Origin of the sequence: Sulfolobus sp. A20, assembly GCF_001719125.1 — an archaeon.
GTDB lineage: Archaea > Thermoproteota > Thermoprotei_A > Sulfolobales > Sulfolobaceae > Saccharolobus.
Genome location: NZ_CP017006.1, coordinates 572220 through 687562, shown reverse-complemented (window position 1 = coordinate 687562; position 115343 = coordinate 572220). Strand labels below are relative to the sequence as shown.

Annotated in this window: 129 protein-coding genes, 4 tRNA genes and 1 pseudogene (2 of these 134 cut by a window edge); 67 read left to right on the top strand and 67 right to left on the bottom strand. The window is 34.6% G+C overall.

Going from position 1 to position 115343, the window contains the following annotated elements; all coding sequences use genetic code 11:
- Together BFU36_RS03770 and BFU36_RS03765 are read left to right on the top strand one after the other, a co-directional pair.
- A protein-coding gene (locus BFU36_RS03770; protein ID WP_069282342.1) for a methionine synthase crosses the window boundary here: on the top strand, nt 1-859 show its 3' portion. Its footprint begins 134 nt before the window's first position; 859 of the gene's 993 nt are visible here — the last part of the coding sequence; the start codon falls outside the window, past its left edge; the stop codon is at nt 857-859.
- A gap of 23 nt (nt 860-882) precedes the next feature.
- The gene (locus tag BFU36_RS03765) at nt 883-1341 is read left to right on the top strand and encodes a 30S ribosomal protein S15 (protein WP_069282341.1); all 459 of its coding nucleotides are present in this window, start codon (nt 883-885) and stop codon (nt 1339-1341) included.
- On the opposite strand, the gene BFU36_RS03760 is transcribed toward BFU36_RS03765, so the two are convergent.
- Nucleotides 1338-1721, bottom strand: coding sequence for a CbiX/SirB N-terminal domain-containing protein (locus tag BFU36_RS03760; protein ID WP_069282340.1), 384 nt, complete (start codon nt 1719-1721; stop codon nt 1338-1340). The genes BFU36_RS03765 and BFU36_RS03760 overlap by 4 nt on opposite strands.
- Nucleotides 1722-1798: 77 nt before the next feature.
- On the opposite strand from BFU36_RS03760, the gene BFU36_RS03755 reads away from it, so the two are divergent.
- From BFU36_RS03755 to BFU36_RS03730, 6 genes are read left to right on the top strand one after another with little or no spacing between them, the layout of a single operon-like run.
- Entirely contained in the window at nt 1799-2440 is a 642-nt protein-coding gene (locus tag BFU36_RS03755) for a 30S ribosomal protein S6e (protein WP_069282339.1), read from the top strand.
- Between the two features lie 8 nt (nt 2441-2448).
- Entirely contained in the window at nt 2449-3690 is a 1242-nt protein-coding gene (locus BFU36_RS03750) for a translation initiation factor IF-2 subunit gamma (protein WP_069282338.1), read from the top strand.
- Nucleotides 3675-4094: a PIN domain-containing protein gene (locus BFU36_RS03745; protein WP_069282337.1), complete on the top strand. Its 420-nt coding sequence runs from the start codon at nt 3675-3677 to the stop codon at nt 4092-4094. Before BFU36_RS03750 ends, BFU36_RS03745 begins: the two co-directional genes overlap by 16 nt.
- A gap of 3 nt (nt 4095-4097) precedes the next feature.
- Entirely contained in the window at nt 4098-4634 is a 537-nt protein-coding gene (locus BFU36_RS03740) for a DNA-directed RNA polymerase (protein WP_069282336.1), read from the top strand.
- 7 nt (nt 4635-4641) lie between these two features.
- Nucleotides 4642-4842, top strand: coding sequence for a transcription elongation factor subunit Spt4 (gene spt4 / locus BFU36_RS03735; protein ID WP_069282335.1), 201 nt, complete (start codon nt 4642-4644; stop codon nt 4840-4842).
- On the top strand, nt 4815-5342 hold the full coding sequence (locus tag BFU36_RS03730) for a GTP-dependent dephospho-CoA kinase family protein (protein WP_069282334.1): 528 nt from the start codon (nt 4815-4817) through the stop codon (nt 5340-5342). The genes spt4 and BFU36_RS03730 overlap by 28 nt, the downstream gene beginning before the upstream one ends.
- 54 nt (nt 5343-5396) lie before the next feature.
- Here BFU36_RS03730 and BFU36_RS03725 read toward each other — a convergent pair whose 3' ends face one another.
- Both BFU36_RS03725 and BFU36_RS03720 read right to left on the bottom strand, forming a co-directional pair.
- The gene (locus BFU36_RS03725; RefSeq protein ID WP_069282333.1) at nt 5397-6644 is read right to left on the bottom strand and encodes a 2,3-bisphosphoglycerate-independent phosphoglycerate mutase; all 1248 of its coding nucleotides are present in this window, start codon (nt 6642-6644) and stop codon (nt 5397-5399) included.
- A complete protein-coding gene (locus BFU36_RS03720) occupies nt 6641-8881 on the bottom strand; it encodes a CDC48 family AAA ATPase (protein WP_069282332.1) in 2241 nt (746 codons plus the stop codon). Before BFU36_RS03720 ends, BFU36_RS03725 begins: the two co-directional genes overlap by 4 nt.
- A 57-nt stretch (nt 8882-8938) precedes the next feature.
- Here BFU36_RS03720 and rgy point away from each other — a divergent pair, with 57 nt between their 5' ends.
- Both rgy and BFU36_RS03710 read left to right on the top strand, forming a co-directional pair.
- On the top strand, nt 8939-12775 hold the full coding sequence (gene rgy, locus BFU36_RS03715) for a reverse gyrase (RefSeq protein WP_143576903.1): 3837 nt from the start codon (nt 8939-8941) through the stop codon (nt 12773-12775).
- A 12-nt stretch (nt 12776-12787) separates the two neighbouring features.
- Complete coding sequence (locus BFU36_RS03710) at nt 12788-13663, top strand: carbon-nitrogen hydrolase family protein (protein WP_069284574.1); 876 nt, start codon at nt 12788-12790, stop codon at nt 13661-13663.
- Between the two features lie 2 nt (nt 13664-13665).
- Here BFU36_RS03710 and BFU36_RS03705 read toward each other — a convergent pair whose 3' ends face one another.
- The gene (locus tag BFU36_RS03705) at nt 13666-13995 is read right to left on the bottom strand and encodes a 30S ribosomal protein S25e (protein ID WP_069282330.1); all 330 of its coding nucleotides are present in this window, start codon (nt 13993-13995) and stop codon (nt 13666-13668) included.
- 47 nt (nt 13996-14042) lie between these two features.
- On the opposite strand from BFU36_RS03705, the gene BFU36_RS03700 reads away from it, so the two are divergent.
- The 5 genes from BFU36_RS03700 to BFU36_RS03680 all read left to right on the top strand — a co-directional run bounded on the left by BFU36_RS03700 (nt 14043) and on the right by BFU36_RS03680 (nt 17186).
- Nucleotides 14043-14765 carry a TrmB family transcriptional regulator gene (locus BFU36_RS03700; protein ID WP_069282329.1) on the top strand — a complete coding sequence of 241 codons (723 nt, stop codon included), beginning with the start codon at nt 14043-14045 and terminating at the stop codon, nt 14763-14765.
- A gap of 53 nt (nt 14766-14818) precedes the next feature.
- Nucleotides 14819-14971, top strand: coding sequence for a ribbon-helix-helix domain-containing protein (locus BFU36_RS03695; RefSeq protein ID WP_069282328.1), 153 nt, complete (start codon nt 14819-14821; stop codon nt 14969-14971).
- Nucleotides 14972-15088: 117 nt separating this feature from the next.
- Nucleotides 15089-15859 (top strand): tRNA (adenine-N1)-methyltransferase, encoded by a 771-nt coding sequence (locus BFU36_RS03690; protein ID WP_083216345.1) that lies wholly within the window; start codon nt 15089-15091, stop codon nt 15857-15859.
- Between the two features lie 23 nt (nt 15860-15882).
- Entirely contained in the window at nt 15883-16215 is a 333-nt protein-coding gene (locus BFU36_RS03685; RefSeq protein ID WP_069282326.1) for a hypothetical protein, read from the top strand.
- A complete protein-coding gene (locus BFU36_RS03680) occupies nt 16212-17186 on the top strand; it encodes a V-type ATPase subunit (protein WP_069282325.1) in 975 nt (324 codons plus the stop codon). The genes BFU36_RS03685 and BFU36_RS03680 overlap by 4 nt, the downstream gene beginning before the upstream one ends.
- Here BFU36_RS03680 and BFU36_RS03675 read toward each other — a convergent pair.
- Nucleotides 17163-17495, bottom strand: a complete 333-nt coding sequence (locus BFU36_RS03675; protein ID WP_069282324.1) for a hypothetical protein — start codon at nt 17493-17495, stop codon at nt 17163-17165. The two genes, BFU36_RS03680 and BFU36_RS03675, sit on opposite strands and share 24 nt — an antisense overlap.
- 57 nt (nt 17496-17552) lie before the next feature.
- Between BFU36_RS03675 and BFU36_RS03670 the strand changes: the two genes are divergently transcribed.
- Nucleotides 17553-18530, top strand: a complete 978-nt coding sequence (locus BFU36_RS03670; protein WP_069282323.1) for an aldo/keto reductase — start codon at nt 17553-17555, stop codon at nt 18528-18530.
- Between the two features lie 6 nt (nt 18531-18536).
- On the opposite strand, the gene BFU36_RS03665 is transcribed toward BFU36_RS03670, so the two are convergent.
- The 6 genes from BFU36_RS03665 to BFU36_RS03640 form a co-directional block, all read right to left on the bottom strand.
- Complete coding sequence (locus BFU36_RS03665) at nt 18537-19106, bottom strand: XTP/dITP diphosphatase (RefSeq protein ID WP_069282322.1); 570 nt, start codon at nt 19104-19106, stop codon at nt 18537-18539.
- Nucleotides 19066-19758 carry a Kae1-associated kinase Bud32 gene (locus BFU36_RS03660; RefSeq protein WP_069282321.1) on the bottom strand — a complete coding sequence of 231 codons (693 nt, stop codon included), beginning with the start codon at nt 19756-19758 and terminating at the stop codon, nt 19066-19068. The genes BFU36_RS03665 and BFU36_RS03660 overlap by 41 nt, the downstream gene beginning before the upstream one ends.
- The gene (gene kae1, locus BFU36_RS03655) at nt 19719-20714 is read right to left on the bottom strand and encodes a KEOPS complex N(6)-L-threonylcarbamoyladenine synthase Kae1 (protein ID WP_069282320.1); all 996 of its coding nucleotides are present in this window, start codon (nt 20712-20714) and stop codon (nt 19719-19721) included. The genes BFU36_RS03660 and kae1 overlap by 40 nt, the downstream gene beginning before the upstream one ends.
- A gap of 5 nt (nt 20715-20719) precedes the next feature.
- Nucleotides 20720-20911 (bottom strand): 30S ribosomal protein S27ae, encoded by a 192-nt coding sequence (locus BFU36_RS03650; protein WP_069282319.1) that lies wholly within the window; start codon nt 20909-20911, stop codon nt 20720-20722.
- Nucleotides 20898-21260, bottom strand: a complete 363-nt coding sequence (locus BFU36_RS03645; RefSeq protein WP_069282318.1) for a 30S ribosomal protein S24e — start codon at nt 21258-21260, stop codon at nt 20898-20900. The genes BFU36_RS03650 and BFU36_RS03645 overlap by 14 nt, the downstream gene beginning before the upstream one ends.
- 138 nt (nt 21261-21398) lie before the next feature.
- On the bottom strand, nt 21399-22202 hold the full coding sequence (locus BFU36_RS03640; RefSeq protein ID WP_069282317.1) for a sulfide-dependent adenosine diphosphate thiazole synthase: 804 nt from the start codon (nt 22200-22202) through the stop codon (nt 21399-21401).
- 233 nt (nt 22203-22435) lie between these two features.
- On the opposite strand from BFU36_RS03640, the gene BFU36_RS03635 reads away from it, so the two are divergent.
- Entirely contained in the window at nt 22436-23056 is a 621-nt protein-coding gene (locus BFU36_RS03635; protein WP_069284573.1) for a UbiX family flavin prenyltransferase, read from the top strand.
- Here the strand turns inward: BFU36_RS03635 and BFU36_RS03630 are convergent, their stop codons facing one another.
- From BFU36_RS03630 to glyS, 6 genes are read right to left on the bottom strand one after another with little or no spacing between them, the layout of a single operon-like run.
- Complete coding sequence (locus tag BFU36_RS03630) at nt 23057-23449, bottom strand: hypothetical protein (protein ID WP_069282316.1); 393 nt, start codon at nt 23447-23449, stop codon at nt 23057-23059. It abuts the gene before it with no gap.
- A gap of 37 nt (nt 23450-23486) precedes the next feature.
- Nucleotides 23487-24035, bottom strand: a complete 549-nt coding sequence (gene endA, locus BFU36_RS03625; protein WP_069282315.1) for a tRNA-intron lyase — start codon at nt 24033-24035, stop codon at nt 23487-23489.
- Nucleotides 24036-24683 (bottom strand): phosphate transport regulator, encoded by a 648-nt coding sequence (locus tag BFU36_RS03620; protein WP_069282314.1) that lies wholly within the window; start codon nt 24681-24683, stop codon nt 24036-24038. It abuts the gene before it with no gap.
- 24 nt (nt 24684-24707) lie between these two features.
- Nucleotides 24708-25112: a hypothetical protein gene (locus tag BFU36_RS03615; protein WP_069282313.1), complete on the bottom strand. Its 405-nt coding sequence runs from the start codon at nt 25110-25112 to the stop codon at nt 24708-24710.
- Nucleotides 25109-25459 (bottom strand): hypothetical protein, encoded by a 351-nt coding sequence (locus BFU36_RS03610; RefSeq protein WP_069282312.1) that lies wholly within the window; start codon nt 25457-25459, stop codon nt 25109-25111. Before BFU36_RS03610 ends, BFU36_RS03615 begins: the two co-directional genes overlap by 4 nt.
- A gap of 4 nt (nt 25460-25463) precedes the next feature.
- Nucleotides 25464-27170: a glycine--tRNA ligase gene (gene glyS, locus BFU36_RS03605; RefSeq protein ID WP_069282311.1), complete on the bottom strand. Its 1707-nt coding sequence runs from the start codon at nt 27168-27170 to the stop codon at nt 25464-25466.
- Between the two features lie 52 nt (nt 27171-27222).
- Here glyS and speB point away from each other — a divergent pair, with 52 nt between their 5' ends.
- The gene (speB, locus tag BFU36_RS03600; RefSeq protein ID WP_069282310.1) at nt 27223-28116 is read left to right on the top strand and encodes an agmatinase; all 894 of its coding nucleotides are present in this window, start codon (nt 27223-27225) and stop codon (nt 28114-28116) included.
- Here speB and BFU36_RS03595 read toward each other — a convergent pair.
- The gene (locus BFU36_RS03595) at nt 28103-28249 is read right to left on the bottom strand and encodes a DNA-directed RNA polymerase subunit P (protein WP_069284572.1); all 147 of its coding nucleotides are present in this window, start codon (nt 28247-28249) and stop codon (nt 28103-28105) included. The genes speB and BFU36_RS03595 overlap by 14 nt on opposite strands.
- Nucleotides 28250-28344: 95 nt before the next feature.
- Between BFU36_RS03595 and yciH the strand changes: the two genes are divergently transcribed.
- Nucleotides 28345-28647: a stress response translation initiation inhibitor YciH gene (gene yciH, locus BFU36_RS03590; RefSeq protein WP_069282309.1), complete on the top strand. Its 303-nt coding sequence runs from the start codon at nt 28345-28347 to the stop codon at nt 28645-28647.
- Here the strand turns inward: yciH and BFU36_RS03585 are convergent.
- Nucleotides 28637-29560 (bottom strand): transcription initiation factor IIB, encoded by a 924-nt coding sequence (locus tag BFU36_RS03585; protein WP_197490549.1) that lies wholly within the window; start codon nt 29558-29560, stop codon nt 28637-28639. The genes yciH and BFU36_RS03585 overlap by 11 nt on opposite strands.
- A 141-nt stretch (nt 29561-29701) precedes the next feature.
- Between BFU36_RS03585 and BFU36_RS03580 the strand changes: the two genes are divergently transcribed.
- From BFU36_RS03580 to BFU36_RS03560, 5 genes are all read left to right on the top strand, one after another.
- Nucleotides 29702-29774, top strand: a tRNA-Gln gene (locus tag BFU36_RS03580).
- Between the two features lie 12 nt (nt 29775-29786).
- Nucleotides 29787-29862, top strand: a tRNA-Gly gene (locus tag BFU36_RS03575).
- Nucleotides 29863-29991: 129 nt separating this feature from the next.
- A complete protein-coding gene (locus BFU36_RS03570; RefSeq protein WP_069282307.1) occupies nt 29992-30576 on the top strand; it encodes a helix-turn-helix domain-containing protein in 585 nt (194 codons plus the stop codon).
- A complete protein-coding gene (locus BFU36_RS03565) occupies nt 30573-31550 on the top strand; it encodes an aminotransferase class I/II-fold pyridoxal phosphate-dependent enzyme (protein ID WP_069282306.1) in 978 nt (325 codons plus the stop codon). Before BFU36_RS03570 ends, BFU36_RS03565 begins: the two co-directional genes overlap by 4 nt.
- A gap of 339 nt (nt 31551-31889) precedes the next feature.
- Complete coding sequence (locus tag BFU36_RS03560) at nt 31890-32330, top strand: GtrA family protein (protein ID WP_069282305.1); 441 nt, start codon at nt 31890-31892, stop codon at nt 32328-32330.
- Here BFU36_RS03560 and alaXM read toward each other — a convergent pair.
- Together alaXM and BFU36_RS03550 are read right to left on the bottom strand one after the other, a co-directional pair.
- The gene (alaXM, locus tag BFU36_RS03555; protein WP_069282304.1) at nt 32327-33031 is read right to left on the bottom strand and encodes an alanyl-tRNA editing protein AlaXM; all 705 of its coding nucleotides are present in this window, start codon (nt 33029-33031) and stop codon (nt 32327-32329) included. The two genes, BFU36_RS03560 and alaXM, sit on opposite strands and share 4 nt — an antisense overlap.
- Nucleotides 33032-33304 carry an Hsp20/alpha crystallin family protein gene (locus BFU36_RS03550; protein WP_069282303.1) on the bottom strand — a complete coding sequence of 91 codons (273 nt, stop codon included), beginning with the start codon at nt 33302-33304 and terminating at the stop codon, nt 33032-33034.
- Nucleotides 33305-33392: 88 nt separating this feature from the next.
- On the opposite strand from BFU36_RS03550, the gene cdvB1/B2 reads away from it, so the two are divergent.
- The gene (gene cdvB1/B2, locus BFU36_RS03545) at nt 33393-34019 is read left to right on the top strand and encodes a cell division protein CdvB1/B2 (RefSeq protein WP_069282302.1); all 627 of its coding nucleotides are present in this window, start codon (nt 33393-33395) and stop codon (nt 34017-34019) included.
- A 60-nt stretch (nt 34020-34079) separates the two neighbouring features.
- Nucleotides 34080-35222 carry a tryptophan--tRNA ligase gene (locus BFU36_RS03540; protein ID WP_069282301.1) on the top strand — a complete coding sequence of 381 codons (1143 nt, stop codon included), beginning with the start codon at nt 34080-34082 and terminating at the stop codon, nt 35220-35222.
- Here BFU36_RS03540 and cbp1 read toward each other — a convergent pair.
- Nucleotides 35191-35646 (bottom strand): CRISPR DNA repeat-binding protein Cbp1, encoded by a 456-nt coding sequence (gene cbp1, locus BFU36_RS03535; RefSeq protein ID WP_069282300.1) that lies wholly within the window; start codon nt 35644-35646, stop codon nt 35191-35193. The genes BFU36_RS03540 and cbp1 overlap by 32 nt on opposite strands.
- A gap of 300 nt (nt 35647-35946) precedes the next feature.
- On the opposite strand from cbp1, the gene BFU36_RS03530 reads away from it, so the two are divergent.
- Complete coding sequence (locus BFU36_RS03530; RefSeq protein ID WP_069282299.1) at nt 35947-36510, top strand: LysE family transporter; 564 nt, start codon at nt 35947-35949, stop codon at nt 36508-36510.
- Nucleotides 36500-37216 carry a 5-formyltetrahydrofolate cyclo-ligase gene (locus BFU36_RS03525; protein ID WP_069282298.1) on the top strand — a complete coding sequence of 239 codons (717 nt, stop codon included), beginning with the start codon at nt 36500-36502 and terminating at the stop codon, nt 37214-37216. The genes BFU36_RS03530 and BFU36_RS03525 overlap by 11 nt, the downstream gene beginning before the upstream one ends.
- On the opposite strand, the gene BFU36_RS03520 is transcribed toward BFU36_RS03525, so the two are convergent.
- A complete protein-coding gene (locus tag BFU36_RS03520) occupies nt 37190-37537 on the bottom strand; it encodes a helix-turn-helix domain-containing protein (RefSeq protein WP_069282297.1) in 348 nt (115 codons plus the stop codon). The genes BFU36_RS03525 and BFU36_RS03520 overlap by 27 nt on opposite strands.
- 95 nt (nt 37538-37632) lie before the next feature.
- On the opposite strand from BFU36_RS03520, the gene BFU36_RS03515 reads away from it, so the two are divergent.
- Nucleotides 37633-37842: a hypothetical protein gene (locus BFU36_RS03515; RefSeq protein ID WP_069282296.1), complete on the top strand. Its 210-nt coding sequence runs from the start codon at nt 37633-37635 to the stop codon at nt 37840-37842.
- Here BFU36_RS03515 and BFU36_RS03510 read toward each other — a convergent pair.
- Genes BFU36_RS03510 through BFU36_RS14050 form a run of 7 tightly spaced genes read right to left on the bottom strand, consistent with a single transcriptional unit; the run spans nt 37839 to nt 41503 of the window.
- Entirely contained in the window at nt 37839-38729 is an 891-nt protein-coding gene (locus BFU36_RS03510) for an Mrp/NBP35 family ATP-binding protein (RefSeq protein WP_069282295.1), read from the bottom strand. The genes BFU36_RS03515 and BFU36_RS03510 overlap by 4 nt on opposite strands.
- Nucleotides 38730-39293, bottom strand: a complete 564-nt coding sequence (locus BFU36_RS03505; RefSeq protein WP_069282294.1) for an adenylate kinase family protein — start codon at nt 39291-39293, stop codon at nt 38730-38732.
- On the bottom strand, nt 39294-39455 hold the full coding sequence (locus BFU36_RS14055; protein ID WP_185957827.1) for a hypothetical protein: 162 nt from the start codon (nt 39453-39455) through the stop codon (nt 39294-39296).
- Between the two features lies 1 nt (nt 39456).
- Nucleotides 39457-40137 (bottom strand): rhomboid family intramembrane serine protease, encoded by a 681-nt coding sequence (locus BFU36_RS03500; RefSeq protein ID WP_409349229.1) that lies wholly within the window; start codon nt 40135-40137, stop codon nt 39457-39459.
- Nucleotides 40068-40694, bottom strand: coding sequence for a peptidase M50 (locus BFU36_RS03495; protein WP_069282292.1), 627 nt, complete (start codon nt 40692-40694; stop codon nt 40068-40070). Before BFU36_RS03495 ends, BFU36_RS03500 begins: the two co-directional genes overlap by 70 nt.
- A 4-nt stretch (nt 40695-40698) precedes the next feature.
- Nucleotides 40699-41325, bottom strand: coding sequence for a hypothetical protein (locus BFU36_RS03490; protein ID WP_069282291.1), 627 nt, complete (start codon nt 41323-41325; stop codon nt 40699-40701).
- A gap of 19 nt (nt 41326-41344) precedes the next feature.
- Nucleotides 41345-41503, bottom strand: coding sequence for a hypothetical protein (locus BFU36_RS14050; protein ID WP_185957828.1), 159 nt, complete (start codon nt 41501-41503; stop codon nt 41345-41347).
- Between the two features lie 93 nt (nt 41504-41596).
- On the opposite strand from BFU36_RS14050, the gene BFU36_RS03485 reads away from it, so the two are divergent.
- Nucleotides 41597-44062 (top strand): MMPL family transporter, encoded by a 2466-nt coding sequence (locus tag BFU36_RS03485; RefSeq protein ID WP_231961227.1) that lies wholly within the window; start codon nt 41597-41599, stop codon nt 44060-44062.
- On the opposite strand, the gene BFU36_RS03480 is transcribed toward BFU36_RS03485, so the two are convergent.
- Complete coding sequence (locus tag BFU36_RS03480; RefSeq protein ID WP_069282290.1) at nt 44040-44954, bottom strand: thiamine-phosphate synthase family protein; 915 nt, start codon at nt 44952-44954, stop codon at nt 44040-44042. The genes BFU36_RS03485 and BFU36_RS03480 overlap by 23 nt on opposite strands.
- Between BFU36_RS03480 and BFU36_RS03475 the strand changes: the two genes are divergently transcribed.
- Nucleotides 44920-45672, top strand: coding sequence for a DNA double-strand break repair nuclease NurA (locus BFU36_RS03475; protein ID WP_231961226.1), 753 nt, complete (start codon nt 44920-44922; stop codon nt 45670-45672). The two genes, BFU36_RS03480 and BFU36_RS03475, sit on opposite strands and share 35 nt — an antisense overlap.
- Nucleotides 45653-47398 carry an ATP-binding protein gene (locus BFU36_RS03470; protein ID WP_069282288.1) on the top strand — a complete coding sequence of 582 codons (1746 nt, stop codon included), beginning with the start codon at nt 45653-45655 and terminating at the stop codon, nt 47396-47398. The genes BFU36_RS03475 and BFU36_RS03470 overlap by 20 nt, the downstream gene beginning before the upstream one ends.
- Here the strand turns inward: BFU36_RS03470 and BFU36_RS03465 are convergent.
- Together BFU36_RS03465 and BFU36_RS03460 are read right to left on the bottom strand one after the other, a co-directional pair.
- Entirely contained in the window at nt 47395-47670 is a 276-nt protein-coding gene (locus BFU36_RS03465; RefSeq protein WP_069282287.1) for a hypothetical protein, read from the bottom strand. The two genes, BFU36_RS03470 and BFU36_RS03465, sit on opposite strands and share 4 nt — an antisense overlap.
- Nucleotides 47671-47694: 24 nt before the next feature.
- On the bottom strand, nt 47695-48600 hold the full coding sequence (locus BFU36_RS03460; RefSeq protein WP_069282286.1) for a translation elongation factor: 906 nt from the start codon (nt 48598-48600) through the stop codon (nt 47695-47697).
- 48 nt (nt 48601-48648) lie between these two features.
- Between BFU36_RS03460 and BFU36_RS13500 the strand changes: the two genes are divergently transcribed.
- Nucleotides 48649-48942, top strand: coding sequence for a TIGR00304 family membrane protein (locus BFU36_RS13500; protein WP_083216343.1), 294 nt, complete (start codon nt 48649-48651; stop codon nt 48940-48942).
- Here the strand turns inward: BFU36_RS13500 and BFU36_RS03450 are convergent.
- Nucleotides 48939-50054, bottom strand: a complete 1116-nt coding sequence (locus BFU36_RS03450) for a zinc-binding dehydrogenase (RefSeq protein WP_197490542.1) — start codon at nt 50052-50054, stop codon at nt 48939-48941. The two genes, BFU36_RS13500 and BFU36_RS03450, sit on opposite strands and share 4 nt — an antisense overlap.
- A gap of 68 nt (nt 50055-50122) precedes the next feature.
- Between BFU36_RS03450 and BFU36_RS03445 the strand changes: the two genes are divergently transcribed.
- Entirely contained in the window at nt 50123-51457 is a 1335-nt protein-coding gene (locus BFU36_RS03445; protein WP_069282284.1) for a DEAD/DEAH box helicase, read from the top strand.
- Nucleotides 51444-52901 carry a DUF790 family protein gene (locus BFU36_RS03440; protein ID WP_069282283.1) on the top strand — a complete coding sequence of 486 codons (1458 nt, stop codon included), beginning with the start codon at nt 51444-51446 and terminating at the stop codon, nt 52899-52901. Before BFU36_RS03445 ends, BFU36_RS03440 begins: the two co-directional genes overlap by 14 nt.
- Here BFU36_RS03440 and BFU36_RS03435 read toward each other — a convergent pair.
- From BFU36_RS03435 to BFU36_RS03425, 4 genes are all read right to left on the bottom strand, one after another.
- Nucleotides 52888-54477, bottom strand: coding sequence for a radical SAM protein (locus BFU36_RS03435; RefSeq protein WP_069282282.1), 1590 nt, complete (start codon nt 54475-54477; stop codon nt 52888-52890). The two genes, BFU36_RS03440 and BFU36_RS03435, sit on opposite strands and share 14 nt — an antisense overlap.
- Before the next feature lie 314 nt (nt 54478-54791).
- Nucleotides 54792-55043 carry a hypothetical protein gene (locus BFU36_RS03430; RefSeq protein WP_069282281.1) on the bottom strand — a complete coding sequence of 84 codons (252 nt, stop codon included), beginning with the start codon at nt 55041-55043 and terminating at the stop codon, nt 54792-54794.
- A complete protein-coding gene (locus tag BFU36_RS14045; RefSeq protein WP_185957824.1) occupies nt 55024-55191 on the bottom strand; it encodes a hypothetical protein in 168 nt (55 codons plus the stop codon). The genes BFU36_RS03430 and BFU36_RS14045 overlap by 20 nt, the downstream gene beginning before the upstream one ends.
- A gap of 509 nt (nt 55192-55700) precedes the next feature.
- Nucleotides 55701-56621 (bottom strand): alpha/beta hydrolase, encoded by a 921-nt coding sequence (locus BFU36_RS03425; protein ID WP_069282280.1) that lies wholly within the window; start codon nt 56619-56621, stop codon nt 55701-55703.
- An 858-nt stretch (nt 56622-57479) separates the two neighbouring features.
- On the opposite strand from BFU36_RS03425, the gene BFU36_RS03420 reads away from it, so the two are divergent.
- The 4 genes from BFU36_RS03420 (at nt 57480) to BFU36_RS03405 (ending at nt 63101) form a co-directional block, all read left to right on the top strand.
- Complete coding sequence (locus tag BFU36_RS03420) at nt 57480-58199, top strand: ParA family protein (protein WP_069282279.1); 720 nt, start codon at nt 57480-57482, stop codon at nt 58197-58199.
- Nucleotides 58200-58208: 9 nt separating this feature from the next.
- Nucleotides 58209-59216: a pyridoxal-phosphate dependent enzyme gene (locus BFU36_RS03415; protein WP_069282278.1), complete on the top strand. Its 1008-nt coding sequence runs from the start codon at nt 58209-58211 to the stop codon at nt 59214-59216.
- A 119-nt stretch (nt 59217-59335) separates the two neighbouring features.
- Entirely contained in the window at nt 59336-61480 is a 2145-nt protein-coding gene (locus BFU36_RS03410; RefSeq protein ID WP_069282277.1) for a hypothetical protein, read from the top strand.
- Nucleotides 61470-63101, top strand: a complete 1632-nt coding sequence (locus BFU36_RS03405; protein ID WP_231961225.1) for a hypothetical protein — start codon at nt 61470-61472, stop codon at nt 63099-63101. Before BFU36_RS03410 ends, BFU36_RS03405 begins: the two co-directional genes overlap by 11 nt.
- Here the strand turns inward: BFU36_RS03405 and BFU36_RS03400 are convergent.
- Nucleotides 63094-64359: a hypothetical protein gene (locus BFU36_RS03400; RefSeq protein WP_069282276.1), complete on the bottom strand. Its 1266-nt coding sequence runs from the start codon at nt 64357-64359 to the stop codon at nt 63094-63096. The genes BFU36_RS03405 and BFU36_RS03400 overlap by 8 nt on opposite strands.
- Nucleotides 64360-64412: 53 nt before the next feature.
- Between BFU36_RS03400 and BFU36_RS03395 the strand changes: the two genes are divergently transcribed.
- Nucleotides 64413-64655, top strand: coding sequence for a hypothetical protein (locus BFU36_RS03395; protein ID WP_069284568.1), 243 nt, complete (start codon nt 64413-64415; stop codon nt 64653-64655).
- Nucleotides 64643-65332 carry a hypothetical protein gene (locus BFU36_RS03390; RefSeq protein WP_069282275.1) on the top strand — a complete coding sequence of 230 codons (690 nt, stop codon included), beginning with the start codon at nt 64643-64645 and terminating at the stop codon, nt 65330-65332. Before BFU36_RS03395 ends, BFU36_RS03390 begins: the two co-directional genes overlap by 13 nt.
- Before the next feature lie 9 nt (nt 65333-65341).
- On the opposite strand, the gene BFU36_RS03385 is transcribed toward BFU36_RS03390, so the two are convergent.
- Nucleotides 65342-66028: a hypothetical protein gene (locus BFU36_RS03385; protein WP_069282274.1), complete on the bottom strand. Its 687-nt coding sequence runs from the start codon at nt 66026-66028 to the stop codon at nt 65342-65344.
- A 64-nt stretch (nt 66029-66092) separates the two neighbouring features.
- Here BFU36_RS03385 and priX point away from each other — a divergent pair, with 64 nt between their 5' ends.
- Nucleotides 66093-66572 carry a DNA primase noncatalytic subunit PriX gene (gene priX / locus BFU36_RS03380; RefSeq protein WP_069282273.1) on the top strand — a complete coding sequence of 160 codons (480 nt, stop codon included), beginning with the start codon at nt 66093-66095 and terminating at the stop codon, nt 66570-66572.
- A gap of 118 nt (nt 66573-66690) precedes the next feature.
- Complete coding sequence (locus BFU36_RS03375; RefSeq protein WP_069282272.1) at nt 66691-66888, top strand: hypothetical protein; 198 nt, start codon at nt 66691-66693, stop codon at nt 66886-66888.
- A gap of 50 nt (nt 66889-66938) precedes the next feature.
- Here BFU36_RS03375 and BFU36_RS03370 read toward each other — a convergent pair whose 3' ends face one another.
- Nucleotides 66939-67247 (bottom strand): hypothetical protein, encoded by a 309-nt coding sequence (locus BFU36_RS03370; protein WP_069282271.1) that lies wholly within the window; start codon nt 67245-67247, stop codon nt 66939-66941.
- A 52-nt stretch (nt 67248-67299) separates the two neighbouring features.
- Nucleotides 67300-68301 carry a lipopolysaccharide assembly protein LapB gene (locus BFU36_RS03365; protein WP_231961224.1) on the bottom strand — a complete coding sequence of 334 codons (1002 nt, stop codon included), beginning with the start codon at nt 68299-68301 and terminating at the stop codon, nt 67300-67302.
- 66 nt (nt 68302-68367) lie between these two features.
- Here BFU36_RS03365 and BFU36_RS03360 point away from each other — a divergent pair, with 66 nt between their 5' ends.
- Both BFU36_RS03360 and BFU36_RS03355 read left to right on the top strand, forming a co-directional pair.
- The gene (locus tag BFU36_RS03360) at nt 68368-70353 is read left to right on the top strand and encodes an acetate--CoA ligase family protein (RefSeq protein WP_069282270.1); all 1986 of its coding nucleotides are present in this window, start codon (nt 68368-68370) and stop codon (nt 70351-70353) included.
- A gap of 43 nt (nt 70354-70396) precedes the next feature.
- Complete coding sequence (locus BFU36_RS03355) at nt 70397-70552, top strand: AbrB/MazE/SpoVT family DNA-binding domain-containing protein (protein ID WP_069282269.1); 156 nt, start codon at nt 70397-70399, stop codon at nt 70550-70552.
- On the opposite strand, the gene BFU36_RS03350 is transcribed toward BFU36_RS03355, so the two are convergent.
- The 10 genes from BFU36_RS03350 to BFU36_RS03305 all read right to left on the bottom strand — a co-directional run bounded on the left by BFU36_RS03350 (nt 70549) and on the right by BFU36_RS03305 (nt 80375).
- Nucleotides 70549-71484, bottom strand: a complete 936-nt coding sequence (locus BFU36_RS03350; RefSeq protein WP_069282268.1) for a nucleoside hydrolase — start codon at nt 71482-71484, stop codon at nt 70549-70551. The two genes, BFU36_RS03355 and BFU36_RS03350, sit on opposite strands and share 4 nt — an antisense overlap.
- Before the next feature lies 1 nt (nt 71485).
- Nucleotides 71486-74275, bottom strand: coding sequence for a leucine--tRNA ligase (gene leuS / locus BFU36_RS03345; RefSeq protein ID WP_069282267.1), 2790 nt, complete (start codon nt 74273-74275; stop codon nt 71486-71488).
- A gap of 58 nt (nt 74276-74333) precedes the next feature.
- Nucleotides 74334-75212 (bottom strand): hypothetical protein, encoded by an 879-nt coding sequence (locus BFU36_RS03340; protein WP_069282266.1) that lies wholly within the window; start codon nt 75210-75212, stop codon nt 74334-74336.
- 111 nt (nt 75213-75323) lie between these two features.
- A complete protein-coding gene (locus BFU36_RS03335) occupies nt 75324-75992 on the bottom strand; it encodes an ABC transporter ATP-binding protein (protein WP_069282265.1) in 669 nt (222 codons plus the stop codon).
- Entirely contained in the window at nt 75970-76953 is a 984-nt protein-coding gene (locus BFU36_RS03330) for an iron ABC transporter permease (protein ID WP_069282264.1), read from the bottom strand. The genes BFU36_RS03335 and BFU36_RS03330 overlap by 23 nt, the downstream gene beginning before the upstream one ends.
- A 1-nt stretch (nt 76954) precedes the next feature.
- Complete coding sequence (locus BFU36_RS03325; RefSeq protein WP_069282263.1) at nt 76955-77920, bottom strand: ABC transporter substrate-binding protein; 966 nt, start codon at nt 77918-77920, stop codon at nt 76955-76957.
- Between the two features lie 212 nt (nt 77921-78132).
- Complete coding sequence (tatC, locus tag BFU36_RS03320) at nt 78133-79005, bottom strand: twin-arginine translocase subunit TatC (RefSeq protein WP_069282262.1); 873 nt, start codon at nt 79003-79005, stop codon at nt 78133-78135.
- Nucleotides 78989-79312: a twin-arginine translocase TatA/TatE family subunit gene (locus BFU36_RS03315; protein ID WP_069282261.1), complete on the bottom strand. Its 324-nt coding sequence runs from the start codon at nt 79310-79312 to the stop codon at nt 78989-78991. Before BFU36_RS03315 ends, tatC begins: the two co-directional genes overlap by 17 nt.
- A 52-nt stretch (nt 79313-79364) precedes the next feature.
- Nucleotides 79365-79661, bottom strand: a complete 297-nt coding sequence (gene tatA / locus BFU36_RS03310) for a twin-arginine translocase TatA/TatE family subunit (protein WP_069282260.1) — start codon at nt 79659-79661, stop codon at nt 79365-79367.
- 87 nt (nt 79662-79748) lie between these two features.
- The gene (locus tag BFU36_RS03305; RefSeq protein ID WP_069282259.1) at nt 79749-80375 is read right to left on the bottom strand and encodes an HAD family phosphatase; all 627 of its coding nucleotides are present in this window, start codon (nt 80373-80375) and stop codon (nt 79749-79751) included.
- 320 nt (nt 80376-80695) lie between these two features.
- Here BFU36_RS03305 and BFU36_RS03300 point away from each other — a divergent pair, with 320 nt between their 5' ends.
- Nucleotides 80696-82123, top strand: a complete 1428-nt coding sequence (locus BFU36_RS03300; RefSeq protein WP_069282258.1) for a tRNA uridine(34) 5-carboxymethylaminomethyl modification radical SAM/GNAT enzyme Elp3 — start codon at nt 80696-80698, stop codon at nt 82121-82123.
- Here BFU36_RS03300 and BFU36_RS03295 read toward each other — a convergent pair.
- Both BFU36_RS03295 and BFU36_RS03290 read right to left on the bottom strand, forming a co-directional pair.
- Nucleotides 82096-82650, bottom strand: coding sequence for a class I SAM-dependent methyltransferase (locus tag BFU36_RS03295; RefSeq protein WP_069282257.1), 555 nt, complete (start codon nt 82648-82650; stop codon nt 82096-82098). The two genes, BFU36_RS03300 and BFU36_RS03295, sit on opposite strands and share 28 nt — an antisense overlap.
- A gap of 32 nt (nt 82651-82682) precedes the next feature.
- Nucleotides 82683-83780, bottom strand: a complete 1098-nt coding sequence (locus BFU36_RS03290) for a metallopeptidase TldD-related protein (RefSeq protein WP_069282256.1) — start codon at nt 83778-83780, stop codon at nt 82683-82685.
- A 192-nt stretch (nt 83781-83972) separates the two neighbouring features.
- On the opposite strand from BFU36_RS03290, the gene BFU36_RS03285 reads away from it, so the two are divergent.
- Nucleotides 83973-84377 carry a DoxX family protein gene (locus tag BFU36_RS03285; RefSeq protein ID WP_069282255.1) on the top strand — a complete coding sequence of 135 codons (405 nt, stop codon included), beginning with the start codon at nt 83973-83975 and terminating at the stop codon, nt 84375-84377.
- 28 nt (nt 84378-84405) lie between these two features.
- Here the strand turns inward: BFU36_RS03285 and BFU36_RS03280 are convergent, their stop codons facing one another.
- Entirely contained in the window at nt 84406-84759 is a 354-nt protein-coding gene (locus BFU36_RS03280; RefSeq protein WP_069282254.1) for a helix-turn-helix domain-containing protein, read from the bottom strand.
- A gap of 215 nt (nt 84760-84974) precedes the next feature.
- Between BFU36_RS03280 and BFU36_RS03275 the strand changes: the two genes are divergently transcribed.
- Nucleotides 84975-86096, top strand: coding sequence for a hypothetical protein (locus BFU36_RS03275; RefSeq protein ID WP_069282253.1), 1122 nt, complete (start codon nt 84975-84977; stop codon nt 86094-86096).
- Between the two features lie 343 nt (nt 86097-86439).
- On the opposite strand, the gene BFU36_RS13770 is transcribed toward BFU36_RS03275, so the two are convergent.
- Nucleotides 86440-86535, bottom strand: a tRNA-Leu gene (locus BFU36_RS13770).
- A 41-nt stretch (nt 86536-86576) separates the two neighbouring features.
- On the opposite strand from BFU36_RS13770, the gene BFU36_RS03270 reads away from it, so the two are divergent.
- From BFU36_RS03270 to BFU36_RS13495, 4 genes and pseudogenes are all read left to right on the top strand, one after another.
- Complete coding sequence (locus BFU36_RS03270; protein ID WP_156770052.1) at nt 86577-87263, top strand: integrase; 687 nt, start codon at nt 86577-86579, stop codon at nt 87261-87263.
- A gap of 455 nt (nt 87264-87718) precedes the next feature.
- Nucleotides 87719-88012 carry a hypothetical protein gene (locus tag BFU36_RS03265; protein WP_069282251.1) on the top strand — a complete coding sequence of 98 codons (294 nt, stop codon included), beginning with the start codon at nt 87719-87721 and terminating at the stop codon, nt 88010-88012.
- A gap of 338 nt (nt 88013-88350) precedes the next feature.
- Nucleotides 88351-90405 carry a hypothetical protein gene (locus BFU36_RS03255; RefSeq protein WP_069282249.1) on the top strand — a complete coding sequence of 685 codons (2055 nt, stop codon included), beginning with the start codon at nt 88351-88353 and terminating at the stop codon, nt 90403-90405.
- Between the two features lie 117 nt (nt 90406-90522).
- Nucleotides 90523-90687, top strand: a pseudogene (locus BFU36_RS13495) (putative integrase); the annotation flags it as partial.
- Nucleotides 90688-90715: 28 nt separating this feature from the next.
- Here the strand turns inward: BFU36_RS13495 and BFU36_RS03250 are convergent.
- A tRNA-Arg gene (locus BFU36_RS03250) sits at nt 90716-90790 on the bottom strand.
- Between the two features lie 52 nt (nt 90791-90842).
- Here BFU36_RS03250 and BFU36_RS03245 point away from each other — a divergent pair.
- Nucleotides 90843-93482 carry a DNA-directed DNA polymerase I gene (locus BFU36_RS03245; RefSeq protein WP_069282248.1) on the top strand — a complete coding sequence of 880 codons (2640 nt, stop codon included), beginning with the start codon at nt 90843-90845 and terminating at the stop codon, nt 93480-93482.
- Nucleotides 93483-93516: 34 nt separating this feature from the next.
- Here the strand turns inward: BFU36_RS03245 and BFU36_RS03240 are convergent, their stop codons facing one another.
- From BFU36_RS03240 to BFU36_RS03230, 3 genes are read right to left on the bottom strand one after another with little or no spacing between them, the layout of a single operon-like run.
- The gene (locus BFU36_RS03240; protein ID WP_069282247.1) at nt 93517-93960 is read right to left on the bottom strand and encodes a DUF2286 domain-containing protein; all 444 of its coding nucleotides are present in this window, start codon (nt 93958-93960) and stop codon (nt 93517-93519) included.
- On the bottom strand, nt 93957-94442 hold the full coding sequence (locus BFU36_RS03235; RefSeq protein ID WP_069282246.1) for a protein-lysine N-methyltransferase: 486 nt from the start codon (nt 94440-94442) through the stop codon (nt 93957-93959). The genes BFU36_RS03240 and BFU36_RS03235 overlap by 4 nt, the downstream gene beginning before the upstream one ends.
- A 27-nt stretch (nt 94443-94469) precedes the next feature.
- Nucleotides 94470-94781 carry a hypothetical protein gene (locus BFU36_RS03230; protein WP_069282245.1) on the bottom strand — a complete coding sequence of 104 codons (312 nt, stop codon included), beginning with the start codon at nt 94779-94781 and terminating at the stop codon, nt 94470-94472.
- Between the two features lie 36 nt (nt 94782-94817).
- Here BFU36_RS03230 and pgsA point away from each other — a divergent pair, with 36 nt between their 5' ends.
- Nucleotides 94818-95402 (top strand): archaetidylinositol phosphate synthase, encoded by a 585-nt coding sequence (gene pgsA / locus BFU36_RS03225; protein WP_069282244.1) that lies wholly within the window; start codon nt 94818-94820, stop codon nt 95400-95402.
- Nucleotides 95403-95506: 104 nt separating this feature from the next.
- On the opposite strand, the gene priL is transcribed toward pgsA, so the two are convergent.
- The gene (gene priL / locus BFU36_RS03220) at nt 95507-96424 is read right to left on the bottom strand and encodes a DNA primase regulatory subunit PriL (protein ID WP_069282243.1); all 918 of its coding nucleotides are present in this window, start codon (nt 96422-96424) and stop codon (nt 95507-95509) included.
- A gap of 74 nt (nt 96425-96498) precedes the next feature.
- Here priL and metG point away from each other — a divergent pair, with 74 nt between their 5' ends.
- A complete protein-coding gene (gene metG, locus BFU36_RS03215; RefSeq protein ID WP_069282242.1) occupies nt 96499-98220 on the top strand; it encodes a methionine--tRNA ligase in 1722 nt (573 codons plus the stop codon).
- On the opposite strand, the gene BFU36_RS03210 is transcribed toward metG, so the two are convergent.
- Entirely contained in the window at nt 98209-100314 is a 2106-nt protein-coding gene (locus tag BFU36_RS03210; protein WP_083216342.1) for a V-type ATP synthase subunit I, read from the bottom strand. The two genes, metG and BFU36_RS03210, sit on opposite strands and share 12 nt — an antisense overlap.
- Before the next feature lie 77 nt (nt 100315-100391).
- Here BFU36_RS03210 and BFU36_RS03205 point away from each other — a divergent pair, with 77 nt between their 5' ends.
- From BFU36_RS03205 to BFU36_RS03165, 9 genes are read left to right on the top strand one after another with little or no spacing between them, the layout of a single operon-like run.
- Entirely contained in the window at nt 100392-100694 is a 303-nt protein-coding gene (locus BFU36_RS03205) for a V-type ATP synthase subunit F (RefSeq protein WP_069282240.1), read from the top strand.
- A gap of 6 nt (nt 100695-100700) precedes the next feature.
- The gene (locus BFU36_RS03200) at nt 100701-101276 is read left to right on the top strand and encodes a V-type ATP synthase subunit E (RefSeq protein WP_069282239.1); all 576 of its coding nucleotides are present in this window, start codon (nt 100701-100703) and stop codon (nt 101274-101276) included.
- Between the two features lies 1 nt (nt 101277).
- A complete protein-coding gene (locus BFU36_RS03195; protein ID WP_069282238.1) occupies nt 101278-103059 on the top strand; it encodes an ATP synthase subunit A in 1782 nt (593 codons plus the stop codon).
- A complete protein-coding gene (locus tag BFU36_RS03190) occupies nt 103059-104450 on the top strand; it encodes a V-type ATP synthase subunit B (protein ID WP_069282237.1) in 1392 nt (463 codons plus the stop codon). The genes BFU36_RS03195 and BFU36_RS03190 overlap by 1 nt, the downstream gene beginning before the upstream one ends.
- A complete protein-coding gene (locus BFU36_RS03185) occupies nt 104447-105088 on the top strand; it encodes a V-type ATP synthase subunit D (RefSeq protein ID WP_069282236.1) in 642 nt (213 codons plus the stop codon). Before BFU36_RS03190 ends, BFU36_RS03185 begins: the two co-directional genes overlap by 4 nt.
- Complete coding sequence (locus BFU36_RS03180; RefSeq protein WP_069282235.1) at nt 105075-105233, top strand: ATPase; 159 nt, start codon at nt 105075-105077, stop codon at nt 105231-105233. The genes BFU36_RS03185 and BFU36_RS03180 overlap by 14 nt, the downstream gene beginning before the upstream one ends.
- A 22-nt stretch (nt 105234-105255) precedes the next feature.
- The gene (locus BFU36_RS03175) at nt 105256-105567 is read left to right on the top strand and encodes a V-type ATP synthase subunit K (protein WP_069282234.1); all 312 of its coding nucleotides are present in this window, start codon (nt 105256-105258) and stop codon (nt 105565-105567) included.
- A gap of 38 nt (nt 105568-105605) precedes the next feature.
- The gene (gene proS / locus BFU36_RS03170) at nt 105606-107051 is read left to right on the top strand and encodes a proline--tRNA ligase (protein WP_069282233.1); all 1446 of its coding nucleotides are present in this window, start codon (nt 105606-105608) and stop codon (nt 107049-107051) included.
- 33 nt (nt 107052-107084) lie between these two features.
- Nucleotides 107085-107372 (top strand): 30S ribosomal protein S26e, encoded by a 288-nt coding sequence (locus tag BFU36_RS03165; RefSeq protein WP_069282232.1) that lies wholly within the window; start codon nt 107085-107087, stop codon nt 107370-107372.
- Between the two features lie 663 nt (nt 107373-108035).
- Here the strand turns inward: BFU36_RS03165 and BFU36_RS03160 are convergent.
- Nucleotides 108036-108665 (bottom strand): DUF973 family protein, encoded by a 630-nt coding sequence (locus tag BFU36_RS03160; RefSeq protein WP_069282231.1) that lies wholly within the window; start codon nt 108663-108665, stop codon nt 108036-108038.
- A gap of 156 nt (nt 108666-108821) precedes the next feature.
- Here BFU36_RS03160 and pdxS point away from each other — a divergent pair, with 156 nt between their 5' ends.
- The 3 genes from pdxS to BFU36_RS03145 are packed head-to-tail and all read left to right on the top strand — an operon-like array spanning nt 108822 to nt 112008.
- Complete coding sequence (pdxS, locus tag BFU36_RS03155) at nt 108822-109838, top strand: pyridoxal 5'-phosphate synthase lyase subunit PdxS (protein ID WP_069282230.1); 1017 nt, start codon at nt 108822-108824, stop codon at nt 109836-109838.
- Nucleotides 109835-110437, top strand: a complete 603-nt coding sequence (gene pdxT, locus BFU36_RS03150) for a pyridoxal 5'-phosphate synthase glutaminase subunit PdxT (RefSeq protein ID WP_069282229.1) — start codon at nt 109835-109837, stop codon at nt 110435-110437. Before pdxS ends, pdxT begins: the two co-directional genes overlap by 4 nt.
- Nucleotides 110438-110484: 47 nt before the next feature.
- Nucleotides 110485-112008 carry a PINc/VapC family ATPase gene (locus tag BFU36_RS03145; protein WP_069282228.1) on the top strand — a complete coding sequence of 508 codons (1524 nt, stop codon included), beginning with the start codon at nt 110485-110487 and terminating at the stop codon, nt 112006-112008.
- Here BFU36_RS03145 and hjc read toward each other — a convergent pair.
- The 4 genes in view from hjc to BFU36_RS03125 are tightly spaced (at most 17 nt apart) and all read right to left on the bottom strand, a layout consistent with a single transcriptional unit that may run on beyond the window.
- Nucleotides 112005-112439, bottom strand: a complete 435-nt coding sequence (gene hjc / locus BFU36_RS03140) for a Holliday junction resolvase Hjc (protein ID WP_069282227.1) — start codon at nt 112437-112439, stop codon at nt 112005-112007. The two genes, BFU36_RS03145 and hjc, sit on opposite strands and share 4 nt — an antisense overlap.
- Before the next feature lie 17 nt (nt 112440-112456).
- Nucleotides 112457-113464, bottom strand: coding sequence for a ketol-acid reductoisomerase (gene ilvC / locus BFU36_RS03135; RefSeq protein WP_069284566.1), 1008 nt, complete (start codon nt 113462-113464; stop codon nt 112457-112459).
- Nucleotides 113448-113819 carry a hypothetical protein gene (locus BFU36_RS03130; protein ID WP_069282226.1) on the bottom strand — a complete coding sequence of 124 codons (372 nt, stop codon included), beginning with the start codon at nt 113817-113819 and terminating at the stop codon, nt 113448-113450. Before BFU36_RS03130 ends, ilvC begins: the two co-directional genes overlap by 17 nt.
- Nucleotides 113797-115343 carry the 3' portion of an acetolactate synthase large subunit gene (locus BFU36_RS03125; protein WP_069282225.1) on the bottom strand. 172 nt of this gene lie beyond the right edge of the window, so the window shows 1547 of its 1719 coding nt (coding positions 173-1719); the start codon falls outside the window, past its right edge — the gene reads right to left on this strand; its stop codon occupies nt 113797-113799. Before BFU36_RS03125 ends, BFU36_RS03130 begins: the two co-directional genes overlap by 23 nt.

Sequence of the window (115343 nt, the reverse complement as noted above, 5' to 3'; positions counted from 1 at the left end):
TGTGATAACTGTCTTAAATGATCATAAAAAGGCTGGCATTGATGTGCCAACTGACGGTGAGGTTAGAAGAGACGAGATGGTTGAGTTTTTTGCCGAAAGGATAAAGGGATTTAGATTTTATGGACCAGTAAGAGTATGGGGGACTGCGTATTATAGGAAACCATCCGTAGTGGGTAAGCTAGAATATAACATGCCGATGCTAGTTGATGAGTTTAACTTTGCAAAATCTGTGTCCTATACTGAAAACATAAAGGTAACGATCACTGGTCCATATACTATTGCTGAGTGGTCATATAATGAGTATTATAAGAACAAAAGGGATCTGGCTTTCGATTTGGCTAAAATAATAAATCAAGAAATAAGAAATTTGGTGGACGCGGGATTAAAAATAGTCCAAATAGATGAGCCAGCTTTACATACTAGAAAGGAGGATGTGGAATGGGGTATTGAAGCTGTTAATGAGGCAGTAAAAGGGATTAATGCTAAACTAGTGATGCACATATGTTATGGTGATTATAAGTTGGTTGCACCATATTTGAATGAAATAAAGGTTGATCAAATAAATTTTGCATTAAAAATATATGATTACAAACCTTTGAAATTATTTAAGAAATATGAGTATAATAAAGAGATAGGTGTTGGAGTGATAGACGTTCATAATAGAAGAGTAGAAACCCCTGAGGAAGTCGCTAAGGATATATTAAACGTATTAAACTACTTCCCACCAGATAAGGTTTGGATAAATCCAGACTGCGGGCTAAAGCTTCTTTCCAGAAAAGTAGCATATCAGAAGTTGGTATCTATGGTTGAAGGAACTAAAATCGCAAGAGAAGAACTTAAAAAGAAAGGTATAATTTAATATATTAGTCAAGGTGCTAGTGAATGAATAAAAGAAGAGCAAGAGGGAGATCGCATTCAATTAGACCAGCAAGGGCTGGATCGCCAAAATGGATAAGGTTCACTAGAGAGGAAGTTGAGATGCTAGTAGAGGAATTAGCCAAGAAGGGATATTCTCCTTCAATGATAGGTGTTATACTTAGGGATCAGTATGGTATTCCATTAGTTAAGCAAGTCACCGGTAAAAAACTAACTAAAATTCTTGAAGAGAGGAATCTTAAGTCTACAATACCAGAAGATCTATTTAACTTAATAAGAAAAGCTGTAAATATTAGAAGGCATTTAAATGAGTTCCCAAGAGATAAAACCGCTAAGAAGGGCTTAGAAGAAGTTGAATCTAAAATCAGAAGGCTAGTAAGGTATTATAAAAGTATTAAAAAATTACCAATCGACTGGGCATACGATCCAACTAAAGCTGAACTACTTGTAGCAGGAGCATCTTAGTCAGTTTTTAATAAAGATTCTTTTATTCTTCTTACTAAAACTTCTCCTATTTTCTCGTCAAAGCCTAATGGGTCAGCTATTGTAACTTTTATCTTCTTTCCCATATACTCAATGTCCTTCTCATTATCTAAACCTAGAAGCTTCGGTATATCTCGCTTAAAGTGCATTCCAGTAGCAAAAAGTAAAGGAACGACAATTATTTGATCAGCTCCTTTATTTAGTAGACTATCTAATGCTTCCTTTAGTGTTGGAGTATTAAATTCAATGAAGCCATATTCTACTAGATTGAAATACTTAGACAGATATTCAGCATATTTAATACCAACTTCCTTCCAATCCGGTAATTTACTCCCGTGCAAGACTAATAAAACTCCTAACATTATTCCACGATGATTAATGGTAACGCGATTTTATATATTTGTTTTCAGTTATACCACTAAAAAGGTGACACTAACTTATGCCAGACTTCAAGATAGTAATTTCAGACCCTCAAACTAAGGAGCCCAAAAGGGCTAAGATTAAGGTTAAGGCTTCAGATCAAGTTAAGTCTATAGCTGGAGAGAAAGAGGGAAAAGCTCTGCCTCTTGCTAAAATGAGTGAGAAGACGAAACAAGCCTTAAATGCTGATATGCTAGTAACCTTGGAAATAGAAAAACAAGAGGGAGATAAGAAGGTTAAGGTAAAGGGTCATTTTAAGATAGAGTTAGATAATAGTGTTCCAGAAAACGAAGTTTGGATAAGTAAAACCATGTCTGAAAAGTTTGGTTTGGATGAATTTGAAGCATTAGCGTATAGGACTAAATCAGTTCAAATAAGTATTGATCAAAACAAGGCTTCCTCACTAATAGGTTCTAAAATTGGTGATGTTATAGATGGTTCATTAGTAGGCATTCCAGCTAAGTTGAAGATAACTGGTGGATCTGATAATTCTGGTTTCGCTATGAGGTTTGACGTAACGGGTAGTGCTAAAAGGAAGATATTATTAAGTGGTCCACCAGGATTTTACCCAGAGGAAGATGGTCAGCGTAGGAGAAGAACGGTTAGGGGTAATATGATTAGTCAAGATGTGGTACAAGTTAATACGATTATTATAAGGTGAAATGGTTTTTGGTTTGGCCTAAAGTTCAACCTGAAGTGAATATAGGAGTTGTTGGTCATGTAGATCATGGTAAAACTACGTTAGTCCAAGCTATAACCGGAGTATGGACCTCTAAACATTCTGAAGAACTTAAGAGGGGAATGACAATAAAGTTAGGCTATGCCGAGACTAGTATAGGTTTATGCAAAAGTTGTAGGAAACCTGAGGCTTATGTAACTGAACCATCTTGTAAATCTTGTGGATCTGATGAAGAACCGGAGTTTTTAAGGAGGGTGTCGTTTATTGATGCTCCAGGTCATGAAGTTCTAATGGCAACTATGCTTTCCGGAGCTGCTTTAATGGATGGGGCTATTTTAGTAGTAGCAGCTAATGAACCTTTTCCTCAGCCACAGACTAGAGAGCATTTCGTTGCGTTAGGAATAATTGGTACTAAGAACCTAATTATAGTTCAAAATAAAGTGGATGTAGTATCAAGAGAGGAAGCATTAAAACAATACAAGGACATACAGAATTTTATAAAAGGTACCTGGGCAGAGGGCTCTCCCATAATACCTGTCAGTGCTCTGCATAAATTAAATGTTGACTACTTATTGCAAACTATAGAGGAGAGAATAAAGACTCCTTATAGAGATTTATCCCAACAACCCGTAATGTTAGTTATAAGGAGTTTTGACATTAATAAGCCTGGTACCTCGTTTGAAGACTTGAAAGGTGGTGTGATAGGAGGAAGTATAATTCAAGGTATGTTTAAAATAGATCAAGAAATAAAGATTGTTCCAGGTTTGAGGGTAGAAAGTCAAGGGAAGGTAAGTTATGAGCCTATTTACACTAAGGTTTCGTCGATAAGATTTGGGGATGAGGAGTTCAATGAGGCTAAGCCCGGTGGACTAGTGGCTATAGGAACTTACTTAGATCCTTCATTAACTAAGGCGGATAGTTTGCTTGGAAACGTTGTAACCTCAGCTAATTCTAAGATAGATGTTCTTTGGGATTTCAGAATGAAATATAATCTATTGGAGAGAGTTGTTGGTGTAAAGGAATTGTTAAAGGTTGATCCTATAAGACCTAAGGAGACTCTAATGTTATCTGTTGGATCTTCCACTACTCTCGGAGTGGTTACACATGTAAAATCTGATGAGATTGAAGTTAGCTTAAGGAGACCTGTTGCCGTTTGGTCTAAAGGAGTTAGAGTTGTAATTAGTAGACAGATTGGTGGAAGGTGGAGAATGATAGGATGGGGAATTATATAATTAAGGTTTTGATAGATACAAATATTTTGTTATATATATACGATGGTTTGGATCCTTTTACTAAAATTATAGAATTGTTAGAATATAAACCTACTTTTTATATTCATTCAAATGTCTTAAAAGAATTGGATATATTGGAAGAAAGAAATAAAAAAGGATTTATTATTCCAACAAGAGTTAGAATAGCCAGAAAATATTTGGATACATATAAAAACATGTGGAATTTAATTAGGGATTATGAAGAATTGCCTACAGATGACGCTCTTATTAGGACTGCCCTTAAACATGATATGTTTATTTTTACTAATGACAAAAAATTAAAAAACATTTCTATTAAAAAAGGTGTAGGAGTATTATATCTACAAGGTAGGAGTAAAATTATAAAATCCTTATATTTTATCTAACGTATGTATAAACTTATTAAAGCACGTAGTGTGGTTAGGATTCCGCCAAGTGAATTCGGTAAGCCTTTGGAAGAGGTCTCGATAAATGAGCTAAGACAACAATACCAAGAGAAATTAATTAAAGATTTAGGATTAGTACTAGCTATTTTGGACATTAAGGTAAATGAGGAAGGAGTTTTAGTATTTGGAGATGGGGCTACATATCATGAAGTTGAATTTAATATGCTCACATATGTTCCAGTTCCTCAAGAAGTAGTGGAAGGAGAAGTTGTTCAAGTTGACAACTATGGTGTTTTCGTTAATTTAGGTCCAGTTGACGGATTAGTGCACATATCTCAGATAACTGACGATAATCTTAAATTTGATAATACAAGGGGGGTCATTTTTGCAGAAAAATCCAAAAAGGTCATACAGAAGGGAGATAAAGTAAGGGCAAGAGTAATTAGCATTGCCTCAGCTACTTCTTCAAGATTACCTAGAATAGCTTTAACGATGAGACAACCTTACTTAGGAAAATTAGAGTGGATTAAAAAGCAGTGATGTTTAAATGGCCAGGAAATCTTTATTCAAGGCTTGTAAAAATTGTAAGGCTTTGGTTAATCCAGATGATTCTGTATGTCCAATTTGTGGATCTACTAACTTTAGTGATGATTGGGATGGTATTATAATAGTTATTGACGAAAATTCGGAAATCTCTAATATAGCAGAGGTAAAGAAACCTTGGAGATACGCGATAATAGTGAAATAGAATTATGCTTTACATTTGATGATGTGAATCTAAGGAGAGAACTTTCTAGACCATATGGTATTTTATTTGTAAATAATAATTTATTTCTAAATTTTTTGAAAGAATTCCGCAATAGAAAGATAATAACTGTAGGTGATTATGTAAGTGCTTTTTTAGAAACTAATAGTATTCTCCCCTACCTAGAAATTGTTGATGGAAAGACTAGGAGAAAGATTGGAGTAGAAAGTAAATGGAAGATAAAATACAAGATAAAGAATGAAGCTGGTGTCATAAGACTATCTACATTTGATACTATTCGAGAAGCTTTGTCAAATGGTGGAATTATTTTAGTAGAAGGAGAAGAGGACTTACTCGTAATGCCAGTTATCATGTACTCTGAATTAGGAAGTTTTATAATATATGGACAGCCTGGTGTAGGTGCAGTGGTTATCATAAACAATGAAGTGATTAGATGGAGAACTTTAGATCTATTGAATAAAGCTTACGTGAAAAAATGTTAGATTTGTCAGACCTGCGCAGGCTCTTCATCTATCTGCCCTTTCGAGCCTCATCATCTATGCTCCATACTTTTCTGCTCTATTAGAGTAGTTAAGCAAAATATTTAAAACATCTAGTCCCCTTATTCTTAAACTACCTTTTCTAACCTCTTTCTCATTGAAATCATTTACACTATCATAAACTATAGGATAAGGAACATATATCATTATGGGTACGGGATCACCAGTATGTTCTTTGAACTCGACTGGAGTAGTGTGATCTCCAGTAAAGGCTAACACCAAGCTATCTCTTCCCACTTTGTCCACTATTTTACCTATTACACTATCAATTCTTTCTATTGCCTTTACTTTCTCTTCTATTAATCCATCATGAGATGCAGCGTCAGTAGCTTTTATGTGTAAGAAAACGAAATCATAATCCTTGAGCAAGTCAATTGTAGCATTAGCCTTAGCATTATAATCAGTATCTATCCCACCAGTTGCACCAGGGGGCGTAACTACATTCATGCCTAATTCTTTGCAGATTCCCTTAATTAATGCCGTAGCTGAAACCGCTGCAGCTTTTAAGCCAGTGTAACTTTCCAACTTAGGTAGCTTAATGTAGTAAGATGGTCCTCTTAATAAGATGATATTAGCTGGTTTTTCTCCTCTGTCTATTCTCTTCTTGTTTATTTCAGAGTCATTAAGTACTTCGTAAATTTTTCTAGTTAACTTATTTACTATCTCTGCTGTTCTAAGAGATTTGAAATCGTTATCCAATGGCCTACTTTGAAATAATTTTAGCCCTTCTTGATGAGGGTCAGTGTCAGAAATTTTATCACTTAACTCCTTTCCAGATAAAACTACTGCAACTCTGTGTTCAGTTCCTTTGTAAAATTTAATTCTAATTCCGTCTATTTCTTTTATTTTTTCATTAAGTTCTTTAACTAATTCCTCTCCTTCTTCTATTTTTCTACCAGCTCTTCTATCGGTCACTATTAGATCATTGTTTACTGTAGCGAAATTTCCCCTGAAAGCTACATCTCCATCATTAAGTTCTGCTCCTGCTCCTAATGCCTCAAATGCTCCTCTTCCTCTATAATACTTGTGAGGATCTAGTCCGAAAATCGAGAGATGTGAAGTATCACTACCAGCTATAACACCGGGTGAAATTGGATCCATTAAACCTACTATGGAATTCTTTAATAGCTCTTTGATGTTAGGTTTATTAGCAGCTTCCAATGGGGTTAATCCATTTAATTTATTAACTGGTCTATCACCTAAGCCATCAGCAATTACTAGAACTAGTTTATACTCTTTTTTCATCCTAAAACTACCCTCTTCAAATCTTTAGCCATATTTTCATATCTCATTATATCGGCCTTAGTTAAACTAGCCCCTACAAATTTCATAGTCTCCAGAAAATCTTGTAGCTTAATCTTTATTATAGATCTATCCATACAACTTTTAACTGTCTTATCTACGCATTCTTGTGAGTCCTTACATTCCCTTTTAGCTTGATCTATACATTGGTAATAGTTCTGTCTTAATACCCTCATAGTAGTCTCTCTTACCAGTGCTTCAATGTCTGCTCCAGTATAACCTTCTGTCTTTTTAGCTAACTCTTCAAGATTTACGTCTTCATCTAAGGGTAGGTTTTTAGTATATATTTTTATAATCTCTAATCTAGCCTTCTCGTCTGGTGGGGGAACGTAAATTAATCTATCAAATCTCCCTGGTCTTAATAAGGCTGGATCTAAGATATCAGGTCTGTTAGTAGCTGCAATCACTACGACTCTATTTAATGATTGTATTCCATCCATTTCTGACAATAGCTGATTTACTATTCTTTCAGTAACTCCAGAATCATGAGTAAAGCCTCTCATCGGGGCAATTGAATCAATTTCGTCAAAGAACACAACACAAGGAGCTGTTTGCCTCGCTCTTCTGAAGATCTCTCTTACTGCCTTTTCACTTTCACCTACCCATTTAGATAGTATTTCTGGTCCTCTAACTGCTATGAAGTTAGCCCCACTTTCTGTGGCAACTGCCTTAGCTAACATAGTCTTACCAGTCCCCGGAGGTCCAAATAGTAAAATACCCTTAGGAGGTCTTATAGATAGTCTTTCAAACATTTCTGGGAACTTTAATGGCCACTCTACAGCTTCTCTCAATTGTTGTTTTACATCCTCTAATCCTCCTATATCCTGCCATCTAACTTTAGGTACCTCCACGTATACTTCTCTCAATAGAGTAGGTTGAATGAATTTCATAGCATTTACGAAGTCCTGCATAGTTACCTTAAGTTCCTTCAGTGCATCAACTGGTATCTGCTGCTGTTCAAGATTAATTTTATTCTCGTTTATGAATCTTCTTAGTGCGTTCATTGCTGCTTCTCTAGCTAATGCTGCTAAATCGGCTCCAGTATATCCGTGAGTCTGTTCAGCTATTTTATCTAAGTTTACATCATCAGCTAATGGCATATTTCTAGTATGGACTTGCAAAATCTCCTTTCTAGCCTTATCATCAGGAGGTCTTATTTCAATTTCTCTATCAAATCTCCCCGGTCTTCTCAATGCAGGATCTACTGCATCAGGTCTGTTAGTAGCTCCTATCACTATTACTTTTCCTCTCCCCTTTATACCATCCATTAAAGTTAGCAATTGGGCTACAACTCTTTTCTCTACCTCACCTGTTACTTCTTCTCTCTTAGGTGCTATGGCATCTATCTCATCGATGAATATTATTGCTGGGGAATTCTTTTCAGCTTCTTCAAATATTTCTCTTAGTCTTTGTTCGCTTTCACCATAAAATTTACTCATTATTTCAGGTCCATTTATTGAAGTAAAGTACGCTCCTATCTCATTAGCTAAGGCTCTTGCAAGTAATGTTTTTCCTACGCCAGGTGGTCCATAAAGTAGTATGCCTTTAGGTGGTTCTATACCTAAATGCTGGAAAATTTCAGGGTGTCTCATAGGTAATTCGACAATTTCTCTGATTTTCTCTTTTACATCCTCTAGGTCTCCAATGTCTTCCCATGTCACTTTTGGAAATGCAGCGACTTCTTTCGCTGGCTCCTCTTTTATCTCTAATGAAGTTCTTCCAGTAACCCTTATAGAATTAGATGGCTGCGTAGATACTACCACGAAATCTATTGATCCTATATAAGTTGGTACTGAGATAGTTTCTCCCCTAGTTAAAGGTTTATCCATTAATAGGTCTTTAACGTATTCGACAAAACTTTGGCTAAAGGATATGGGTTGAGTAGGGGCTAAAACTACTTTAGTCCCATCTTGAACTTGTGCTTTTCTAACTACTACTTCATCTCCTATTCCAACACCTACAGATTTCCTGATGTAACCGTCAATTCTAATTTCATTTTCGTATATTCCATCTCCAATCAAAGCTTGAGCTAAAGCACTTCCATTTGGTCCAACGATCTCAATGTAATCTCCATTTTCAATGTTTAATTTTTTCATTGTATATTCACTAACTCTGGCAACTTTCCTACCCACGTCTCTTTGCCTAGCTTCTGTTACTTTAAGTTTTAACTGTTGGGACATCTTAGTAGTGTACTCCGAAACGTTTAAAATAAATCTTACTCATTAAAACAATACGAGATTGAGAAGTTGGAGGAGATTCCTTACTCAGTTTACACTAAATCTTGCCCAAACTGTGGAAACGATATAACGGCAGATAGATTATATAAGGGTTCAGTATGCGAATCGTGTTTAGAGGATGATTTGAAATTTGAAGATATACGTAATCTTATAGAAGTATTGTACAAAAATAATAGACTGATAAAATTAAAAGTATTACGCAACATATTTAACGAATACAATAATATAGAGAAAATATTTCAAATTGCATTAAACTCCAAGCCTTTAGGTCCACAAAGGTCATGGGTGATAAGGTTTCTTAGAGGGGAAAGCTTTGCAATAGTAGCTCCTCCTGGATTAGGTAAAACTACGTTTGGTCTATTAATGTCGATATATAATGCTATGAACGGCAAAAAGTCAATAATGATCTTTCCAACTAGAACATTGGTTCTTCAAGCTAAGGATAAACTATCTAAATTTTCAGATGCTGTCTCACAGCCTTTGCAAATATTGTATAATAAGCAATCTTCCGACAATAAAAATGAAAACATATTAAAAGAATTAGTTAAGGGTAATTTTGATATATTCTTAACTACAAGTAGATATCTAATTAAGAATTTAGAGGATTTACTTAACGTTGATTTTAACTTCATATTTGTTGATGATGTGGATGCTGCACTGAAATCTAGTAAGAGCGCTAATTCAATCTTAAGGCTTATAGGTTTCAGTGAGGATGATATACAGAGAGTAAAAAGTTTACTTAGGGAAAATATAGAAGATGAACAGAAATTCGGTAAAATACAAGAAATTAGAGCCTCAAAATTAGGTAATAGGACAGTAATTTTCTCATCTGCTACTATAAGTAGAGGCAACCCTACCTTATCAGCTTTAATGGGTTTTAGACCGGGAGGCTCAATTATTTACTTAAGGAATATCGTTGATAGTTATATCAACTTAAACAAGACTTGTGATAACCAATTAAATGAAGAATGTATAATTGAAATATTAATAAAACTAATAAAAAGATTGAGAGATGGTACCTTAGTTTATGTTCCAATAGAAAAAGGTGCTTCATACGCGGATAAGTTAGCTTCTATTCTAAGCAGCCACGGAATAAATGCAGTTTCTATACTATCATCATCTATTAGCAAGTTGGAAGACTTTGAAAGAGAATCTATAGACGTTTTAGTAGGAGTTGCTACCCATTACGGGGTATTAGTTAGGGGCATAGATTTGCCTTGGAGAATCAAGTATGCAGTGTTCGTTGGAATACCTAAGTTTAAGTTCAAGATCGGGGAAACGGTACATCCGTTAGTTTTAACTAGATTATTAAGTATAATTTCATTGATTAAGAACGATGAGGAATTAAGAAAGATTTTAGGTCATATTCGTAGAAGATTAAGGAATATATCACCTGCTGCTTTAGCTATGTTAGCTAAAGATATAAAAGAAGATAAAATTGATGATCCATTGATTAAAAAGGGCTATGAAATATTAAATCAGTCTTTAAAGGATAAACAAATATTAGATAGAATCACTGAAATAGGCGATATAGTTTTAAGCGGAGACTACATATTAATGCCTGACTATCTGACTTATATACAAGCCAGTGGGAGAACTTCTAGATTATATGGATCAGCTCTTACTACCGGGCTCTCAGTATTATTAATTGACAATGAAAAATTGTTTGACATACTTAATAAAAAGTTAAGTTTAATTTTAGATGAGATTAATTGGCTCCCATTTGAATTAGATGAGAATAAGATTGGTAATATTTCCTTAGACGATATTATAACTAAAATAAGCGAAGAGAGGGAAAATCTGAGAAAGATCAAGACTGAAGGTACGATTTCTCCTTCATCATTGAAAGTAAAGACTACATTACTTATTGTCGAGTCACCAAACAAGGCTAGAACTATAGCAAATTTCTTCTCTAAGCCTTCCTCTAGGACTTACGGAAGGATTAAAGTATATGAAACCGTGTTAGGGGACAGACTATTAATTGTAACTGCTAGTGGTGGGCACGTTTATGACTTAGTAACTGATAGTGAGTATAACATTTCAAAAGAGGGAGAATCGAAAATATATGGTGTAACAGTAAAGGACCATAAGTTCATTCCATTGTATTCTACGATAAAGCGATGCACTAATGGACATCAGATAGTGCAAGACATTCAAACGGATAAATGTCCTATATGTAGTTCACCAATAGTTTCTGATAAAACAGATACTGTGAGAATTTTAAGGGAATTAGCTTTAGAAGCTGATGAAGTTCTGATAGGTACTGATCCAGATACTGAAGGAGAGAAAATTGCATGGGATATTTACTTGGCTATAAGACCTTATAATAATAATATAAGGAGGGCTGAATTTCATGAGGTAACCAGAAGGGCTATTACAAATGCGATAAATAATCCTAGAGAATTCGATTTAAAACTCATTAAAGCTCAGATAGTAAGAAGGATAGAGGATCGATGGTTGGGATTTAAGCTCTCAGAGAAGGTTCAAACTGAATTTTGGAGTAATTATTGTGAAAATATTAAGAAACAATTGCCTAAATTGGAGGAGAAGGTTAGTTCAAGTAAAAATGAGAAGTCTAAAGAAAAATTACAGAAAAGGATAGAGAGAATTGAAACGTTAAATTGTAATAGGAATCAGAACTTGAGTGCAGGGAGAGTTCAGACTCCGGTATTAGGCTGGGTAGTTCAAAGATATGAGGATTATATAAATCCAAAAAATAAGAAGAAGTTCTTAATAGCTAAACTTAGTATTTTGTCTGAAACTACGGGTTCTTTAACTCAATATTATCTAACAATTCCCAAACAAGCTAACTTGAAGAAAGGTGATAGAGTAACAGTGAGGATTGAGAAAGTCAGTGAGAATAGTGAGGAGTTTGGTCCTCTTCCTCCATATACTACTGATACACTTTTATCAGATTCTTCCTCTATCCTAAGAATATCTGCCTCTGAAACTATGAAAATAGCTCAAGATCTATTTGAGCTAGGTTTGATAACTTATCACAGGACTGATAGTACAAGAATCTCTAATATCGGGATAAGTGTTGCCGAAAGCTATTTGAAATCTAAACAAGTAGACATTAATAAAGTGTTTAAGCCGAGAACTTGGGGGGAAGGTGGTGCTCATGAGGCAATTAGACCTACTCGTCCGCTTGACGAGAAATTATTAAGGGCATCTATTGAAGAGGGAGATATAGATATACCTAAGAGACTTACCCTAAATCACTTCAGGGTCTATGACTTAATATTTAGGAGATTCGTTTCTAGCCAATTACCCTCCTTAGTTCTTAATAAACAGATAATTAATATAAGGGCATATTCACTTAATGAAGAGAAGATAGACTTGAAGCTAGAGAACGATAAAATTGAATTAGTTATAGGTTATAAAATAAAGGAGGGCGAAGAATTCACGCATGTCCTAGAATCCGCCTTGTACATTCCATTTAAGCTATATTCACCTATCGATAAGAGTGCTGAAGGAAATGAATATTCTGCGGAAGTTATTAACGTAATCACTAGAAGCACGATACAATTATATACTGAAGGTGAATTAGTAAGTGAGATGAAAAGAAAGCAAATAGGAAGACCTAGCACTTATGCAACTATAATATCTACTTTAAAGAAGAGAAGATACGTGGTAGAATCAAAGACGTTAAAGAAATTAGTTCCAACAGATATAGGTAAAGAGGTCTATAATTATCTTAACTCTAAGTATTCACTTATTGTCTCTGAGGACAGGACTAGTAATTTGTTAGAGAAAATGAGTAAAATAGAGGATGGCAAAGTTGATTATATAGAAGTCTTAAAAGAATTATATGATGAAATACAAACAATTAAGTAATTGGTGAATGTTTTGCTTATTGCATTAATTCATCTAAGGCTTAAAGAATTATCAAGAAAACATAATTTGGAGAAGGCAAAAAAACTAATAAAGCAGGCTAAGGAAAAAGGAGCAAAGTTAGTTATATTACCATCTCTATTTCCTTCAGGTAATATCTTTGAAATCTATGATAATGATAAAAAATTAAGGAGTTATATAAAAAACCTAGCTGAGAAAATACCTGGCAATAATACAGATATGCTAATAAATTTAGCAATGGACGGAGAAGTTCATCTAATTGTTGGACCAATACTGGAGCAAGCTGGTCCTAAAATATTTCTCACTTCCCTTATAATCTCCCCGCAAGGTGAAATTATAGGCAAATATAGGAAGTCCGTTTTATCTGAGAAAGATATAAGGCTAGGTATATCTTCTGGAAAAGAACCAGTAAATGTGGTCTTAGATAAGAAATATGGAATAATTGCTGAAGACGACGTTTTATCTCCAGAAATCAGCAGACTTCTAGCACTAGGTGGAGCAGAAATAGTGATAGGTACTATGAAGGCTCTTGATACTAAGAAGCAACAAATAGTGAAACATTTAGCAATTGCGAGAGCAATAGAAAATGATATACCCTACTTAATAGTTGGAGAAAGTATTGAAAATGAAGAGGGTGAAATAATAGGGTATTCTCCTACATTTGTTACTTCTCCAAATAATCTTATAGTAAAGGAGGCAGAAGAAGATGATACAGTGGTTTTAGTAGAAAGCTCAGTGCTAATTCCCACATCAAAGCAACTTTCAATAACTTACTTAGAGCCAGTCATCAACAATCTATGTAAGGGTGTGAAAAAGATCAGAGGAGATGTAAAAAGAAGATCTACTTCTGCTACAGAAGAAGAGGAATAGCTTCACGCTGCTATGTATAAGCTTAGGCGTCTATTTTTAGAATATAGTTTCACTACGTTTTGAGTTTCGAGCTCTTTTAACGTTTTTCTTGCAACACTTATACTCACACCTAATTTAGAGGCTAGTGTGTAAGGTGTAACCATACTTTCTTTCTTTATCTCATCAATTACTTTTCTCTTAGTTTCATCATCTATTGTTACGGCTCTACTTATCACTTCTTTTCCAGTCTTTGAAGGACCTTTCTTCTTTTCCTCTGCCTTCTGTTGTTTTTCAGCTTCCTTCTTCAGCTTCTTTTCTAAATTGGAAATAGGTTTCTTTGAAGCTCCACCCATTTCTTATCACTATTTTTAAAACTCTGTTTCTACCTAATAAATTATAAATGTCATTTGAGTTGTTGGAAGAGACGATTAGTAGAATATCTAAGTTTGCCTCAGTCTTTGGCATATCTAAGTCTGAGCTCAAGATCTATTCATATCTCTTAATATATGGTAGGGCTACGGCTAGGGAAATCTCTGACAAGCTCAACATGCCTTACACTAAAGTTTACAGTATATTGTCTAAGTTAGAAGGGAGAGGATGGGTTCTAAAGATAGATAAGAGACCAGCAATATATGAAGCTATCCCATTAAAAGAGGTGTGGAGTAAAATAAAAAGTACATTTCAAGAAAAAATTAATGAATTTGAGAAGAACTTCATAGATCCAATCTCTAATTTGTTTGCCTCAACTACCCTTTACAGCATAATGGTGATTCCAAAGGATTCAGTTATTGACAATGTAATTAGGTTATTGAAGGATTTTAGTAAGGTATATCTTATTGCACTATCTTATCAAGAATTGGTGAGAGATGATATTTTAGATCTAATAAAAGCTAATGCGTTTAAGGCTGAGACTAGAGTGCTAATTGATGATAACGTAAATTTCCCCAACCTACCATCATTACAAGTTAAGAGAAGTCATTCTTTATTCGGTAGTGGTATAATTACTTCTGATGCAGTATTGCTAATCGTCAAAAATAATAATATGCTAACTGGTTTATTCTCTAATCACAAATATTTCGTAGATATTGCTACAGTATATTTTAATCACTTGTGGTCATTTTAGTATGGCTTAACATTTATAAGGGTTATAAGGTTAACTATGACATCTGAAACACTATGAAAATAATAACAGTTAAATTGCCAGAACAATTTTTAGAAGCAATAGACGAATTAGTTAATACAGGAAGATATAGTTCAAGAAGTGAAGTAATAAGAGCAGCCATAGGTGATTTTATACGGAAGGAATTATGGGTAACTACAGAAGAATGATGAAGGCTGGTATTTTTGAGTGGTGAAATAAGACACCAAAGCTGATTTTTGCTTCCTGTAAGATCTTTTTTCTATTCGAAAAGAGATGATTATAATAGCTAATTATCTTGTAGGTATATGATGCCATTAAAAGAAGGAGATCCCGTAGTTGTTTGGATAGATAACAAGAGGGCATTCATAGTGAAATTACAGAAGGGTAAGAGATTGGACACAGACAAAGGATATTTACTACACGATCATATTATAGGCTTGGAGTATGGTAGTGTTGCCACTCTATCTAGCGGTCTTAAGGCTTATATACTAAAGCCTACAATTCATGATCTGTATGTTAAGGGATTAAAAAGACCATCACAAGTACTTTATCCTAAAGATATCGGATATGTATTAATTTCAGCTAGAATAGGCGAAGTGAATAAGGTAATTGAAGCCGGTACTGGATCAGGGTTTTTAACCATATCGTTGGCTCTCTCTTTGCCGAGTAGTGCGAAAATATATACTTATGATGTCAGGGAAGATATGCAAGAAATAGCTAAATTTAACGCAAGAGTAGTAGGAGTTGAAGATAGGATAATATTTAAAATAAAGGATATTAGAGAAGGTATTGACGAGAAAGACGTTGATGCAATATTTTTAGATATGCCAGACCCTTGGAACGCGATACCCAAAGTTTCCTCATCACTATCTCCTTCCTCTCCCGTAGTAGTTTTCGTCCCAACGGTAAATCAAATAGAGAAGACATACTTTACCATGAAAGAGTTAGGATTTGTTGACATACATGTTGAGGAATTATTACTGAGAGAATACCAGGTGAAGGAGAATGCAGTAAGACCAAAAAATATTGGGGTTACACACACTGGTTATATCGTAAGGGGAAGAAAACCATTATAAGTAACTTTTTAACATTATAATTGATGAGCGAAGCCAAATTTAACGCATACGCAAAGGCAATATTGGAGTTTGAAGAGGAAATTAAGAGGCTTAAAAGAACGTTAGCAGATGACTCTAAAAGGTTAATTACGCTTTCTGACTCTTACATTTCTGAGTTAAGATTAACAGCCGAGAAAACCTTAGAGGAGATTCAGAAGTCCATAGATAATGAGAAGAAAAGCCAAATAGACAATATAAGGAAAGAATATGTTGCAGAAAGAGAAAGGCAAATAGTAGAGATAAGGAAATTAGCTGAAAAGAACGTGGATAAGGCTGTTAATGAGGTAATTAGAGAGATATTAGGTGCGTTAAAGTGAGTATAGCAATCTTTTCATATATACACTCTATATCCCGTGCCCAAAAACTTGTACTTCTAACTAAAGGTTTAGTAAATGAACTAATTTCGAGCGAAAGCTGGAATAGTACGGTAAACGTACTTAAGGAGAGGGGTATAATCGAAGAACAACCATCATCGCTGGAAGATTTTGAGTATCTAATGAAGAAGAGAGCTTATGATCTACTTGAAAAGGTTAGAAATTATTTCTCTGTATTTAGAATAACATATAATATTACTGATCTATATTTATACGTTATGTCTTTAGATGAATTCAAAAATATAATAACAAGCGTTATAAACCAAAGAAGTAATAATAACAGTATAAGATTCTTTAAAAAGTATTTAGACCAATTACCATCTACAATAGATGAGCTATCAAACATACTAAAGGGTACAATATATGGGGAAGCCTTGTCTTATGCTTTAAAGGAAGGGCAAGCTAAAAATCTTTCACTACTCTTATCCCTACTCGACTTCTACTTCATAAAGAAGTTGTCTGAGATTGTTGAAAGCTTTAGAGGGGATTGGAAGACTTATGCTGAGAACATAATATGCTATTATAAGGACTATTATTCTATTTCATTAGCAATAAAACACAAAGTATCCACTGGAGTAGTCTGTAAAGTGAACGAAGAAATAATCAAAGATATTTCATCTTCATCTAGCAACTCAGATGCCTTAGATATTTTAAGAAGGACTATCTATTCTAAAACTATAAACCTTACCACAATATATGATGCCTTAGCGAGTTTGTATACAATAGCTAAAATTAATGCTAGAAAAAACGCTAATTTAACTTTCTCCAGCTCTCCATTTAACCCGAGCCTAGCTTTAGCGCTCTCTGAATTAATTAGATTAGACACTGAAGATATAATAACTATCGTAAATGCAAAGAGTCTAAACATGAAGGATGAAGAAATTAAGAAATCAATCTCCTTCGAGCTTATTTAATAACTCCTCATCTATTATATAATCAGTGTTTTCCTTAATTATCGTTGAATTTGGAATTTTAGGTGGGTTAGGCATGCTTTCTATCGGCTTATCTTTGCCCAGATATATCCATCTTAACTTTCCCCTTATCTTCTCCAATCTATACCAATATTTCCCCACATAGATATATTTTTTACCATTTTTATAAACTATGTGATAAGGTTTCAAGTACACTCCAAACTCCTTAATCTTAGAGTTATAATCGTAGACCATTGATTTTAATTTATGTAGAACTTCATCAAATTGCTTTTCATTAACTCGTATTAGCATCAATATAGGTTTATCTTTTATTATTTAAAATTCAATGATTGTAATGAGTGATATTACATGAACTACAGACGCGTAGGTTATACCGACATTCAAGTTTCTGAAATAGGATTAGGAATCTGGAGTATAATTACTGATTGGTGGGGGGCTGATGTTAACAAGGCAGAAGAAATATTGAGAAGAAGTTATGAAATGGGAATAAACTTTTTTGATACTGCAGACGTTTATGGCGAAGGGAAAGGAGAAGAGATAATTGGGAATGTTTTGAGTACCAAGAGGGATAGAATTGTAATTTTAACTAAAATAGGTTATGATTTCTATCATAAAGAGGGAGGTAAGATGAAGCAGAAATTCGATATCCCATACTTAGAATTCGCATTAAAGAAGTCATTGGAGAGGCTGAATACGGATTACATTGATATTTTAATGATTCATAATCCTAAAATGACTATAATAAAAAATCAAGAAATACTATCCTTTCTTAGATCATTGAAGAAGGACGGCATAGTTAGAATGATAGGTGTGGCACTAGGACCAACATTAGGTTGGAGAGAAGAGGGACTTGAAGCTATAAGAAATGGCTACGAAAGCCTAGAATATATTTACAATATCATAGAACAGAATCCAGGTAATGAATTCTTAAAATTTAATATAGGTCATTTTATAAGGGTTCCTCATGCCTCTGACATTTTAGATGAGGATAAATGGCCTATACTTGAAGATCCTAAGTTACATAGGTCTCTAAAGGATATTAATTGGTTATTAAAAGGGGTGAAAAACAGCGTAGAGTTGAAAAACTTTGCAGAGAAGAAAGGTATGAAATTATATCAATTAGCGCTAAAGTTTATCCTTAAAAACGATAAGGTCTCTTCGGTTATACCTAATATCTCCTCCTTGTCAGATCTCAATAAGTATACTAACATGGATAATTTACCAGACTTAACTGAAGATGACTTAAACTATATAGAATCATATTATAAAAAGCATTACATTGAACTTAATGAAGAGAGCATAAAGGAGACCCTCAGGTATAAGTAATGTAGATTAAACGTAATTACAAATGAATTCTACGAATTTCATAAACGCCTTTGCTCTGTGCGAATACATGTTTTTCTCTTCCAAGCTCATTTCTCCAAAAGTTCTTTTTTCACCTTGAGGTATAAAAATAGGATCAAAACCGAAGCCTCTTTCTCCTCTCATCTCGTACGCTATAGATCCTTCTACGATCCCAGTAAAACTCCTAATTATTCTACCATCGGTAAACGTAATTACTGTCATAAAATATGCGTATCTATCATTAACTCCGTTCATTAGCTTTAAGATTCCTTCGTTTCCTATGGTTTTTTTCACGAAACTTGTATACGGGCCGGGGAAATTATTTAAAGCTCTAATGAATAATCCACTATCATCTACTATAAGTGGTCGCCTATAATTCAAGTAGGCGAAAATTGCAGAGTGTCTAGATATTTCCTCCAGATTATTACTCTGTATTTCTACCTTTTCTCCTACTATCCATTCTAGATTTAGGCTAAACTTCTCGGCTATCTCTCTCATTTCTAAATACTTTTCTTTATTACTCGTTACTAGCCCTACTTTTACGTCTTTCTTCAACATATCTTCCTCTCATTCTTATCTCTTTAACTAATTTAATTATCTCATTTACCCTTTCGCCCATTATCTCGCTATATCCTTTAACAAAAGACTGATAAATTACGTCCTTATAATCAGAATGAACACTCTCTAAAGACCTCAGAAATACGTGGACATCAGTAGCAAAGTCTTCTTCGTCATTTGATCTCCTAGCTAATCCAAAATCAATTAGAAATATTTTTTCATCTTTTTTTATCAAATTATTTGTTGTGAAGTCTCCGTGAGCTATTTCTGCCTTGTGGAGTCTTCCAGCTATTTTTCCTATTTCCCTGCCAATCCTACTTAGCTCATTTATATCAATTTTTATATTATCGCTTAATAAATCACGTATTGTAATTCCTTCAATATACTCTAATACCAACAAGTACTTATTTGGATCGATGAATAGAACAGCAGGTACATTTATATCATTCTTTAATGCCGAGTAAATTATCTTAGCTTCCAGGATTGTTCTCTCATAATTTATTTTATGATCAATTTCAGGATTTCTATAAGCTTTCTTAACTCTTCGCTTATAAATTGCGTGTAACCCTAAGAAATATCCTTCATATATCTCCGATTCTGCTCCTCTTTTAATTAACCTCTCCAAGGTATTTCTACCTCGTCGATTCTCCACCTTGGTCTGATATACGATTCATTTATATTAATAAAAACATTTTTAGATGCCGCTAATACTCCAGTATAAGCTATCATTGCCCCGTTATCGCCTGCGAATTCTTGAGGAACAATCTTTATTGAAATATTCCATTCTCTACCAAGCTCCTTTAATTTCTCCCTCAAACTTACACTTGCTGCAACCCCACCAACTATCATAAGTTCTTTCTTTTGCGTTAATGCTAGAGCCCTTTCAGTAGCTTCTAAAAGCATATCAAATGCGATCTCTCTTACACTATAGCATATATCTTCTAGCCTTTCCTTGCCAACTAATTTTAACGAAGCAGTTAATAAACCGGAGAATGACATATCTTGTCCTTTAACTACATACGGTAATTTCAATAGCTTACTTCCCTTTTCTGCACAAATATCAATTACGTGTTTACCATTTACTATATACGGCGGAGCTAGTTTCACTTCTCTTACGAAAACATCCATCATATTACCTAATGCAATATCTAAAGTTTCCCCAAATACTCTGAATTTACCCTTATAGAAAGTAGTTATTATTGTATTTCCTCCTGATAAATAAAGAATAAGGGGATCCCTTGCATTAGTAGTTAAATAACCTATCTCTATGTGACCAATCCCATGATTTACTGGCACTAGTTTTTTATTATAAGCTAGAGATAACGCTCTGGCTAATGTAGCACCTACTCTTAAGGCTGGTCCCATACCTGGACCTAAGGCTACCGCTATGTAATCTATGTCTCTGATTGTCAATCTTGATACTTCAAGAGCCTTCTTTAACACAGTTGCTGATACTTCAGCATGGTGTCTTAGCAAATCTCCAGGTTTCATTCCACCTTCTTTAGGAACAAAAGTATCTCTTACATTGGCGAGGACATATGGTTCTTTATCTGAAGCAATGCCAACTCCAAAAGTGTGAGCTGTAGACTCGATTCCTAGTACTATCATTTCGATTACTTTTTCCTCCCAGTACCTATAAACTCAGTGTATCCACATTTGCCACAAGCCCATCTTTCATTAGGCTTCATGTGATGAGCCATAACACTACCGCATCTAGGACATTTCTTATTCTTTAGTTTTATCTTGCCGTTTTCAATTACATAATACGTCCTAACTATTGCCTTAACTTTTTCATTCTTTGCCACTCTTACCGCCTCCTCCTTTCTTCTGCTTTGTTCCCGCGTCTCTATCTAATAAGTATTTTGGTTCAATTTTTTCGAGGACTTCCCTTGAATTATAAACGTGTAACTTTACGTTACTTATTCCAGCACCATAGCTAGTAAAAATTTTTCTAACTACTATTAAATTCTCTTGTACTCCTAGTGCTTGAGCCACAGACTTTATCATGTCTTTCCTCGACGGAGTTCCGCTACCCATGTGATAAACTTTTATCGAGATTTCTCTTCTTCCTATTAACGTATTTTGGAATTGTCTCTCTATTATTCCTTCAGCTTTATCTGAAATCTTAATTTTAGTCGATTCTGATGATGACATTATTGTTCATTATTCTAGAATTCTAATTAGCATTTAAGATTTACGCATATGTTCAGAAAATCCCCTCAAGAAAAATATGAGTGTTCTAGGTTTCGTTAGTTTTCAATTAAGGTTTAAAAATGAAAAAACTTAAGTCTTTCAGATCTTTATCTGGTTTTTCACAAGATCATTTATTATATGTTCAGCTACTGCTTTACCAGATAGAACCATGGCTCCAAATATTGGTCCCATTCTTGGGAGTCCTTTAACTTCCGTTACAGCCATTCCAGTAATGTATAATCCTTCAGCAACCTTTCCAGTGTTCATGACAGTAAGCTCTTCGGCTTTTTCACTATAAGCTGACTTCTCACCCGGTATAACAATTCCTAACTCGGGAATTTTTCTTGTGGCAACTGAGACTACTTCTGCATCATGACCAGTGGCATCTACAACAGCCTTAGCTGAGATGAATATTGGATCAACGTGGAGACTTGCCATTTGAGTAGCTGTCCACTCTACTGCTACTCCAACTACTCTTAATGGGTCTTCTCTAAATATAACATCATCTACAGTAACTCCATGAATTATTTTGGCTCCAGCATCTATTGCTCCCGCAGCCAATTTTGCCATAAACTCTGCAGAATCCACTATAAACACGTCCTTTTCAACTTCCTTAAGTCTGATATTAAATTCTTTTAATACTTCATCAGCTGGCTTCTCTATAACTAGTTTATGAAAAAGCATGGCTCCTCCTCCAATTCCTCCTCCGAAGCTCAGTCTTCTTTCAAATACCAAGGTCTTTAAACCAGCCTTTGCTAAATAGTAGGCTGCTGATAAGCCAGATGGACCTGCTCCTACTATTACTACATCTGATTCTACAAAATTGTACCAATCTTCCATAGTCTCCTTTATGATATATCTACTTATCTTCACTTCATCTACTTGTTTAATCTTAACTTCCATAGTTCTAAATGATATAACTAACTTATAAATTAACTTTTATAATGATGAACGTGAACAATATTTTTTAATATCAATAATAATCAAATAGATATGCCCTTTCAGTTAAATACCATGAATAACGTATCTTTAAAATGCAACTGGTGTGGGACGATAATAAAGACTAATCCTATAGTAGTCAAAACGTGTTGCAATAATAAGCCATGGGTATTTTGTAGTAATGGGTGTTATCAGAAATGGTTAGCAGAATGGTTAAAGAAACAGGAACAAAGGACAGGGAAAGGAAAGCAAAGAGGAGGATTATTGTAGGTATCAGTGGAGCTAGCGGAACAATTTATGCGTTAAGAGCTGTTGAAGTTTTAAATAAATTAGACTTTGAAGTTCATGTAATAGTTTCTAAAAGCTCTACCAAAGTTGCTGAAAAAGAAATGGGAGTAAATTTAATTGAAGAATTAAGAAAATATACGAATTATATCTACGGATTATCACAGATAGAAGCTCCACCATCGAGCTCAAGTTTTTCTGTAACTGCTAAGGGAATGGTAATTATTCCTTGTAGTATAAAGACGTTGGCTCAGATATCCCACGGTATCGGTTCTAATTTGTTAGTGAGGACCGCGTTAAACTTTATCAGAACTAATAAGAGGTTAGTTTTAGTTCTCAGAGAAACACCACTAGGGGTTATAGAGCTAGAGAATGCATTAAGACTGGCAAAACTTGGGGTAATAATAATGCCAGCTTCACCTGGCTTTTACATTCTTCCAAAAACTATTGATGACTTTGTAAACTTTGTAGTAGGTAAAGCTCTTGACGCTTTAGGCATAAAACATGATATATACAAGAGATGGAATGGTTAATTAAAATAAATCTACATTCTTGCCAAATTTCTTAGTTAATATTTCTTTCATCTTTTCATCATAATCATCTTTTTCAAGTTCTTTTTCAATTTCTTCCTCCTTCTGCCCTGATTTCTTATTGATCGCAAACGCACACTTGTTCCCAGGTAACAGTGCCCTCTTCTCACAATACGCATATTGGCATTCACCAGTTATGCATACATCTCCTACCCATCTACAGTATCCAACTTTATACGGATTTCCCTTTGAATATTTTACTTGTATTAACAATGCTCTTTTGTTGCATCTAAAATATGGGCACAAATAGTTACACTTATCGCCTAATGGTAGTGGTTTTGGTTCATCTGTAAATGAAGGAGGTTGTCTTTCAAAGCCTCTATTACCATTTCTCAATCTACTTAAACCCCCAAACTCTGATTACTAATTTAAATTATATTTTGACCCATTTAAACATTATGTATCTTATACTATTACTCTTTCTATCAACCAGACCTAATACTAATCTCTTCCTAGTACTATGAGATACTCTTCCAAAGCTTAGCAGTTCATGAGGACTTAAGTCTTGGTTAGCATCAACTGATATAACTACGAAAGGAGCATGTTCAATTCCTGGTCCTAACGTATACACTGTAAAGTCAGCTCCGTATTTCATTCCCGATCTAACTATAAATCCCCTTTCTCTTAAATCTTCATAAACTCTATAAATTATTTCGAATTTATCTATAGTTTTTGATCCTAATTCATATAATCTTGTATAGCCAAGAACTTCATTATTGTTGTCAAAAACTTGCATCAAACTCTTCTTGACCAAATAAACCCCTTCTATTAAAGATAGTTCCAACGGTCTATTAATTTCGTTTGGGCTCTTTGGTTTAGATATCCCAATTGGCTTTCCATAAAAGCCTTTAGAGTAAATATACTTAGCTTCTTGGATATCGGGTATTATTATCCTTGAACCCACTAACACGCCTTTTATCATTTATATCCTCTCATATGCTATGTAAGTAATATCATCAGCCGAAACTTTTAACAAATCTTCACTATCCTCAAGTCTATCAGCAACGTCTTTCAACAACATTATGTGCAAGAAATTATCTATGTTTTTTTCAAATAGTACTAACTCTAAACTTCTATATAAATCATCTACCTCTTGTTCGATCTTTACTACGTTTTTAGCATTCTCTAAAGAATTCTTAGGATTTACTGATAAGAGTCTTAAGGCTTCTATGAAGTGAGTGAAAGAAGTTATTATTTTTTCACACATAACAACCAATAATTTATAAATTATAGAGTCTAAATTACTATTCTTACTTAATAGTACGCTTAGTCTATAACTAGCTGAATCAATGTTTTGCCCTATTTTTTCTAAATTATTTAATATTTCTACATATAAGTCCTTATCCAGTAAACCTTCCCTTATTTTGAATATATATTCACCTAATCTATATTTATTACTTTCAACTTCATTCTTAATTCCATTTATTTTAGCATAAACCTGCATATAATTTAAATTACTATTTGCCATGTTAGATAGTAATTCATACAGTGTCCTAACCTCGTCTAGTATCTTTAGTGAAATTTGTTGTAACTGCTCCTCTATAGCTATTTCCGCAATTCCTCCACTCATCATGGTTTAACCATGTTTTTAAATTTAAAAATTAAGATGAGCTATACTATTCATTATCTTATCTATCTGTTCTATATCCTTCTCGATATCTAGATCTATGCCTTTATTCTTAAGATTCTGGTTTAACGTGTTCAACATTTCCTTTTCATCTTTCAAACCTAACACTATTAAATAGTTTATTAAGCCTAAAGCTTCTTCCTTTATTTTCAAATCACTTACTTTATCTATGTTTTCATTGATTATCTCTAGACCTTGTAGAAGTTCCTTTCTAACCCTTCTCATTCTCTTGACTAACCTTGTAGCTTTGTTTAAATCAATTTCTGACAAGACAATTAAGTTTTCTAGCTCATCTAGATAAGCTGTATGGTCTTCTATTACAGTTTCAAATTCAAATAAAACTCTGCTAACCTCTGTATCACTCTCATTCATTTAGAAGCCCTCACGGTTATCGTACTATTATCCTCTATTCCTAACGTAACTAAGTCTTGGGGATTTGCCCAAACCTCTAATTCCGGTACTCCTTCTTGAATTATCGCTTTCAACTTAAGTCTCTTACCCTTTACGGAAATCTCAAGGTTATCAGTTATACCGAGTTCTTTAGCTAGTTTAGAAGAGACAATTCCAAACCCTTGGTCAACATCAGTCCTTTTTCTAATCTTAATTCTCTTCTCCTTTGGAGGACTTTTATTCCCCTTTAAAGCTGACGCAGGAGGAATGATATTAACGAGAGTTTTTATATCAACCTTTTTCTCTTCCTTACTTTCCTCTTCACTCATTCTTTTACTTCACCTCAATTCCAATTTTACTAATGTCCTCTCCGCTAAATAACTTTTGCAATGAATTTTCGATCTCATTAACCTTAACTCTAACTTGGTTCCACGTATCCCTATCCCTAATCGTAACAGTATTATCTACTAACGTCTGAGGATCAATTGTAATAGCATAAGGCACTCCTATCTCATCAGCCCTTGCATATCTCCTTCCTATACTTCCAGAATCATCGTAAAGTATATCATACTTTTTAGAAAGAAGGTCCCTAATTTCCCTAGCTTTATTAATTAAATTTTCACGTTCTAGAAGAGGAAAAACTGCCACATCATAAGGTCCCAATTCTCTAGGTAATGACAATACAGTTCTCCCTTCTTTCTCCTTGTAGGCGTTCAGTATTGTCAAGAATAAAGTTCTTTCTACACCAAAGGAAGGTTCTACGACCTCAGGGATGAAATGTTTACCAGTTACTTTCTCTTCTCTCTCTATAACGCTTATAACATCACTTAACAATATACCGTCAATTGAAACCCTTTTCGTAAGCATTTCCTCAATTTCTTCGGGCTGCTTATTTTGTATTAGATCCATTAGCTTTTTCCTTTTTTCTTTATCTTTTAGTTTATTATTATCAATCACCACCGTTTTTTTCTTCACCGCTTGAGGTATTTCAAATTTTTTAAAGACACTCAAGTCTTGTCCGCTAAACTTCATGTGTCTAGATAGATCATAATTTCCTCTATAAGCGTGACCAGAAATTTCCACCTTCATATCATTGATTACTGCTATCTGATCGAAAACTTGTCTGGCATAATGAGCTCTTTCGTGGGGCAATTTCTCTTCAAAGTAAAACTCATTAATACCTAACGCTCTAACGAATTTAGATGCTACAGCCATCCAATAAGCCATCCAGGGGGTCTCAACAATTTTCTCCCTAACCATTTCATCAATACCATATTCCTTAGGCCTACCATCCTTTACTTTCTCGTCCTTAGTTAATACCTTAACTTTTAAGTCATAGAATCGTGATAGTGGGACATTTTCGGTATCCTCTGGATCAATGAAAAATTCTATCTCCATTATACTAAATTCTCTCATTCTTATTAACCCTTGTCTTGGAGAGATCTCGTTCCTTGCTACCCTTCCGATTTGTGCTATTCCTAATGGCAGTTTTTGTCTAACACTTTCATAAACTCTTTTAAAAGAAGTGAACATTCCTTGAGCAGTCTCTGGTCTTAAATAACCTATATTTCCTGTAAAGGGACCAATAGTAGTAGCAAATAATAGATTGAATAGTCTAACCTCGCCTAAATCCCCACCACAAGAGGGGCATTTTAAATTGTTTTCCTTAATCATCTTCGTTAATTCCTCTGGCTTAAGCCCTTCTACGCTTCTCTTCAAAGCATCTTCAATTAAATGGTCAGCTCTGTAGACTCTCCTACATTTAGTGCACTCCACTACGGGATCAGTAAAACTCTCCACATGTCCACTAGCCTCGAATACTTTAGAAGGACCAATTATGGGAGTTTCTACTTCAACTACGAAGTCATCGTTATCCTCTATAAAGTACTTTCTCCATAATTTTAATATCTTATTTTTAATTTTAACACCTATTGGACCTATGTCATATAAGCCAGCTACTCCACCATATATTTCATATGATGGCCAAAATATTCCTCTTCTCTTAGCTAGGTCCATTACTTTATTTAGTGTCTCACTCACATTTGACTAACATTACAACAAGCTTATAAAGCTCTATGCTAAACATCAACAAATGAAGGATAGTAGACTATTCTATTTAAATGAGAATAATAAAAAATTTGCTGGATTTAATAAAGAAACCTCTCCATTTATTATATTAGGAATACCAATGGATATTACAAGCAGTTTTAGACCAGGCAGTAGATTCACTCCAAGCGTAATTAGAGATACTGCCCAATATATAGAATTTTATTCAGTCAGAACTGGTGTTGATATGGGAGAAATAGGCTTCAATGACGTTGGTGACGTAATACTTCACCCCTCAGCTGTTGAAGAAAACTTATCGAGGATTTCAAGTATTATTAACTATTTTGTAGAAAATCAAAATATTCCAATATCAATTGGCGGAGAGCATACGATAACTGCTGGAGTTATAAGAGGTATGAAAAGGGAAGGATTATGTGTGATTAGTTTCGATGCTCATTTAGATCTAAGAGAGGAATACATGGGATATAAGTATGATCACGCATGCGTTATGAGGAGGATATCAGAATATGGAGTTAAGATAATAGAAGTGGGAACTAGAGCTGTTAGCAAAGAAGAGCTAGAATATGCTAAATACAAAGGTATAATATTCTTTACTCCTCAACAAGTTAAGACATTAGGAGCTAGAGAGGTTTCCAGAAAAATAATAAACAGCACTCAAGAATGTAAATCATTGTACATCTCCATAGACATGGACGGAATAGATCCAGCTTATGCACCAGGCGTTGCTACTCCAGAACCAGAGGGATTAGATCCTTCAACAGTCCTAGATATAATAAATCTAGTTGTAGATAAAAGAGTAATAGGATTTGACATAGTAGAAATTTCTCCTCCATATGACACGTCTGGGATAACGACTGTACTAGGAGCTAAGTTGATTATGGAAACAGCAGCTTCTATATATAAAGCTAAATGGCTTTAACGGTTTTTATAGTAGGTTTTCTAATCATATATATTATTTTATATCCACAGTAAGGGCATCTAACACCTGGCAACACTTTCAATTGCTCATCAGTGAACGTTTTCCAACATTTGCCACATCTGTATACTGCCATACTATCCTTTTCAATCCTTTCCACTATATAAGATTATCTCACAAAAACCCATAGAAAGATTAAAAGGGGGTTTTATCAATAATAATAACCTAAGAATGGCAGAAAATTTATGTGGGGGTCTCCCACCAGATATATGTGAACAATTAACAAAAGAGGAACAATTTATAAAAATAAAGGTAGAAAAAAGAAGATATGGAAAAGAAGTTACAATAATAGAAGGTCTAGGACAATCAGATAATGAGTTAAAAAAGATAGCTTCTGAACTCAAGTCAAAGCTAGCAGCAGGAGGTACTGTAAAAGATGGAAAAATACTTATTCAAGGAGATCACAAGGAAAAAATACGTGAAATACTAATAAAAATGGGGTACCCAGAATCAAATATTTTAGTTATTGAGTAGGAATTGATATTTTTAGTTCTTGAGTTAATTCCTTATACCTATTTCTTACAGTTACTTCAGTTACACCAGCCACTTGTGCAATCTCCTTCTGTGTTCTTCTCTCGTCATGAAGTAAGCTAGCTATATATATTGCTGCAGCAGCTAAACCAGCGGGATCTTTTCCAGCCGTTAGACCTACATCCTTAGCCTTATCAATTATTTCTGCAGCTGTCTTCATAACTGCACCACTTAAACCTAATAAGTTGGCAATTCTAGTAACATAGTCCTTAGGATCACTAACCGGGACGTCTACGCTTAATTCCCTTAACAATAGCCTATAACACCTGGCAACTTCCTTTCTATTAGCCTTAGTATACTGGGCAATCTCGTCCAAAGTCCTAGCTAGCTTCATTCTCCTACATGCTGCGTAAATTGCAGCAGCTACGACGCTCTCAATACTTCTCCCTCTTACCAGACCCTTCTCAACTGCCTTTCTATATATCAACGCAGCTTCATCTTTAACGGACTTAGGCAAACTTAATAAGTTACCTATTCTCTCTAATTCATTCATTGCTTGCGCTAAGTTTCTATCAACCGAGCTTTGTATCCTAGCCCTTATTTGCCACTTTCTCCACCTTAGTGCTTCTAACCTTCTCTTAGGATCTAAGGTCCTTCCCATTGCATCTTTATCTTTCCAGTCGATTAGAGTAGATAATCCTCTATCATGAATAGTATCATTAAGAGGTCCTCCAACTCTACTTCTTTTCTCCTTCTCTTCTGGTGTGAAAGCCCTCCACTCTGGTCCTTGATCGATAATTTTATCTTCTAAAACTTCACCAGTTTCAGTGCAAATATATTCTCCTCTCTCAGCGTCAAAAATAATCTTATCTGGAGGACAAGGCGCGGATTTACTCTCTTCAGACAAATATAACACCTCCATATTTTACAAGGGACACGAATAGTAAACCTTTTAAACTTTTCTCTTTATTTCCTTTTAAATCTTTCTCTCTTAAGTAGGAGAGTTAAATGAAAGTGAAGAGTTAAGTTTATATCAAGATAAGAAGAGTATATTAATAGCCGGGTAGTCTAGCGGTCAAGGATCCAGGGCTTTGGCCCCTGGGACCCCGGTTCGAATCCGGGCCCGGCTACCTTTTTTACTCGCGGCCGTAGTCTAGCCTGGATTAGGACGCCTGCCTGCCACGCAGGAGGTCCCGGGTTCAAATCCCGGCGGCCGCATACATTTAAGAAATATTTATGATTTATATTGGACTGATGCTATTTTTAGCAAACTTTTAATTCTCTTACTAGGGAATATAGTTATTAGAAGATAAGTTTAAGTAGTATTTTAAATAAATATCTTTTGTCATGCTATTATACGCCGTCATTAAGACGCCTTATGCTGATGATTTTCAAGGACTACATTTGACTAACGCTTCTGTTAACATCTTAGACATTAGGGTAGATAAAAACGGCATTAAAACTTTACTTGAAATTAGAGGAGATGAAGAGGTAGCCAATACAATTTGTGAGGAACCAGTGAAAATATCTAGGTATAAGTTTATATGTACGATCTATGCAAAATCACCGTTACTTAACGTTATTTCTCAATACATAATTATGAACGGTGCATTTTCAAGTGAGGGGATAATTTGGACATTAATACTTAATAATTACGTTGAGCTTAGAAGCCTGCTGAACTCATTATTATCAACTACAAGAGACGTCAAGGTGTTAAAGATAGTTAAGGCAGAGAGAAAAGATCCTATAACCGCGAGGCAAGAGCAAATATTAAAGGTAGCATTAGAAGCTGGATTCTTTGATTATCCAAGAAGAATAGGCCTAAAGGAGTTGGCTAAGAAACTAAATATGAGCCCGTCGAGTTTAAGTGAAATTATCAGGAGAGCTGAAAAAAATATTATAGTCGAATACTTCAAGAATAGAGAGCTATGAGGCATGGAGGATTTCCTTGGAATAAGGGCTATCCTTCTAATATAAATGATTTTAGCGTAAATCTGAACCCATTAGGAACTCCAAGGTTTGTTGATGAGATAATAAATGAGGCTATAAGGTTAGGAATACATAAGTATTATCCACCCGAGGACTACTCGTACATAAAGTCAATAATCGGAGAAATATATGGAGTAGATAAAGATTTTATAGGAGTGTTTAATGGGGCATCAGAGGCAATAAACTTACTAGATAATGATTTCATAGTTCCTCAGCCCAATTATTCTGACTATAAATACGTATCTTATTATAACGCTGAAGAAATGGAAGACAAATTTAGATTTATGTTACATAAAAAGTATAGAAAGATTATATTAAGTAATCCAAACAATCCTACTGGAGCATATGTAAGTGTTCCAGAAATAGAAGACTTTCTTAGAAGTGGGAATGAGTTGGTAGTTGATGAGTCCTTTATAGATATTAGCCTAACAGAGAGTTCAGTAAAGCTTGTAGAAGAATATAAAAATTTGTTGATAATTAATTCCTTCACAAAGAGTTTTTCTATTCCTGGGTTAAGAATTGGATTCACCATCGGACAAAGGAGTAAGGAAATAGAAAAACGTGCCCCTAGCTGGAGAGTAAACTCATTAGCTTATTACTTAATATCACATTTAGACCCTAAGGAAGTAAGGACGTTTTTTTACGAGAGCAAAATGAAGACTAAGGAATTAATTGAATATGTAAGTAATGCTAAAAAGGAATTTAAAGTATATAAAACGGTAGCTCCATATTTCTTAGCGGAGTTTCCTATAAAAGTTTCAACACTAAATGAGAAGATTGTAAAGTATGGATATTTTATTAGAGACGCAAGCAATTTCATAGGTTTAAGATTTACGCATGGTAGGATATCTCTGAGGAGAGATATAGGTAAATTGTTATCCTTGATAAATAAGATACTTACTACCTCCCAGCAATAAATCGTGAGGCTTCATTCCTTTGTAATTGAGGAGAAAGTGAGAATGACAATTTTCAAGAAATCTTTAACTTTTTCCTCTTGATTGAAGACTATTTAGTTAATTTAATGAAATAGCCGGATCTTTTTAGTTTTAGGTATATAGATTTTTTACATTAGATATTGCATCTGACCTCCTCCCTGCCCTAAAAGGTGAGGCTTATCTTTCCTTTGTCACAGATAATTCTCTATGTTCATAGCTTTTTAGAGTATGATAAGGACATAAATTAACTATATGAGAATTTCAATAAGGTCTTAGCTGGTGATGCAAATATTTATTTTTTGTAAAAGACACAGTTAAAGCGTGGAGAAGGTAGTATTTAATAAGCTGTTGAAATTCGCTGTAGTTGGCGCTTTGGGAACTGTAGTGAATGAGGGTATTTACGTTTACGCTTCTAAGGTTATCCCTATCTCAATAGCCTTAGCATTAGGCATAGAACTATCTTTAATTTTTAATTTCTTCTTGAATGATATTTGGACATTTCGTGATAAAAGAGTTGGAACGTTTATCAAGAGAATGGTGAAGTTTCATGGTTCTTCTTATTTAGGCAACGTAATTCAGTACGTAGTTGCGTTAGTGTTATTGATATATATGCTACACTATACCTCCCTTTCTCAAGTTTTAACTATTATATTCTTTGTAAAACAAATTTCAGCAAATACATTAATTTTAACTAATTTTTTAGGAATATTAGCAGGCTTTCTAGTAAGATTCATCACTTCATATAAATACGTTTGGGCTTAGGGCTTTACAGTGTAATAGACCCTCTTTCTACCTTTTCCTTTATTTTCTACTTTTAATAAAACAATTTCTCCTATTTCTCTAGTATTTTTAACGTGGGGTCCTCCATCAGCTTGTATATCAATGCCTGGTATTTCAACTATTCTCCATATAGGAATTTCTGGAGGGTTCCTCCCAGCTAGTTTTACTATTGCTGGAATCATTAATGCTTCATCTCTAGGTAAAAAGTACACCTTAACATCTATTGACTTTTTAACAATCTCGTTCGCTTCATTTATTAGCTCTATTAGTATTGCCTTATCCTCTACGTTAAAATCATCTTTAGCGTATTCTGGGCTTATGTGACCTCCAGTTATAAGAGAACCAAATTTCTCGTAGGCTAAAGCAGAAATTATGTGAGAGGCAGTATGAAGTCTCATCATCCTATATCTTCTTTCCCAATCAATAACTCCCTTTACTAATTCGCCTTCATTAAACTTGTTAGATTCAACCTTATGCAATATTTCTCCATTCTCTTTTTTTACCTCTAGTACTTTTACCTTTTCGCCTTTATTATTTTCTAAAAAACCTAGGTCGTTTTCTAACCCTCCTCCTCCCGGATAGAATGCTGTCTTATCTAAAATTACATAGTTATCAAGTATTTTTATGACCTTACTTTCGAATTCTTTAACGTATGAATCATTAAGATATAGTTCTTCGGTCATTTAGTTTACTTTATTCCCTTGAATTATAAATATACCGTTTTTGTAGTTAAAGGTGACCGTTGATGAGTCAATTCTAGTAGGTAATGCTATTATTTTAACAATGCTATTATTTACGGAATTTAATATATATATTTTTTCTCCATCAGATTTAATTAAAATCCTGTTATAAGTTACCTCTTTACCTCTAAGATCTAGGTATATTACTACCTTATCTTGACTGATATATACATCGTAGTCTGGATCTTCATCTTCTCTAATAAACACGTTAGGCATATTACTTATCTTGGATTCGATTGATTTAAACTCTTAGTACCTTACCCTTCACCTTAAAAAAGTAGAGTGAGTAAGATATATATTAGCCATGCTTGGTAAAGATTTCCAAAAGATATGGGGAGAAAAAGAAGAAAAGTATAAGTTTAAGGGCTCAAAGGAGCCACTTAAATACAGATTAGTTCAAGCTCACTATAAAATTAGTTCAATGATTAGTAGATTAGATGCATATATCAGTAGGATGCAGGAAAGAGATAAAGTTCTATTTGAGAGGGTAGTGGAAGCACAGATGGCTAAAGATACACAAAGAGCTGCTATGTATGCTAATGAGGTAGCAGAAATAAGGAAGATATCCAAGCAGCTATTGACTACTCAAATTGCCTTAGAGCAAGTGGAATTAAGGTTAGAGACAGTTTCAGAACTAGGTGACATATTTGTCAATTTAATACCGGTTTTAGGAGTAGTTAATGAGCTTAAGAGTACGTTGAGAGGGATAATGCCAGAAGTCTCGATCGAATTAGCTGACTTAGGAGAAGGATTACAAGAAATAGTAACAGAGTCTGGAGAGTTCACTGGCTTATCAACATATTCAGCAGCCTCTTCACCAGAAGCTAGAAAGATATTAGAGGAGGCATCCATAGTGGCAGAGCAAAGGATGAAGGAGAAGTTCCCAGAACTACCAGCTGGATCTGCTTTACTCAACAAATCCAATACATAAAGGGGTTTCGTTCCTCTTATTATTTTAACCTTTTATATTTTTACTCCTTCTTTTATCATAATGCCAGACGAATTCGTTGTTACTCCATGGGAAGTCAAAGGTAAGGTTGATTATGATAAGCTAATAGTTCAATTTGGAACTCAAAAGATCACCGAATCTCTAAAGGAGAGGATAAAGAGTTTGGTTGGAAGTTTACACGTCATGTTGAGGAGAGATATATTTTTCTCCCATAGAGATTTAGATTTAATTCTTAATGATTATGAAAATGGGAAGGGATTTTTCCTATATACTGGAAGAGCTCCATCCTTAGGGATGCACGTTGGTCACTTAATACCATTTATATTCACTAAATGGCTTCAAGAGAAGTTTAAGGTGAACGTTTACATCGAGATTACTGATGACGAAAAGTTTATGAGGAATGCTGACTATACTCTAGAGCAAACTAGGAGTTGGGCTTATGATAATATTTTAGACATAATAGCTGTAGGCTTTGATCCAGATAGGACTTTCATTTTTCAAGATACTGAATATATTAGGAACATGTATCCTATAGCGATTAAAATTGCTAAAAAATTGAACTTCTCTGAGGTAAAAGCCACCTTTGGGCTAGATATCTCTTCCAACATTGGTATAATATTCTATCCAGCATTACAAATAGCTCCTACCATGTTTGAGAAGAGAAGATGCTTGATACCAGCCGGTATAGACCAAGATCCCTATTGGAGGCTTCAGAGGGATATAGCGGAATCTTTAGGATATTTTAAGGCTGCTCAAATACACAGTAAGTTTCTTCCACCATTAACCGGTCCAGAAGGTAAAATGAGCTCCTCAATACCAGAATCTGCTATTTATTTAACTGATGATCCTAAAACCGTTGAGAGAAAAATCATGAAGTACGCATTTTCTGGCGGTCAGCCTACTATTGAACTTCATAGGAAATACGGAGGAAATCCAGATATTGATGTTTCATTTCAATGGTTGTATTACTTTTTTGAAGAGGATGATAGAAGAATCGAGGAAATAAGAGAAGAATACAAGTCTGGTAAAATGTTAACAGGTGAATTGAAGCAAATTCTCGTTGAGAAGTTAAATGAGTTTTTAGAAAGGCATAGGCAGAATAGGGAAAAAGCTAAGGATTTAGTAAATGTGTTTAAATATGATGGTAAGTTAGCTACTGAGATGTGGCAGAAGATTCATGAATAGGCTTATATACGCCTAATTTTTTTAAATGATAAACTACTAAATTTGTAGAGATATTTAGGTCTTTTGCTATTCTATAAATTGATTCTCCTTTTTCATATTTTTCTTTTATCTTAGTTATTTCATCTTTATTTAGCTTTCTTTTCCTCTTCACTAAATTGTTTTTTCGAAGTATTCTTAGAACAGTGTTAAAGTTGAGATTAAGTTCCCTACTAATCCGGTTAGCACTATATCCTTGCGAAGCTAACTGGATAATCTTCTTCACTAAATCATTAGGGATCTTCCCTCTAAAATTTACTTGCGCTTTAATTAATAATCTTCTCACCTTAGAGTAACTTAAGCCTAATTGTGAGGCTATTTGCCTAATACTTAAGCCCTCCTCATACATCTTCTTAGCCTTATATAACAACTCCTCATCTTCAACCATGGGTAATAAGGTATTAGATGAAATATATTAATCTTTTCCAAAATCCGCCTTTAATATTACTACTTAATTCTACATGAATATCATATTTAATAGAAAACTCTTAGGAAAAATAGATAACATTAAATAAGTTTGTTATAGTATCATTTGTTAAAGACTTATAAAGCAATCAGACGAGTTCAACTGTAAAATTTTAGTGAGATTTATTTATTATAGCAGAGAGTATATACGTAAATACTTATCAATTATTACTTATAATACAAGCTAACAAGATTTATAGTTGTCTTGAATTAATGATTTTTAATGGACTTGCTTGTATACTTAGGGCTTGGCATAGTATTGGGCTTATCCATGGCTGCTCCGCCTGGTCCAGTTAACGCTATGATAGCTAACGAAGCTACTAAATCATGGCTTCATGGGAGTAGTGTTGGAGCGGGTGCTATGACTGCCGACTTCATCTTCTTTTGGATAGTATTCTTTATTCAAGGTTTTATCCCGAATTATGTGTTAATGCCACTGTATTTAATAGGTGGAGCGTTTATGCTATATCTTTCGTACGCTACTCTAAGATCTAAAATGCCTTCCAGTTCAGTAAGGGGAAACTATTTCATTGGATTGTTAATGGGATTATCAAATCCTTATCAGATAAGTTGGTGGGTCACAGTTGGGATTTCCATGATAAGATCTTTATCCATCTCAATAATACCTGGATTCTTTTTGGGAATAGTAATTTGGATATTTAGTTTTCCTCGACTGATAAACTTAGTAGGATTAAAGTACATAAAATATGTAAAAATTATATCATCTTCAATATTATTAGTATTTGGGATATATCTTATATATGAGGGAATTATTCATGTTATCTAAGCAAGATATAAGGAATTTAGTTTGGAAAAAATTGGAGGAGACTAATATAGCTTCATTTCCGAGACCAGTTTTCGGGAGGATACCTAATTTTAAAGGTGCTGAAATTGCTGCAAAAAAATTGGCTGAGACTGAAGAATTTAAAAAAGCTGAGATCATTAAGGTAAACCCTGACTCTCCACAGTATAAAGTGAGGGAATTTGCGTTAAGGATGGGTAAAAAGGTACTAGTTCCTACGCCTAGACTAAGAGGAGATTTTTATTTACTCGACCCTAAGCGCATATCTAATTACTCGGAGGCTTCTAGGATTAGTGGATTTAGTAAATATGGAATAAAGGTTAACATAGAAGAACTAGATAAAATAGATTTAGTAGTAGTGGGTTCTGTAGCAGTTACACTAAGCGGAGATAGGGTAGGGAAAGGAGAGGGATATAGTGAGCTTGAGTTTGCTATTCTAAGAGAGCTTGGAAAAGTAGGTGAAAACACACCAATTGCTACTACTGTACACGATATTCAAATAGTGAAGGAAATACCGATAGAGCCTTTTGACGTACCAGTAGATATAATTGCAACTCCTACAACAATTATAAGAGTCAATAGAAGGAGAGAAAAACCAAGAGGTCTGTATATAGAATTCTTAACAAAAGAAAAAATTCAATCTACTCCTTATTTAAAAGAATATTTACAAAGAAGATATAATGGACTGTAAATCTTTGCAAACCTCTTCAGCTTTTTTACTCAGCTTATTCCTTATTTCGTCTTTGTTTACACGATACATATACTTAGGTCTTCCGCCTCTGCTAACATTACTTTTCTCTTTTTCTATTAATCCAACATCAGAGAGTTTTTTCAATATTAAACTTGCCCTGCTTTTACTTATTCCTAATTCTCCTGCTATATCGTCGACATTCTTTCCGTCGGTGCTTCTTATTATCTTCATGAAAACTTCTATATCAGCTTCTGACAGAGCATAAGCTACCATCAAGAATCTTCTCAATAAAAAACTTTTTTCGCTAATTTCAATACTCATTAAACTTTCACCAATCTTTATTTAATATATTTTTATTTTTAAATTTTTCCTTCAAGGTCCCTTAAATTTTTATTTGAATATACAATCATAGTATTATGTCTAGAGAAGTGTTAAAGAAGAAGATTTTGGAATTATTGTCAAAGGGTGATATGACATCTACGCAGTTAAGAGACGAGCTAATAAATGAAGGAATAAATTTAATCGAATTTAGAAGTGCTTTGGCTGAACTTGTCAGAGAAGGGGTAGTGGAGAAGTATCCAGTTTATGAGGAGAAAAAATTCTATTTTAGGCTTAAAAACGCTTAAGAATTATTATTATGTTCGAGTATCTTAATTAGTTTATCAGCAACGCTTAAGAACTCTTTAGAGGCTGGAGAATCGGGGTACTTTAAGAAGAAAGGCTCACCTAGATCGTTTGCCTCGGCAATAACTGGATCTAATGGTATTTGCCCTAATAGATCTACACCCATTTCCTCAGCCATCTTCTTACCCTTCCCTTCTCCAAATATATAATAACGTTTACCATCAGAAGGACAAACGAAATGGCTCATATTTTCAATTACTCCTAAAATTTTACTATTGACAGTTCTAGCAAAATTTATTGATTTTCTCACTGCAAGTGTTGAGACCTCAGATGGTATTGTAACAATTATAAAACCAGTCAAGCCAGTGACCAGTTGTGCTACAGAGAGTGCCTCATCTCCAGTTCCGGGAGGCATATCGATTATTAAATAATCTAATTCTCCCCAATTAACATCACCTAAAAATTGCTTTATTGCGGTATGTTTTATTGCGCCCCTCCACACTACTGGAGTGTCATCTCTAGGTAAGAGAAAATCTATCGATACGACTTTTATTCCAAATGGTCCTATTACTGGGTTAATACCTTTATCATCAGCCGTTAACATCTGTCCCCTAACACCTAACATTTTAGGAACTGAGGGACCGTGAAAATCTACATCAACTATTCCAACTTTTCTACCACTTGCTGCCAATGCCATGGCTAAATTAGAGGAAACAAAAGATTTTCCCACACCACCTTTACCACTAACTACGCCAATCTTGTATTTTATGCTTTTTAATTTCATTTGTACTTTTAAATCAGCTGCTTGAACTTGAGGGGCCGCTTTCCTCAAATCTCTTGGCTGTCTCTGCGGTTGAGGGCTTTGAATTCTAAATGGGTTATCACTCATCTAGATATTATTCTCGTGGGAGCTAATAATATTATCTAAATTTATTAAAAGATCTTGCACTTCAGAATTATTTAGCCAATCTACGTCCCTATCACAGACTTTATTTATAATTTTATTTACAATTTGTTCTACGTTATTATTTGTCGTATCTATTTCACATACGTTTTCGAAATTCTGTTTTGCCTCTTCTGCTGTAACTCCTAATATCTCAGCTTCCACGTTCTCCGCTATTTTTAGCTCACTCCAACCCCTATCCTTTAACTCTCTGTATAACTTTAAGGGATTTCTCCTTAAGACTACTACTAGATCAGCTTTAGGAATTAACGATGGATAAATAGTCTCAATTATTACATTAGTCTGCTTTTCCAAAAACTTTCTGAGTTCTTCCTTAACTTTTTCCTCATCTATAACATAACTTTGACTAATCTCATCAAATTCAGTATATAATTTTCTCTCTACTACAAATCGCGATACATTTAAATATTCACATTTAAAAATTTCTCTAAGCTTTGAGGAGACTAAGCTCTTTCCTACACCAGGGGTTCCGGTTATTAGCATTATCATTTAAGTCAATGATATGATAGTTTCTAAGATAAATAAGCCTACTGAAACACCTAATAATATCATCTTAACTGTCTTATCCGCTTCGCTCTTTATGATTTCGTATATACCGTAAGGCAACATAACGAAGCCTATTATTAATAAGATCTCCTCAACTAATATCATGTTAATTAACTTTCCTAGAATGCTTTAAAAGATAATAACCAGCAGCATATATAATACCTCCTATAATACCGCCAACGTGAGCGTAAACGTTTACATTAGGAAAGAAAATGTCACTGATACCGAAAACCGCTATTAGAAATATTAACCCATAAACTCCCAAATTTCCCCCGCTTATAAAGTCATAAAACGTGTAATAAGCTAATATACCAAAAATTCCCCCTGAAGCACCTGAAGACAAGGTAAATGGACCATAAAAAAACACAGTAAATATATTGCCTAATATTCCTGAGAAGAGAAAAATTCCGTATTCATTTCTCTTAGCTCTTGATCCGAAGATCAAATATATTATATACATTGATAAAAAATTAAATACAAAGTCAACAACACTACTTGTTACGAAAATTGATGTGATTAACTCATAATAATAACCATGAATCACCAAATAATTCAGTTGTTCTATATAATATAGATAATTTGTATTTATTAGAGATATTGTAAAACCGATAGCGAAACCAATAAATATTAATAGCATTAATAAAAAGGATGGAGTCGTAAAAATGTCTTTAACATTCATTCCCGTCACCGCTTTTTTCCAAGTTTGTATTGCATTACTTATATGACTACAAAAAATGTTATCACGAATGCAATTAATATTAGAATGCCCCAAATGATGACATTCCATCTAAATATTTTTAACCCGTCTAGTACCCAGAAGGGAAGTAGGTTAAAGAACGCTACCCAGAAATTAAACGAAGCCAGTTCAGCAAAGAAGATTCCTATTAAACTAAATGGAGGCAAAAATAAACTTCCTATAAGCCCTATAAATCCTAGGATGATATTAGTTAAAGGACCTGCCATAGCTGTTTTCCCTTCGATTTCCGTAGAACTTCTAAATCCGCAAGATATTGCTGTATAGCCAGAAAAGAATACTAAAAAGTGAAGGAAGCTCCCTACAAGATTGAATAATAATGTAGTCCAGAAACCTGCAAAGCTTAACGCAAACCTAGAATAGCAATTATATCTTCTAGCCATTTGCCTATGCCCTATTTCATGAGGTATTACGGCTAACAATGCTACAACGTAAGGTATTATTATATTTTGAATCGGATTGGATACTATTGCATAAGGATTATAAAAAGGTATGAAAGCCACTGCTAACGATAATGAAGCTAGTAAAAATGCTACGGCCTCGCTTAAATTATTAAATCTCCATTCTAAGTACCTGTAATTCCATGACATAATTTCATCCTAATAATCTTAGTAACTCTATAGGTATTAAATTATTGCTCACATATCTTACATTAGTACTATCTATTTTCCACATCAGCGCTTTTTTACTATTGCTAATCGTCGTCAAGTATTTTTCCCCATGTATATCAATAACTCCTTCAAATGTTGTATCAAATACCCTTTTGAAGGCGTTGAATGTATCAAAGACTACGAAACGGTAGATAAAGGGCATTATTATATCTAGGCATTTATATTTGTTAGCGAGATTTGACAAAATATCCTCAGATAAGTCCTTATACAATTCAGGTTTGAGTAAAAAGATTTGAGCATTACCTTCTATATTAATTATTACTACAAGAAATTTCTGATAGGACTCGTTAGGAAATGTTACCCAAAGTTCAAATATGTCTAAAACATTACTACACTCTCCACTTAATGCTTTAGAGGGAATGAAAAAAGAGTATGTTGAAGACTTCTCTGAAATGAATTCTAATATTCCCTCAATAAATAGCTTAGCTGAAATTCCTATGGAGTTTAGCTCCGCCTCTAAGGAGCTATCAATTTCAACTATGTGACCTTCATTACTTAAGTACCTCTTTCCAATCCCCCTAACGCTATCAATTGCTACTTCAAACCTCACAAAAATGTAATAGTGTAATTTATACTTTTAAATACTTTGTGTAAATTTCTGCGTTAAGTTCCATATTTTTAGCTAGTACTTTCTCTAAGATCTCCTTATCTTCAGACCTGGGATCATAGTTCTTTATAATATTTTCAATTTGTTCCATTAATTTTAAAACTTCTATTATACTTCCCATACTTTTTATTCAATCCTATCCTCTAAAAAATGGTTTCTTATTTAAAATTGGTATTTCCACAATCTTTATTACTCATACAGAATACGTGAAAATGTGAAGAAAGGTGCACTATTGCTGATATTGTGGCTTATTCTCCTTTCTATAACCTTACCATTAGCTATAAAAACACCTTCTCTTCTCATTTATAGCGACTCACCTTTCTTATCCAATAGTCTACAGAGCGTTAAAGCTCAAAATATTCTAATGAAATACTTTAACATAGGGGACAAAGATTATCTATACGTTATAATAAATGGCACATACAACTACTCTATTGACGAAATTTATCGATATATATATCTGCTTAACGACTCAATTATTATAACTCCTTTCAATTACTCTAAAATACTAGAGAATGAATACATTAGTTATCTTGGGGCAAATGAAAGTATATTAAAGAATGATAATTTATTAACGACTCTTTACCAGAACTTAACTAAACTAAAGCTATTCTATATTACACATTTTCAATATTTTGAATATGAGCTTAACGTAACGTTTTGGTTGCCCTTGCATAATTTCAGTAATAATATTTGCCCAGAGTACAAGATAAACTTCGATAAAGTAAATGGATCTTTATTGGAGAGAGCTAGATATGCAGGTTACTTAACTTTCAGAAATCCCTTTCTTTTCTACTTTGGATTTAACAATTATACAAATTATACATTAGCGTTTGAATTTTTAGTTAAATTGAGCAACTACTCTACTATAATCCACTACCTAAACTTATCTTCTCCACTATCAAACTTAACGTATTCAAGCAATATTACTATTGTTAATAGCTTATTAAATGAAACTCAAAATGTCACTAACTATTTTCACAAAGGAGATTACTGGCTATTCATTATAGAAGTTCCTAATAATGAAAGTTTAACTGCAATAAATCAATTCATAAAATCATTAAATAATTCGTACGTTGTTGGACATTTAGCCTATTATGCCCAATCAGCCTATTATACTCAAAACGATATTGAAATTATTGATATTACTACTGTTATCCTAGTTGTCATATTACTTATTTTACTTATTAGGTCTCTTGTCCCCATTGTAATACTGGTCAGTACAGCTGGTGTAGGACTAGTTTTAACATACGCTGCAATGTATTTAGCTACTTTGTTTGGCTATAAAATATACTATATATCTGGACTAGTTGCTCCACCCATAGTTTTTGGACTAAGTGTAGACTATGGAATATTGTTTATTTATAGATATTTTGAGGAACTTGCAAACAAATCATTAGATCCTCTTAGCAAATCTTTCAGAATGTCTACTAAAGGCATACTAATTAGCGGTATTAGTATCGTGCTTGGCTTCTCCAGTTTCATGTTTTCCCCCTCTGACTTGTTGAGAAATATAGGAGCTGCACTAGTCATCTCAGCTGTATCTTCGTTAATACCAGCTGTGTTTTTCACCTACATGTTATTGCTGGTTATTTCTCCAAGATTCTTGAGCTTTCCTCGAAAAGAGATTCCTAGCCCTAATGATATAAGACAAAAATACTTATCTTCTCTATCGAAATTATCCATAAGGCACAATAAAATTATAGTTTTTATAATAATTTTATCCATGATTGCCCTAATATTCTATTACACGTCTTATGTTCACACTAACGTAAATGTTAATGAGATTGTTCCTTCAAGTGCAAGTTCATTATTAGGGACTAAGATCCTTGAAAATATGTATGATTATAGTATTGATTACGTTCTAATACATGGTAACTTTTCAAAAGAGTATCCTTTAATATATAATTTAACTAATAATTTAATATCTCAAGGTAATCTAGTTTACGGTCCAATCTCCTTAGGAAAGATGATGATAACTAATGACACTCACCTAATAAACGAGTTCTATAAGGATAATTACACATTATTAATAGTATATCTAAAATACCCAGTTTTTAGTAAGCAAGCTATAAACATTACCTCTAAGCTTATAAAGGAGGGTTTTCTTGTAGGTGGCTCAAACGCTCAAAGGATTGATATAGTGAATAATACTGTAAAAACGTATTTCTCATTTACACTTCCGTTGACAATAATTCTAATAATAGTATACCTTTTCCTAATCTTAGGATCAATAATATTACCATTAAGACTTGCATTAACCATAGGTTTAAGTTCCTTATTTGGGGTATTTACACTATCCTTAGTATACTCCTCTACATATTGGTTATCTCCATTGATAGTATTTGCCCTTCTCTTCAGTTTAGGCATAGACTATGACATGTTTATAGTAATAAGGCTTTTAGAGGAAATGAAAGATCATGATTTTGATGACGCTATAGTAAAAGCAGTTGAAAGTACGGGTTTAGTTATCACTGCTTGTGGTTTGATCTTAGCTGGGGCGTTCTTTTCCTTAATAGTCTCTGATATAAGATTCTTGAACGAGATTGGATTTGGTGTAGGAGTATCAATATTGTTTGATACGTTTATAGTTAGACCGTTCCTTGTTCCTTCAATTCTTTCTGTATTGAAGAAGTATAATTTCTGGCCCTTCAGATTTAAGAGATTTCTGTATACTTAATTCCTATATTTATTACTTTTTTCGCTACATCTAACGGGTCCTTACCAAATATATATGCATTAGGCTCTAAACCTTTACCACCTAAGTGTATGATTACATCTACGTAAGAGTCATATGCTGAAGATATTAGATTACCTATTTTATCGTCATCAGCATGATCTTGGGGTCCAACTTTTTTATAGCTATAGTTAAGAATTTTTAATACTCTCTCTACTTTTTCATCATATTTTATATTCATTACTGAACGAATTGTTGGAAAATTCTTCATAACGTTCAATAGCACCTTAGCTAAATGCTTACTCCCTCCCCACATCGGTTTAGAGGCTGGTGTTGGAATATTTCTTATCTTAGTTATTCTACCTGGTATAGCTATGACGTCATCTATATTTTTTGCATCACTTTTAGCAAATGCCAAGTTACTTAAAACCTGTGGTATTAATTGACCTACAGCCTCGTTTTGAAGCATAGATAGGGCTAACTGTATCAGCTCTTCTTCGTTCTCTTTGTAAAAGTTTCTACAAATCTCGCAATCATTCGGTATTTCTGTATCGATCATCTTATGAAATTTACAAAACTTAAGCTTGCTTAAGTTTGAAAGAAAAGTTAATGAGACGTACTCCATTACTTGCTTTGAATCGCCGTTTAATAGTAATTGAGTTAATTTTTCCAAGAAATCGTCCAACTCTTCTTTACTTAAACCTAAGTTTAATAACCTCTTATAATAGACGTTTTCATCTTCATCTAAATACTGCTTTACCGCAGGCTGGCTCACTCCTAATAAGTATGCTATTTTAGTCTGACTCATGTGTAGCTCCCTAAGCCTTTTAGCCTCTAAAGCTCTAATAGATGGTATGAATATGTCATCGATTAACGTTAATGGTGATTTTATCACAATAATAAGAATGAACCCGGGGAAAAATTACTTTCTAGATAATGAACTCTCCTTTAGCGCAATAGATGGAACCTATACTGAAACCTTCACCGTTGATGGTAAAATTTCACATGTAATCATCGGAGTTATCACCGGCAAAATATTAACAAACGGTGATTTTATTGTTCAAGACATAATAGTTAATGATGAAAGCTGTGAATGCGAAGGAGAATCTAAGATGAGGGAATTAGAGTACTTGAACGCAACTAAATACCCAGCTAATATAATATTATTGGATAGGAAGCTCTCGTATGATAGATCCCTTGGAATTGAAATACCTAAAAACGCTATAGGAATAGTTAAAGATTTTGATATACCAACTAGAGTTTCTTTAAATAGTATTAGAGAAACACCTTGGCTAGCAATAAAAGAGAAGTTAAATGACTTAATTAAAGGATACTTTAAGCTATTTGACGTCTCTTGGGTTTTTTATTTAGAGTCAAGCATTTTTCTAGATGATTTGGAGAAACTTCTTTCCATTCTCTATATCTTCGGAAAGGAACCGGTACCAGAGGCTTTAGGTTACAATTATCCGTTATTCCTAGCTGATAAGTTAGTTAAGTACTATAGAAATAAAATATCCAATAGTTTTAAGCTTCTTGAATTAGAAGATAATATTAGGTACAGAGAATTTAGAAGCTTAATGGAGAAATTGAGAAATGATGGAAAGTATATTTGAAAATGCAGAAGGAAAGTTAAGGGAGGCTAGAGTAATAACTAGGCAGACATCGGACGGAAGAGGTACGATCTCGTTTAGAAATTATATCGTTGAATTCGATTTCTCGATGAAGGACAAACTTGGAATAGGAAAATTATTGGCAGTAAATACGATAAAAGATGATACTTATTTGATACTTGAGACTGCTGAGATAATTCCTATGCATTATGGTATGATAAATTTAGACTCGACAGTCCCTAGAGAAATAAGAAACGAGATTATGAAGAGAGTAGAAGAGAGTTGGAAAGTAGAAGATAAACATAAGTGGATTGATGTAATTGCATATCCTTTAGGTTACATACTAGAGATTAACCAAAACGAACTCTCCTTTAAGAAGGGGTATTTTCCCCCCCTTCTAGGAAGTTCAGTTAGGATACTTAACGTTAATGCATATAGCAAATTTGTTTGTGCAAATAGTAAAGTTAGTTTAGGAAATGTGATCAATGAGGACATCAGACTTAACATTGATCTAGAGAGGGCTATGCGATATCATATTGGAATTTTCGCATTCACAGGATCTGGTAAGTCAAATTTGGCATCATTAATAGTTAGAAGAGTGTTGGATACTTCACCTAATACAAAGGTTGTAATATTTGATGTCTCTATGGAATACGCTATTTTACTTTTGGATAAATTAATGGAGATGGAGTCTAGGCTAATATCATTAGATAGAGTTCCATTAAATGCAACGGATGCGGGAAGGAGATTTTTAAGAAGCCACGTGATACCAGATGACATAACTGATATTAGGGATAAAATTAGGAAAGCTGGAGAAATATTATATCAAAAAGAAAAAATTAGACAATTGTATATTCCACCTCAAGGATTCTCCTTTTTAACTTATGGTGATATTATAGATTTCATAAAGAAGCAGATAGAGGATAAATATACTGCAATATCCCAAAAACCCTTACTATACACTTTCCTTAGTAAGTTGGACAATTTCATGAGAGATAGGAAACTAAATGCAGATGATATAGTTGATGATAGTCTAAACCAATTATTGGATGAGATAGAGACTCTAGGTAGGGAGTCTCATTTAAAGGAGAACTCTACATTATTTATCTTTATTTCTGGTCTTAAATCATATATATCATTAGGGGTTGAAGAAAGAGAAGATTACGACGTAGAAAAACTATCGATAGAGATTCTTGATTCGTCTGAAAATTCACCTAGGCTTTTTATCCTAGAATTACCCAACTTGGAAGAAGGCAGACAATTAGTAGCGAGTGTGATAAACCATGTGTATAACCGTAGAAAGAGAATGTATTCAGATAATCCTAAAGTGTTATTTATAATTGACGAGGCTCAAGAGTTTATCCCTTACGATACTAAACAGAAAGATAAGAGTGAGGAATCCAGTAACGCCGTTGAAAAACTATTAAGACATGGTAGGAAATATCACTTACATGCTTTAATTAGCACACAAAGATTAGCTTACTTAAATACTAATGCTTTGCAACAACTTCACACATATTTTATCAGTACATTACCTAGACCATATGATAGGCAATTATTGGCAGAAACTTTCGGGATTAGTGATATACTTCTAGATAAAACTTTAGAGCTAGAAGCTGGGCAATGGTTATTAGTTAGCTTTAAATCAGCCTTACCTCATGACGTCCCAGTGTTCTTCTCAGCCGATAACAATCTAAAAATTCTTAAAGATAACTTGAATAAAATTTAATTTATCTTTACTTCTTCCAGATATTTCTTATTTTCTTCTAAAAAGATCTTATATGCCTCTTCAGTAAAAATATAAATAGTTAAATCTATTTGATCAATCATCTTATATACCTCATCATAAATTTTATCAATGATCTTAGACTTATCCTTACAACTAGCTTGCCTTACGATTATCATATAATAAGCACCATAAGAGTCCCTAAAAACGTGAATTTCGGAATCATTCACTACTTCTTTAGCCTTTTTAAAAGCACTTTTAACAACACTCTCCATAATTATTTACTTTGATTTACTAAGCTATAAATTAACATATCCAATTACTCTTGGTTTACCTTGCTTTACGTTAACGTTTAAAATTGGTATTTGATCACTGATTAAAGGTATTACCACCGAGGTTTTTATCTCAGCCTTTTCGTTATTAACCTTGACATTAGCAGGTACTGCATAGCCCTTTATTAATACATGGTTTTGTCCTTCGTTGAAGGTCGACCAAGGATATTTGGTCAATTTTCCCTCAATCTTATTATCTACCTTAACATTAGGCTTTATTAAGTACATAAGATCTTTTATCTCATCCTCTTTTACGTTCCTTAAAGCGAAGCCCACTCTAACTCCACTCCCCACTGAGTTAACATCCTCGTCAAGAACTTGAATACTCTTTATTTCCACCTCTTTATTATATGGCAGTGCTAATAATTTATCGTGAGCCTCAACCTTAGTGTAGGAAAAGCCAGTGACTACAGTTCCTACTCCTTTAACTGTGAATACTCTATCAATGTAAACTATACCCAAATCCTTTTCCTTAGACTCCTCCAAATCCGAGATATCATTAGTTAACTTAAAGTTTTTGAACGAACTTAGAGGAGAAAGAATAGAGTTCAATTTTCTTTCTTCAAGATCACTTATTACAATCTTGTTTTTAATATTAAGTGAGTCTACTAACATTGCCAATTCACCGTCTTGCCATGACAGATTTTCTGGCAGATAAAGGATCGAAAGGGAAGAGAGCGATATTAGCTCAGCACTGTCCAAGAACTTGTCCGGATAATCCAAGGAAACAAGAATTGACCTTATATACTCTCCCCTCTTTCTATAGTATATTTTGAATTTTGCATTTTCATGGAGTTTTCCCAATTTATTAGCTATTTCAGTTATTTTTTCTTTATTCGAGGATGTTATCGATATAATCTCCCCTTCATACATCTTGATCACTGGTGCAAAACTTTTAACCTCATGTTCAAGTTTTAAAATATGAAATTAATTGTTGCTTCTATCATACTAATGTTTATTGGTTTTCTCCTAGTATTCGCTAGTATTTTGTCTCCACCGTATGCCACAACCCAATCCACTTCAGCTACTAGCAGTCCGCAATTTGCAGGACTAATCTTAATTGGACCTATACCAATAGCTTTCGGAAATGTTCCTTCCTCAGTTTTAGGTAACCTAGTGATAGTAGGCGTTATCTTCACAATTATATTACTTATAATATATCTAATTATGTTCATAATTGCAAGGAAAAATGCTAGATTTCCACCACCTTATTAATCGGGTACAATTAAGCTCCTTATAGCCTCTCCCTCTTCCAATAGCTTAACAGCCTCGTTAATTTCTTCTAACTTAAATGTGCCAGTAACCAAGGAAGTGGGGTCATATTTGCCTAGTTTAACTAACTGTAATAACCTAGGCATATCTATTCTAGGTCTAGCTCCATAACTACCTATTATTCTTATCCCGTTTCTTACTATCATAGCTATCCTTAATGGGATTTCAGAGGTAGTAGGTGGTAGTCCAACTAAGATTACTCTTCCACCAACTCTCACTGATTCTATAGCCATTCTTATAGTTTCTTGAGTTCCTGCTGCTTCTATCACGATATCTGGTCCACCATTAGTTATTTCCTTAATTGTCTTGGCTGCATCGGTCTCCTTTGAGTTGATCACATCCGTAGCGCCAATTTCTAAAGCTTTCTCAAGTTTCCATTTCTTAGTTCCTACTCCTATTATCCTTCCAGCTCCTATGGACTTTAGCATCTGAATTATAGATAAACCTACACCACCTACACCAATAACTGCTACGCTCTCTCCAGGTTCAACCTTAGCTATATTTACAGCCCCATATGCCGTTAAGCCTGCACAACCTAATACTGCTATTTTCTTTAGATCCATATCTTCAGGAACTTTATTCAAAGCCGTTTGTGGTAAAACGGCGTACTCAGCAAATCCACCTCCTAGGAATGTTCTTATGGCTCTTCCATCTCTGTAACGCACTCTAGTGGTTCCATCTAGCATAGTGCCATTTAGTCTAGTCTTAGCAAAGTTCTCACACAAGTTCTCATTACCTGTTATACAATTTTTACATTGACCACAAGGATGTACAAATGATGAAACTACTCTATCTCCTCGTTTAAGGTTTGTGATCCCCTCACCTATTTCTTCTACTACTCCTGAGATTTCATGCCCTGCTATTACTGGTGTTGGTACTGGAGTCTTCCCCTCAAATACATTAACATCAGAGTGGCATAGCCCGGTTGCCGTCACTTTTATCCTCACTTCTCCTCTCTTAGGTTGATCAATTTCTACGCTATCCTCAATCACTAGTGGTTCATTATATTTATGGAGAATTGCTGCCTTCATTGTTATTACATACTGTATAAACATATTTAAACATTTCTATACATCTCACTTATGGTATCAATTTTAAATATAATAAATTCATAAATTATAGCGTGGTATACTTATCCTATTTTAAGGGGTTATTAATATGTGATGTATCTGCCCCGGGATTATCGTGGAGTGAAGAGTTAAAAGCTTATATCGGTCCTGCAAGTAAATATAGAGATTTAATTTTCTATTTCAAAAGATCTAACGTTGAGGTTCAAGATAAGGTACTGGATTTGTTACCATTTCCGATAATAGATGATAAGATACAGTTAAGGAAATATCAAGAAGATGCCTTACTCAAGTGGTTTCGGACTAGGCAAGGTATAATAGTCTTACCTACTGGTGCTGGAAAGACGGTAATTGGTTTAAAAGCCATTGCTCTGATCAAGCAAGCAACTCTTATAGTGGTACCAACTCTTGATTTGCTTCAACAATGGTACGAAAGTATTAAAAAGCTTCTTAACGTCGAAGCTGGAAGAATTGGTGGAGGATTTGACGAAATTAAAGGGATTACTGTTGCTACTTATGATTCAACTTACACTAGGCTTGAAAGTATAGGTAATAAATTCGCTTTAGTTATATTCGATGAAGTTCACCATCTAGCGTCTGAGGGCTATTCTATTATAGCTCAAGGTTTAGCTTCACCTTACAGATTAGGTTTAACAGCAACTCCTGAGAGAAGTGACGGAAGACATTCTCTTTATCCTTCTCTAGTTGGACCAATAGTTTATACTATTACATTCTCTGAATTAGCTGGAAAATTTTTATCCAACTTCACGATTCAAAGAATTTATGTCGAATTAACAGAGGAAGAGAGGAAGAAATACGAATATTATAGAGGAATATTAAAGAAATTTCTAGATAAGAAAGGATTACAGTTGAGGTCATTACAAGATTTTCGTAATTTAATAAAATTAGCTTCAAGAGACAAAGAAGCTAGAGAGGCGTTATTAGCTTGGCATGAGGCTCTAAAGATAGCTGTTAACTCAAGGGCTAAAGTAGAGAAGCTAAGAGAACTATTAAGTAAATTAAAGGACGATAAAGTAATAATATTTACTAGAAACACTTCCATGGCTTATGATATTTCTAGGACCTTTTTAATACCAGCTATTACTTACAAGACTCCCAAAAATGAGAGATTAGAGATTTTAGAGAAATTTAAGGAGGGGGAATATAAAGTAATTGTAACTTCTAGCGTGTTGGATGAAGGCGTTGATGTTCCTGATGCGTCAGTTGGAATAGTTCTAGGGGGATATGGAACACAGAGGCAATTTGTTCAAAGACTAGGGAGAATATTGAGAAAGAAAGAGAATAAAATTGCGAGATTAATAGAGATAGTATCGAAGGGAACCAGTGATTATAATTTAAGTAAGAGGCGAAGACAAAATGTTGCCATCTGAGTTAGCAAGATATAAAATTATGGGAAATAAGATATATCCACTTTTTGCACAATCAGATGATATTGAAATAGCTGATGATGTAATGAGAATTTTTGAAATAGGCAGGAAAGTAGGAGAGATATTAGATGACGTAAAGTACTTGTCGAAGATATATGACTATAAGCTAGTTAAAGGATTAGCGAGAACTTTCCTTAAATATTGTGAGATAGAAAGTGAAAGTAAAATAGACTATAGAGAACTTAGAAGGGAAATATTTAAGAGAGGTCCAGTGTATACTGAAGAAGAAAGAGAGAAGGTTATCGGAGAGGTAAAGGAAATTTTTCGTGTTGATCCCATTAAGGTAATGTATGAGGATTTGGATGAGGAGAGAAAGATTGTTAAGCTACCAGATAACATCACTGCAGAAGATTTAATAAAAATATACAATCTTTCCCTACTGCAAACAATTGTGTTTAATGCATATAGAATAACTATATTTATGAGTGAAGGTTGGAAAGAGATAGCTCGTAAAATTAAGATGTTAGGGCTAATGTACTTAGCATATGATAAACCGATCCATATTGACATCTTTGGGCCGCTTTCATTATTGAGGATGACCGAGAAATATGGTAAAAATTTAGCTTCACTAATACCATTTGTGGTCTCTAGAAAGGATTGGAAGATAATTGCAAGCGTAGTGTTAGGTAAGAGGAAGAGGACATACAAATTAGAGTTATCTAATACTCATGAGCTGTTTAAGTACGTTAGAGATGAAGAGATAGAGAAGAGATTTGATAGTAGTATAGAGGAAAAGTTTTACAATGACTTCAGGAAAGTTATTAAGGATTGGCTAATAATAAGAGAACCTGAACCATTCGTAATAGATAATAGACTTTATTTCCCGGACTTTCTGCTTCAAAAGAATAACGTTAAGGTTTACGTAGAAATAATGGGATTTTGGACGAAGGAGTACATAAATAATAAGTTAGAGAAACTAAAGCACTTCCCTAATCCCATCTTGATAATATTAAATGAAGAACTTAGTTACGAGAATTACATACCATCAAGTCTTAATATTATAAAATTTAAGAGAAAAATTGACATAGGTAAAATATATAACTATCTCAGAACTTTACTTCCAGCTGTGGAAGTTAAGGAAATTAATTTAGGTGACATAAACGATCACGTTATATCTATCAAGGAATTAGCTAATAAGTATAATGTTGACGAGAAGGTGATAAGGGAAAAACTGACCAGTTATAAAGATTATATAGTGTTAAAAAACTATGCGATAAAAAGGACATATCTTGAGGAAATTTCTAAAAATAATTTCACCGATAAGTCTCTCTCTGAGCTAATTAATGCTTATGGTAATTATATCGTGGATGTAATAGAATATTTAGGATATATTATTTTATGGAAAAATATTTCTGATGCTATTGTAAAGAAGATCAAAGAGGCTTAAATGCTAATCTGAATAACCAATATATAGATTTTATTACACCTAGAGTGTTATTTAAGTTAATATTGCTAAAGTTGTATGCATATCTTCCCTTTGTCTCTTTTAATTGCAGGAATACCCATTCTATACTATCAAACACTCTATCTATCATATACTTTACAATTCCTTGAGCAAACTTGTTTTTTATTCCTCCAGTTAATATAGGTATCATCTCTCTAGTTATTTTTAAATCATATTTCCATGAAATATATAGCAAATCCCAATATCTACTAGGCAACTTTTCCATTATAGGGAAAGGATTGTCCTTGATATATGAGGTTCCCATTGGTATTACTACTAGTGGGAATATCCAAGCTTTTAAACCATGATCAATAATACTCTCAACAAGTTTAATACTCTCATCTACATCTTCATCAGTCTCATCAAGATAACCAATAGTCATAGTATAACAAGGATAAATATAATTATCATTCATAATAGCAGTAGCATCAATAATAACATCACCCCACTCCCTAGGAGTCCAAGGAAAAGGCTTACCCCTCATATACTTACTAATAATCCTCTCACTACCACTCTCCAAACCAACAACAGGAGCTGCAGCTCTATCCTTATCATATCTAGCTATCTCCGACATAGCTTTAACGGTTTGCGGGCTAGATTTAACTGCAGGAGCAGAAATATGGGGGAACCATATTCCATCAACTCCCATGTTCATAGTTTCTGAGAACAATTTAACAATAGCTTCATGATTAACCCTCAACTTCTGAGAACCATAAAGCAAAACATCATCAGTTATAAATTCTACTCTCTTTGTACCTGCTTTCATGTTTACTTGTATTTCTTTTTTTATTGTTTCTATTGGTATGCTTATGAATGTTTCTGGTGTTATTGAGCAGAATTGGCATCCTCTTGGGCATCCCCTAGTTATTTGTACTTCTCCAAGCCTAGCTGGGTTTATTATTGGTGGTATTTTAGTGCTTTTTGGTAATTTATTATAAATTACCTTATTTTCAATTTCCTCTCCATCTATCAATTTCTTCATTACCTCTGGTAATTTACCCTCAGCGTCACCAATGTATATTACATCAATCCAATTTGGCTTATCCTTAACTAACTCCCAAGCCCCCGGACCACCAGCAACAACCTTAAACCCATACTTACCCTTAAGCTTAGAAATACTCTCCCCCAATTCCTCAAAATACTTTGCAGTCCAAGTAGAACCACCACCAAAAATCATGGACAACTTAAAACTAACCGGGTTCAAACCAAAAGGATCATGAACAGTCAAACCAACAACCCTAGTCCTACCATCCACAACCTTCCCCAACCTCTCAGGAGGAACCACAGCAACACTACTAAAACCAGCATGAACTAACACACTCTCCACCTTCCTCAAAGCATAAGGAGCATACAACGCTTTACCCTCAGAATCAACTGGAGTATTAGGTGTGAAGAATTTATCCATGAAAGCTCTGGGAACTAATCTTGAGGGCATACAAGCTACATACCCTAATACGCTAGATCCTCCATAGTCTGTAAAGGAACCTTTGTCTGCTGTTAATATGATGTCCCATGCCATAATATTTAATTTATTCAGATGCTATAAAAAGTATTCATTATAAATCATGAAAAAAGGTAATATCTCATTTGTATAAACTTATTTATTGTGAAAGGATAGATACGGAATTAGGGACTTAATTCACTAATTAATTTTTAGTTAGTTAAAGATTCAGTTTTTACCAATTATGAGATCCTTTTTATAATTGAATGTAGAGCATAGTGTATACGTAATGTTTAGAAAATTAAGTATGGGCAACAATTTCTTTACTCCATAAAATTTTATTCTCGTTTACACTAATAGATTTCGAGTATGTTGTGGAAGAAGATTTTTAGCTATCTTGTTGAGCTCCATGTGGAGTCCACGCTTGCTAGTTTTAGACTTTGGATAATAGTTCTATAAGCTTCTTGTTCCAAACGTTTCAACCTCGTTGAACTAAGAGAATGCCTTGTAGCCTTATCGTGTAGGAAGATAACTTTATCCCTCCAATTCTCAAGCTTAATACCATTTACATAAACGTAAAAACCACTCCTAAGAACATGAAGAATTAGCCCAGACTCGTAATGCCTAACAACCCATCTCACCATTAACCCTCATCAACGAGTAAATGATCCCCATCCTTAATATCAAGCTTAAGCTCATAATTAACATTAGCCAACTCGTGAAGAGCAAGGTAGTGTGAGGCAATGAAGTCCTCCAACCTGACAAGTAAGAGGTTAAGGCTAATCTCGTCAAAGGAATGAAACCTAGGCTTAAAAGGGTAGAGATAATTTGGGTGAGGGCGAGGAAATCAAACCTATTCTCGCCCCAATAAATAACTCTAAAAATACTTTTCCACATAAAGAAAATTTAATTTATATCAAAACAACCAAATCGTTGTCCACACATCATGTTATCGAATTCATATTTTAGATATGGGCATTCCTTCTAGTCTAACATTGCATGAGTTTTAAGGTGTATCCTTATTTGGCAATTTCTGTCAAAGGTCGGCAATGTATGCACTAGTACTCTCAGATTATTATATTCTGTCATATATACGTTCGTTAATAATCCCGAATCCAACTGTGTAGAGAGTAAAGGTTTTCATTTCAATATGTTATTCCATTTTTTCACCAGTTATTGGATTGATTCTAAGTTCAGGAGGCTCTCTTATCTTTAAGCGAGTACATAAATTACATTGTGGCTCTTCATAAATAATTTTTATTAATCAAAAAGATACTGAAAAATGTCCCGCAGTCTTTCTCCTACTTGAAAATGTCTTTAAGTAATGCTCCAATCATCACTGTAACTTGACGTGAAGTTCTTGGTGAACCCAAAAATGCATGAATATTCCCATTTACTCTAAAACTTAATGTTGGGACACCAGATTCCATTAGTCTATATGCATAAGCTTCTCCTTGATCTCTTAAAGGATCGTATTCTGCAGTAACAATTATAGCCCGAGGTAAGTTAGATAAGTCCTCTGCAATTAAAGGTGAAAATAATGGATCGTATAAATCTTTCTCATCCCTTATGTACATTTTAATACCATAGTCTACCGGTAAATTGATGTCAAGAAAGTACCCTTTCCTATATTTATTCATAGATTTGGACGCGAGATCAAGATATACGAAAGGGACAACAGGTACCTGTACAGCTAGTCTCAATTTGTTGTCCCTTGCCAACAGCGAAGTAGCAGCCACTAAATTACCTCCGGCACTTATTCCAAATGTGGCAATCTTATCCTTATCAATACCAAGTTCTCCCGCATTATCTCTTGCCCATACTATAGCATTGAAACAATCATACACTGCGGTTGGAAATTTATATTCAGGTGCAAGTCTATAGTCAACTGATATAACTGTACACTCACAAGAGTTTGAAAGGATTCTTGAAATAGCATCCTCAGTCTCAATACTCCCCAGTATCCATGCTCCTCCATGAAAGTGCATTACAAGTCCATTGTTGGTTCTTTTTATAGGGGAGTATATTCTAATTGGCAACTCATAATCCTCTAACTTTACTTTCATATCTCTGGTTTCTCCCACAGGTTCCTTTGGAACCGCCGTTGCCAACAATTCATTTACTTTATGTCTTATTTCCTGGAACTGATATTTGGTAAAATCTATTAGGTTAGCCTTATAATAAACTTGAAGGAAATTCCTTACTTCAGGATCCAGTGGCATAACATTTAATTTTAGTTGATAACATAAAAAATTAATCTAAATAATTAACTTACCTAATTTGTGTCTTGTAAACCATGAGTATATGGATGATACAATAGGAATAAATATATCGACCTTATAGTGGGAACCATTGTATACGTCCAGATGACCATATTCCTCAAAAGTATCATACTATAAGAACGATTTCCGGGGATGGGGTTATTGCTCAACCTACCATGTATGACATACTACTGTCATGAAGCTATAAATTCTGGTTGTTGTGGTCTTATTTTAAACATGAGTGTTTTGCTGATTTGTTTCTCTTTTATTTCATTGATGAGTTTATGCTCTCGTTTCTAGCTGTATGGTCTCTTAAGGTAAAATACATGTTGTAATTATGGCTTATCTATGTATTTTGGCTTACTTGAAGGTTTTTTCATCTTTACCTAGCTAATTTCCTTTTCTACTTATTTATTGTGAGTATCCACTTGTATAGTCCTTATTTAGAGTATGTCTAAGCTTACGGATTTTGATATTGCCTTAGAGTTTAGTCTTATGATAACTCAGCGGATACTTATAAATAAGTGATGACAACTCCCTTATCTAAAAACCCCTTGAAATAGGATATTCAAGGCTTAACTTGCTTATGCTTTGCATTCTCAAAAAACTTCTTATACTCCTGCTTACCCATAATAACGTGATAACGCTAAATAAGGTATATCCCTATAAACCTCCTTCTTACTCATTTTACTCATAAGTATTTATGTAAAATGGGTCAATAATTTTTAGCTTTATAACGGCACTATGTCCACATTTAGAAAATTTATGAATAAAAATAGTGTTAATATTTAAGTAATGTCAATATGAATTATTAACTAAATGTATGTTATCAGAATTTTAGGGGTTAAAGGTGGAGTTGGTAAGACTACTATTTCTTTATACCTAGTAAATTATCTTTCTGAACTAGGAAAATGTCTATTAATAGATTATGATAATCTAGCCTATGGTTCTTTGTTGTTAGGGCATACTAGAAGTGGTCTAGCTGAGGAAATAATTAACGGGTTAAGACCCTTATCTGAATCGTTAAAAACAGTAAGTGATAACGCATATTTACTAAAGATATTCTCAGATATTAGTACGAAATCTAGGATAAGCAAAATAGAGGCAAAGATCATTCAAAGTATAATTAGAAAGCTATTGAAAAGTGAAAAATGGGATTATGTAATAATTGATACACCGCCAGCTCCATCTAATGATGATCCAATAATCTCAGTAGATGGTGAGATAAATTATGATGTTTTTGTTACTGATATCACAAACATTATTTCTACAATAAATTTCTTTGCATCGTTTAAGGATGATATGAGAAAAAACGTTCTTTTTCTAAATCTTATTCCGCCGATAAAGGACGATATCGAAAAAACGAAGGAAATTGCAAAGAATTATCGTGATATCTTTGACATGGTCGTAGTAGAAACTTTTGAGGAGCAATTATATTTATATAAATTGTCTAAGTTGAGCTTGTTTAAGAGTAGAACATTAGATAGGTTTATAGAAGCTTTGTTAAATGGAGAAAAAATAATAGTGCATCCAGATTAGATAGCATAAATGTTTAGAGAAATATGTGCGATTTGTGGAAAAGAGAGAGAAAGTCTGTACGAGTTAAAGTGTAAAAAATGTGGAGGTCCGTTTGAAATCATATTAGATTTTGAATACAACGATAAAGACAAGTTAGCTAATTTTCCATATATTAAAAATTTTATTTCGCTCGGAGAAGGAAATACTCCAACGATAAGAAGAGGAAAAAATTGGTTTAAACTAGATTTTCTAAACCCTACTGGTTCCTATAAAGATAGGGGTTCAGTCACCTTGATTTCTTATCTAGCAGAAAAAGGGATTAAGGAAATAGCTGAAGACTCTTCAGGTAATGCTGGTTCTTCTATTGCAGCTTATTCTGCAGCAGCTGGAATTAAGGCTCATATCTATGTTCCGGAAAATGCAAAAGGAAATAAAGTGAAGCAGATAGAGGCTTATGGTGCTGAATTAATTAAAGTTAAGGGAAGCAGAGAGGACGTAACTAAAGCTGCGGAGAGTTCTGGATATTATTTTGCCTCTCACGTTTTACAACCTCAATTCAGAGATGGTATAAGAACTTTAGCTTATGAAATATTTTCAGATATTGGTAGAAAAGCACCAGACTACGTGTTTTTACCAGTTTCAGCTGGTACCTTGTTATTGGGTGTACATAAGGGATTTAGCCACTTACTTAACTCTGGATTTATTGATGAAATGCCTAAAATTATTGCAGTACAAACAACTCAAGTAATGCCCTTATGTGCTAAATTTAAGAAAATTAATTACAATCCTCCTGAGAAAGTTACATCAATTGCTGATGCATTGGTTTCTACTAAACCGTTCTTATTGGATCAAATGATAAAAGCTATTAATGAGTGTATTGTTGTTAGTGATGAAGAGATCATAGAAGCATGGAAAGACCTAGCAAAGATGGGGATATTAGTAGAATATAGTTCAGCTACAGTTTATGCGGCATATAAAAAATTTAAAGCAGAAAATTCTGTGCTAGTGTTGACTGGAAGTGGACTAAAAACTATTTAATTTCATGGTAACTATATACATGATGATGATAAGGGACCACGTAGATAGGTGAAGATAACTTACCCGTCTGAGTTTGGCATAAATTTAATAGTGTTAATGTTTACGTTAAGTGTAGCCATATGGATAAACGTCTGATTAGCATTGTTTTAGCTATCACTAACATAATAGGTTTGCTAGAACTTCCACTTTATTTTCCATTTTTAGCATTTATTATGTTTTCCTCATCTTTAGCAATTCTATATGAGGCTCAGCTTTCACTTATATCTACTTTGATAGTTTCGATAATTTTGGCAGTATTTACTACACTTACTTCTATCGAGAAAGTGATTATAGTAGCCTTTTTTCTTATTATATCGTTATTTGGGAAAAACAAGTGGATATATTCCATTCTTCTTTCCCTAGTGCCAGGCTTACTTTTAGGTGACTCTTACTTCATATTGATAATACTAGCATTACTTATCATATTGTTGGCAAAGATAGGGGAGGTAAGGGCAATAATACTGTCTGGCATTATCTATCTAATAGTAGCTGGGATAATGTATTCAATAAATTCCTCTTTAGTAATGAATTTATCTAATTTATCATATTACTATCTCCTAATGGGTGTTATAGGAGTTATTGCTGAAAGTCGTAAAATCAATTATAGAAAATTTATGATTTATTTCTCGTTTATACCTGCTTCTTTTCTAGGAATAATGCTAGGATTTCCTAAAGATTCTTCATTGATTTACCTATTTTCTCAGAACTCCTTTTATTCATCCTTCATTTACCTTCCTTGGGTACTTGAATACAATCCTGAGCAGCATATCCTTATAGGATGGTTAGTAATACGTATTTTGCTTATTATTGTAAAAAATAGTTTATTATCTGCACAAGTTTTTTTAGGAATTTTTACATTCTTATCCGGAGTTATATCCTACTTTGTTTTCTCGAAACTAAACCTTAGATATCCACTCTTATTATCCTTGCTTTATCAATTCAACATTTTTAATCCAGTAGTCAATTATTCAGTATCTATCCTACCTTATGCTTTCCTTCCTTTATCTCTTTTCCTAGTATATTATAATAAAAAAATAATGTATGCAATTTCAACCTTAGTTGCAGCTGTATCTATACCACTGTTTATTTCAAGTTTAGTAATTGCGGGAGTAAATAAGAAATATAACTTAATAGGATATGGGCTAGGCTTAAACGCATTTTGGCTTATTCCATATCTAGTTTTTTATCATGGATTACCCAGCGTTTCACCATTATATCTGCTCGTAGGTTTACTTTTTCTTTCATTAGGATTATTATTATACTATCTCGAATACAAAAGGAAAGACATTCTTTACGTATCCTTAATTTCGCTAATACTTCTAGTAATAGGCTTTAACGTAACTCCTCTCTTATTCCTATATTTAATTTTATTGATAGGAAGTTTGAAAAGTATAAAAACACTACTAAACGCTAGCCTAATAGTTTTAATAGCTATCTCATTAATTAGTTTCAGTTATGGTTTATCTTTACGATACCAAAATGTAACGTATTATACCCTTGATCTACAAATGCCTAAAACTGGGATATATGGCTTCGGAGCACAAACTGATAATTTAACTAAACTTCTCACTAGTGGTATAGCGTATAACGCTGTTAACTATTCCACTAAGTACTTCTTATACGATGGGAAGATCATCTATAATCCTTTATATTTTGGTTATCCATTTGCTCCCATTCCAAATTATAGTTCTATAATACGCTTCTCATATGCTTATACAAATTCTGGTGAGATTTTCTTTATATATTCGCCATTTAATCAGTTATTAGGAATTCTCTGGTATCCCTTATCTAACGACTCAGAATTAACTTTAACCTTTCCATTTTCTGTCAAATCATTGCAAGGTGTTCAAGGAATTATTAAGAATAATAGTATAGAGATTTTTTCCTCTACCTATAACAGCTCTGTCATAATTCTGGGAGGCAACATAACTGTTAATGGGAGACCAATTTTTTCTTCTTACTATAAACCAGAAGTACATACAAGTATAGGTATAGGAGAGGTAAAAGAAGAAATAGAAACCAATACCTCAATATTTTTGCCAGTTTATGAACCGGTGATTATCAATGGCAATTTCGTAAATCACTCAGTAGTTCTTAAACCTGGAAAATACATTATAACGTTTTCTAATCCTACAATAATGTATGTGAGTTACATATCAATTTTTATATCAATAATTACAGTAATATTGCTTTTAGTTAGGAGGCTGATAAGAAATGTCGTTTAGGGGAATTTTGTTACTGTTAATTTCAACTCTGTTATTTTTGAGTATTGTATCAACTGTAGTAAGTATTTCATACAGTATATTAGTAATAAAACCATCATTTGTAAAAACTTTAAAGGCTTTAAATGGAAACAGGGTATATAGTAATCCTAATTGGGATAACGGAACTGCTATAGTAATTCATAATATAACTTATGAGATGGTAGAAGGATTAGGTTACGCATATGCTGTGCAAAACTACTCAACCTTAGGACTTTCTAACTTCACTTACTCAGTAAAATATGTGTACTTTTCTGGATTGGGTGCAGGAGCTATAGTATTAGCTGGAAACGTTGATTTAAAAGAATCTGCAAATAAACAGCCTTATGTTTTAATATATTGTGTAACGTCTGGTGAAATGTTAGTTAAGACTCCTAGTAGTAATTTAAAGGTGGTAATGAATAATCTCCCTATAAGTGTGAGTGGTAACTTATCTATATCATTCACTGATGTTGATGGAAACCTTACTGTAGCCTACTTATCTCTTAACAACGATAACGTTACGTTAGCATACATTACACCAATACCTTGGGCAGAAGTTGACTACGTAGGATGGCTACAAAATTATGGTTATTCATACCTTTACTACCTTTCTAGTACAGTTATCGGAGGAGAAACGTATCCAGTAATAGCTGGAGAAACGTATTTAATTTCTAACATAGTTAGTTCACCCAACCTTAATCTGGGACCAGCTGAGATAATATCGTCTACTAAAAATTATGAAATATTGAAAGGTACTCAGCCAGGAGATTATTTGGTTGAAGAATATAATGTGACTTCTCTTAATTCATTAATAGTTACTATGAATTTCACATACTATAATGGCAGTGAAGTAGGTATAGAACTTCTGGGTAAAGGATTAGCTGTTAGTAATCCTGACTTACAACAAGTTTATGGGTTGATATATGCAATAAATAACGGCGAATTATACGTTAAAGAACCCACCACGTTATGGCAACTATTCAAATCTAGTCTACCAGCAACTGATCAAGGAGTAGTGTCTGCAGTATTTTTGAATCAAGAAGGAAATGTGTCACTTTATGAGGTAATACTTGATGATACTAATACCTATATACTTAACATTACTACACCAATTCCGTGGTCTAGCATATTGTACGTAGGCTGGAGAGTTGACAATGGAGTTAGTAAGTTATATTTTATGCCGCAGAATTACGTAATAGGACCGCAAGTAGATCTACAATTCGTATTTTTATCTAATAATGGCGCATCTGTTCCTAATCAGAAATATTTAGTTTACATTGGATCAACTCTCTCTAATCTCAATTTTTATACTTCTGGTTTAACTAATTCTTCTGGAGCTGCAAACCTAGCTTTGCCTATAATTTACTCGAACTCTAATAATTATGAGTACGTTAAGATAGTCTGGGTAAATACCTCAACCAACTTTACAATCATTATTCCTCTAATTCAATACGAAATGAGTAGTATTAACGTTAAACCCTATCCTTTTACACTTATCCAACAAAATATAGACGTTAGTTTAAACTTAATTGAAGTTTCGTTATTTGTGATTCTATTAGTTTTAGTTATAGCTTATCCTTGGTGGGGTAAAAGAATTAAATGAAGATATTTCTGAAGTATCCGTTTTTTCTATACGCAATTAACAACTCATTCAGTTTCTGTGAGTGTTGGGAAATTGGGGTATTAGCGTAATCTTCATTTCCTAAAATATCTCTGGAGTACCAGTAAGCAATTGGATCCAATAAACTAACTTTGTTACCGCTACTTGAAGATACAAAAGGAATGGAATAGTTTATATTAGCTTCTCTTTCAATTATATCTTTTGTTAGTTTAGATAGATAAGGATTTCTAGCGATGAATGTATTTACAAATTTCATTATTACGTTATCAAAGAATTCATAGGAATCAATACCAATTACATATAATGAGGCATAAATGTATTCGTTAAATGTAAAATCTCCCCTCTCATGTAAATCTCCTATTTTTATGTCATTTATTTGAATGAAATTACCATTATATTCCATAAATAAGCCTATTCTTACGTCATTCTTCCTAATACCCTTCATTGGAGCGCCTAAAATATCGGTTTCAGTGACGTTTACATATCCTTTACTAGATAGAGAAATAGTCTTTACTTTATATTTGTTTAGCTTTATTTTTTTATTGTCTAAAAAATTTAATTCAATTACTTCTTTGTACACGTCTTCTAAGGAATAAATCATAGTGAAGATAGTTAATTTTGAATTATTAATAATAACAGTAGATAATGGATTTGTTTTATTGTTTTGATCTAATTTAAAGAATGAGATATACGTGTAAATAGTTCTTAAATCCTTAATTTTATATGGACTTTGCTGATTTTCTTGTATAATCATTGGATTAGGTGAAGCTAATTCTAATAAATCAACAATTCCTAAGTCTAGAATAAGTGATAGATACTGCTTGCTTGATATTTGCAATAGTGGATATACGTGAATCTGCTTTCCTATAATAAGCTTTTTATATTCCTCCATAGAGATTATATCTTTCTTCTTCTTTTGTACTATACTCTCCTGCCTTCTTCTTGGAAGGCATTCATCAAATGAAACCTTTTGGATTATTTTTAATTCTTCTACATCTTGAGAAGTTAATTCACTCAAGTCATCTATTAGCTCATAAATCGCTTTATGTATTGTATTCTTAGTAAACTTTTTACTTATCTTAATTGCTTCACCGTTTATACATGTCGTTATAGATATCTCATAATTACTTTCCTTTTCTAACAGGATTGGAATTTTATTATTTATAATTAAAGCTGTAGTTGAGCCATTAATCGTGTGTTCCGCTAAGTATTTAAGAAGTTCATAGGCTTCTTCTTTCATTCTGTCTTTATTATTATGTCGTGCTTTTATACGTATTCCTCATAATTTTTAATGTGGAAGAGGCGTTAAGTTTAGCTAAAAAAGGCAAGATATTAACTGCATTAAGATTCTTGAAACAGTATATTAAAGAGAATGAATATAAATGGGATAAAATGGAGGAATCTTGCATTAAGCTCTTTGACGCAATTATGGCTATGCCTTCCCTAAATGACGAAAGTTGGGGTATTTTCGTTCCTTCAATGAGTTATGATGAGTTTAATGAATTGATAAGTAGGGTCTATCAATGCATGCATTAGTTAATTACGTTGAAAATATAACATTTAATGTAATAAGAAGAGCTTCAAATGAATTATTTTGTAATACTTTTTCCTTTAGTTCTACCTCTCCTTCTAAGATAATCGCATCAACTGGAAATATAACGCTTATCCTTGTTAAGTCGAATACCAAGGTTGATCTAACGATTTCTTGCGGAAAATTGAAAAGAAAATTGAAAGTGAGCTTAGATGAAGATAAGATAATATATTGGAATGAAGATGATAACAAGAAAAGAATAGAGAAATTGAATATTTACTCATTCCCCAGTGCTTTAACAACTATCGAAGAGGAAATGTTCAAGATTTTAACAAAAATAAGTTTAGAATGTCAACTGCAATCTTTATGTTTCAGCTATAAAAAAAGGATAAAGAACGTGTTGGTTCAAGGAGTAAGGATTAACGTGGATGATAATACTAAACATAAACTAGAGAGAATATTTACTCTAATGTATAAGAAAAGTGTAAAAAGTGATTGTAACGATAATGATCTATGCATCAAAAATATAATATTATCAAATAGAAAGATTTTTATACAATTTTATGATAATTTAAAGAGTAATTATTGGTATGTTGAGTTGAGTGAGTTAATTAACAGGATTCCAGATTATGCTTCGGAAGTTTTAGAACTTATCGATACCATTCGTAGTACAGAGAGATAAAAACAAGATTTATATTTTCTCATTAAGTTTCCTTAGGGCTTCCAGATCTCCAAGAGTAGATAATAGGACTCCTTTGACCTTCTTATCTTTCAACTCATTAATAACTGATAGGATTTCTTCCTCATTAAAAGTTGGCTGATTTAGTTGCTCAACTATTTTCTTATTCTTTTCAGTAACAATAATTAAATAGGGAATAGCTCTACTTAATAAGTTGTGACCATAATATTCAAGTTCATCAACTCTTCTCATTCTTAGAACTAAGAAGAAATCTGCATTGGAATTTAATCTAGCTTTAATCTCGTTTTCATTTCTTCTTAAACTTATCATCATACCAGCTTGAATCCCATACCCTTTAGCTATGTTTACAGCCTCTTCGGAGGATAGATATCCGACTTCCTTACCGTATTTTGGCTTATCACCTTTAGTAAAAGCGACGCTTACATTCATCATTCTTGCGGTTATAGATAGAGAATGTACGAATAGCTCGTTAACATCATATAGTCTCTGATTTATTATTACTTTATTGTTTAAATTAAGCAAATACCTTATTATGGATGCTATAGAAGATGGTAATGGAGCGGGGTAACCTAACGGAGAGTCTGGTATGTTAAATCCATCAAACGACGACAACGTTTTAATCTCATCTATAATCTTTTCAATTTTTTTCTTAGGATGAATCTCCACTAATATTTCCATTTAATCTTACATAGTTAATCTATGAGCTAAATTTTTTTCTTTATATTCTTCTCTACATTATGTCATGAAGAAAAAGGAGGATGAACACATTGAATCAAAGAGGAGGAAGATAATCTTACATTATCCAGATGATACTCCAGCAGGTTATATAGAATACAACGGAGATTCATCAAAAGTCTATGATGAAAATGATAACTTTTTGTTCGAGGTTAATGGAATATTTCCCCCTAAACCTAAATCCTCTTCTGATTTCTCATGGATCGATAAAGTGTTAGAGAAAGGTATTCAAGATGGTAGGAAAAGGTTTATTCTTTACGTAGCTTCACGATATTTAGTGAACATAAAAGGATTAGGTGATGAGGAAGCAATACAAGCACTTAAAGAATTTTATTACAAGGTTCCAACTGGTAAGATTTATGACTCTTGGTTAAAATCTGTAGTAAACGGTGTTAAAAATAAGGGTTTATTACCTTGGTCATTAGAAAAGATAAGCGAGAAAGATAAAGAAATGTATAATGAGATAATTAAGATTTTAAAATCATAATTTATTTAATTAATTCGATTAGATTTATCTATAAAATAACTTTATAGTAAACCAAGAAATAAATGTATGAAGTATATTTAGAGTAAAATATAAAAAGTAGGTGGGAAAAATGGTATTTATGAACTACTCAACTTCCACGTGGATTCTCATATTGGGTCCTCTTGCTGTGTTCTTAGTAATTACGGTTTGGGTGATCGAGTTATTGGCTAAAGCTCCACCATGGTATCCTGCTATTCCTATTGTTATTGGATTCGCGGTTGTGTTTTTAGCGTTAGGAGTATTAATAAGGGCTAAGCTAGGGAAAATCGTATTCTAGTCAGAGCATGAATGGGTCTTCACTTATCTGCTGTCCCATTTTTCTCATCATTATTCTTCTAAAAACTTATTTAGGAAGTCATCTACATATTGTTTTTCTCCGAATATTACTAAATCATCTATATTGTCATCATAATACTTTCTTACCTTATTTATCAAGTTTACCATGTTGAATATATCAAAATCTATAACTTCTCCCCCTTGAAGTTTATCGTCTTCATATACCGTAATTATCATATTCTTATATATGGAAAATCTAAATGCAGAAATTATTTTTCCATCCTCTACCTTTTTATAAACCATAACTAGCATTATTGGTTCGGTTATTCCGTGCCTAGTATATTCCGCGTGCTTTATCATGACATAATTATCGGTTAGTCGAAATTTTATTTTTATCACTAATAACTACCGACTACTTTTTGACATTAGCCTCTATGTACTTCTCGTAGTATTTTATGGAAAGTCTTAGATTAATTACTTCGTTTTCATAGTTGGCTAATTCAGCATATCCTCTGGCTAGAAATAAATAATCATTAATATTCTCAGCACACTTGATTGCCTCTTTTAAGAAATGAACCAATTTAGTTCTCTCGTATAGGTCATATAATATAGTCAATTTATCCTTGCTATCCTCTAACCCACTGATTCCATCTATTATTTCAGATATTAGATCGGAATATTTCTTAGATAACTTATATAAGACCCTTATTTTTCCTTTCTTGTCATTTAATTTGACGTATATATCAAGGGCTTTTCTTAAGTCATCTTCTTGTTCAGAAACACTTAAAACGTCAGCTAGAACTCTCTCATCACCTAGATTGTTAGCCAATTCCTTAGCCTTACCTAATAATTTAAAATCGTTATAATATTTAAATAAGATTGCATATGCTATTGCCAACTCCTCAGAAGGCATATCTAAACTTTCAAGAACTTTCTTAGCTTCTTCAACATATTTAATGTTCTCCGCACCTAGCTTTAGACAAACTTTTGCTAGTAATTTTTTTGACAAAACGTTAATTTCTCCCCTAGAGTTAGAGATGACATCTTTTAGAGTCTCATATGCCACATAGTAGTCTCCCTTGTTAAAATAGGCCAGAGACAAGTTATATAATATTACATTTTTATCGTCTTCCGGCAGCTTAAACTCATTAATTATCTCTTTAAATATATTTATTGCGCTATCATACTCTTCCTTTTCCAGATGAACTAACCCGAGTACGTTCATTGATTTATAATCTTTCTTAGGTAAATTTTTGGATAAATCTATTATCTTATCTAAAAATAGTTTATTCCTACTCTTTACGTAAAGATTATAGTATTCAGAAATTAACGTAGACAAAATTACGTTCCTTTTAGACGAACTTTTCTCCTTCTTAAACTCCTCCTCGAGCTTTATTATTCTCTCTATCTCCATTTTATTATTCTTTCATTATTACAAACCAGTTAAAATTTTTATTAGCTAAATTGCTAATAGGCTTAAATGTCATTAAATCCGCTATTCAAACCTAGAAATATTGCAGTTATTGGAGCTTCTAGAAATAAGGAAAAAGTAGGTAATGTTATATTTAGAAATTTAATTAGTACATTTAGAGGTAACGTTTATCCTATAAATAACAAGGCAGAAAGCGTTGAAGGTATAAAGGCTTACAAGAGTGTTAAAGAAATACATGAAGACATAGATCTAGGTATAATAGTAGTTCCTAGGGAATACGTAATTCCGGTAATGGAAGAGATGGTAGAGAAAGGCGTTAAAAGTGCCATTGTAATTACAGCCGGTTTTAGAGAAGTGGGTAGAGAAGGGGAGGAATTGGAGAAAAAATTGATTAGCATTGCCAGTAAGGGTGGAATTAGATTTCTAGGTCCTAATACTATGGGAATTATCTCACCGGATTATAATGCAACTTTTGCTTTTGGAGACGTTAGAAGAGGAAATATTGCGCTAATAGTTCAGAGTGGAGGAATAGGGGCATACATGCTAGACTGGGCTAGGAAGACTAGGACTGGCATAAGTTATCTAGTCAGTCTGGGAAATCAAGCTGATGTAAAGGAATATGAGGTAATAGAATATTTGTCGGAAGATCCAGAAACTAGAGCAATATTTGTTTACATTGAAGGAGTGTCTGATGGAAATAAATTCTTAGAGGTTTTACCAGAAGCATCTGAAAGAAAACCAATAGTATTCATAAAAGGTGGAGTAACTTCTAAAGGCTCTGAGGCAGTTAGCACTCATACTGGTAGCTTAGCCGGTTCTTATGAGGTATTTAGAGCTGCAGTTAAAACTATTGGAGGTATACTTGTAGAAGACCTAAGGGAATTTCTAAATTTGAGCAGAATATTATCAACTTCTGAACCAATAAGGCAAGAGATTTTGATAATAACTAACTCTGGAGGTCATGGAGTCTTGGCATCAGATGCAGTTGAAAGAAATCAGTTAACTCTAATAGACTTACCAGAGAGGATAAAGAGAGAATTAAGAAAAGTTTTACCTTTAACCAGCACAATAAGGAATCCATTAGATTTAACTGGTGATGCAGGCAGAGATAGGTACGTTAACGCTTTAAAGATAGTATCAGATTTAGATTGTACTAAGGTCGTAATAGCTGAAGCGTTACCTTTTTTGAGCACTACTGAAGTTGCTAAAGCATTATTACAGTTTAAGGGAAAGGGTATAATAGGAGTATTAATGGGCGAGGACGAAGATTTTTCTGCTAGGTTATTAGAAGGAGCTAACATACCATATTTTAGTTTCCCAGAGGATGCAATAAAATCGATTAAATACGTAACTATTAGACCTAAACCTAAGAAAAAGATTAGAATATCCCAACCAATAAGAGACGCTTACTACTTAATAAAAGATAAAAAATATCTAAAAGACTTTGAAGCTTTAAAACTAATGGAAATTTATGGGATTATGACACCTCAGTGGGGTGTTGCAGAATCTGAGGAGGATGCCCAAAAAATAGCTGATAATATAGGATATCCAGTAGTGATGAAGATCTCTCCGGACGAGCCAATGCATAAGACTGAAATGAAAGGAGTTATCATGAACGTGGAAAGAGACATGGTTAAGGACGTTTTTAAGAGATTATCATCTATTACGAAGAGGGTTTTAATTCAACAACAATTAACAGGGCTTGAAGCATACATTGGTGGTATTAAAGATCCAGTTTTTGGTCATACTGTCATCATAGGTAGTGGAGGAGTTTATGTTGAAGTCTTAAAGAACGTGAGTTATGGATTATCACCAATTGATGAAGAAGAAGCTATGGAAATGCTTGAGGAGAGCAAGGTATATCAAATGTTGACTACTAGGAAAAGAAATTATGACGTAGGTTCCTTAATTAGAGCAATTACTATAGTTTCAAGGCTTATCGTTGACTTAAATGTTAAGGAAATGGATATAAATCCAATTATAGTTAATGAAAAAGGTGCTTTTGCAGTCGATAGTAGGATTGTCTTTTCATAGCATTTGATAAAATATTTAAACCCTTTTTTACTAATACATTTTTATGGCAGTAGAAGAAGTTGTAAAGGTTTCTCGCAACTATCAAGTCACAATACCGGCAAAAGTTAGGCAGAAGTTCCAGATTAAAGAAGGAGATTTAGTAAAGGTAATTTACGATGAAAATGAAGGAGTAGTTAAGATACAAGTTCTTAAAACTTAAAACCAGTTAAGTAAGTCATAGATTTTTTCCATAAATCTATTTTTATCTATTTCATATATTATTTCTGCATTAGGGCTATCAGACCAACTAGTGTCTGCATCAAATCTATCAACCAGAGTCATTCCCCTAGTATAACCATCCGTATTATCGATTACTACGTATCTTTTCTCTTTCCTTGTAGCTATTGTACTATCTATAGCAATTGCTGTAGTAATTGCATCAGGATGAGGGTGACCATTAATCCTTTGAACTGAAGAAGAATATTCTCTGTAATGCTTATACATTGACACATATAATCTGCTCATCTTCGTGTTCATCTTATTTATTCTATCCCATTCCTCATTAGTCACTGGATAATTAATTATAACATCCCATGGTACCATAGTAATATCGAATCCAGCGTTAAAAACTATTTTAGCAGCATCTGGATCAACCCAAATATTGAATTCAGCTACTGGTGTTATATTTCCTATACTATAAACTGAACCCCCCATTATCCACACCTTCTTAATCTTATCTACAATTGAATTATCTAGCAGGTATGCCAATGCTAAGTTCGTGAGTGGAGAAATTGCTAAGAACTCTAGCTCACCACTAAATCTATCCGCTAACTCAGTGATCGCAAGCGCAGCATGCTTATTTTGGGCCTTTAGTCTCTGCGGCTTAGCAATAATATCTCCAATTCCTCCCTTACCATGCACTTTTTCAACTGTCATAAAGTTTTTTATTAAGGGTTTTCTTGATCCAGGGAAAACTGGTATATCTTTATCTATTTGCTCCAAGGCCCATAGGGCATTTGATACTTCTTGTTCAAAAGAAATATTTCCTTCAACTATCGTTATACCTTCAACATTCACTCCATTCTTTATCAGCATATATAAGCTTAATATATCATCCTCCGCTGTATCACAATCTATAATAAAATGTCTCATGCTAGAATACAATTACTGATGGAATTAAAGGTATCGCTTGAGCCTTCTTACCCTTTATGTCTGGCGTATCTGGCTGACTAGAATCATAAACTACTATCTCACTAACTTTTAACTTCTTTAGAATATAGTTCATATTTCTATATATTATTTCTTCTTCATTTATATTGGTGCTATATATTAAATCCCTTATAGGTTTATCAAGCTTGGATAGAGTTACGTAAAGCTTTTCACTAGCCTTCTCGTTTTGCCCAACCTCTGATACAAATTCTCTCATCGGTATTCCCTTATCAATATATTCGATTACCTTCTTAATTAGCATCTTTCCCCTAGGGCTATTGTCAACATATATTATTACCCTATCTGCCTTTTTACCTAAGATATCCTCTAACTCTCTTACATTCTCTACGATCTGATTCAAATAGTTAACTTCAAATAATGCCTCAGGATAGCTTTGAACTTCTTGCTCAGTGGGATATTTTTCTAATGATACAAACGAATCTGAGATCTTACTCCACAATTCTTCAGCAGTATGCGGAACGAATGGAGACAGAGCTCTTATCCATACAGATAAAACCTTATAAATCACCTCATCATTAGGTACTTCAACCATATCAAAGTAATCTTTAAGTGCATTATAGATATCGTAGAGAATTATGTTAGCCGCTTTTCTTATCTCGAAGTTTTCCATAGCCTGGTTAAGTGAGGATATTAAGCTTCTTAACTTCGATAACAGCCACTTATCAGGTATTCTCAGTTCTTTTAATCCGCTCTTGACTGACAAGAGAGTACTAATTAGATCATATAACCTCTTCAACTGCTCAGCATAAGATGTCACCTGGTTCACGTTGAAGTCTAGATCTTGAGACAAATCGGTATTACAAGCTAAAGAAACCCTGACCGGATCGACTCCAAACTCCTTTATAGCCTTAGATAAAGGATATATGTTCCTTAAACTCTTACTCATTTTCCTACCTCCCACTCTAACGAAACCGTTAGTAACGATCCTTCTCGGTAAGTATCTCTCTCCCAAGATCGCTAAATGATTATAGATGTAAAATGGGATATGATTCTGTATTAAATCCCTACCCGTATGTCTTTGATCAACAGGATACCAATACATGAACTCCTTCCTAAGACCCTCAATATCTGAAGACGGGTTACCTTTACCTAAAAATATATAATCGAATATCTCGTCGTTAGGCATAAAGTTCATCTTGTGGATTACGGTATATAGCAAAGTATATAACGTAGAGTCACTTAGACTTTCTACTATTTGAGACTCATCCCAAGGTAACCTAGCACCTAATCCTCTTGACCTGCTTATAGCTTCTCTCCTAGTGTTAAAGATTATCTTTTCAACTTCTCTCTTCATCTCTTTCGGAACAAAATCGATGTTACCTAATACCTTTATTGTATTGGACTTCCATTTAGGATTATCATATGTGATGAACCATTGCTTATCAACTTTCTTTAGAACTATTTCAGTACCACATCTACAATAGATTGGGCCATTACTTATCTCGAATATAGTATCATACGAGTCCAGCATCTTAAGTAGCTCTATCGTAGTTCTTCTAGCTTCTTGTACACTTTTGTTCACAATCTTTTCTCTTACAAATTGCTTTAAAAAGTCAGGAACTATTGATAATACTTCTTCTCGTACGTATCCCTTATAGTATTCGGTTCTGTAAATACTTTCAACGAAATCTTTCAATTCAGCTGGATCTCTAGTTTGAACTACTATTTCCTCAGCTGGGATCTCTCCTAATCCTTCAGTAATTATAATTGGTATTACGTCTAAGTTTTTATTAGATTCGACCAAGGCTAGATAGTGGAAAGGATCATGAGCTGGATATCCCATAACAACACCAGTTCCTAAAGAGGGATCAACGTACTTACTAGGAACTACTTCAATCCTCTTTCTAGTCACTGGATTGATTGCACTTAATTTTAAAATATCGTGAACAGCTATGTCGTTAACGAGTTTCATTTCCTTCTGATAGGATAACTTTAAATAAGTTTTTTCAGATATAATGAACCTTTTGTTTCTATACTCTACTACAACATATTTAGATTCTGGGTTAATGATTAACATCACTACTCCAAATATTAATTCGGGTCTTGAAGTAGCGACCATAAAGTTATAACCTTGCTCACCTTCAAACATTATTACTGACATTTGAATTATTTCGGGCTCTATATCCCCCCTTGTATCATGCATTCCAACTGGGAAGTTATCATGTGGACAATATCCTACAATGCCCTCATCAGTAACTAAATATCCTAATTCTTTTAGTTTTCGCAATTGCCATTGTACGAACTTTTCGAACCTATTATCGATAGTAGTAAAGCTTCTCCTCCAATCAATACTTAAACCTATTTTCTTAGCTGTATCAGTCATTTCTCCCTTAAAGTACTCAGCTAGTTTATAAGGGTCACTAAGTTCCTTTACCTTCTCTTCTGGTATACCATAAACGGTTTTGAAGAACTCTATCATATCTGGATCTCCCCTCCTTATAGACTCAGCAATTGCTAAGACTGGGGTTCCGGTAAACTGAAAGGCAAACGGGAACAACACATTATAACCTTTCATTCTATAGTATCTGGCGTAAATATCAGCAGTAATATAAGTTCTACCATGTCCTACATGCATTGGACTATTAGTATAAGGAAATGGGACAGTAATGAAAAATTTAGGTTTATTTTCATCTACATTAGCTTCAAATATCTTGCTTCTCTCCCACGCTTCTTGCCATTTATGAGCAATCGAATTAAAGAAATCACTGCTCATAGAATAAAATAAAAGACGTAACTTAAAAATGTTATAAAGTGTGAAAGTAAAAAGCCCGTTACTTCTTTATTAATTTCACTGCTTCCTTAAAGCCGTAAATTATGCTACTTATACCGATTAATCCTACTACTGATACTACCAGTAAAAATCCAATATCTATTGCATCTAGATTAGGTATTGGATTTCCAGTAGGGATAGCAAAGTTATCAATTATAGGGAACGCAATTATTAGCAAACCCACTATGACAAATACTATTCCTCCATAATATAGAACTCTCCCAGCAGTCTTCTTAGCAATATATGAAATTTGTTCTTCAGTAAGCTTCTTTAAACGTAGTATATTACCAAATATTGAACCGAAGATTATTTGCATCAACATCGTACCTAGACCAAAGAATAGGCCAGGTAGTGGTGCATAAATTACTGACGGTAATTGTGGAGCTAGCACAAAAGTTATAATTGAGGCATATGCTCCAAATCCAAATCCAGCAATTAAACCATGGACAACAGTCATTTTCAGTGGAACGTCTTTAACTCCTCCTATTTCACTACTATGCTGTCTACTTCTCATCAAAGCATCAATAGGTACGTGTAAATACTTTCCTTTTAATATATAAGATCCAGCAATTGCCATTACAATTCCTACGATAGCGTAAACTGGACCGTCCAAGTTATATTTATTATATATTGCTGCTAGCCCAATGAATCCCAATGTCGTCAAAAATGCTCTTTGAATGGTGAAACCTAATGAGAATAGAAATCCTGCTTTCATACCACCTCTTGTACTATATTTCCCTACAGCATAACTAAACGTTATAGGCCAAGTATGCTCGTCTGGCGTTATACCATGTAGCATTCCTAAAATCAACGAGATTATGATTATTTCAGTTATGGAAAGACCGTTGGGAGGATTTAACAAGGTCTCTATATTTAACATGTTCATCAATATTAGGGTAACCCTAACCGAAATTTAAATTTTTCTTCCATTAATTCATGTAAATGATTAATTCGCCAGCGTCTGAAGAGTGATGAAAGTCTTAAGTGATGATTAGATACATTCTTCTTCAAACTTATAATATATTCCCTCTCCATTACCTACTCTCTTAACACAAACACCATAAGTAGCAGAGAGTAAGTCTGTCTCCAATTTATCAACACTTCCCTCATAAATTATCTTACCTTTTCGAATTAAAATTACCTTATTAGAATAGTTCAATATATCTAGTTCATGAGACGTTATTAAGAAAGTTTTATCAAATTTTTTAAGGGTCTTTAATATTCTTAGCCTATTTTTAACGTCTAAATTAGCTAAGGGTTCATCCATTAATACGTTATCCCCCTCAGCCAAGGCTTTTGCGATTAAAACCAGCTTTTTCTCACCTGAACTTAAAGTTGAAAAGTCCCGTTCTAGGAAGTCCTCTATGTTTAATTGTTTTATATAATAATCATAATCTACCCTTTTATTACCTGATAAAATAACATCTATTACCCTCATAGACGGAGAGAAGAACTCAGAAGGTACGTAAGATAAACTTCCTTTTATAATTATCTCTCCCCTTACAACCTTTATTACTCCTATAATACTTCTCAAGATGGTTGTCTTTCCGCTTCCGTTAGGTCCTAAAATAACGTTTATCCCTTTGTCTGCCTCGAATGTTACATTATCTAGTATTGTTTTCTTACCTATTTTTACCTCAATGTTCTTCAGTGCTAACATTCCTTTTCACCAAAGCTGATATCATTATTGGTGCTCCAATTATAGACATTATAGCGGTTAATGGAATGAAATATCCAAATGTTCCTTCAGCTATCAATCTACTTATCAATAGAATTTCAGAACCCAGTACAGACGAGTACAATATTAGAACTCTAGTATTTCCTCCAATTAACCTTCGTACTATATGGGGAACAATTATTCCTAAGAATCCAATTATTCCTGCTACAGAAACGCAATATGCTACCATGAGGCTAATAATAACTAACCATATTATCCTCTCCTTGCTAGGATTTATTCCATGAGCAAATGAGATCTCATCACTAATAGAAACTAAATCTATCAGCCTAGACTTCTTAACGCTGAAATAAATAAGTATAATCGATAAAATTAACAATATTATAACATTAGTCCAACCAACTACACTTATATCTCCTAAGAGCCAGAACGTTAAAGGCGGTATCTGTGGATATTTTATACTCAATACAGATAAAAGTAAGGTCATGAGAGAGGAGAAAATAAAAGATACTAATACCCCGCCTATAACGAGCCCTAAAATTCCTGTTTTTCTCCCTATGACCACAGTTATAAAAGTTGCTAAGAGAGCAGTGATAAACGCGAAAAAGGGTTGAAAATAAATTATCCAGCTAAAAGGCAAGTTAAAAACTAAGAAGAAGTAACTCAATACTGCACCAAAAGCCCCTCCAGAGGCTGTACCACTAATATATGAATCTACTAACGGGTTCCTTAATAACATTTGTAATATTGCTCCAGAAACTGATAAAATTATACCGATTGAAAACGTAGCAACTATTGTTGGTAATCTTATGTTAAACAATATATATGAATAAACCCCTCTTGGACTAAATATATCATGTAGCGGTATTTTAACCTCCCCATACACGAGTGAGAGAAATGTTAAAAAAATAAGTAGAAATATCGAAAAAAATCCAAATTTATTCATACTAATACACCGGTAAAGTCACGTTAAGATGAGCCATAACCCAAGAATAATTAATATACTTTGGGGCACTTCCCGTAATGATCATGTGTATTATTTCTATAGAATATACTGAAAGAGGTCCAGGTTCATTAAATAGACTAGTTGCGAAATTCCCCATTATATAAACATTAGACTTGTTAATGTACGGATATTGCGATATAAGATAATTCGTGTAACTCAAATTATACTCTTCTTGAGCAATTATTATAGATGGTTTAGATACTATTAGTTTGTCAGCTGATAATAGTGGATAACCCGAGTAATTTGCGAATACGTTTACTCCTCCCGCCAAGGTTATTATAGAACTGATGAACACATTTCCTCCTGCAGTATAGAAATCTAGATTCGGACAAATCCACAATAAGTATCCTACAGTCACATTTCCAGAGCTGGAGAAATTAGAAACTTTCTCATTCATCCAATTAATAATCTTATTAGCGTTTTGCGTTTGATTAAAGTACTCCCCTAGTTTAGTTATGCAATATTCTATCTGAGAGAATGAAGATGCAAAATCGTTATTAGTCAAGAACACATTAATACCGGCGCTTTGCAATTCTGACACATAATTTCCTATAAGACCTTTTTCTACTACAACTACTGTGGGATGTAGTAATAGGAGCCCAGAAACATTAGGCGGTGTTATCTGCGAGAACACTGTAACATTTTTAGGTAATAAACTTGTCATATTAAGATATTTCAACAACTGATAAGAATAGTAGTCTATACCTACGATGTATTTTCCTAAACCTAATGAAATTAGAATTTGCGTGTCACTAGGAGCTAATGAGACTATTCGTAATTTCTGATTAACCTCAGTGGATGTTATGGAATTATTTGAGTTTCTCCCATAATAAAAGAATATAGCCGAAATGATTCCTACAATTATAATCAATCCTAAAACTACTGCAATTAAATTAAGTTTCTCCATACTAACTGGATGGGTTATCCATATATAAAAAATTTTCGTAGACTAACTCATGTAATCCATCAATATCGTAAATTCATGACGTCAAATCTTTCATTTTAGAATAATCCAAATAGCTAAATTTCAACAAATGAATCAAAAGAAAAATGAAAGCTTGAGATTCTAGGTAGAGTAGGAAGGTCAGATGAAAAACAAAATAAGTCAACAATAATAATTTACCTATTAACTAATGTTTTTGTTTTACGCTTATTTTCCAAGCTTCTAGTAACTATAGCTCCCACAAAATATAATGATGAAAGAGTCAAGCCTATTATGGTTTCCATTATTCCACCCGTAGTCCCTGGTGAAATGATCCAGGCTATTATAAAAGAGACTAGAACTCCCCATCTCCAGTTCTTCATCCATGTAGTGGATTTCACTAAGCCTATCGAAGTTAACATAACCATTATCAGTGGAAGCTCAAATGATAGTCCGGTAGCCATCATTAAAGTCATAACTGTCGATACAAATGATCTTAATCCTAATGTTGGCTCAACAGCTGAACCTAATGAATCAGCATATAGGAGGATTATTCTTAACATCAAAGGTATCATAATGAAATACGCAAAGGAAGAGCCTAGTCCAAACAATATAAAACCAGGAACTATTATATTTCTCACCGTTCTTTTCTCATGTTCGTATAAACCCGGAGACACAAACGCCCAGATCTCCCTTATTATAATAGGTATTGAAGTGAACAATGCTAGATATAAAGAAATATAAAATGAAGCAAATAGCGGGTCAAATAAATTTATTATTATTAATTTTACGCCCTTTGGGAGCTCATTATATATAAAAATTTGAGTGAGCTGAACGGATATACTATCAAATAAGGATGGATAAGGAAAAGGTACTATAGCTGGTAAAACCTTTAACCCAAAAAAGGGAAAAGGGAGATTAATTTCAACAGTTTGGATACCAATCATGAAATAAATCAAGAAAGTAACAAATAATGATATTAACATTCGTCTTAATCTGTATGCTAACTCTCTTAAGTGTTCGATTAAAGGCTTCTCCTCCATATATTCTTCTTTAGTTCTTTCCACCATCGTTCTTCAACCTTTTCAGTTCCTCTTGGAGCTGTCTTATTTTCATCTCTATTTCTTTAACTTTTTCATCATTATTTGTATTATTTACACTTTTGACATATTTAGTGGGGATGTTAACTTTTTCATCTTCTAATGAAGCTGAATTTAGTTCTCTCATTAGTTCAGTTCTAAACTCCTCTTGTCTTTTCTTTAATTCTCCTATAAATCTCCCTATTGATTTCGCAGTATTTCCTACGTCTTTTTGCCCAGCCATTAATAATACGAATACTACTAACACTACTAGGAAGTCATTTACATTGTTAAGCATTACTCTCCCCCTTAATTATTATTTTCAAAAAATATGTGACTTTAGAAGATTATTATTTATTGGACTGCTTCTTTAACTCATCTAACTGTTTTTGTAGTTCCTGAATTTTTTGTTCTAATTCTTTAGCCTTATCTTGAGGCTCTTGCTTTACCAATGGTTGGTTTAAAGACTGTTGAGTGAAAGCTTGTTGCATTTGTTGCAATTCTAATTCAGATTCAATCCTACCCTTCTTAAACTCTCCAACAGCCCTACCCATTGATCTAAATATCTCCGGTATTTTTGAAGCACCGAAGAACACCACAGCTACCACAACAAGTATTATTATCCAATCATATGGACTACCAAGCATTCTAATACCCCTTTAAATATATTCTCATTTACCACATTTAAAAATCTTGCTTTCGATAAAATGAAGAGATATATGTAATCATTATTTTTATAATGTATTTTTAAAAACCAATTCACATAAAGTGTGCAAAATCATTGCATCATATCTCTTAATTTCATCTTCATTAACTGGCACACTACTTTTAACTAGAAATATCTTCTTAATACCTGCAGAGTGATATGCCATTACATCATAAATTGTATCCCCAATTCCTATTGCGTCTTTAGGTTCAGAACCAATCAATTCCAAAGCCTTAATTACCGGCATAGGATTTGGTTTACCGATTTTTACATCATCCCCGGCGACCAAAACATCTGGTTTAACTCTGATAATTTCTAGTACTTCAGTTGCTGAAGATCTCATAGATGATGTCACTACAGCAATCTTAATATCTTTCTCTTTAAGCTTCCCTATTAAATCAATTGCGCAAGGCTTAGGTTTAGCTTTTATCTTTATTAGCTCTGAATAAATCTGAGTTTTAACTAAGGCTAATCTTTCAGCGTTTTCATTCCCTACCAAAATCCGAGCTATGTCAATAGTTTTCTTGCCTAAGAGTTGCCTTATATCCACGTTAACTTTAAATCCTAATCTCTCCAACGCTAACTCCCATGCTTCTCTATGGATTTCTTCAGTATTTGCTAAAGTTCCATCTAAATCAAATATAACAGCTTTCATTCGATAGTGAGTTATCAAACTTAGAATAAAAGTTTTACAAAATGAAGAAAGCCTCTCCCTTAAAGGCGGGATTGTAAAGTATTTATTTCCTAACAATAGGAGGGAGTTTTCTGAGCCTCTCGATTATCCCTTAGACGAGAATCGATGAGGAGAACCTTCTAAGGGAGAAAAGTTAGAAAAGGAACAAGTGACCTTTTAGCAATAAAATATTTTGTTTCGCCTTAGAGCATAGAGGAGATCAGATCAAACATAACGAAACATTAAGAAAGTAACTTTGCTTCCTTAAAAAATAATAAGCTCTGACATAAAGGTAAAGAATAATGCAAGTAATAAGAAAGCCAACGAGAATGTTATCTGGAGTAACTATAGTAGCGGTAATGACGCATCCTTATCCGTGCCCTCACGGAAAGTGCATATTTTGCCCGGGTGGAGTTGAAGTAGGAACTCCTCAAAGTTATTATGGAAGGGAACCCACGTTAATGAGAGCTGTAGAAAATAATTATGACCCTTTTTATCAAGTTCAATCTAGACTAAAGCAATACGTTGAAAATGGGCACACGCCTAGTAAAGTTGAATTGATAATCATGGGCGGTACGTTCTTGGCTATGCCCTTGGACTATCAAGAGTGGTTTGTAACGCAAGCTCTAGAGGGGATGAATCAGTTCCCAGAAGCCAATAAAAAAACTTTTACTTATTTAGAAGATGCCCAATTAAGGAACGAAAATGCAAGTGTTAGATGTGTAGGAATGACGGTTGAGACTAAACCCGATTGGGCTAAAGAACCTCACACTGATCAACTACTAAGATTAGGAGCTACTAAAGTGGAATTAGGGGTTCAAACTATTTATGATGATATATTAAGGTTTACGAACAGAGGACATTCAGTAAATGACTCAATTGAAGCTACCAGAATATTAAAGGACGCTGGCTTTAAAGTTGTATATCACTTAATGTTAGGCTTGCCTAAATCAGATCCGGATAAGGATTTAGAAGCACTTAAGACCATTTTCCAAGATCCCTCTTTTAGACCAGACATGCTGAAGATTTATCCCACGTTAGTAGTCGAGACAGCTCCTTTAGTACACTTATGGAAGAGGGGTCTTTATAAGCCTTATGACACTGATACTTTAGTAGAACTGATATCAGAAATGTATAGATATATTCCAAAGTGGGTTAGAGTAATGAGAATTCAAAGGGACATTCCAGCAACCATAATCTTAGATGGTAATAGGAAAGGTAACTTAAGGGAATTAGTGGAGAAGAGGGCTATTGAAAAGGGAATTATGATAAATGAGATAAGGTATAGGGAAGTAGGAATGGTGTGGCAACATAAAGGATTAACGCCTCATGATGATAAAATAAGGTTAAATAAGGAAGTATATGAAGCTAGTGGAGGAACTGAAGTATTCTTATCCTTTGAAGATGATCAGAATATCCTAATCGGCTATTTAAGGTTAAGGATACCCTCTGATAAAGCACATAGAAGTGAGATAAAAAACAAAAGAGTCGCTATCGTTAGAGAGCTACACGTTTATGGCATTGAAGTTCCAGTGGGAATGTGGGATGATTTTGGATTCCAACATAAGGGTTATGGTAGTAAGTTACTAAGTGAAGCTGAGAGGATATCTAGGGAGGAATTCGACGCCAAGAAGATTTTGGTGCTATCGGGAATTGGCGCGAGGGAGTATTATAGAAAGAAGGGATATGTTAAGGAAGGACCTTATATGGCTAAGGATTTAATACCATAAAACATTGCATTGTTTGGAAGAAAACTCTTAACTCTGTATATCTTATACTTAACTTTCTTAAACCCCACCTTTTGCATTATTTTCTTCAACTCATTAGGATAGTATAATCTATAGTATCTTCTGACCTCTTTACCATTTAGGTAACTCTTCGTTAATACGTATCTTCTGAACATAAACCTTGGTTGAACTAACCATACTGTAACTAGAATTTCACCGTTTTCCTTTAATACTCTCTTCGCTTCATTTAATGCTAAATGAGGATCCATTAAATGGTGTATTGAAGCTATGTATAAGAGTGAGGTCATGGAAAAATCTCTAAGTGGTAAATACTCCATGTCGGCTTGGATAAGATTTTCGCAACCTCTCTTTTTTGCTTCAGTTATTTGCCTTAATGCTAAATCTAAGCATATAACTAGTTTACTTCTTTTTTGTAACTCTAAGCAATTCTGTCCAGAGCCACATCCTACATCTACTACTATTTTTCCTTTTATTAGATCTAAAAATTCAATGGGTTTTCTTCTATAAATTATATTTTCGTACGCCTCTTTAATTGCTATTTTTAATAAAGTATTGCTCTCGCTTTCATTCTTATGTATGGCATCACACCTCCATGCTCTTCATCAATAAATACCCCCTTAGTTTCTCTGGTAATTGCATCGATACTTAATAAATCTTGAAGTGGAATTGCAACTTCCCTAATAAATACTCTACCTTCACCAACCTTTATAACACTTCTAGGGTATATTCTCACACTATTTTGGACCATTTCAGATCTCTTTACGCCAATTGCTAGGTAGGATCCCTTACTTTCTTGAATCATTTCGTCAAGTTTCCAATCTCCAGTCTTAAATTCTAGTGTAAAATAATCGGGTTTAGGTAATAATCCCCTAGCATTCCCAGCATTGCCAAATTTTGAGGTTAAGGTACCTAAATAATTAATAATAATCCCATCTCCTATAAGTTCCTTCTTCCGTGTTCTTACTCCCTCATCATCGAAATATGAAAATGAATGTGAAAAAGGATTTAAAGGATTATCATAAATTGTGATTTCTCCAAATATCTTTTCATTAATTTTAAATGCTGGCGCATTTCCCCTCATGTAATTAAGTACAAGATGGTGAAAAACGTGACCAGCTACCTCAGGATCTAATATGAAGGTCACTCTACCACTTTCAGTTAACAATCTTTTTGAAGGTATGTTCACTATACTGGTCTTTAAATATTCTATTATTGACGGTATATCATGAGGATCACCAGTATATGCAAAGCTCATATCATTATATCTGACGTAATTTACCACCTTCTCTTCCTTGCATTCCTTTATATCATGCATATTTATTCTTCTACTAACCTTCTTGCTTACTAACTTTATATCAATATCAGAAGAGTCAACTATTCCTTTCAAAATTTCTAATAGTTTTTCACTTTCTATCCACATCTTAACTGAGGTATGAACATAACTTTCGCATGGCTCGAATTCTTTGCCAGGAGTAACTTCATTTATTGTTTTCCCTAAGTCAGTTACAATTACCCATTTTCCATTTACTAGTATTCTATTTAAGTTATATGAACGAGCGTAATTAACGATAACATATCCCTCACTAGAATATTCAGCTTCAATAACTTCCTCATGATAATTAACAGTCTCTTTCATCATATACCAAATATATAGATAAAGGATATTTTACTTAACTATTGCGTATGAGCTACTTTTCGAAGTTCAAGGTTCCGAATTTTTATGTTTCATGAAACCTAGTAAATTTGGTTTCTAGAGGGTAATTTACTTGCTTTCAATTCTCTTACTAATTTATATGCTTTACTAAGTAAACTTAGAGTAAGTGATAAAGTAATGAATGGAACATTGGAAGCAATAGGTTTATTAATATTTAGAATACTCTTCGGAATATCACTAATACCTCATTCGTTTCCCAAAATAAACAAAAACACGAGCATCCAATTAAAGGGATTTATGAAGCAAATAGGAATACCTACAATTTTTGTGGATCTTTCTATGCTCATAGAGCTCGTAGGAGGAATACTTGTAATACTGGGAACGTTTTACGTACTGGTAGATTCAATACTAACCCTTTTCTTCTTGGGTACGGTTATCACTAGTATTACCAAAATGAAGAAACCACTCCCATCGATTACAAATCCTGGGTACGACCTCGATATTTTATTTCTAGCTGGCTCAATCTTATTATTACTTTTAGGCCCGGGATCAATAGCTATATTGCCAGGTCCAAATCTCTAAATCGGAAGTAAGCAAAAAGTTATACTATTCATTTTTTTTGAAACTCAGCAGATCTTAAAACCCACTTCTCTCCCCAGTCTTTCATTATTTTAAAAAGATTTTCTAATTCTTTTCCCTTATCGGTTAACACATACTCGACTCTAAACGGTCTAGTGCTCGCTATTTTTCTTTCAATTATACCTGTATTTTCAAGAAACTTTAAAGTTGAGGATAAAGTTTTTGAACTTAGTTTCGTTTCTCTTAATAATTCATTAAACCCTTTAGGTCCATCAAAAAGATATCTTAGTACGAGTAACCTAGGTTCTGTACCGATTATCTTTATTGTTTCCACTATTGGGCAAATTTTCTTCTCTTCCTGCTCTCGAAATGTATTTGAATTCATCTACTTTACTTTTTATAGTTAACCAATAAAAGTTAGTCTCATTATAATTCACGAAAGAGCTTTTAGACTAACCACCTTGATTTATTATAAAAACTTGTATTCTGTAATTATTCTTATAGAGTTATCAATTGCTAAGATTTAAGTATGAAAATTATTCTTAACTACTCAACTTATTGCAAAGAAAAAGTTTTATGACTTCATGTAGATAAAATTTTATGAGGCGTAATGATATAATATCTTACATTTTACTTATTTCCATAAATGTAGCATCTTCTCAGTACTTTTACTTGCCCGTATATTTCGAATATTATTTAAGGAGTGCAGAATACTCATTTATATTTTCCACTGCGAGCGTAAGTCTTAGAGCTGCAGTTTCACCTTTTATTGCTGAAGTATTAAAAAACAGACCTAAATCATCACTCTTTATAGCCTTTGCTTATCAAGCAATCCTCTCGTGGATTCTCTTTTTTAAGTTACTTCCCCTCAATATAGTAGTCGTTGCATTAGTTGGAGCAATAAATGGGCTCGTAACCTCTCTACTCCTCTTCTTAAATGCAATCTTCTTTTCTTATTCCGAACCAAACTTATCTTCAAGGTATCAAAGGGCTAATTTTTTCATCTCTTCTAAGTTCCTTGGATACGTAGTGGGAAGTTTAATAACCATATTAATCCTTTTATTTCTCTTGAAAGGTATAAACGATCTCTTTCTGGCCTCATTAATAGTTTGGTTAATCTGTATTCCTTTGATATTTGCTCTAGATACAAAGAAAGGAAAAGTATCAAAGCCCAGCATTCTAGAGGTAAGAAAGGTCTTTAGTGCCTTTTCTCCATTCTTTCTACTTTCATTCATGCTTAGTATGTCTTTAGCCACTGTTGGGGGTTTAATTGAACCATTAATCTTTAGTAAAGTTAGTTCCGCGGGTTGGTTTAGTGTATCATTTATACTCGCTAACGTGGCTGGCTCCATAATTCCTTTGTATTTTCCTAAAAGTAAAATATCGTTTAATTTAGTGTTAGGTGTAACTATTGCAACGATTAGTGAGTTTCTATTCCCCTTAACTCCCCAACTTTACGTGTTGGTAGCTTATGGTATATTTTCTCAAGTAGGTAATTCAATAGTATGGCCTATTATGATAGGTAATATGATGTCTAGGTCTGATTATCCAGTAGTAGAAAGCGGTGTTTTGGCTACGATCACTGATGTTTCCACCTTAATAGCTGATGGGTTTACTGCCCTTTTTTATCCCATACTTGGAGCTTATTCCCTTAGTTTATTTAGTATAATTAATCTAGTCGTATGGGTTATTTTCTTCCTATCAAGAAAAAAAGAAATGTGATTTCTCCATCTTCCTTTGCACGTGAATAATGTTAGTCTTCATCATGCAAATAGCATTTACGTCTATAATTAGTCTAAACTAAATAACTATTTGCAATATATATACTAGGAGCAGTAAGTGCTAAGTGTCGTATCAACGCTAATTAGTTAAGAGGCAAAAAGAGGATAATCATAAATAATTATATGACTCCTGTCCTTTCAAGGTACCATTAGGGAATAGTTTTTCCATCACTTACAATATATTTACTAACCTCTAAATGTAGTTCTACCTCAATATAAAGGTTTTACATGAGTGTTAAATTAAGAGCATAGTAAAGACTAATTTTCAATTAATCGTAAATTCGCGGACCCGCCGGGACTTGAACCCGGGACCTCTGGCTCCGCAGGACGAAAAATCGACTTTGAGAGGCGTAAAATAGCGTTAGTTACCAATTTACGCCAATTCGCCACTTCCGGTAACGTTAAGGCGTTCTATGAATGGTTGCTAACTAAACGAAAAATCTCAGAGGCGACTGCGAAGAGCTATATATCTGGCGTTCTGTCTTACGGCGACACAAATAACGACAGGAAGGCTATAAGGCTTTTCGCCAAGTTCCTCGCCGAAGAGGGGATAATCACTGAGGACTTCCGCGATAAAATATTGAGCGTTATTAAGGTAAAGCGTTCAAACCCCGACCTATATGTGCCTACGTTAGAAGAAGTGCGAAAAACGCTAATGTTGGCTAAAGAGTATAGCGAAAACGTGTATCTCGTCTACCGTCTGGCGTTAGAGAGTGGGGCTAGGTTAAGCGAGATACTGAAGGCGTTATCAGAGCCAGAACGTGACGTCTGTGAGGGCGACATATGTTACTACCCACTCGCGTGGACTAGAGGGTATAAGGGTAGTTACTACTTGTTCCATGCCACTCCGCTAAGAAAGGTAGATATCACACGTTACGCCATTCACGACTTTGAGAGACGTCATAAAGACGCCGTCGCCATTAAATACTTCCGTAAGTTTGTTTCAACGCAGATGGCTAGCTTAGGCATACCCTTCGACGTCATAGACTTCATACAAGGTCGAAAACCTACACGCGTACTGACCCAACACTACGTTTCGCTATTTGGTATCACGAAAGAGCAGTACAAGAAATACGCGGAGTGGCTTAGAAAAACAGACCCCGTATGACATAATTTTACGGCGTTACTTGAGAGCTATAGCTCTTCAGTATGCGATAGATAACCCCCGTATGCTGAATTTTTATGTCGTGAATTCACGTGAAAGCTATAGTTTTTCAGTATAACCCCCGTATCAAGACATTTTACGCTTTCAGAAAACGTAAAGCCCACTAAAACACTTGATACCCATTTACACTCTGTTATAGACAACCCCCGTATACGGAATTTTTAGGTCATGGATTTACATGAAAGCTATAGTTTTTCAGTATACCCCCCGTATGTGAAACTTTTACGGCGTGAATACTGCGTGAACCCCGGTAAATTTCACTTAGCATACAGAGAGATACCCCGTATACGGAAACGTGTTTTATGTCCCTAATGTTTATAAATGTTCCGTATATGGAAACGTGTTTTTTTATGACTTAATGCTTATTAAATGTTCCGGAACTTTTTTTAAAACTTGTAATGCCCACAATAAGTGAACAAAAACAAGTCATAAAAGTTAATTCTAAGGTTTTTTTATATGGTAAGCACAAAGGGAAGGAGTACTACGGCGTCTCGATACCGTGGCGTATAGCTAAGCAACTAATAGGCAAGACGCTAGACGCGACCCTACTACTCCCAGACGGCGAGTTAAGGGTACACGGCGTTGAAGTAATCTATGTTAGTGGTAAGCTAGCGATAACGGTACCGGCAAAGTATAGTGACAGACTGAAGGGCGTAGAAAGGGTTGATGTTTTGCTAGAAGAGATAGAGTGAAAAAAGGGGGTGAGACAAGACGAAGGTCGTTATATCAAATAACTCTAAACGCGACGGGGTTAATAAGGGTAACGCGAAATACGTCTACGCCACAAAACGCTCTATCTTCGTCGTACTCGCTGAGCCTAAAAAGGGTAAGTACTCCTATGGCGTGAAGATATTACCGCTTTATGGTCGCTTTTACGACGCTAAAGAGAAGAAGTCGTATAAGGCTGAGGAGTTACGCGGTTATAACGTGTACCTCAACCTAAAGGAAAACGCGGAGTGGGTTAAGAAAGGCGTGGTCGTGTTATGGGGCTTTAGCGATAGCGATTTTGTACAAGTGGGGTTTGAGAGCGGTGAAAGTAGTAAGGCGTAACGGGAAGTGGGTAGTCGTTAAAGAAAACGCTCAGTCGAGTTACAATACGGCAGGAAAACTCGGTACGGACGATAACAAAATTCAAAAAAGTACAACAGACGCGAAAGAAAAAGCTGAAAATAGCATCACAGACGCGGGAAAAATTCAAACATCGTTTGCAAAGGGTTCCGCTAAATCCGCCAAATCCGCCGATTATCTCACTCAAATGCAAAAAATGGCGGAAATAGCGGAAATAGCGGAACCCTTTGCAAACAATGAACAGAAAAACGCTCAGTCAGTTGTCGACAAAAATGAAAAAATTAAACCGCAAACGAAAGAAATAAATTCAATTTCGGAAGGGCACGTAAAGTGTGTAGAAGTCAAAGACGGTAAAGTGGTCGACGTCTGCTATGAGGTCGTTGGCTATACGAAACGCTTAGAAGGCGGTAAAGTGGTCGAGGTACCCTCACTAAATATCATATTTAGATATAAAGATAAAGAGTTTAAATGCGTCGGCGATAAATGTGAAGAGGTTATTTCAGAGGTCGCTAAGCTCACCGACTATCACCCGCCAAAGCACGCGTTATTAGACGCGATAGAGGGTATCAAGAAGTCTCTCACAAAAGAGACGCCGGTCTGTGAATACGTCATGACGCACTACCCAGATCTGTACAGAGAGGCTGAGAGGAACATAATCGGCTTTATGTTGCGGAACTCCGACAAGTTTGTGCATGGTTATGAAAAGCCGAGGGAGTTAGTCGCTTACTCAGCTTTCTCAGCCTTCCTTGACCCGTCGTACGGGACATCGAGACTATCCCTAATGCTGATAGGCGGGTCTGGTGCGGGTAAGTCTACAATCGTGAAGAGTATACTCTACCAGTTCCCCGATGACATGGTTGCGGTATTCACTAGGGTCACTACAAACTTCTTAGGCTATAGCACAGACCTCAACAAACCGATTGTATTTTTTGAACAGATCGATGGGCAGAACATAAACTATGCACGCGAATACATGAGCGAAGATAGGATAGTAACGGGCACAGTAGAGAAGAACGAAGACGGCAAACTCACAGCACGTACCATAACGATTAAGCACAGACCGGTGTTTATCACGACGTCGGTAGTAGACATTACCGACGCGGTAAAGGCACAGATAGAGAATAGGCTCTTCAAAGTCTACATCAACTCACGCGGGATAGACCTAGGCAAGGTCGTTGAAAAGATGGCGAATAGGGGCGAGTTAGAATACCCGTTTGAGGTCAAGGCGGTAATCGCGTGTTTCATAAGCAAAATGCCCAAAGACGTTAAGCTGAGCCAAGATGTAATAAACGAGATAACCGCCTTCGGCAATCAAGTGTTGGGGCATGCCAAGGACTTTGGTGTAGTAGTTAGGGCGATATCGCGACTAATGGTACTCGTGAGGATACATGCGGGGTTAAAGCTCAAGAGCGTCGCCGACATAAGCGACTTCAACGATGTAATGGCTAAGTTCCGCAAAGAGGTACTGTTCGACGCGTTAGGGCTGAGCGAGAGGGACATAGAGTTTCTGCAGTATGTGAGAGACGCTCAGGCTAGGGTCAGCGGTGAGCCTAAGACTGACGACATAGTGGCTATAGCAAAAGTGCATAAACAATATGTGATTAGCGTGTTGAAGAACTTAGAGCGTAAAGGGTTAGTCTATAGCGAAAAACCAGACAACGCTTTCAGATGGGGGTTGACTGACTTAGGGAAGGAAATACTCGAATACGTAGAGGGCGTAATCAAGCCCGACGTTAAGGTAGAGGGCGATTTAATCAAAGTGAAGACGCAAGACGGCGAAGTTATCGCAGATAAAGACTTTTTTCGAGGGTCTGACGGAAGAGGCGATAAGAAAAATGCCGTGTCAGATGACAAAGGAAGAATGCGAAAAAGCGACGGAAAGGCTGATAGAGGCGTTGAGAGCGTACAAGTCAGACCGCCAGTACTATCGCGTATGATACATAGGCTGAGGATAAAGGGTGAGGAGTTAGATAGGTTTGCAGAGCTATACTCAGAGTTTAGCCCAACTCGGGGTTAATTTTCCAAATGAGGAACTTTTACCGCTACCTTTCAAACTCACGCGAGACCCCGTAACTTTTTACGAGTTACCAATGCTTATAAACGCGAATTGGTAACCATAATACAGTGCGTAAAAATGACGAAAGAGAAGACGCGTTATAAATATGGCGACTATATTATACGCCCTATTAAAGGGCGGTATTACGTCTATAAATTGGAAACGATAAACGGTGAGATAAAGGAAACTTACGTAGGTCCTTTAGTTGACGTAGTTGAAACGTATATGAAATTGAAAAATGGAAGTGGGGGTGTGGGGGATACCCCCACAGCGGACCCGCCGGGACTTGAACCCGGGACCTCTGGCTCCGCAGGCCAGCGCTCTATCCTAGCTGAGCTACGGGTCCTTTACCACTAAAACTTATATCGTATTTCCTATAAAGTTATATTTGTTTAAGTATGGCTAAACAACTTACATTATTTGATATTCCTTCTAGCAAGCCTGCTAAAAATACTGAGGAAAATAAGCAGGAAGTCCAAGAAACTAAGGAAGAAGAAAGGAGGCGAGTTACAAGAAGGGAGTGGCTTCCTCCAGCAGAGGAGGGTAAGTTATATTACTTATTACAAGTTGATTATGATGGTAAGAAGGGTAAAGCAGTCTGCAAATTATATGATGAGAACACTCAAAAAATTTACGTACTCTACGATAACACTGGACATAAATCCTATTTCTTAGTTGACCTAGAGCCAGATAAGATCAGTAAGATTCCTAAGATTATTAGAGATCCTTCTTTTGATCACATAGAAACCGTTACGAAAATTGATCCTTATACATGGGAAAATATAAGGATGACGAAAATAGTAGTTAAAGATCCCTTAGCGGTTAGAAGATTGAGAAATGCTGTTCCTCAAGCTTATGAAGCTCATATAAAGTATCATAATAATTATATTTACGATATGGAATTAATTCCTGGAATGCCTTATATTGTAAAACAAGGTAAACTTATGTCAGCTGGGCTAAAACTTGATGAAAAAGATGTAGAGGATATTAAAAGGGCATTCTCCGATTCTGATGATTTAACTAAGCAGATGGCTATAGATTGGCTTCCAATATTTGAGACTAAAGTACCAAAGATTAAGAGAGTTGCTGTTGATATCGAAGTATATACTCCAATAAAAGGTAGAGTTCCAGATCCCGAAAAAGCAGAATTTCCAATAATTAGTATTGCATTAGCTGGAAATGACGGATTGAAGAAGGTCTTAGCTCTAAATAGAAGTGATGTACAAGAAGGTAATACTAACAACGATGGATTGTCAGTGGAGAGATTTGATTCTGAGTACGATCTACTTGTTAGATTTTTCGAGATACTTAGCAATTATCCAATGATAATAACTTTTAATGGTGATGATTTCGATATACCTTATATTTATTATAGAGCCCTAAAACTAGGCTTTTATCCAGATGAGTTGCCTTTTGATGTTCATGGAGATGAAGCTAAGTATCTAATTGGGCTTCATATAGATTTATACAAGTTTTTCTTTAATAAGGCTGTTAGGAATTATGCCTTTGAGGGAAAATACGCTGAATATAACTTAGATTCCGTAGCTAAGGCTCTTTTAGGAGTATCAAAGGTTAAGGTAGATACTCTGATATCGTTTTTGGATATACAGAAATTAATAGAGTATAACTTCAGAGACGCTGACATAACGTTACAACTGACCACCTTTGGAAATGAGTTAACTATGAAGCTAATTGTGCTATTCTCTAGGATATCCAGGCTAGGCATTGAGGAGCTAACAAGAAGTGAAATATCCACGTGGGTAAAGAATCTATACTATTGGGAGCATAGGAAGAGAAATTGGTTAATACCTTTAAAGGAAAACATTTTAGCTAGAACATCTAGCGTCAAGACATCGGCATTAATAAAGGGTAAAGGGTATAAGGGAGCTGTCGTTATTGATCCACCAGCTGGGATATTCTTTTACATAACTGTATTGGACTTCGCCTCACTGTATCCTTCAATAATTAGGACGTGGAATTTAAGTTATGAAACTGTCGATTTAAATCAATGTAATAAAACGGTTGAAGTAAAAGATGAGACGGGTGAAGTGCTACACACGGTATGTATGGACAGACCGGGAATAACTGCAGTCATAACTGGTTTATTGAGGGACTTCAGAGTAAAGGTATATAAGAAGAAATCAAAGAGTCAAAGCGTAGGAGAAGAGCAAAGGATATTATACGATGTAGTACAAAGGGCTATGAAAGTGTTCATAAATGCTACATACGGTGTATTTGGAGCTGAAACTTTCCCGCTCTATGCTCCTGCAGTAGCTGAGAGTGTTACAGCATTGGGTAGATATGTAATAACGAGCACAGTTAAGAAGGCGAGGGAGGAAGGTCTCACAGTATTGTATGGAGATACTGATTCGTTATTTCTCTTAAATCCTTCTACCGAGAGGCTTGAGGGAATTATAAAGTGGGTTAAGTCCAATTTTAATCTTGACCTAGAGATAGATAAGAGTTATAGGTTTGTAGCGTTTTCTGGACTTAAGAAGAATTATTTTGGCGTATATACTGACGGAAAGGTGGAAATAAAAGGTATGTTGGTGAAGAAGAGAAACACTCCGGAGTTTCTAAAGAAAGTGTTTAATGAAGTTAAAGACTTGATGGTTAATATAAACTCTCCAGATGATATTAAGAAGATTAAGGGAGAGATTGTAAAGAAGATAAAGGAATCTTATGAGAAGTTGAAAAATAAGGAGTATAATCTTGATGAACTAGCGTTTAGAATAATGTTATCTAAACCGTTAGATTCTTACACTAAGAATACACCTCAGCATGTTAAAGCTGCTCTCCAGTTAAGGCCGTATGGAGTAAATGTATTGCCCAGGGATATAATATCTTTTGTTAAAGTTAGATCCAAAGATGGCGTTAAGCCAGTGCAGTTAGCTAAGGTAAGTGAAATAGATGTGGAGAAATATTTAGAAGCTTTAAGAAGTACATTTGAGCAATTACTTAAGGCATTTGGAGTCTCATGGGATGAGATAGCCTCAACTATCTCTATAGATTCCTTCTTCTCTACTACAAAGAATTAAAAATATGATAAAGATTAAATGTTTTAAAAACTTCTTATTCTTCCTCTTCTTCTATATCTTCTAAATCTTCTTCTTTTTCTTTCGGTTGTTCGCTAGTCATCTGCGTCGCGTCAGAAATAACCTCCTTTTTCATATCATCATTAATATAATACGATATTACATACACTTTCTTATCTTGGAAGTCACTCTCCTTCCATTCGTTTTCATAGCTTATTATATAGACGGGTATTTTAGCAATTGCCTCTCTCTTATCCTTACCAACCAAGAAGTTTTTCAATACTTCGTATACATCTGGCTTTAACGGAAGGGGAACTCTTACCTCTTGTGAATCATGCATTATGATAAAATCTGAGGTTAATTCATTCCATTCATCCAATGCACTTTTGGCTACTTCACGGATAACTTTACCGATCTCTCCTTCCATTATTTTTTCAGAAGTAACTTTACCATTCTCACTTTTGACGACTAGAATTTTCATTTATGTTCACCGATTACGTAAAGGTAAACTGTATGATTCATATTCCCGTCTTCAACCTTTATTACCTCTTTTGGAACCCAACCTCTTATCTCAAATTCATGTGAGACTATTCTAGTCCCAGGCTTTAGCTCACTCTCGAGCTTAGGTTTAAGCATTTCATTCACATTAGTTAGTAAAAACATAGTGACGACAGTAGCCTCAGATAAGTTAGCCTCAAAGAAGTTCCCTTTTACCGCATTAGCCCTTCCTACTACTCCGCTTTTTTCTATATTTGAATAGGTATCCCTTAGTCTCTCATCATTGATCTCTATGCATATCGCTTTCTTTACATTAAAGTCCTTCACGGCTGTTATTATAATCCTTCCATCTCCACAACCTAAGTCATACACTACATCGTCTTGATTAGCCTTTGCTATTTCTAACATTCTTTTAACGACTTTCTCTGGAGTTGGAACATAAGGTACATGAGGAACATAACTCATGTTGACCACTCTATAAATTAATGTTACTTATCCGATATTTTTAATTTTTTTAATGGCCTCTTCTTTCCCTTTTTCTTTATCAGGCTTTAAGGAAGAGTCTAATGGAATTCTTGTCAATATGGGGAATATCTTGCCATCATTAGACATAGCGAAGAGTTGAGGCAGAAATGGCATATCGAATTCATCCTTTTCGCCATAATCTGCTAGAAATCCATAGTCCTCCACTTTAACCTCCTTTTCTATATTTAATTCTTTAGAAAGTTCTTCTAGTATTTCGACAAAAACCTTATGTAGTGGATGTGAATCTGAGGTTACCAGAATCAATTTTTTAGCTGTCATCCCCCTATTACTACCTAATAGAGTTTAAAATAGTATGTGATAAAGATGCTGAATCAAATTAGGAAGCAAACAAAAAGAGTGTTAACACCTATTGCTAGGGCTTTTCTCAGAATTAATCTCAGTCCTAATCTTATAACAGTTTTAGGATTAATATTTTCATTTATCTATTTTTTTACTATGATGAAACTTAATGTAGGAATTGCAATAATATTTTTAATCATCTCATCGCTGATGGATGCGATTGATGGAGAAGTAGCTAGACTATCTAATAAGGTTTCAAAATTCGGGAGCTTTTTAGATTCAACTCTAGATAGGATTGAAGACATACTTTATATAACTGGATTTATCTTCATAGGTTTTCCATCATATTTAATAGCTTTTGGTGTAGGGCTATCTTTAGTTATATCGTATATTAGAGCTAAGGCTGAATCCTTAGGATTAAAGATGGAAGGAAGAGGGATTATAGAGAGAGGGGAGAGAATAATTTTTGTATTATTAATTCTACTGATTTACTTGATATTAGGAGAAATAGCGTCATTATACATGTTCTACCTATTCTTAGTTCTTACTTTAGTTACCGTTATCCAAAGGTTCTATGTAGTTTATAGTGCATTAAACTGACCTCCTCTCCGTCTAAAGGGCTAGGATTCTGCTGAGATCTTGGGCGTTACTCCCCTTTATAGGAGTTACTCCGTTAGATGTTACTAGGAATAAGAGGGGCTTTATCATGATCTATAATAAAGTTGTAAGGGATTTCTTACATTACATTCGCTTACGCACAAGTTGAGCTCCTTCATTCTATAGCATGAATAAATAATGTATTTTGTTTTCTTATTACCTAAGTACCTTTTATATAAATCATTTATCGATGTGATACTCCACTTCTTTAAAACCGCATTAATGCTTCCTAAGCTCTTTCCGATATCAATATAGAAAGTTACAAGGATTCTTACTTCCTCCTCACTTATCTTATCTTTATTAAGAATAGCTTCAATACAAGGTGGAATTCTTCCCTCCTTATTTATTAAGTCCCTTAATTTCTCTGGTATTTCCTTCAAGTTTAACGGTCTTATTAATTGCAAAATTTTTCTCCTAATAGTCTCGGCAATTAGTTGTATCAGCTGTTCCCTATTGAGATAAACATTCCCTCTATAAAGAATTTGCTTACTTAACTTCCACTGATCATTAGTTCCCTTTATAAGCTTTAAAAATTCAATGAAATTTATACAATACTCTCTCTCCTCCGTAATTTTCCTCTCGCTTATACGTAGTTTTATGGGATTACACCTATTTACCTTAATATTAAGATTACTAGAGAGCTCTAATAATGCACTTTCATCTTCTTTAGTAAGTAATTTCTTGAACTGCTGACTCTCTAAATAGGCGTATTTAGCGTTTAATCGCGAGCTATTAATTACGGCTAGTATAATTAGCGTTGTATAAAAAACCAACACGGGTTCAGTATATTTAGTATAATGTTCTAATTGCTCATTAGCCTTTACACTCTCTATTCTCTTCTTAGCAAGGTCTATTAAGCTAGTATTAGATACCAATAAATCGATTAAGTTTACTCCTCCGCCATATTTCTTAAGTTCGTCATTAATATTCTTTACAAAGGGGTATTTTTTTACGTCTATTACCATTTGTTAGTCTCTCCTTTCTCATGAATATTTAATTTAGTTATATTTAATAAAGGCTCACTGTAACACAAAATATAATGAAAGTCTTAGTCACCTCAGCCTGGCCCTACGTCAATTCAGTCCCGCATTTAGGTAATCTGATTGGCTCCATACTCTCAGCTGATGTATTTGCAAGATACGCTAGGTTAAAGTATGGAAAAGAGAACGTAGTTTTCGTTAGCGGTAGTGATGAGCATGGTACTCCAATAGAAGTTGAAGCGATAAAGAGAAAAGTAAGTCCTAAAGAGCTCACAGATCAAGCACATGAGTATGATAAGCATTTATTTCTAAATGTGTGGAAGATAAGCTTTGACAATTATAGTAGAACAGAAAATGAAGTTCACAAAAAATTTGTTTCAGATTTTCTTCTAAAACTTAATAAATATATCAAAGTTAATGAAGACGAAATTCCTTATTGTGAAAACGATAAGATTTACTTACCAGATAGGTTTATCAAGGGTACTTGCCCTTACTGTGGTTTCGAGGATGCGAGAGGAGATCAATGTGATAATTGTGGAAGATTGCTCACACCTAACTCACTAATTAATCCTAAATGTGCTATTTGTGGGAGGCCTCCAATTTTTAAAAAGACAAAACATTGGTTTTTTGATCTATCAGCTTTTAACGATAAGATAAAGGAATGGATAACTAACTCAAGGGAGATGCCTGATAATGTGAAATCAGTAGCGTTAAGTTGGGTTAGTGAGGGTCTTAAGCCTAGAAGCATAACTAGGGATAACAAATGGGGTATTCCAGCACCTTTTCTAGATGCGGAAGATAAGACAATATACGTTTGGTTTGAAGCACTTCTAGGGTATATCTCAGCTACTATTGAATACTTTGAGAAAAAGGGGAGTCCAGATAAGTGGAAGGAATTCTGGTTTGGGAATGAGGTTAAAAGCTATTACTTCATAGGGAAGGACAATATTCCATTTCACGCCGTTATATTACCAGCAATGCTAATGGCTAGTGGAGAAGGGTATAATCTACCAAATGTTATTGCTGCTACAGAGTATTTGCTCTATGAGGGTCAAAAGTTTAGTAAAAGTAGGAAAATTGGAGTATGGATTGATGAAGCACCTAATCTAATGGATGTAGAGTACTGGAGATTTGTCCTTATCAGACTGAGACCGGAGGAGAAAGATACTAACTTTACTTGGAGGGAAACTGTGAGGATAGTTAATACTGAACTTAATGATGATATAGGAAATTACATTAATAGGGTCCTTACAATGATCTCCAGATATTTCAACTCTACTGTTCCTGACTTTTATTTAGATATTTTAGATGAAAATGATAAAAAAATAATAAATTTAATTAATACAGTACCTCAAAACATGGCTAGCTTATTTGAAAAAGGCAAATTAAAGGCTGGAACTGAGGATCTACTGACATTAGTTAGGGAGTGTAACGCTTATCTTAACATAAAAGCCCCATGGGATTTATATAAAGTTGGAAAAACAAGAGAGTTGGCAAATACGCTATATATTTCTATTAATTCAGTGAGAACTATAGGAATATTACTCTATCCATTAATGCCTTCATATTCTCAAAAAATATATGACATGCTAAATTTAGGTAATGTAGAGGAAGAGAAGTGGGATAATGCTTCTCAACTACTCCTAAAGCCTGGACATAGAATAGGACAATCTCAACCATTATTCAAAAAACTAGCCCCTAATTTTGAGTCTGAGATCATCAAAAGGCTAGAAGAGGTAAGAAAAGGGATAGAAAAAAATAGGCCTACCTTACTCAAGTGACACATAAGCTAAAACTGGCTCAAATTTTCTTCCTCTGCCTTCATAGAACTTACTAAACATTTCGTAGAAGTGTAACCTCATATCTTGTATGAACACTACTAGCCCTTCTAGACCTATAGCTAGTAAATTACCTATTATCAATATTATTATAGATATTGGATTTATCAGTACATGGATTGTACTGATTGATGGGGCTACGAGATAAGCCATATAAGAGAATGCATAAAGTATATAATAGTGAGACAAAGCGAATACTAAAACTCTTATGAAAGATATTGTATTAGAAAGCAACAATAATGCTCCCTCAAATCCCCCTTCTATGAAACCCATTGCAATTGCTGAAGCAAACCCTCCGCCCTCATGCTTTTTAACTAAAATTGAGTGTGAAGCCCAGTTATAAAGTAAAGCAAATGAAGTCCACCATACTATCCCATATCCTACAACGTTTTGACTAAATGGTTTCATCAGTACAGCATTTAAAATCTGACCCAAAACCTGTTCATCTAAGGCGAAGAAATTCTTTGGATCACTTATACCATACATGAATATAAATATTGGAACCACATATATTAGGAACATTGGTAATTTTTCAAATAAGATGAATTCTGGGTCCTTCTTCCTAATCGCATTCACTAAGCCTAATAGGGAGCTTACAAACAAAGCTAATGCTCCTAATAATACAGAGAATATCATAGTATTTTCTATACTAATACTAGTGCTGTACTCACCAAATGGTAATAGGAAACTTATGGCTTCAGATACTGAAGCTGGAATTGGCCATAAACTATATAGAGGACCTACTGTATAAGAATCGCTACCTATTACTTCTCTTAATCCTCCAACTGGTAACGGTCCGAAGAAGTCTCTAGCAAGTAATCCTGTAACCATGGCAATAATCGATGAGTATATTAAGATTATAGATAATTTAGGTATATTCTGGCTTCCGGTCTTCTTACCATATCTGTAAAACCATATGGAAAATATTAATAAAACTAACGCATTACCGAAATCTGGAAACATTAGACCAAAAAGTATGGGGAAGGTAAAAACTAAAAACGCAATAGGTGAGATCTCCCAGTAAGAGGGAGTTCCATATATTTCAACTAAAGATTCCAAAACTCTAATTGATTTTGGGAGTTCCACAAGAGTAGGCGGTTCCTCTTTTTCCTCATATCTTTTAGGTCTTATGTAGTCAATAAAGCCTAAATTACCTAAATCTGACTTTATTGTATTTACATATTTTTCTGGAACATAGCCCTCTATCTGCAAATAATAATCTGAAACTCTAGCTTTATTCATAATACTTAAAGCATCTCTTACTGTAAGTAATTTACCATATACGTTTTTAATATAATTTTCTTCACTCTTAACCTTTTTTGCTAGCTCGTCTCTAGTCCTCTCTAGTATAATGTTTATCTGGTTTACCTTTTCTTGCAAATCATTATACAGTTGGTATGGTGATTTTCCCTCTTGTAACTCAAATCTTCTTACACCTATTTCTTTAAGGATTTTGTCAAGTTCAACTTCCTTTTTTGTTATTATTATGACACTAAAACTTTTTTCGCCAGACTTGACTGCATATACGAAACCCTTATCCCTTAATGATTCATTTAGTAAATTTAACTTATCCTCACTAACTATAGCTAAGATTACATTAAATAGTTCTGACGAGTATAATGTGTTAAGTTCAACTGTTATGGTCTTAAAAGGCTCTAAATCTTTCAATTGTTGCAAGTATAAATCCCTTTCAGCTCTGAGTCTGCCTATCTCCTCTAGAAGCTCTTTATATCTCTCTTCCAGTTTCAGAGCTTCACTATTTGTTTGGTCTGAGGCAATTATCCAATCCTCTACTTTCATTTTTCCTAATGGCTCTATTATTAAACCTCCAAGTTCCATTATTATTTTTACTTTTGATATATGATCTTGAACAGGAGTTATTAATTTCCTCGCTTCGTCAATTCTTCCATTTCCTATTGGGTAAAGGGGATCTTCAGGCTGGAATACCCCATATTTTAGAAGTTTAGTAACTATAGGATTAAGATTAGATTTATCTGTAATTATCTGTAACCTCACCATGTTTTCTGGCAAAAGCACTCTTTTTCCCTCGCAATAAGTAAAATAGCGAAATCTCTTATAAGTATTTAATCTTTGTCGTTTAGAAATAACATGCAATGGGTAAGATGGTAGTAGTCGGGGATAAGTACACTGTTTCTCTTTTTAGAATGTTAGGGGCTGAAGGAGAGCTAGTTGAAGACCCCTACAAGTTACCAGAAATTATTTCGAAATTAAGGAAAAGGGAAGACTTAGAACTTATGTTAATAACAAAGGACATTTATGAACCAATTAAGGAAAAGATAGATCCCTTAATTAGTGAGCAAAGGAAACCTTTAATAACAATAATACCATCACCATTTAGCGAGTCTAAACCTATAGACGTAAGAAAGATGATCATGAGGGCACTAGGTTTCGGGTGAAATGAAATGGAATTTGAGGATCTGTTAAATCTTTCAATAAATAAGATTAAAGAAGAGATAGATAACGAATTGAAAAAGAGCTTAGAAGAGTCTATAAAATTATTGGAAGACGGTTATCAGAATACAATAAGAGAGTTCTCTCAAAGGCTTCAAGATTACGTTAGTAAAACTAAGGAAGAAATCGAGGGAGAAAAGGCTAGATTAGAAGTTGAGAATAAGAGAGCAATATTGGCAGAGAAGGAGTATTGGATAAACAAAGTATATGAGAGAATTTTAGATAAAATATCTGATATTACAAAATCAAAGGAATATAGTGATTCCATTAAAAGTATATTGAGTAGGGAACTAAAGGAAGGAGAGCCCATAGTCATATATTGTTCATCATCTGATGAAAAGTTGATTAGGTCTCTAGTTAAAAATAAGAACGTGACCATAAAGACTGATAATAAAATGCTAGGAGGTATAAAGATATATTACGAGAAAAGCGGATTAAGTAAAGATTTCTCATTAAAGCTTATCTTAGATCAAGTTTTTGATAGTATGAGAGGAAAAATAGCAGACATATTGTTTGGAGGTGCATAAAATGGAAAAAACTGGTAGAATAATTAGAGTAAATGGACCATTAGTAGTAGCAGACAATATGAGAAACTCTCAAATGTACGAAGTAGTTGAAGTTGGCGAATTAAGACTAGTGGGAGAAATAACGAGAATAGAAGGTGACAGAGCTTATATTCAAGTTTACGAGGATACAAGCGGTATTAAGCCAAATGAACCAGTTTACAGAACTGGAGCTCCTCTTTCAGTAGAGTTAGGTCCCGGTTTAATAGGTAGAATATTCGACGGTATACAAAGACCATTGGATCAGATAAAGGATGTAGCTAATTCTCCGTTCGTGGCTAGAGGTATAAAGGTACCATCTCTAAATAGAAGTAATAAATGGCATTTCATACCTAAATTGAAGAAAGGAGATAAGGTAGAAAGCGGAGATATCATTGGCATCGTAAATGAGACTCCTTTAGTAGAACACAGAATACTCATACCTCCTAACGTTCATGGAACATTAAAGGAGATAGTACCAGAGGGAGACTATACAGTTGAAGACAATATAGGAGTAGTTGATATGAATGGAGATGAAATTCCAATTAAGTTAATGCAAAAGTGGCCAGTTAGAATTCCTAGGCCATTCAAGGAGAAATTGGAACCAACTGAGCCATTATTAACTGGAACTAGAGTATTAGACACTATATTTCCTATTGCTAAAGGAGGCACAGCTGCGATACCGGGACCATTCGGAAGTGGAAAGACTGTAACTCTGCAGAGTTTAGCTAAGTGGAGCGCCGCAAAAATTGTCATATACGTTGGATGTGGCGAGAGAGGGAATGAGATGACTGATGAGCTAAGGCAATTCCCTAAATTAAAGGATCCATGGACTGGAAGACCATTACTAGAAAGGACAATACTAGTTGCTAATACAAGTAACATGCCAGTCGCGGCTAGGGAAGCCAGCATTTATGTAGGAGTCACAATGGCTGAATACTTCAGAGATCAAGGTTATGATACACTATTAGTAGCTGACTCGACGTCAAGATGGGCTGAGGCATTAAGGGACTTAGGAGGAAGAATGGAAGAAATGCCTGCAGAGGAAGGTTATCCCAGCTATTTACCATCTAGATTAGCAGAGTATTACGAGAGAGCTGGTAGGGTTAAGACTATTGGAAGACCAGAAAGATATGGTTCAGTTACTATTGCTTCAGCTGTCTCCCCGCCTGGAGGAGACTTTACAGAGCCAGTGACTAGCCATACACTCAGATTTGTGAAAGTATTCTGGCCATTAGATGTCTCTCTAGCTCAAGCAAGACATTATCCGGCAATTAACTGGCTATTAGGATTCTCTGCTTATGTTGATTTAGTAGCTAATTGGTGGAATAACAACATTGATCCTAGATGGAAGGATATCAGAAGTATGATGGTTAGAACACTTATCAGAGAAGATGAGTTAAGACAAATAGTTAGGCTAGTGGGACCAGAATCTTTAGCTGAGAAAGATAAATTGGTTTTAGAGACTGCGAGGTTGATAAAGGAGGCATTCTTAAAGCAAAATGCATACGATGATATTGATGCTTTCTCGTCTCCTCAAAAGCAAGCTAGAATCATGAGGTTAATTGATTTATTCAATAGTAGAGCGTCTAAGTTAGTAGAAAAAGGCACACCCGTAAAGAAAATCATGGACAATTTAGGCAATTTATTACCAGAAATAATTAGGTCAAAGGCATCAATAAGAAACGACGAATTAAACAAATATGACGAGCTAGAGAAAAAGTTAATATCAGCATTTGATAGTTTAGAGAAGGAGGTAAGTTCGTAATGATGAGTGTAAGAGAATTCTCAAACATTTCTATGATTAAAGGGCCATTGATGTATGTCCAAGGAGTAACAGACGCTGCCTATAACGAGCTAGTTGAGATCGAGATGCCAAATGGGGAGAGGAGAAGAGGCTTAGTAGTAGACTCTCAGATGGGAATAGCAGTTGTCCAAGTCTTTGAGGGAACTACTAGTATTTCTCCAACTGGAACCACAGTAAGAATGCTAGGTAGAGGTTTAGAAGTAAAGATCTCAGAGGAAATGCTAGGCCGTATATTTAACCCACTAGGAGAACCTTTAGACAATGGTCCACCTATAATTAAGGGCGAAAAAAGGGATATAAACGGATCACCTTTAAACCCCTCAGCTAGAGAATATCCAGAGGAATTTATACAAACCGGTATATCAGCAATAGATGGATTAAACGCTTTATTGAGAGGACAAAAATTACCAATATTCAGCGGAAGCGGTCTGCCAGCAAACTTACTAGCTGCTCAAATAGCGAAGCAAGCTACAGTGAGAGGAGAAGAGAGTAATTTCGCAGTAGTTTTTGCTGCTATAGGAGCTAGATATGATGACGCTTTATTCTTCCGTAAGTTCTTTGAAGAAACTGGAGCTATCAATAGAGTTGGAATGGTAGTTAGTTTAGCCAATGAGCCACCAGTGATGAAGACACTAACACCAAAGACTGCTTTAACTCTAGCTGAGTATCTGGCATTTGAACAAGACCTTCACGTATTAGCAATACTTATTGACATGACTAACTATTGTGAAGCACTAAGAGAAATAAGTGCTTCAAAGGAAGAGGTACCGGGGAGAGGTGGTTACCCGGGATATATGTATACTGACCTTGCTACCATCTATGAGAGAGCTGGAAAGGTGATTGGCAAAAAAGGATCTATAACACAAATGCCAATTTTAACTATGCCCAACGACGATATGACTCACCCTATACCTGACTTAACTGGTTATATAACTGAGGGACAGATAGTACTTGATAGATCATTATATAATAAAGGCATATATCCGCCAATTAACGTTTTAATGAGTTTATCCAGATTAGCAAAGGACGGTATAGGTGAGGGAAAAACTAGGGATGACCATAAAGATGTGTCAAATCAATTATTTGCATCTTATGCTAGAGCTGTCGATGTGAGAGGATTGGCTGCCATAATAGGAGAGGACTCTCTTTCAGAAGTGGATAAAAAGTATCTCTTATTTGGAGAGCTCTTTGAGAGGAAGTTCGTAAATCAAGGATTTAATGAGAATAGATCGATTGAGACGACATTAGATATTGGTTGGGAGATTCTATCAGTACTGCCGGAAAGTGAGTTAACGAATATAAAGACTCAGTATATACAGAAGTATCATCCTAACTATAGGGGTAAGAAATGAGTCAAAAAGTATTGCCAACTAAAATTAACCTAATCCAGTTTAGGAGACAGTTGTCATTAATTAAGGTTATAAAGAGGCTACTGGAAAATAAAAGAGAAGTTCTTTTATTATATTTAAGAACTTATGCTTCTCAATACGAGAAGATTTATAACGAAGTAAATCAAGTTATGGCAGAGGTTTATGATAGTTATCTTAGAGCAGTTACTGCTGAGGGTATATCCAACGTTGAGGAGATAGCATTGTCACAAAAACCTAGTTTAGAGGTTATAGGTTCAACAAGAGTGATCTTCGGTGTCAGAATACCAATAATTAGGTTAAATAAGGATAGTATTCCACCAAAACCCTTTAGTGATGTTGAGACTTCCCCATACTTATCTAAATCGTATGAACAAATGACTGAAGCAATGAATAAAATAATAGAGCTGGTTGAGTTAGAGTCAACTATAAGATCTTTAGTTCTTGAATTAAGGAAAACTCAAAGGCTAATAAACTCTATTGATAACTATATTTTACCATTCTATACTAGGTCAGTAAAATTCATTAAACAAATTTTAGAAGATAGACAAAGAGAAGAAGTTTCAAGACTTAAGGCAATAAGGAAAGTTCTACAGAGGAGGAGGGAAAGTGGAGCTGGATAGATATTTAAATAACTTAAAGAGCTCACTAGAAGAGAAGAGAAGTGAACTTTTGAAGAGTTTGAACTCTGAATATGAAAAGTTGTTAAAGAATAGGCTTAATGAGTTAGAGGAAATCAAAAGAAAGGTTTTAAAGGAACTGTCATAATAGAAGAGGGGGGAATTAAAAGATGGTTAGGAAGTCAATACTCGCCCTAAGTCTTCTTTTACCAATATTAGTAAGTGGTATATTAGCTGCTGCACAAGCTCCATCAGACACAGCTCAAGGTTTTGAAGGTATAAACATAGGTGCTGGTTTAGCAGTAGGTTTAGCGGCAATAGGTGCTGGTGTAGCAGTAGGTATGGCTGCAGCTGCTGGAGTTGGTGTGTTAACTGAAAGAAGAGAGATGTTCGGTACAGTACTAATATTCGTAGCTATAGGAGAAGGAATAGCGGTATATGGAATTCTGTTCGCAGTACTAATGTTATTCGGTAAATTCTAAAAGTTAAAGTTTTTTACTTGGTCTGTTTTTCCCTTCTTGTGCAACTACCCAGAGAAAAATGGTCAAAAAACTTCAGTGAATGGTTTGACTGGGTTTTAAGAGAAGGAGAATTTTATGATTACGGAAGATATCCAGTTAAAGGTATGGGAGTATGGATGCCTTATGGATTCAGAGTAAGACAAAATGCTGTAACCTTAATCAGAAGACTACTTGACTCGACCGGTCATGAGGAAGTTTTATTTCCACTATTAATTCCTGAAGACCTACTGAGAAGAGAAAGTACTCACATAAGAGGATTTGAAAACGAGGTATTATGGGTAACTAAAGGTGGTTCTGAGGATTTAGACGTTAAATTAGCCCTAAGACCTACCAGTGAAGTTGCAATCACTTTAATGGAAAACTTATGGATTAAAAGTTACAAGCAATTACCTAAAAAATACTATCAGATAGTTAGTGTATTCAGATATGAAACTAAGGCGACTAGACCCCTAATAAGGTTAAGAGAAATTTCGACCTTTAAGGAAGCCCATACTGTTCACGAGACGTACGAGGACGCTCAAAGACAAGTTGAAGAAGCGATTAGTATTTATAAACAATTCTTTGACGAACTTGGAATACCTTATTTGATATCTGAAAGACCGGAATGGGATAGATTTGCTGGTGCCCTACATACTTACGCGTTTGATACTATAATGCCAGACGGGAGAGTAATGCAAATAGGTACTGTCCATCACCTAGGTCAAAATTTCAGTAAAGCATTGGACTTTAAGATTCAGAAAAGAGACGGAAGTCTTGACTATCCACACCAAACTAGCTATGGTATATCAGATAGGGCTATAGCTAGCGTAATTTCGATACACGGAGATGACCATGGACCCATATTGCCTCCGACAATTGCGCCGATAAAAGTTGTTGTAATTCCTATCCCAGGTAAAACCGACGAAGATACTAAGCGTATATTAGACTATTCTAGTGAAATTTGTAATGTTTTAAATCAGAACAACATAACGTGCGTTGTAGACGAAGATATGGAGAAAACACCCGGGGAAAAGTTCTACATTTGGGAACTTAAAGGAGTTCCTTTGAGAATTGAGATAGGACCGAGAGAATTAGACTCTAAAACCGTATCGATCAAGAGAAGAGACACTTTAGAGCTCTATAAGGTTAAGAGAGAGGAGATAAGCGCAAAAGTCAATGAGCTTTTAATTATACTTCAACAAAGTATAAAGCAGAAGGCATGGGATCTCTTAAATTCACGAATAAAATATAGTAATGATATAGATACTGCTAGAAAGATTCTCGAGAACGAATTAGGTGTTGTGGAAGTACCTTGGTGCGGTAAATCTGAATGCGGGCTAAAGATAGAGGAACTAACCAATGCTAGAGTCTTAGGCTATCCAATAGAGGATAAAAAGATTAATGATAAGTGCGTGATATGTAAAATGAACTCAAAAACTGTTCTGAGGGTTGCAAAAACTTATTAGAGATAACTTGCTTAGAGTAAATAGGGTGCTAATTTGCCTAAAAAAAGAGAGAATAGGGGAAGAAGAAAAGGAGATAAAGGACACGTAGGCTACGTATCTTGTGACCAATGTGGTGCAAGAGTACCTGAAGATAAGGCTGTATGTGTAACCAAAATGTATAGTCCAGTAGACCCAAGTTTAGCTTCAGAGTTAGAAAAGAAAGGAGCTATAATAGCTAGGTATCCGGTGACTAAGTGTTATTGTATTAACTGTGCAGTGTTCTTAGGAATAGTTAGAATTAGAGCCGAAGATGAAAGAAAGCAAAGAGCTAAACTATTCTAATGCATCATGATTGGCAATTTTTTGTAGATAAAAATTTATCCATACACTAACAAATACATTTTAATGTTAATTAAAACTTTATCCAATTCTATTTATTAGATTAATAGCAAATTAAGTTAAGAAACGACATAGTTGAAGTGTGTGGACAACAATTTCATCCATCACCACAAAACTTTATTCCAACTTATGCCAATAGATTTCGAGTAAAAGGAGAAATAATATCTATATGCTGGAAGAGAACCTTATATTTCTAGAAAACATCACATTAGAAGAAAACTTGAACTTTATCAGATCCCTAAGAAACTTTAATAATGATACTTTACTGGAGTAACTCAAAAATTTTAACCTTCCAATGGGTAAAAAGCCCTACCAACTTAGCTCAGGTTAGAGGAGAATATTTAAGCGAGCATTAGCTTTCTATTCAGAAGCAAAGTTACTTTTACTTGATGAACCAACGTCGAACTTAGACATAGAAAACTCTGTAATAGTTAAAAATTTAATAAAAAATATTCTGGAACAGTTATTTTTGCTTCCCACGACCTTTTACTAAGAGAAACAAGCGATAGAATATTGTATTTGAGAGCGGGAAGAATAGAGAAAATTGAAAATAGAAATTAGCATTTTTAATTGAGAGTTAGATTGGACTTGATTCTTCCCAATGTGCTATTCCCCTGTTTGCTTTCTCTCTAATACTTTCTGTACTTGATAAGCACCAACGCTGATCAATACACTACCAGCTATACCAACAGCAGTTAATGCAATGGTTAGTTCACTAAATCCAAACAGAAAACTAACAGCAGGTATTACTGCGGCTAATATAAGTGGTGCGCCAATTTCAATCAGCAGATTACTATATTCACTACCTACTCTGGAAATCTCTATCCCAATCAGTAAAAGGCTTACAAACAGAAGAAGACCTCCTATGATAAAAATGAATGTAAAGGTGGTGTTAGTCAAAACGAAGTTATTAAAATAATTGGGAAAGGATGAAATACCTAACCCTATGACTGAAAAGTATGCTAAATTACCAGCCAGCAGGATTATTAGCTGAAATAGAGACTCCCTTACTGATCTCTTTTCAAACGATTGCATTGAAGACCTAAAGCTCAAGCCGAAAAGTCCAGCTAATATTATTTCTATTGCGATTAAGTAGGAGGCGAAGAGACTTCTCAGAAGACCATAGGTTCCATCAGATAATAACTTCCCTATAGCCATCATTAGTATTACGTAGATTATATAATAGGCAGAACTTCTCCTAATTTCTCTTAACCCTTTTATTTCGGGGCTATCCATTATTACTAAAATTTGTGTGTGAATATTTATTTATTTCTCTTATTAATTCGACTAATATCAGATTAAAATTCTACTACTCCCGGCTTTTTATTTATCATGATGGCGTAAAGTGTTAGAATATAAGTTTTTAATTTACATTACATAATCATACGTGAAATGAGGCTGTACGAATTATCTTTTGCTGAAATAGAGGAATTTTTCTATAAATTAGCTGAAGTCAAAGACACATTAAAAGGAGATGGATTATTGGAATTCCTTCCAGAATTAGAAAAGGAGTTACCAGAAATCGCAGTAGGGACTGCTAGAGTTAAGCATGCTTTCCCGATATTCCAAAAAGGAGGCGTAGTAATGGATGTGACTAACGTACAACAAGCACAAATAGCTGAGGAAGCTGGAGCTGTAGCTGTAATGGTGTTAGATAAGCTTCCTTATGACGTTAGGAAATCTGGTGGAGTTGCAAGGATGGCTGACCCTAAAGTAATTGAGGAAGTTATGAACTCAATAACTATTCCAGTTATGGCAAAAGTTAGAATAGGACACTATTATGAGGCTAAGGTGCTAGAAGCTTTAGGGGTTGATATGATAGATGAAAGTGAGGTGTTAACACCAGCTGATGAAGAGCATCACATAAACAAGTGGGAGTTCAAAGTTCCATTTGTAAATGGAGCCAGGAATTTAGCTGAAGCCCTAAGAAGGATATCAGAAGGCGCTTCTATGATAAGGACTAAGGGTGAGGCTGGTACAGGTAATGTGAGTGAAGCTGTTAAGCATATAAAGATAATAAACAGCGAAATAAGGAACTTAGTTTACATGGCTGAGGAGGATAGGATGAAGAAAGCTAGGGAGTATCAAGTTCCATATCAAATAGTTGAACTTACTGCTAAGCTTAAGAGATTACCAATAGTCAACTTCGCAGCTGGAGGAATAGCAACTCCAGCTGACGCTGCTTTAATGATGTGGCTAGGTGCAGATGGTATTTTCGTAGGATCTGGGATCTTTAAGAGCCAAGACCCGCAAGAGAGGGCTAAAGCAGTAGTGTTAGCTACTTCGTGTTGGGAGTATCCGGAAATAGTATTGGAGGCTCAAAAGATGATATCAGAACAGAAGAGTATGATGGGCATTGATATAAAGTCATTAAAACCAGAGGAGCTCCTTCAGGTGAGGGGAATATGAAGGTAGGAGTAGTAGCATATCAAGGTAGTTTTGAAGAGCACTCCCTTCAGTTAAAGAGAGCTTTATATAAGCTATCATTAGATGGTGAAATAGTAGAGATAAAGCTACAAAAGGACTTGGAGAAAGTGGATGGTATTATTATACCGGGTGGAGAGAGTACCACGATAGGTTTGGTTGCCAAAAGATTAGGTTTATTGGATGAGCTTAAAGATAAGATCAAGTCTGGATTGCCCACTCTAGGAACTTGTGCGGGAGCTATAATGTTAGCAAAAGAAGTTGTGGATGCTAAAGTTGGTAAAACTTCACAACCTTTGATAGGCATAATGAGCGTATCAGTTATAAGAAACTACTATGGTAGGCAGAGGGAGAGTTTTGAGACTATTATAGATTTATCAGGGATTGGGAAGGAGAAGGCTAAGTTTGTGTTCATAAGAGCTCCTGCAATTGTGAAAACTTGGGATAATGCTAAAAGTCTAGCTAAACTTAATGGTATAACAGTTCTAGCAGAACAAAACAATATTTTAGCTACTACTTTCCATCCAGAACTATCCAACAGTACAGCTATCCATGAATATTTTATAAGTTTTATTAAAGGGTAATTTTTTATTTGTACTCTTGATTCTTATTTTCAGTATCAACGGGGATTATGGATTTGAATGACTTAATGATTGATAAGAGTGCCTTATTATATGGTTTTTCAAGGTATCTGGAAAGAGGATTAGTAAATGGTAATGTCTTAATTCACAAGTCCTTAATAAAACAGTTAGAAGATGAGAGTAATCAAGGACTAGTGAGTTCAGAGATAGCTTTAGATGAAGTAAAGAAGATAAAAGAAGTTACGGAGAGAATTTTGGTTGGATTCGAAATAATAAATGATGACTCTAGGGGAAAAGAGGTGAATGACGTAATAAGGGAATATTGTCTAGATAGGGGATGTATTATCGTAACCGCTGATGAAGTCCAGAAGAAGATATGTGAGATAACCGGATTGCAACACTATTTTCTCCAACCAATAGAGCAACAACTCAGCTTTGAGAGTTTCTTCGATAACGAAACCATGAGTGTTCACATTAAGGAAGATACCGTAGTGAAGGCGAAGAGGGGTAAACCCGGTAATTGGATGTTCGTTAATTTATCTGACAGACCTATCATCTCAAGCGAGGTTAAGAAGATAGCGAATGAGATAATTAATGCAGTTAGGTTCGTAAAGGGTTCTTTTATAGAAATTGAGAGAAAAGGCTCACTCATAATTCAGCTAGGCAATTACAGGGTGATAATAACCAGACCGCCATTAAGTGATGGATGGGAAATTACGATAACCAGACCAGTCGTAAGAAAGAAGTTAGAGGAGTATAATCTTGACGATAAATTATTAAGAAGGCTAGAGGAAAGAGCTGAAGGCATAATTATAGCTGGGGCACCGGGAATGGGCAAAACTACATTTGCTCAAGCCCTAGCTGAGTATTATATGAAGCTAGGAAAAGTAGTTAAAACTGTAGAATCGCCGAGAGATATGCATTTACCTCCAGACATAACACAATATTCTAAGAATTATGCCGAGATAGGAGAACTACATGATATTTTATTATTAAGTAGGCCAGATTATACAGTCTATGACGAGATGAGAAATGATGAAGACTTCAAACTTTATGTTGACTTAAGACTAGCCGGAGTTGGAATGATAGGTGTGGTTCATGCTACTTCACCAATAGATGCCATCCATAGGTTTGTTAATAGAGTTGATATAGGTACTATACCTAACATCTTAGACACAGTCATTTACATACATTCAGGTAATGTAGCAAAAGTTTACACTCTAGAAATGACGGTTAAAGTTCCTGCGGGATTGAAGGAAGCTGATTTAGCCAGACCAGTTGTAGAAATTAAAGATTTAATCTCTGGTAATACAGAGTACGAGATCTATGTGTTTGGAGAACAAACTATGATAGTGCCAGTTAATAGGGGAATAACATCCTCTAACATGGAGATTAGAATATCAAAGATAGTAAATAACGTGATACCTAATGCCTCAGTTAAATATGAAGATGGAGAGTATGTTATAATAATACCTAAAGAGGAGATTGGAAAGTACAATAGGAAGCTAGTACAAAGGTTAAAGAAACTAGAAAGAAAGAACAATATTAAGATAAAGATCAAGTTAACTGATTAGAAGAAGTTATCCAGTGTTTTACTAAGCTTTGATTCTACAATTCTAACTAGCCCATCTATATCTATACCTTCAGTGATCACTTCCGGGTCTGCCACATAGTTACCTGCTTCAGTTTTTCTTAACTTATCAAATGGAATAAACTTTAATATTTTAGGTTTCTTGACTCCTAAAAATAAAAGCCCTCCACTCTTTTCCTTAAATTCGAGTAATCCCTCTGCCTGTTCTCTTTTTACATATACTCTATCTCCTTCCTTTCTACTTTTCATCTCTATGAGGATTATAACACCTGACTTTAGTGCAATTATATCTGGAACGGGATCTTTTCTTTTACTACCACTAGCAGGAGCCCTTATCACAGCAAAACCTTTATCTCTTAATTTACTTACTACCTCTCGCTCTATAGAAGAGCCTTTACTCTTTCTAATGTTCACAAGAATTATAAAGAAAATTAGCTTTTAGGTTTTCCTTTTTGGATTATTTCCCTTAACTGATTACCAATCTTTTCCTCTAACGTATTCTGTATATTATTCATAGTATTGGTTACCGTTGGCATTCCTCTTCCGTATTCCTCTATCCACTCCTCTGCAAACTTACCACTCTTTATTCTCTCTAGAGCTTCCTTCATTCTCTTTCTTACATCTTGATTAATTACATACTTTCCGACAGTTATTCCACCATATTTTGCAGTATCAGAAACTGCTTTTAACATTCCAGTAATTCCTTTTTCATAGACCAAATCTACTAGCATCTTTAATTCATTAATAGTTTCGAAATACGCTATTTCTGGCTGATAACCTTCTTCAACTAGAGTTTCGAAAGCTGCCTTCATCAATTCCATTATACCTCCAACAAGTATTGTTTGTTCACCAAATAAGTCAGTTTCAGTCTCTTCTTTAAACGTAGTCTCTATAACTCCTGCCCTAGTGGCGCCTATACCCTTTGCTATAGCTAAAGCTTTCTGTAATGCCATCCCGCTTACGTTCTGATAGATAGCAACTAGCGAGGGAACTCCTCCACCAGCTTTATAGTATTCTCTAACTGTTGGACCAGGTCCTTTAGGGGCAATCATATACACATCAGAATCTTTAGGTGGTTCAATGAGTCTATAATGAATATTAAAACCATGTGCAAATACTAGGTCAGCTCCTTTCTTCATATTTGGTTTAACGTTCTCTAACCATAATGTCCTTTGAACCATATCAGGGACTAAGAATATTATAATATCAGCATCTTTCACAGCATCTTTAGTATAGAGTGGCGTGAATCCCTCGCTTTTGGCGAGTTCCCATGATTTACCTTCCCTTTCTAAACCAACTACCACATTCAAACCAGAATCTCTTAAATTTTGTGCCCATGCTCTGCCTTGACTTCCATATCCTAATACGGCTATCTTTTTATCTTTTATATAATCTAAACTGGCATCTTTATCTACGTAAATTTTAGCCATATGTTTCACCCCAACTATATCCTTTAACTCTATCAAAAACGGGTACATAAATTATCATGTCACCTTCTATCTTATCATCACTTATCACTTCACCATTCTTTATGACAATTTTTCTAAGCTCCTTGATATCCAACACTTCTACCTTTTCTACATCTACCGTCTTACTTAATAATAGAACGGCTGTAGTGAAATTGTTGTGATCTTTAATACCTAAATAAAATTCGAACAAGTTATCATCATTAACTTTCCATCCATAAATCCAATTAATATCCATGAAAAGCTTTCTGAAATTAGACGCTATCCTCTCTATTAGCCCTGGGTCTCTATAATATGCGAATAACCTAACTACTCTTTCTTGGGTCACGCAATATCACCTGTTTTAATCTCCCTCCAGGAGGTAGAGTTGGCAATGCTAATTCCTCCTTATCAACTGGCACTCTTATTATTGCAGGAATGTTCTCTCTCATAGCAGTCTTTAAAGATTTTTCAATCTCCTCATAGCTTGTAGCATTAAAACCTAAGGCTCCAAAAGCTTCAGCGAACTTTACAAAGTCGGGTGAGGGACCATAGTCAACTCCAACTATTCTTCTGCCGAAGAATAAATCTTGTACTTGCCTTACTAATCCCAAGGTTCTGTTATCAAATATTACTGCTATTACTGGTATGTTTTCATCTACAGCAGTAGCCAGATTAGTCCCGGTCATTAGAAATGAGCCATCACCATCTAGATCAACCACCACCTTATCCGGTCTAGCCAATTTAGCCCCCATAGCTGCTGGAAATCCGAAACCCATTGTTCCCATACCAGAAGACGTTAAGAAAGTTCTAGGCTCTAATACCTCCCAAAAAACTTCAGCCCACATCTGATGCTGACCCACACCAGTTGTGACTATAGCATCCCTTGGTATAGTTTGCCTGATAGTCTTTAGTATCTTCCATGGTTTAAGTTTTCCGTTTTCGTCATTATAATAGAACTGAGAATAATACTCTTTGTATTCCTTTACTCGCTTTATCCAAGCTGACCTATCTCTTTTAGTCCCTAAATAAGTAATTGCTTTTATGAGTTCTCTTAATATCATTTTGGCATTTCCGTAAAGGCCTACATCAACTCTTATTGCTTTCTCTCCATCGGTTGGATCTATATTTATCATTATAAATTTCTTCCTCGTTTCTACCATTTCATCATATGAAGTAAATGTTCTATCACTGAATCTAGCCCCCACTGCTAGCATAGCATCAGATTCTAGAGCAGCCATAGATGCCTCTGCCCTGCCATAGTACCCCATTGGCCCTAGATATAACGGATGATCATGAGGTATTGCAGTCTTACCCGGAAAAGTAGACACTATAGGGACATGTAATAATTCTGCTAACTCCAGAACTTCCGGAGTAGCGTTTGCCCAAACTACTCCAGTTCCTACCAGAATTATTGGTCTTTCAGCCTCAATAAGTATTTCAGCGGCTTTCTTAATGCTTAACGGATCTATCTTAGTAGGAAACTCTCTATACCCTTTAACTATAGGTCTCTCAGGCCACTTTATGTTTTCCATTTTTTCATAGAAGATGTCTCTCGGAATATCTACTACCACTGGACCGGGTCTACCAGTAGTGGCTATGTAGAAGGCATTTTTCACCCATAATGGTATTTCATCTATCTTTTTGATACCTATAACATATTTAGTAGCATTCTCAAAAATTCCCATAGCATCCGCTTCTTGGAACGCCATTTTACCCATTACAGCTCTAGGTACATTGCCAGTTATAGCAATCACTGGAGAGCTGTCCCAATATGCAGTTATTAATCCAGTAGTCAAGTTAGTTGCCCCTGGACCTGACGTAGCTGTACAGACGCCAGGGAAGCCTGAAGCTCTAGCATATCCATCAGCAG

Excerpts from the sequence above, each read along its gene's own strand:
- BFU36_RS03530 (WP_069282299.1), top strand. The coding sequence starts at position 35,947 with ATGGACTTGCTTGTATACTTAGGGCTTGGCATAGTATTGGGCTTATCC.
- BFU36_RS03460 (WP_069282286.1), bottom strand. The coding sequence starts at position 48,600 with ATGTATGAAGGGGAGATTATATCGATAACATCCTCGAATAAAGAAAAA.
- BFU36_RS03645 (WP_069282318.1), bottom strand. The coding sequence starts at position 21,260 with ATGTCATCATCAGAATCGACTAAAATTAAGATTTCAGATAAAGCTGAA.
- BFU36_RS03470 (WP_069282288.1), top strand. The coding sequence starts at position 45,653 with ATGATGGAAAGTATATTTGAAAATGCAGAAGGAAAGTTAAGGGAGGCT.
- tatA (WP_069282260.1), bottom strand. The coding sequence starts at position 79,661 with ATGCTTGGTAGTCCATATGATTGGATAATAATACTTGTTGTGGTAGCT.
- spt4 (WP_069282335.1), top strand. The coding sequence starts at position 4,642 with ATGGCCAGGAAATCTTTATTCAAGGCTTGTAAAAATTGTAAGGCTTTG.
- metG (WP_069282242.1), top strand. The coding sequence starts at position 96,499 with ATGAAAGTCTTAGTCACCTCAGCCTGGCCCTACGTCAATTCAGTCCCG.
- BFU36_RS03515 (WP_069282296.1), top strand. The coding sequence starts at position 37,633 with ATGTCTAGAGAAGTGTTAAAGAAGAAGATTTTGGAATTATTGTCAAAG.
- BFU36_RS03760 (WP_069282340.1), bottom strand. The coding sequence starts at position 1,721 with ATGTTAGGAGTTTTATTAGTCTTGCACGGGAGTAAATTACCGGATTGG.
- BFU36_RS03325 (WP_069282263.1), bottom strand. The coding sequence starts at position 77,920 with ATGGAGAAACTTAATTTAATTGCAGTAGTTTTAGGATTGATTATAATT.
- BFU36_RS03350 (WP_069282268.1), bottom strand. The coding sequence starts at position 71,484 with ATGAGACATTTTATTATAGATTGTGATACAGCGGAGGATGATATATTA.
- BFU36_RS03330 (WP_069282264.1), bottom strand. The coding sequence starts at position 76,953 with ATGAATAAATTTGGATTTTTTTCGATATTTCTACTTATTTTTTTAACA.
- BFU36_RS03510 (WP_069282295.1), bottom strand. The coding sequence starts at position 38,729 with ATGAGTGATAACCCATTTAGAATTCAAAGCCCTCAACCGCAGAGACAG.
- priX (WP_069282273.1), top strand. The coding sequence starts at position 66,093 with ATGAAGAAAAAGGAGGATGAACACATTGAATCAAAGAGGAGGAAGATA.
- BFU36_RS03705 (WP_069282330.1), bottom strand. The coding sequence starts at position 13,995 with ATGGGTGGAGCTTCAAAGAAACCTATTTCCAATTTAGAAAAGAAGCTG.
- BFU36_RS03290 (WP_069282256.1), bottom strand. The coding sequence starts at position 83,780 with ATGATGAAAGAGACTGTTAATTATCATGAGGAAGTTATTGAAGCTGAA.
- BFU36_RS14050 (WP_185957828.1), bottom strand. The coding sequence starts at position 41,503 with ATGGGAAGTATAATAGAAGTTTTAAAATTAATGGAACAAATTGAAAAT.
- BFU36_RS03570 (WP_069282307.1), top strand. The coding sequence starts at position 29,992 with ATGCTATTATACGCCGTCATTAAGACGCCTTATGCTGATGATTTTCAA.
- BFU36_RS03420 (WP_069282279.1), top strand. The coding sequence starts at position 57,480 with ATGTATGTTATCAGAATTTTAGGGGTTAAAGGTGGAGTTGGTAAGACT.
- BFU36_RS03720 (WP_069282332.1), bottom strand. The coding sequence starts at position 8,881 with ATGTCCCAACAGTTAAAACTTAAAGTAACAGAAGCTAGGCAAAGAGAC.
- BFU36_RS14055 (WP_185957827.1), bottom strand. The coding sequence starts at position 39,455 with ATGATATTAGTTGAGGAGATCTTATTAATAATAGGCTTCGTTATGTTG.
- BFU36_RS03670 (WP_069282323.1), top strand. The coding sequence starts at position 17,553 with ATGAACTACAGACGCGTAGGTTATACCGACATTCAAGTTTCTGAAATA.
- BFU36_RS03365 (WP_231961224.1), bottom strand. The coding sequence starts at position 68,301 with ATGGAGATAGAGAGAATAATAAAGCTCGAGGAGGAGTTTAAGAAGGAG.
- BFU36_RS03610 (WP_069282312.1), bottom strand. The coding sequence starts at position 25,459 with ATGAGTGAAGAGGAAAGTAAGGAAGAGAAAAAGGTTGATATAAAAACT.
- kae1 (WP_069282320.1), bottom strand. The coding sequence starts at position 20,714 with ATGATAGTACTAGGAATCGAGTCTACAGCTCACACTTTTGGAGTTGGC.
- BFU36_RS03355 (WP_069282269.1), top strand. The coding sequence starts at position 70,397 with ATGGCAGTAGAAGAAGTTGTAAAGGTTTCTCGCAACTATCAAGTCACA.
- cbp1 (WP_069282300.1), bottom strand. The coding sequence starts at position 35,646 with ATGGTTGAAGATGAGGAGTTGTTATATAAGGCTAAGAAGATGTATGAG.
- BFU36_RS03200 (WP_069282239.1), top strand. The coding sequence starts at position 100,701 with ATGGAATTTGAGGATCTGTTAAATCTTTCAATAAATAAGATTAAAGAA.
- BFU36_RS03700 (WP_069282329.1), top strand. The coding sequence starts at position 14,043 with ATGTCATTTGAGTTGTTGGAAGAGACGATTAGTAGAATATCTAAGTTT.
- BFU36_RS03390 (WP_069282275.1), top strand. The coding sequence starts at position 64,643 with ATGCATGCATTAGTTAATTACGTTGAAAATATAACATTTAATGTAATA.
- BFU36_RS03615 (WP_069282313.1), bottom strand. The coding sequence starts at position 25,112 with ATGAATGAGAGTGATACAGAGGTTAGCAGAGTTTTATTTGAATTTGAA.
- BFU36_RS03280 (WP_069282254.1), bottom strand. The coding sequence starts at position 84,759 with ATGAATTCAAATACATTTCGAGAGCAGGAAGAGAAGAAAATTTGCCCA.
- BFU36_RS03300 (WP_069282258.1), top strand. The coding sequence starts at position 80,696 with ATGCAAGTAATAAGAAAGCCAACGAGAATGTTATCTGGAGTAACTATA.
- speB (WP_069282310.1), top strand. The coding sequence starts at position 27,223 with ATGAAGGATAGTAGACTATTCTATTTAAATGAGAATAATAAAAAATTT.
- BFU36_RS03405 (WP_231961225.1), top strand. The coding sequence starts at position 61,470 with ATGTCGTTTAGGGGAATTTTGTTACTGTTAATTTCAACTCTGTTATTT.
- BFU36_RS03315 (WP_069282261.1), bottom strand. The coding sequence starts at position 79,312 with ATGCTTAACAATGTAAATGACTTCCTAGTAGTGTTAGTAGTATTCGTA.
- BFU36_RS03285 (WP_069282255.1), top strand. The coding sequence starts at position 83,973 with ATGAATGGAACATTGGAAGCAATAGGTTTATTAATATTTAGAATACTC.
- BFU36_RS03745 (WP_069282337.1), top strand. The coding sequence starts at position 3,675 with ATGGGGAATTATATAATTAAGGTTTTGATAGATACAAATATTTTGTTA.
- BFU36_RS03665 (WP_069282322.1), bottom strand. The coding sequence starts at position 19,106 with ATGTTGAAGAAAGACGTAAAAGTAGGGCTAGTAACGAGTAATAAAGAA.
- leuS (WP_069282267.1), bottom strand. The coding sequence starts at position 74,275 with ATGAGCAGTGATTTCTTTAATTCGATTGCTCATAAATGGCAAGAAGCG.
- BFU36_RS03375 (WP_069282272.1), top strand. The coding sequence starts at position 66,691 with ATGAACTACTCAACTTCCACGTGGATTCTCATATTGGGTCCTCTTGCT.
- BFU36_RS03240 (WP_069282247.1), bottom strand. The coding sequence starts at position 93,960 with ATGAAAATTCTAGTCGTCAAAAGTGAGAATGGTAAAGTTACTTCTGAA.
- yciH (WP_069282309.1), top strand. The coding sequence starts at position 28,345 with ATGGCAGAAAATTTATGTGGGGGTCTCCCACCAGATATATGTGAACAA.
- BFU36_RS03275 (WP_069282253.1), top strand. The coding sequence starts at position 84,975 with ATGAGGCGTAATGATATAATATCTTACATTTTACTTATTTCCATAAAT.
- BFU36_RS03495 (WP_069282292.1), bottom strand. The coding sequence starts at position 40,694 with ATGTCATGGAATTACAGGTACTTAGAATGGAGATTTAATAATTTAAGC.
- BFU36_RS03525 (WP_069282298.1), top strand. The coding sequence starts at position 36,500 with ATGTTATCTAAGCAAGATATAAGGAATTTAGTTTGGAAAAAATTGGAG.
- BFU36_RS03385 (WP_069282274.1), bottom strand. The coding sequence starts at position 66,028 with ATGGAAATATTAGTGGAGATTCATCCTAAGAAAAAAATTGAAAAGATT.
- BFU36_RS03740 (WP_069282336.1), top strand. The coding sequence starts at position 4,098 with ATGTATAAACTTATTAAAGCACGTAGTGTGGTTAGGATTCCGCCAAGT.
- BFU36_RS03340 (WP_069282266.1), bottom strand. The coding sequence starts at position 75,212 with ATGTTAAATATAGAGACCTTGTTAAATCCTCCCAACGGTCTTTCCATA.
- pdxT (WP_069282229.1), top strand. The coding sequence starts at position 109,835 with ATGAAGGTAGGAGTAGTAGCATATCAAGGTAGTTTTGAAGAGCACTCC.
- BFU36_RS03230 (WP_069282245.1), bottom strand. The coding sequence starts at position 94,781 with ATGACAGCTAAAAAATTGATTCTGGTAACCTCAGATTCACATCCACTA.
- BFU36_RS03520 (WP_069282297.1), bottom strand. The coding sequence starts at position 37,537 with ATGAGTATTGAAATTAGCGAAAAAAGTTTTTTATTGAGAAGATTCTTG.
- BFU36_RS03145 (WP_069282228.1), top strand. The coding sequence starts at position 110,485 with ATGGATTTGAATGACTTAATGATTGATAAGAGTGCCTTATTATATGGT.
- BFU36_RS13500 (WP_083216343.1), top strand. The coding sequence starts at position 48,649 with ATGAAATTAATTGTTGCTTCTATCATACTAATGTTTATTGGTTTTCTC.
- BFU36_RS03430 (WP_069282281.1), bottom strand. The coding sequence starts at position 55,043 with ATGGTGAGATGGGTTGTTAGGCATTACGAGTCTGGGCTAATTCTTCAT.
- BFU36_RS03305 (WP_069282259.1), bottom strand. The coding sequence starts at position 80,375 with ATGAAAGCTGTTATATTTGATTTAGATGGAACTTTAGCAAATACTGAA.
- alaXM (WP_069282304.1), bottom strand. The coding sequence starts at position 33,031 with ATGACCGAAGAACTATATCTTAATGATTCATACGTTAAAGAATTCGAA.
- cdvB1/B2 (WP_069282302.1), top strand. The coding sequence starts at position 33,393 with ATGCTTGGTAAAGATTTCCAAAAGATATGGGGAGAAAAAGAAGAAAAG.
- BFU36_RS03425 (WP_069282280.1), bottom strand. The coding sequence starts at position 56,621 with ATGCCACTGGATCCTGAAGTAAGGAATTTCCTTCAAGTTTATTATAAG.
- BFU36_RS03360 (WP_069282270.1), top strand. The coding sequence starts at position 68,368 with ATGTCATTAAATCCGCTATTCAAACCTAGAAATATTGCAGTTATTGGA.
- BFU36_RS03235 (WP_069282246.1), bottom strand. The coding sequence starts at position 94,442 with ATGAGTTATGTTCCTCATGTACCTTATGTTCCAACTCCAGAGAAAGTC.
- BFU36_RS03205 (WP_069282240.1), top strand. The coding sequence starts at position 100,392 with ATGGGTAAGATGGTAGTAGTCGGGGATAAGTACACTGTTTCTCTTTTT.
- BFU36_RS03505 (WP_069282294.1), bottom strand. The coding sequence starts at position 39,293 with ATGATAATGCTAATAACCGGAACCCCTGGTGTAGGAAAGAGCTTAGTC.
- BFU36_RS03245 (WP_069282248.1), top strand. The coding sequence starts at position 90,843 with ATGGCTAAACAACTTACATTATTTGATATTCCTTCTAGCAAGCCTGCT.
- BFU36_RS03435 (WP_069282282.1), bottom strand. The coding sequence starts at position 54,477 with ATGGCATGGGACATCATATTAACAGCAGACAAAGGTTCCTTTACAGAC.
- BFU36_RS03675 (WP_069282324.1), bottom strand. The coding sequence starts at position 17,495 with ATGCTAATACGAGTTAATGAAAAGCAATTTGATGAAGTTCTACATAAA.
- BFU36_RS03500 (WP_409349229.1), bottom strand. The coding sequence starts at position 40,137 with ATGGAATGTCATCATTTGGGGCATTCTAATATTAATTGCATTCGTGAT.
- BFU36_RS03265 (WP_069282251.1), top strand. The coding sequence starts at position 87,719 with ATGCCCACAATAAGTGAACAAAAACAAGTCATAAAAGTTAATTCTAAG.
- endA (WP_069282315.1), bottom strand. The coding sequence starts at position 24,035 with ATGATAAAAGGCGTGTTAGTGGGTTCAAGGATAATAATACCCGATATC.
- BFU36_RS03415 (WP_069282278.1), top strand. The coding sequence starts at position 58,209 with ATGTTTAGAGAAATATGTGCGATTTGTGGAAAAGAGAGAGAAAGTCTG.
- BFU36_RS03465 (WP_069282287.1), bottom strand. The coding sequence starts at position 47,670 with ATGGAGAGTGTTGTTAAAAGTGCTTTTAAAAAGGCTAAAGAAGTAGTG.
- BFU36_RS03765 (WP_069282341.1), top strand. The coding sequence starts at position 883 with ATGAATAAAAGAAGAGCAAGAGGGAGATCGCATTCAATTAGACCAGCA.
- BFU36_RS03620 (WP_069282314.1), bottom strand. The coding sequence starts at position 24,683 with ATGAGTGGAGGAATTGCGGAAATAGCTATAGAGGAGCAGTTACAACAA.
- BFU36_RS03195 (WP_069282238.1), top strand. The coding sequence starts at position 101,278 with ATGGAAAAAACTGGTAGAATAATTAGAGTAAATGGACCATTAGTAGTA.
- BFU36_RS03725 (WP_069282333.1), bottom strand. The coding sequence starts at position 6,644 with ATGAAAAAAGAGTATAAACTAGTTCTAGTAATTGCTGATGGCTTAGGT.
- BFU36_RS03175 (WP_069282234.1), top strand. The coding sequence starts at position 105,256 with ATGGTTAGGAAGTCAATACTCGCCCTAAGTCTTCTTTTACCAATATTA.
- BFU36_RS03440 (WP_069282283.1), top strand. The coding sequence starts at position 51,444 with ATGTTGCCATCTGAGTTAGCAAGATATAAAATTATGGGAAATAAGATA.
- BFU36_RS03695 (WP_069282328.1), top strand. The coding sequence starts at position 14,819 with ATGAAAATAATAACAGTTAAATTGCCAGAACAATTTTTAGAAGCAATA.
- BFU36_RS03160 (WP_069282231.1), bottom strand. The coding sequence starts at position 108,665 with ATGGATAGCCCCGAAATAAAAGGGTTAAGAGAAATTAGGAGAAGTTCT.
- BFU36_RS03640 (WP_069282317.1), bottom strand. The coding sequence starts at position 22,202 with ATGGAAGTTAAGATTAAACAAGTAGATGAAGTGAAGATAAGTAGATAT.
- BFU36_RS03475 (WP_231961226.1), top strand. The coding sequence starts at position 44,920 with ATGTCATCGATTAACGTTAATGGTGATTTTATCACAATAATAAGAATG.
- BFU36_RS03190 (WP_069282237.1), top strand. The coding sequence starts at position 103,059 with ATGATGAGTGTAAGAGAATTCTCAAACATTTCTATGATTAAAGGGCCA.
- BFU36_RS03335 (WP_069282265.1), bottom strand. The coding sequence starts at position 75,992 with ATGTTAGCACTGAAGAACATTGAGGTAAAAATAGGTAAGAAAACAATA.
- BFU36_RS03635 (WP_069284573.1), top strand. The coding sequence starts at position 22,436 with ATGGTTAGCAGAATGGTTAAAGAAACAGGAACAAAGGACAGGGAAAGG.
- pdxS (WP_069282230.1), top strand. The coding sequence starts at position 108,822 with ATGAGGCTGTACGAATTATCTTTTGCTGAAATAGAGGAATTTTTCTAT.
- BFU36_RS03370 (WP_069282271.1), bottom strand. The coding sequence starts at position 67,247 with ATGATAAAGCACGCGGAATATACTAGGCACGGAATAACCGAACCAATA.
- BFU36_RS03400 (WP_069282276.1), bottom strand. The coding sequence starts at position 64,359 with ATGAAAGAAGAAGCCTATGAACTTCTTAAATACTTAGCGGAACACACG.
- BFU36_RS03690 (WP_083216345.1), top strand. The coding sequence starts at position 15,089 with ATGATGCCATTAAAAGAAGGAGATCCCGTAGTTGTTTGGATAGATAAC.
- BFU36_RS03450 (WP_197490542.1), bottom strand. The coding sequence starts at position 50,054 with ATGTTTATACAGTATGTAATAACAATGAAGGCAGCAATTCTCCATAAA.
- BFU36_RS03755 (WP_069282339.1), top strand. The coding sequence starts at position 1,799 with ATGCCAGACTTCAAGATAGTAATTTCAGACCCTCAAACTAAGGAGCCC.
- BFU36_RS03685 (WP_069282326.1), top strand. The coding sequence starts at position 15,883 with ATGAGCGAAGCCAAATTTAACGCATACGCAAAGGCAATATTGGAGTTT.
- tatC (WP_069282262.1), bottom strand. The coding sequence starts at position 79,005 with ATGGTGGAAAGAACTAAAGAAGAATATATGGAGGAGAAGCCTTTAATC.
- BFU36_RS03540 (WP_069282301.1), top strand. The coding sequence starts at position 34,080 with ATGCCAGACGAATTCGTTGTTACTCCATGGGAAGTCAAAGGTAAGGTT.
- BFU36_RS03550 (WP_069282303.1), bottom strand. The coding sequence starts at position 33,304 with ATGCCTAACGTGTTTATTAGAGAAGATGAAGATCCAGACTACGATGTA.
- BFU36_RS03595 (WP_069284572.1), bottom strand. The coding sequence starts at position 28,249 with ATGGCAGTATACAGATGTGGCAAATGTTGGAAAACGTTCACTGATGAG.
- BFU36_RS03410 (WP_069282277.1), top strand. The coding sequence starts at position 59,336 with ATGGATAAACGTCTGATTAGCATTGTTTTAGCTATCACTAACATAATA.
- BFU36_RS03565 (WP_069282306.1), top strand. The coding sequence starts at position 30,573 with ATGAGGCATGGAGGATTTCCTTGGAATAAGGGCTATCCTTCTAATATA.
- priL (WP_069282243.1), bottom strand. The coding sequence starts at position 96,424 with ATGGTAATAGACGTAAAAAAATACCCCTTTGTAAAGAATATTAATGAC.
- BFU36_RS03185 (WP_069282236.1), top strand. The coding sequence starts at position 104,447 with ATGAGTCAAAAAGTATTGCCAACTAAAATTAACCTAATCCAGTTTAGG.